Source organism: Streptomyces sp. NPDC036984 (genome assembly GCF_055607665.1).
This window is the reverse complement of record NZ_JBVJRL010000008.1, coordinates 1-115,343: the sequence shown is the minus strand read 5'-3', so window position 1 is coordinate 115,343 and position 115,343 is coordinate 1. Positions and strand designations below refer to the sequence as shown.

At 72.2% G+C, this 115,343-nt stretch carries 85 protein-coding genes and 1 other RNA gene; 30 read left to right on the top strand and 56 right to left on the bottom strand.

Annotation, left to right across the window (positions count from 1 at the left end):
• Positions 1 to 463 precede the first annotated feature (463 nt).
• From ACZ7DL_RS17270 to ACZ7DL_RS17230, 9 genes are all read right to left on the bottom strand, one after another.
• A complete protein-coding gene (locus tag ACZ7DL_RS17270) occupies positions 464 to 1,939 on the bottom strand; it encodes an ATP-binding protein (protein WP_470775002.1) in 1,476 nt (491 codons plus the stop codon).
• Between the two features lie 2 nt (positions 1,940 to 1,941).
• Positions 1,942 to 2,790: a bifunctional DNA primase/polymerase gene (locus tag ACZ7DL_RS17265; protein ID WP_470775001.1), complete on the bottom strand. Its 849-nt coding sequence runs from the start codon at positions 2,788 to 2,790 to the stop codon at positions 1,942 to 1,944.
• 164 nt (positions 2,791 to 2,954) lie between these two features.
• Positions 2,955 to 3,431, bottom strand: coding sequence for a hypothetical protein (locus ACZ7DL_RS17260; protein WP_470775000.1), 477 nt, complete (start codon positions 3,429 to 3,431; stop codon positions 2,955 to 2,957).
• Between the two features lie 235 nt (positions 3,432 to 3,666).
• Positions 3,667 to 5,847 (bottom strand): FtsK/SpoIIIE domain-containing protein, encoded by a 2,181-nt coding sequence (locus tag ACZ7DL_RS17255; RefSeq protein ID WP_470774999.1) that lies wholly within the window; start codon positions 5,845 to 5,847, stop codon positions 3,667 to 3,669.
• A 295-nt stretch (positions 5,848 to 6,142) separates the two neighbouring features.
• Positions 6,143 to 6,460 (bottom strand): hypothetical protein, encoded by a 318-nt coding sequence (locus ACZ7DL_RS17250; protein ID WP_470774998.1) that lies wholly within the window; start codon positions 6,458 to 6,460, stop codon positions 6,143 to 6,145.
• Positions 6,460 to 6,801 (bottom strand): RRQRL motif-containing zinc-binding protein, encoded by a 342-nt coding sequence (locus tag ACZ7DL_RS17245; protein ID WP_470774997.1) that lies wholly within the window; start codon positions 6,799 to 6,801, stop codon positions 6,460 to 6,462. Before ACZ7DL_RS17245 ends, ACZ7DL_RS17250 begins: the two co-directional genes overlap by 1 nt.
• Entirely contained in the window at positions 6,801 to 7,919 is a 1,119-nt protein-coding gene (locus ACZ7DL_RS17240; protein WP_470774996.1) for a conjugal transfer protein, read from the bottom strand. The genes ACZ7DL_RS17245 and ACZ7DL_RS17240 overlap by 1 nt, the downstream gene beginning before the upstream one ends.
• Positions 7,916 to 8,200 (bottom strand): hypothetical protein, encoded by a 285-nt coding sequence (locus ACZ7DL_RS17235; RefSeq protein WP_470774995.1) that lies wholly within the window; start codon positions 8,198 to 8,200, stop codon positions 7,916 to 7,918. Before ACZ7DL_RS17235 ends, ACZ7DL_RS17240 begins: the two co-directional genes overlap by 4 nt.
• Entirely contained in the window at positions 8,197 to 8,466 is a 270-nt protein-coding gene (locus ACZ7DL_RS17230; protein ID WP_470774994.1) for a DUF6284 family protein, read from the bottom strand. The genes ACZ7DL_RS17235 and ACZ7DL_RS17230 overlap by 4 nt, the downstream gene beginning before the upstream one ends.
• A gap of 473 nt (positions 8,467 to 8,939) precedes the next feature.
• Between ACZ7DL_RS17230 and ACZ7DL_RS17225 the strand changes: the two genes are divergently transcribed.
• From ACZ7DL_RS17225 to ACZ7DL_RS17215, 3 genes are all read left to right on the top strand, one after another.
• Positions 8,940 to 9,698, top strand: a complete 759-nt coding sequence (locus ACZ7DL_RS17225; RefSeq protein WP_470774993.1) for a GntR family transcriptional regulator — start codon at positions 8,940 to 8,942, stop codon at positions 9,696 to 9,698.
• Complete coding sequence (locus tag ACZ7DL_RS17220) at positions 9,668 to 10,252, top strand: P-loop nucleotide/nucleoside kinase family protein (protein WP_470774992.1); 585 nt, start codon at positions 9,668 to 9,670, stop codon at positions 10,250 to 10,252. The genes ACZ7DL_RS17225 and ACZ7DL_RS17220 overlap by 31 nt, the downstream gene beginning before the upstream one ends.
• 353 nt (positions 10,253 to 10,605) lie before the next feature.
• Positions 10,606 to 11,394 (top strand): VOC family protein, encoded by a 789-nt coding sequence (locus ACZ7DL_RS17215; RefSeq protein ID WP_470774991.1) that lies wholly within the window; start codon positions 10,606 to 10,608, stop codon positions 11,392 to 11,394.
• A 12-nt stretch (positions 11,395 to 11,406) separates the two neighbouring features.
• On the opposite strand, the gene ACZ7DL_RS17210 is transcribed toward ACZ7DL_RS17215, so the two are convergent.
• From ACZ7DL_RS17210 to ACZ7DL_RS17180, 7 genes are all read right to left on the bottom strand, one after another.
• A complete protein-coding gene (locus tag ACZ7DL_RS17210; protein ID WP_470774990.1) occupies positions 11,407 to 12,564 on the bottom strand; it encodes an SUKH-4 family immunity protein in 1,158 nt (385 codons plus the stop codon).
• 305 nt (positions 12,565 to 12,869) lie between these two features.
• Positions 12,870 to 15,179, bottom strand: coding sequence for a xanthine dehydrogenase family protein molybdopterin-binding subunit (locus ACZ7DL_RS17205; protein WP_470774989.1), 2,310 nt, complete (start codon positions 15,177 to 15,179; stop codon positions 12,870 to 12,872).
• Positions 15,176 to 17,509: a 2Fe-2S iron-sulfur cluster-binding protein gene (locus tag ACZ7DL_RS17200; protein ID WP_470774988.1), complete on the bottom strand. Its 2,334-nt coding sequence runs from the start codon at positions 17,507 to 17,509 to the stop codon at positions 15,176 to 15,178. The genes ACZ7DL_RS17205 and ACZ7DL_RS17200 overlap by 4 nt, the downstream gene beginning before the upstream one ends.
• Complete coding sequence (locus tag ACZ7DL_RS17195) at positions 17,506 to 18,399, bottom strand: FAD binding domain-containing protein (RefSeq protein WP_470774987.1); 894 nt, start codon at positions 18,397 to 18,399, stop codon at positions 17,506 to 17,508. Before ACZ7DL_RS17195 ends, ACZ7DL_RS17200 begins: the two co-directional genes overlap by 4 nt.
• A 329-nt stretch (positions 18,400 to 18,728) precedes the next feature.
• On the bottom strand, positions 18,729 to 20,366 hold the full coding sequence (locus ACZ7DL_RS17190; RefSeq protein WP_470774986.1) for a beta-N-acetylhexosaminidase: 1,638 nt from the start codon (positions 20,364 to 20,366) through the stop codon (positions 18,729 to 18,731).
• Positions 20,367 to 20,566: 200 nt separating this feature from the next.
• Complete coding sequence (locus ACZ7DL_RS17185; RefSeq protein ID WP_143638399.1) at positions 20,567 to 20,845, bottom strand: DUF3039 domain-containing protein; 279 nt, start codon at positions 20,843 to 20,845, stop codon at positions 20,567 to 20,569.
• Between the two features lie 29 nt (positions 20,846 to 20,874).
• Positions 20,875 to 21,447 (bottom strand): YqgE/AlgH family protein, encoded by a 573-nt coding sequence (locus ACZ7DL_RS17180; RefSeq protein ID WP_470774985.1) that lies wholly within the window; start codon positions 21,445 to 21,447, stop codon positions 20,875 to 20,877.
• Between the two features lie 278 nt (positions 21,448 to 21,725).
• Between ACZ7DL_RS17180 and murA the strand changes: the two genes are divergently transcribed.
• The gene (murA, locus tag ACZ7DL_RS17175; protein WP_470774984.1) at positions 21,726 to 23,066 is read left to right on the top strand and encodes a UDP-N-acetylglucosamine 1-carboxyvinyltransferase; all 1,341 of its coding nucleotides are present in this window, start codon (positions 21,726 to 21,728) and stop codon (positions 23,064 to 23,066) included.
• A 150-nt stretch (positions 23,067 to 23,216) separates the two neighbouring features.
• Here murA and ACZ7DL_RS17170 read toward each other — a convergent pair whose 3' ends face one another.
• From ACZ7DL_RS17170 to ACZ7DL_RS17095, 16 genes are all read right to left on the bottom strand, one after another.
• Entirely contained in the window at positions 23,217 to 23,498 is a 282-nt protein-coding gene (locus ACZ7DL_RS17170) for an HU family DNA-binding protein (protein ID WP_014673024.1), read from the bottom strand.
• Positions 23,499 to 23,791: 293 nt separating this feature from the next.
• Positions 23,792 to 25,207, bottom strand: coding sequence for an NAD-dependent malic enzyme (locus tag ACZ7DL_RS17165; protein WP_470774983.1), 1,416 nt, complete (start codon positions 25,205 to 25,207; stop codon positions 23,792 to 23,794).
• A gap of 388 nt (positions 25,208 to 25,595) precedes the next feature.
• A complete protein-coding gene (locus ACZ7DL_RS17160; protein WP_470774982.1) occupies positions 25,596 to 27,950 on the bottom strand; it encodes a HelD family protein in 2,355 nt (784 codons plus the stop codon).
• Positions 27,951 to 28,184: 234 nt separating this feature from the next.
• Positions 28,185 to 28,964, bottom strand: coding sequence for an anti-sigma factor family protein (locus tag ACZ7DL_RS17155; RefSeq protein ID WP_470774981.1), 780 nt, complete (start codon positions 28,962 to 28,964; stop codon positions 28,185 to 28,187).
• Between the two features lie 50 nt (positions 28,965 to 29,014).
• Positions 29,015 to 29,602, bottom strand: a complete 588-nt coding sequence (locus ACZ7DL_RS17150; protein ID WP_030348495.1) for a sigma-70 family RNA polymerase sigma factor — start codon at positions 29,600 to 29,602, stop codon at positions 29,015 to 29,017.
• Between the two features lie 228 nt (positions 29,603 to 29,830).
• The gene (locus tag ACZ7DL_RS17145; protein ID WP_470774980.1) at positions 29,831 to 30,424 is read right to left on the bottom strand and encodes a CGNR zinc finger domain-containing protein; all 594 of its coding nucleotides are present in this window, start codon (positions 30,422 to 30,424) and stop codon (positions 29,831 to 29,833) included.
• Positions 30,425 to 30,627: 203 nt separating this feature from the next.
• Positions 30,628 to 31,251 carry a LysE family translocator gene (locus ACZ7DL_RS17140; protein ID WP_470774979.1) on the bottom strand — a complete coding sequence of 208 codons (624 nt, stop codon included), beginning with the start codon at positions 31,249 to 31,251 and terminating at the stop codon, positions 30,628 to 30,630.
• The gene (locus ACZ7DL_RS17135) at positions 31,245 to 32,000 is read right to left on the bottom strand and encodes a thioesterase II family protein (protein ID WP_470774978.1); all 756 of its coding nucleotides are present in this window, start codon (positions 31,998 to 32,000) and stop codon (positions 31,245 to 31,247) included. Before ACZ7DL_RS17135 ends, ACZ7DL_RS17140 begins: the two co-directional genes overlap by 7 nt.
• Before the next feature lie 5 nt (positions 32,001 to 32,005).
• Entirely contained in the window at positions 32,006 to 32,275 is a 270-nt protein-coding gene (locus ACZ7DL_RS17130; RefSeq protein ID WP_470774977.1) for an acyl carrier protein, read from the bottom strand.
• A 5-nt stretch (positions 32,276 to 32,280) separates the two neighbouring features.
• The gene (locus ACZ7DL_RS17125) at positions 32,281 to 36,678 is read right to left on the bottom strand and encodes a non-ribosomal peptide synthetase (RefSeq protein ID WP_470774976.1); all 4,398 of its coding nucleotides are present in this window, start codon (positions 36,676 to 36,678) and stop codon (positions 32,281 to 32,283) included.
• A 97-nt stretch (positions 36,679 to 36,775) separates the two neighbouring features.
• The gene (locus ACZ7DL_RS17120; protein WP_470774975.1) at positions 36,776 to 37,063 is read right to left on the bottom strand and encodes a hypothetical protein; all 288 of its coding nucleotides are present in this window, start codon (positions 37,061 to 37,063) and stop codon (positions 36,776 to 36,778) included.
• A 546-nt stretch (positions 37,064 to 37,609) separates the two neighbouring features.
• Entirely contained in the window at positions 37,610 to 38,761 is a 1,152-nt protein-coding gene (locus ACZ7DL_RS17115; protein ID WP_470774974.1) for a uroporphyrinogen-III synthase, read from the bottom strand.
• An 88-nt stretch (positions 38,762 to 38,849) separates the two neighbouring features.
• The gene (locus ACZ7DL_RS17110) at positions 38,850 to 40,223 is read right to left on the bottom strand and encodes a nitrate/nitrite transporter (RefSeq protein WP_470774973.1); all 1,374 of its coding nucleotides are present in this window, start codon (positions 40,221 to 40,223) and stop codon (positions 38,850 to 38,852) included.
• 216 nt (positions 40,224 to 40,439) lie between these two features.
• Positions 40,440 to 42,596, bottom strand: a complete 2,157-nt coding sequence (locus ACZ7DL_RS17105; RefSeq protein ID WP_470774972.1) for a bifunctional polysaccharide deacetylase/glycosyltransferase family 2 protein — start codon at positions 42,594 to 42,596, stop codon at positions 40,440 to 40,442.
• Between the two features lie 19 nt (positions 42,597 to 42,615).
• A complete protein-coding gene (locus ACZ7DL_RS17100; protein ID WP_470774971.1) occupies positions 42,616 to 43,404 on the bottom strand; it encodes a hypothetical protein in 789 nt (262 codons plus the stop codon).
• A 490-nt stretch (positions 43,405 to 43,894) separates the two neighbouring features.
• Positions 43,895 to 44,872, bottom strand: coding sequence for a LysR family transcriptional regulator (locus ACZ7DL_RS17095; protein ID WP_470774970.1), 978 nt, complete (start codon positions 44,870 to 44,872; stop codon positions 43,895 to 43,897).
• Positions 44,873 to 44,956: 84 nt separating this feature from the next.
• On the opposite strand from ACZ7DL_RS17095, the gene ACZ7DL_RS17090 reads away from it, so the two are divergent.
• Positions 44,957 to 46,186: an MFS transporter gene (locus ACZ7DL_RS17090; protein ID WP_470774969.1), complete on the top strand. Its 1,230-nt coding sequence runs from the start codon at positions 44,957 to 44,959 to the stop codon at positions 46,184 to 46,186.
• A 212-nt stretch (positions 46,187 to 46,398) separates the two neighbouring features.
• On the opposite strand, the gene ssrA is transcribed toward ACZ7DL_RS17090, so the two are convergent.
• The 5 genes from ssrA to ftsE all read right to left on the bottom strand — a co-directional run bounded on the left by ssrA (position 46,399) and on the right by ftsE (position 50,372).
• Positions 46,399 to 46,768, bottom strand: a transfer-messenger RNA (tmRNA) gene (gene ssrA, locus ACZ7DL_RS17085).
• Positions 46,769 to 46,882: 114 nt separating this feature from the next.
• A complete protein-coding gene (smpB, locus tag ACZ7DL_RS17080) occupies positions 46,883 to 47,425 on the bottom strand; it encodes an SsrA-binding protein SmpB (RefSeq protein WP_153535457.1) in 543 nt (180 codons plus the stop codon).
• A 68-nt stretch (positions 47,426 to 47,493) separates the two neighbouring features.
• The gene (locus ACZ7DL_RS17075; protein ID WP_470774968.1) at positions 47,494 to 48,654 is read right to left on the bottom strand and encodes a S41 family peptidase; all 1,161 of its coding nucleotides are present in this window, start codon (positions 48,652 to 48,654) and stop codon (positions 47,494 to 47,496) included.
• A gap of 67 nt (positions 48,655 to 48,721) precedes the next feature.
• Positions 48,722 to 49,639, bottom strand: a complete 918-nt coding sequence (gene ftsX, locus ACZ7DL_RS17070) for a permease-like cell division protein FtsX (RefSeq protein ID WP_470774967.1) — start codon at positions 49,637 to 49,639, stop codon at positions 48,722 to 48,724.
• 43 nt (positions 49,640 to 49,682) lie between these two features.
• The gene (gene ftsE / locus ACZ7DL_RS17065; RefSeq protein WP_031159396.1) at positions 49,683 to 50,372 is read right to left on the bottom strand and encodes a cell division ATP-binding protein FtsE; all 690 of its coding nucleotides are present in this window, start codon (positions 50,370 to 50,372) and stop codon (positions 49,683 to 49,685) included.
• A gap of 236 nt (positions 50,373 to 50,608) precedes the next feature.
• On the opposite strand from ftsE, the gene ACZ7DL_RS17060 reads away from it, so the two are divergent.
• Positions 50,609 to 50,809 (top strand): hypothetical protein, encoded by a 201-nt coding sequence (locus tag ACZ7DL_RS17060; protein ID WP_470774966.1) that lies wholly within the window; start codon positions 50,609 to 50,611, stop codon positions 50,807 to 50,809.
• Between the two features lie 93 nt (positions 50,810 to 50,902).
• Here ACZ7DL_RS17060 and ACZ7DL_RS17055 read toward each other — a convergent pair whose 3' ends face one another.
• The 4 genes from ACZ7DL_RS17055 to ACZ7DL_RS17040 form a co-directional block, all read right to left on the bottom strand.
• Positions 50,903 to 51,832, bottom strand: a complete 930-nt coding sequence (locus tag ACZ7DL_RS17055; protein WP_470774965.1) for a hypothetical protein — start codon at positions 51,830 to 51,832, stop codon at positions 50,903 to 50,905.
• Positions 51,833 to 52,125: 293 nt separating this feature from the next.
• Positions 52,126 to 53,232, bottom strand: coding sequence for a peptide chain release factor 2 (gene prfB, locus ACZ7DL_RS17050; RefSeq protein WP_470774964.1), 1,107 nt, complete (start codon positions 53,230 to 53,232; stop codon positions 52,126 to 52,128).
• A 199-nt stretch (positions 53,233 to 53,431) separates the two neighbouring features.
• On the bottom strand, positions 53,432 to 54,658 hold the full coding sequence (locus tag ACZ7DL_RS17045; protein WP_470774963.1) for a serine/threonine-protein kinase: 1,227 nt from the start codon (positions 54,656 to 54,658) through the stop codon (positions 53,432 to 53,434).
• Between the two features lie 111 nt (positions 54,659 to 54,769).
• Positions 54,770 to 56,512 carry a serine/threonine-protein kinase gene (locus ACZ7DL_RS17040; protein ID WP_470774962.1) on the bottom strand — a complete coding sequence of 581 codons (1,743 nt, stop codon included), beginning with the start codon at positions 56,510 to 56,512 and terminating at the stop codon, positions 54,770 to 54,772.
• A gap of 396 nt (positions 56,513 to 56,908) precedes the next feature.
• On the opposite strand from ACZ7DL_RS17040, the gene ACZ7DL_RS17035 reads away from it, so the two are divergent.
• The 7 genes from ACZ7DL_RS17035 (at position 56,909) to ACZ7DL_RS17005 (ending at position 71,487) form a co-directional block, all read left to right on the top strand.
• Positions 56,909 to 60,544 carry an FHA domain-containing protein gene (locus tag ACZ7DL_RS17035; RefSeq protein ID WP_470774961.1) on the top strand — a complete coding sequence of 1,212 codons (3,636 nt, stop codon included), beginning with the start codon at positions 56,909 to 56,911 and terminating at the stop codon, positions 60,542 to 60,544.
• A gap of 328 nt (positions 60,545 to 60,872) precedes the next feature.
• Complete coding sequence (locus ACZ7DL_RS17030; protein WP_470774960.1) at positions 60,873 to 62,252, top strand: ABC transporter substrate-binding protein; 1,380 nt, start codon at positions 60,873 to 60,875, stop codon at positions 62,250 to 62,252.
• 7 nt (positions 62,253 to 62,259) lie between these two features.
• Positions 62,260 to 63,603 carry a carbohydrate ABC transporter permease gene (locus tag ACZ7DL_RS17025; RefSeq protein ID WP_470774959.1) on the top strand — a complete coding sequence of 448 codons (1,344 nt, stop codon included), beginning with the start codon at positions 62,260 to 62,262 and terminating at the stop codon, positions 63,601 to 63,603.
• On the top strand, positions 63,600 to 64,511 hold the full coding sequence (locus ACZ7DL_RS17020; protein WP_470774958.1) for a carbohydrate ABC transporter permease: 912 nt from the start codon (positions 63,600 to 63,602) through the stop codon (positions 64,509 to 64,511). The genes ACZ7DL_RS17025 and ACZ7DL_RS17020 overlap by 4 nt, the downstream gene beginning before the upstream one ends.
• Positions 64,512 to 64,666: 155 nt before the next feature.
• Positions 64,667 to 66,880 (top strand): bifunctional glycosyltransferase/CDP-glycerol:glycerophosphate glycerophosphotransferase, encoded by a 2,214-nt coding sequence (locus tag ACZ7DL_RS17015; RefSeq protein ID WP_470774957.1) that lies wholly within the window; start codon positions 64,667 to 64,669, stop codon positions 66,878 to 66,880.
• A 125-nt stretch (positions 66,881 to 67,005) separates the two neighbouring features.
• Positions 67,006 to 69,273 carry a bifunctional glycosyltransferase/CDP-glycerol:glycerophosphate glycerophosphotransferase gene (locus tag ACZ7DL_RS17010; protein WP_470774956.1) on the top strand — a complete coding sequence of 756 codons (2,268 nt, stop codon included), beginning with the start codon at positions 67,006 to 67,008 and terminating at the stop codon, positions 69,271 to 69,273.
• Positions 69,274 to 69,279: 6 nt separating this feature from the next.
• On the top strand, positions 69,280 to 71,487 hold the full coding sequence (locus tag ACZ7DL_RS17005) for a bifunctional glycosyltransferase/CDP-glycerol:glycerophosphate glycerophosphotransferase (RefSeq protein WP_470774955.1): 2,208 nt from the start codon (positions 69,280 to 69,282) through the stop codon (positions 71,485 to 71,487).
• A gap of 57 nt (positions 71,488 to 71,544) precedes the next feature.
• Here the strand turns inward: ACZ7DL_RS17005 and ACZ7DL_RS17000 are convergent, their stop codons facing one another.
• A complete protein-coding gene (locus ACZ7DL_RS17000) occupies positions 71,545 to 71,958 on the bottom strand; it encodes an organic hydroperoxide resistance protein (RefSeq protein ID WP_470774954.1) in 414 nt (137 codons plus the stop codon).
• 125 nt (positions 71,959 to 72,083) lie between these two features.
• Between ACZ7DL_RS17000 and ACZ7DL_RS16995 the strand changes: the two genes are divergently transcribed.
• Positions 72,084 to 72,566 carry a MarR family winged helix-turn-helix transcriptional regulator gene (locus ACZ7DL_RS16995; RefSeq protein WP_470774953.1) on the top strand — a complete coding sequence of 161 codons (483 nt, stop codon included), beginning with the start codon at positions 72,084 to 72,086 and terminating at the stop codon, positions 72,564 to 72,566.
• On the opposite strand, the gene ACZ7DL_RS16990 is transcribed toward ACZ7DL_RS16995, so the two are convergent.
• Positions 72,514 to 74,001 (bottom strand): glycosyltransferase family 39 protein, encoded by a 1,488-nt coding sequence (locus tag ACZ7DL_RS16990; protein WP_470774952.1) that lies wholly within the window; start codon positions 73,999 to 74,001, stop codon positions 72,514 to 72,516. The two genes, ACZ7DL_RS16995 and ACZ7DL_RS16990, sit on opposite strands and share 53 nt — an antisense overlap.
• A gap of 228 nt (positions 74,002 to 74,229) precedes the next feature.
• Between ACZ7DL_RS16990 and ACZ7DL_RS16985 the strand changes: the two genes are divergently transcribed.
• From ACZ7DL_RS16985 to galE, 3 genes are all read left to right on the top strand, one after another.
• A complete protein-coding gene (locus tag ACZ7DL_RS16985) occupies positions 74,230 to 75,501 on the top strand; it encodes a glycosyltransferase 87 family protein (protein ID WP_470774951.1) in 1,272 nt (423 codons plus the stop codon).
• A gap of 44 nt (positions 75,502 to 75,545) precedes the next feature.
• Positions 75,546 to 77,168, top strand: a complete 1,623-nt coding sequence (locus ACZ7DL_RS16980) for a glycosyltransferase family 2 protein (RefSeq protein ID WP_470774950.1) — start codon at positions 75,546 to 75,548, stop codon at positions 77,166 to 77,168.
• A gap of 65 nt (positions 77,169 to 77,233) precedes the next feature.
• Complete coding sequence (gene galE / locus ACZ7DL_RS16975; RefSeq protein ID WP_470774949.1) at positions 77,234 to 78,214, top strand: UDP-glucose 4-epimerase GalE; 981 nt, start codon at positions 77,234 to 77,236, stop codon at positions 78,212 to 78,214.
• A gap of 114 nt (positions 78,215 to 78,328) precedes the next feature.
• Here galE and ACZ7DL_RS16970 read toward each other — a convergent pair whose 3' ends face one another.
• Positions 78,329 to 78,967, bottom strand: a complete 639-nt coding sequence (locus ACZ7DL_RS16970) for a TetR/AcrR family transcriptional regulator (protein ID WP_470774948.1) — start codon at positions 78,965 to 78,967, stop codon at positions 78,329 to 78,331.
• Between the two features lie 203 nt (positions 78,968 to 79,170).
• Here ACZ7DL_RS16970 and ACZ7DL_RS16965 point away from each other — a divergent pair, with 203 nt between their 5' ends.
• The 4 genes from ACZ7DL_RS16965 (at position 79,171) to ACZ7DL_RS16950 (ending at position 85,032) form a co-directional block, all read left to right on the top strand.
• The gene (locus ACZ7DL_RS16965; protein ID WP_470774947.1) at positions 79,171 to 80,085 is read left to right on the top strand and encodes an ABC transporter permease; all 915 of its coding nucleotides are present in this window, start codon (positions 79,171 to 79,173) and stop codon (positions 80,083 to 80,085) included.
• Positions 80,078 to 81,073, top strand: a complete 996-nt coding sequence (locus ACZ7DL_RS16960) for an ABC transporter ATP-binding protein (protein WP_470774946.1) — start codon at positions 80,078 to 80,080, stop codon at positions 81,071 to 81,073. Before ACZ7DL_RS16965 ends, ACZ7DL_RS16960 begins: the two co-directional genes overlap by 8 nt.
• Positions 81,074 to 81,175: 102 nt before the next feature.
• Positions 81,176 to 83,389 carry a CDP-glycerol glycerophosphotransferase family protein gene (locus ACZ7DL_RS16955; RefSeq protein ID WP_470774945.1) on the top strand — a complete coding sequence of 738 codons (2,214 nt, stop codon included), beginning with the start codon at positions 81,176 to 81,178 and terminating at the stop codon, positions 83,387 to 83,389.
• Positions 83,386 to 85,032 carry a glycosyltransferase family 2 protein gene (locus ACZ7DL_RS16950; protein ID WP_470774944.1) on the top strand — a complete coding sequence of 549 codons (1,647 nt, stop codon included), beginning with the start codon at positions 83,386 to 83,388 and terminating at the stop codon, positions 85,030 to 85,032. Before ACZ7DL_RS16955 ends, ACZ7DL_RS16950 begins: the two co-directional genes overlap by 4 nt.
• A 10-nt stretch (positions 85,033 to 85,042) precedes the next feature.
• On the opposite strand, the gene ACZ7DL_RS16945 is transcribed toward ACZ7DL_RS16950, so the two are convergent.
• A complete protein-coding gene (locus tag ACZ7DL_RS16945) occupies positions 85,043 to 86,560 on the bottom strand; it encodes a hypothetical protein (protein ID WP_470774943.1) in 1,518 nt (505 codons plus the stop codon).
• 134 nt (positions 86,561 to 86,694) lie between these two features.
• On the bottom strand, positions 86,695 to 91,638 hold the full coding sequence (locus ACZ7DL_RS16940) for an NAD-glutamate dehydrogenase (protein WP_470774942.1): 4,944 nt from the start codon (positions 91,636 to 91,638) through the stop codon (positions 86,695 to 86,697).
• A gap of 617 nt (positions 91,639 to 92,255) precedes the next feature.
• On the opposite strand from ACZ7DL_RS16940, the gene ACZ7DL_RS16935 reads away from it, so the two are divergent.
• Positions 92,256 to 92,822 (top strand): DJ-1/PfpI family protein, encoded by a 567-nt coding sequence (locus tag ACZ7DL_RS16935; protein ID WP_470774941.1) that lies wholly within the window; start codon positions 92,256 to 92,258, stop codon positions 92,820 to 92,822.
• Positions 92,823 to 92,962: 140 nt separating this feature from the next.
• On the opposite strand, the gene ACZ7DL_RS16930 is transcribed toward ACZ7DL_RS16935, so the two are convergent.
• Positions 92,963 to 93,631 (bottom strand): HAD family hydrolase, encoded by a 669-nt coding sequence (locus ACZ7DL_RS16930; protein ID WP_470774940.1) that lies wholly within the window; start codon positions 93,629 to 93,631, stop codon positions 92,963 to 92,965.
• 53 nt (positions 93,632 to 93,684) lie between these two features.
• A complete protein-coding gene (locus ACZ7DL_RS16925; RefSeq protein WP_470774939.1) occupies positions 93,685 to 94,197 on the bottom strand; it encodes a DUF6912 family protein in 513 nt (170 codons plus the stop codon).
• 330 nt (positions 94,198 to 94,527) lie between these two features.
• Between ACZ7DL_RS16925 and ACZ7DL_RS16920 the strand changes: the two genes are divergently transcribed.
• The gene (locus ACZ7DL_RS16920) at positions 94,528 to 95,031 is read left to right on the top strand and encodes an Rv3235 family protein (RefSeq protein WP_470774938.1); all 504 of its coding nucleotides are present in this window, start codon (positions 94,528 to 94,530) and stop codon (positions 95,029 to 95,031) included.
• Positions 95,032 to 95,383: 352 nt separating this feature from the next.
• Here the strand turns inward: ACZ7DL_RS16920 and secA are convergent, their stop codons facing one another.
• Positions 95,384 to 98,194, bottom strand: a complete 2,811-nt coding sequence (gene secA, locus ACZ7DL_RS16915) for a preprotein translocase subunit SecA (protein ID WP_470774937.1) — start codon at positions 98,192 to 98,194, stop codon at positions 95,384 to 95,386.
• A gap of 252 nt (positions 98,195 to 98,446) precedes the next feature.
• Between secA and ACZ7DL_RS16910 the strand changes: the two genes are divergently transcribed.
• Together ACZ7DL_RS16910 and ACZ7DL_RS16905 are read left to right on the top strand one after the other, a co-directional pair.
• Positions 98,447 to 99,016: a GNAT family N-acetyltransferase gene (locus ACZ7DL_RS16910; protein WP_470774936.1), complete on the top strand. Its 570-nt coding sequence runs from the start codon at positions 98,447 to 98,449 to the stop codon at positions 99,014 to 99,016.
• An 86-nt stretch (positions 99,017 to 99,102) separates the two neighbouring features.
• Entirely contained in the window at positions 99,103 to 100,278 is a 1,176-nt protein-coding gene (locus ACZ7DL_RS16905; protein WP_470774935.1) for a winged helix-turn-helix domain-containing protein, read from the top strand.
• Between the two features lie 3 nt (positions 100,279 to 100,281).
• On the opposite strand, the gene ACZ7DL_RS16900 is transcribed toward ACZ7DL_RS16905, so the two are convergent.
• The 7 genes from ACZ7DL_RS16900 to mtnA form a co-directional block, all read right to left on the bottom strand.
• Positions 100,282 to 101,028: a response regulator gene (locus ACZ7DL_RS16900; RefSeq protein WP_470774934.1), complete on the bottom strand. Its 747-nt coding sequence runs from the start codon at positions 101,026 to 101,028 to the stop codon at positions 100,282 to 100,284.
• A gap of 203 nt (positions 101,029 to 101,231) precedes the next feature.
• Positions 101,232 to 101,924, bottom strand: coding sequence for a ribosome hibernation-promoting factor, HPF/YfiA family (gene hpf, locus ACZ7DL_RS16895; RefSeq protein WP_470774933.1), 693 nt, complete (start codon positions 101,922 to 101,924; stop codon positions 101,232 to 101,234).
• Between the two features lie 311 nt (positions 101,925 to 102,235).
• Complete coding sequence (locus ACZ7DL_RS16890; RefSeq protein ID WP_470774932.1) at positions 102,236 to 103,108, bottom strand: ComF family protein; 873 nt, start codon at positions 103,106 to 103,108, stop codon at positions 102,236 to 102,238.
• Positions 103,109 to 103,327: 219 nt separating this feature from the next.
• Positions 103,328 to 105,160 carry an LpqB family beta-propeller domain-containing protein gene (locus tag ACZ7DL_RS16885; protein ID WP_470774931.1) on the bottom strand — a complete coding sequence of 611 codons (1,833 nt, stop codon included), beginning with the start codon at positions 105,158 to 105,160 and terminating at the stop codon, positions 103,328 to 103,330.
• Positions 105,150 to 107,246 (bottom strand): MtrAB system histidine kinase MtrB, encoded by a 2,097-nt coding sequence (gene mtrB, locus ACZ7DL_RS16880; RefSeq protein ID WP_470774930.1) that lies wholly within the window; start codon positions 107,244 to 107,246, stop codon positions 105,150 to 105,152. The genes ACZ7DL_RS16885 and mtrB overlap by 11 nt, the downstream gene beginning before the upstream one ends.
• A 1-nt stretch (position 107,247) precedes the next feature.
• Positions 107,248 to 107,937 (bottom strand): two-component system response regulator MtrA, encoded by a 690-nt coding sequence (mtrA, locus tag ACZ7DL_RS16875; protein WP_187279108.1) that lies wholly within the window; start codon positions 107,935 to 107,937, stop codon positions 107,248 to 107,250.
• 319 nt (positions 107,938 to 108,256) lie between these two features.
• Positions 108,257 to 109,399: an S-methyl-5-thioribose-1-phosphate isomerase gene (mtnA, locus tag ACZ7DL_RS16870; RefSeq protein ID WP_470774929.1), complete on the bottom strand. Its 1,143-nt coding sequence runs from the start codon at positions 109,397 to 109,399 to the stop codon at positions 108,257 to 108,259.
• Between the two features lie 140 nt (positions 109,400 to 109,539).
• Between mtnA and ACZ7DL_RS16865 the strand changes: the two genes are divergently transcribed.
• From ACZ7DL_RS16865 to ACZ7DL_RS16845, 5 genes are read left to right on the top strand one after another with little or no spacing between them, the layout of a single operon-like run.
• Positions 109,540 to 110,925 carry a glycerophosphoryl diester phosphodiesterase membrane domain-containing protein gene (locus tag ACZ7DL_RS16865; RefSeq protein WP_470774928.1) on the top strand — a complete coding sequence of 462 codons (1,386 nt, stop codon included), beginning with the start codon at positions 109,540 to 109,542 and terminating at the stop codon, positions 110,923 to 110,925.
• A 4-nt stretch (positions 110,926 to 110,929) separates the two neighbouring features.
• Positions 110,930 to 111,709 carry a DUF4129 domain-containing protein gene (locus ACZ7DL_RS16860; protein WP_470774927.1) on the top strand — a complete coding sequence of 260 codons (780 nt, stop codon included), beginning with the start codon at positions 110,930 to 110,932 and terminating at the stop codon, positions 111,707 to 111,709.
• Positions 111,706 to 112,902 carry a DUF4350 domain-containing protein gene (locus tag ACZ7DL_RS16855; protein ID WP_470774926.1) on the top strand — a complete coding sequence of 399 codons (1,197 nt, stop codon included), beginning with the start codon at positions 111,706 to 111,708 and terminating at the stop codon, positions 112,900 to 112,902. The genes ACZ7DL_RS16860 and ACZ7DL_RS16855 overlap by 4 nt, the downstream gene beginning before the upstream one ends.
• Positions 112,902 to 113,891 (top strand): AAA family ATPase, encoded by a 990-nt coding sequence (locus tag ACZ7DL_RS16850; protein ID WP_470774925.1) that lies wholly within the window; start codon positions 112,902 to 112,904, stop codon positions 113,889 to 113,891. The genes ACZ7DL_RS16855 and ACZ7DL_RS16850 overlap by 1 nt, the downstream gene beginning before the upstream one ends.
• Positions 113,891 to 115,201, top strand: a complete 1,311-nt coding sequence (locus ACZ7DL_RS16845; protein ID WP_470774924.1) for a DUF58 domain-containing protein — start codon at positions 113,891 to 113,893, stop codon at positions 115,199 to 115,201. Before ACZ7DL_RS16850 ends, ACZ7DL_RS16845 begins: the two co-directional genes overlap by 1 nt.
• Positions 115,202 to 115,343 lie beyond the last annotated feature (142 nt).

Genomic DNA, 115,343 nt, shown 5'->3' with positions numbered 1-115,343 from the left:
CTCTCCTGTGGGGCAGTACTTCGGGCTCCAGCGGGCCCGTACCGGGGGCGTGTGTGTCCGAGGTGCGGATTTCTGCGTCATCCGCGTCATCTCCGTCATCCGTGGCTCCGACCTGCGGCTTCGGCGTGACGCAGACCGTTGAGGGTGTGTCATCGGTGACGCATGCACTCCGTCATCGGTGACGCAGGTGACGCGGGGTGACGCAGGAATCGGCCGTCTGCGTCACCTCTGTCTGCGCAGGTCACCCACCGTGTATTAGGCCCGGGTGACGCAAGTGACGCAGCGTCTTTCTACTTCGGACAAAGGAGGGTGTGGTGTCGGTTGTAGTGCGCGCCTCAGAGCATGAAGAACGGGCCGCTTCGCGGCGCGTCCATTGCAGGGCGGCGTTGCCGCCGAACAGCAAGAAGAGCACGCAGCTCGGCGCCCGGGTGCTCTTCTTGCTTGTGCAGCGGTTCGCCGCCGGTCAGAACGCCGGTTCCTGCTCGTGAGACGGCGTGGCCTGGGGGCGGGCCATCTCGATGTAGCGGGCCGTTCGGGTGCGACCCCAGTCGATGATGACGCCCCGGGCGGCGAGGGTGGGTTGGAGACGTTTGAGGCGGTCTGAGAGCACTTTGCCGGTGGTCGGCCAGCCTTTAGGCAGAGGGCGGCACTCTTCGCCGCTGTAGAGGCCGGTGAGGCAGTGCAGCCACTCGGCAGAGGTCATCCGCTGCTCTGCCCCCGCCTCCAGGCCGGCGGCGTGCTTCAGCACGGTCTGAGCCAGCAGGTCACCCTCGATCACGTCGTCGTTGAGGTCGTCCAGACTGGCCCGGTAGGCGCCCAGCGCTCCCAGACCGGTGGCCGCGTCGAGCTGCGCGCACAGGTGGGCGAAGTCGGCCATGCGCAGGTCGGTGGGGATGTCAGCCTCGGCCGCACGGACCTTCACCGTGAGGTCCAGGAGAGACCCGAGGATCACGGGCAAGGCCTCTGCGTACTCCGCCCACAGCTCCGCCTCGGTGCGCCGGACCTTGGGCCGCTCCAGACGGAGCGGCAGGAGCCGTTCGGCAAGGTCGGGTCGAATGACGCCCACGTCGATGCCGGTCAGGAGCAGGGGACGGCGGTAGCGGGAACGGTGCACATCCCCGTCGGTGAACAGGGCCCGCTTGACGTTCTCGGCACCGGTGACGATGCAGCACATGGCGTCGGACAGATCCGGGTTCATGTGGGAGAGGTTGTCCAGGGCGGTGACCCAGCCGGCCGCCACCGCCGCGATCAGGTTCTCCTCGTCCTTCGGGGCGCGGCGCAGGTCGCCGCTCATGCCCTCGATGACTCGCACGAGCATCCGCCCGCCGGTGGACTTTCCGGCGCCCTGCGGGCCAGTGAGGAAGGGGGCGGGGACAGGAACGGATGGGCCGAGGCAGCCGATCAGCCAGGCGATGGCCAGGCACTCGGTTTCGGCATTGGCGAAGTTGCACAGCCTCAGCAGCAGATCGATGCCCTTGCCGTCGGTGTCCTTGACGGGCAGGGGCAGTTCCCCGGTGAGCTGGGTGCGCCGCCAGCACACCTCACGCGGGTTGGGAACGGTGATGTCCCAGCCGGTGGGGTGGATGCGGACGGACTGCCCGTCGCTGCGGCCCAGGTCCAGCCACGTCGCCCCGTCGGATCCGGGAGCTACGCGGATGTGGACGGGCTGCACGTCCTCGGTCAGCGCCAGTGCTTCGATCAGGTCCAACGCCTCCTTGAGTGCGGTCCCGTTGAACACGCCGATCCCGTCCTTGAACAGGCCGACCATGAGTTCCTGGCGGTGGCTGCCGGTGGTGCCCTGGGAGCGGATGGGGCGGGCCACGGGGTGGCCGTTGCGCTGCGCGTACACGGTGCCGTCGGCGGTGCGGAAGTACCGGAAGTGCTGCTGGGCGTAGTCGGTGATGACCTCGCGAGCGGGGCTCTTCTCGTCGTCGGCCATGGTCACAGTCCCAACGCGGAACGGGCGTTGGTCCACGCGTCAGTGCAGTGCCGCGGCGTCTCCCCCTTGGTCTGCGCGGCGGTGAACAGCCGCGTCATGTGGGCGTCGGTGAGGCAGCCGCACCGGCCGTGCGTGGACAGCACGGCGAGGAACGTCCGGTACACGGTCGCGTGCACTGCGCTGCGCGCCTCACTGATGCGCTCCACGGCCATGGCGATGCCGCGTTCCAGGAAGGCGGGCGTGCGGTGCGGGCACTCCCCGCCGCCAGCGCGTGCGGGCACGGTGACGACCTGCGACGCCGGCCGGATCGGGGAGGGCGTCTTGACGGCCAGGGCGCGTACGGCGTCTGGCAGGTCGGCCATGCGGCCGGTGCCGGGGCCGAGATAGCGCGCGTAGGCCATGGACGACTTGATGTCGACGCCGGGTCGGACCGCGTTGCGGGAGGTCATGACACCTCGGTAGATCCAGTGCTCACCGCGCGTCGTCGCCACGGTCCGTGTGGCCGGCAAGGCGGTACGGGCCCACGCGATGGCGTCCGCGTCGTCCAGGTCGACAACGGTCAGCCCGACGCCGCCGGGGTGGTAGCCGACGCAGACGGCCTCACGCCATGCCTGTGCCCACGCGGGCGAGGTGATCACCTGCGGGTCGGTGGTCGCGGCGGCCCACGCGTGGCAGGGCGCCGGGCACTGGCAGGGACCGGCGTTCCTCATGTTCGGCCGTCCGCCGCAGACATTGTTGGCGCACACACGGCAGTTCCCGAACGGCACCTTCCCCCGGCGCAGGGGCAGCACCGGCACGCCGGCCGCCACCAGGTTCAGGGCAGTGCCCAGAAGACCACGACTGTTACTCATGCCGCCGCCTCCGACGCGTTGGTGGCGGCGAGGTAGGCGTGGCCGGTCGGGCACTCGCCGGATGTCGGTCGGTTGGGTCATGCTGGGAGACCTCCACTGTTCAGTTGGATGGGTGGAACGAGGGCGGCCCCGGTTCTTGGCGGAATGGGGGGCCGCCCTTGCTGTCACTGCTGGTTGGTGGTCTTGGCCCACACGCCACGGGTGGTGCTGTGGACGTTGCGCTGGTCCTGGTAGACGGGACCCGTGTAGTGGTGGTGGACGTCCGGGGCGGGCTTGGCCCGCTTGACCAGCCGGGCCAGGGCGAGCAGGAGCGCGGTGGGGGCGCCGAAGACGAGTCCGCACACGACCGGGTCGGCGAACTGGGAGACGTACAGCAGCACGGCTGCCGTGCCGCCGACCATCGCGGTGGTGGCGCCGCCGGCGAGCATCAAGACGCTGGCGTCCGTGGCGCCCTGGCTCATCGGGGGACGGCCGGGCTGGACGACGGGCGGGGTGTGGCCGTAGGCGGGCACGGGGGTGGTGTCGCGGTAGCCGGTGGGCTGGTAGGCGTTGGCGATGATCCGGCGGGCCTCGGCGGCGGCCTCGGCGTCGCTCATCACGGCGTGCGGCTGGGTGGTGCCGGGGGCGGTCTCGGGGTGCATGCGGGCCCTTTCCGGTGCTCGGCGGGGGGTGCGGCAAGGCCGCTGAGAGGGGCTGTGGAGGGGTTGAGCAGGGGGCGTCACAGCCCCCTTTACCGGCCTTACCTTGCAGGTCAGCGGCCCTTACCTCCCCCTCTACCGGGGTAAAGAGCCCCCTCTACTCGGTAGCACTCACGGAACACAGCGAGCGACGGAGCGGAGGGGGCGGCGGGAGGGGGTGAGGTAGGGCGGGGGGTCTTTACCTGCCGACGCTCAGCAGGATCTCGGCGGGTACGGCGGCTTCGATGTCGCGACGCTGGTAGCCGGCCCCGTTGGCGCCGCTGATCTTGACCTGCTTGCTGGTCCGCTTGACGCCGGCCGCTTCGAGTTCGGAAGCGAGGCGTTCGGCGTTGAAGTCGCCGTAGACGTCTTCGTCCAGGTTGACCAGACCGGCGAGCAGGTCGGTGGTGAACATGCGCGGGGAGTGCCGCATGACCTCCAGCACGTCGGAGACGATGGCGGGCACGGTCAGCCCGGCCGCGTCGGCGGCGGCGGTGACGTCGCCGGCCGCGTCGCCGGTGAGCTGTCCGGCGGCCTCGCGCAGGGCGCGGCCCTTGCGGCACAGCGCGGCGAACGCGGGCCCGTCGAGGTAGTCCGCGCGGACGGTGACGTAGGAGGCGGGGCCGGTGACCAGCACGCCGACGCCCTTGTGGTCCTCGGACAACACGGAGGCGTCCGCGCCTTGGGCGGCCTTGCCCTTGCCCAGCACCATGTCGGAGCTGGTGCGGTCCACGACCTGGGTGGAGTAGCGGATGGTGATGATCTCCCGCAGCTTCGGCGGCACCGACTCCGCGTCCGGGCGCTGGGAGGCGAAGTTCGAGATAAACCCGGCGGCCGGTCCCCGGCGGGCGATGCGGCACAGGTCGTTGATGACCTGCTCGCGGTCCTCGCGCTCCATCGCGGTGAAGTACTCCTGCAACTCATCGATGGTGACGAAGATGACCGGCAGGTTGTACTTGACCATGATGTCGGGGGTCAGCTTGCCTTCCGGGCACACCGACGTCGGCAGGTCTCGCAGCAGCGCGAACCGGCGCTCCATCTCCGCCAGCAGCTCTTGCAGCATGGCTTTGAGCGCTTCGATCGCGTCGTCCTCGGCGCCCATGACCAGGCGGTGGGCGACGGCCTTCATGGGCATCCAGTCGGCCCCGCCCTTGCCGTCGGCGACGTAGTGCCGCACGTAGGCGTCCAGCAGACCGGCCGCCGTCAGCAGCCGCTGGGTGAACGTCTTGCCCCGCCGGGGCAGTCCGCCGAAGAACATCGACTGCCACATCACGGGGACGTTGATCCGGTTGCCCCGCGCGTCCTGCCCGAACGGCACCGCGTCCCAGATCGAGAAGCGTTCGGCCTTCTCCAGCGGGGACGGGTTCGGGGTGCCCAGGTAGGGGTCGTCGTCGGCGACCCACATCGACACGCGGCCGGCGTTGCCGCCCTTGGCCGCGCGGACGCGGGACATGATGACCTGGATCTCATCGACCCCGAGTTCCTGTGCGATGACTTCACGCTTGGCCAGCACGTCGGAGGCGGTCTTGCCGCCACCACGGGGCATGTCGAAGATCACTGCCCAGCCACGGCCGTCCCGGACCGGACCCATCGTGCAGTGCACCTTCGGAAGATCCTTGTCCTCCTTGCCGCTGCCGCTTTTGAGGAGGCCGGCGGCCCGCAGCGCGTCGTTGAGCTGCTGCGCGGACATCTCCACCTTCAGCGGCGGCGCCGCCTGGTCCAGGATGCGGGTCTCCTTCCCTCGGCCCAGGTAGGCCAGAGGCGTGACCACGGCGGCGGTGATGCCTGCCTGAAGCAGCGGCGGCGCGAGCGCGAACCCGACGGCCGCGGCGACGACACCGACGGCGGCGGCCCCGAACCGCCAGCGGCGGGTCTGGGTACGGGCGTAGTGCGCGACCTGCAACCGGGCAGCCAGGTCCACGTCTTCCGGGCGGGCCTTGACCTGCGCGCGCAGCGCCCGGACGGTCGCGGTGTGGTCCTGCGCGGACAGCGTCGGCCACAGCCCGACCGTGGCCCGGTAGAAACCGCGGGCGGCCAGCAACACGGTCTTGAACAGGTACTTCGGGGTGCGAAAGCCGTGGTAGCGGGTGTGCCACCAGGTCAGCCGGCCGAACGCGCGGACATTCGCGACGACCGACGCACGCGAGCGTGCCCAGGCGGGCAGCACGGGCGCGTCGGGGACGGTGAGCCAGTCGGCCAGCGGGTTGTCCGGCCGGTCGACGGCCTCACCCTCCGCCGCCAGCGTCTGCGCACCGGCCGGGACGGAGGTGAGGGCGGGTTTGGTCAGGTCGACCGGTGCCGCGCAGGTGCGGGCGGCCCGGTGCTCGTCAAGGTCGTGGACGGTCCCCAGCTCAGGGGCCGCCGTGGCGGGTTCGGGCATGAGACGGCGTTCTCCTGACTGCCCCAGTGGGGCGGGAAGTCTGGGCATGTCCGCCCCCGCCCGGCAGCGGCGCGGGCGGGGGCGGTCAGCGGCATTCAGCGGCGGTGGCGGCGGTGGCCGGCCTTATGGGCGCGCAGTGCGGCCTTGCACGGCGGGCACTTGCGCTCCGGGCCGTCACCGACGACCGGGGCGGGGATCACCTGGCCGCAAATGGCCCGGGTGACACCGAAGACCAGCGGCCCGCAGTCCGGGCAGTGAAAGTGCGAGTCAAGGACGGGCACGGTCCGGGACATGGTCACCACCACCCGGACGACTTCTTCGCGGCCTTGGCGGCGGCGGCCTCGTTCACGATGCGCTGCCGCTCGGTCTTCAACGCGGCGATCTCCGCGATCAGCCGGGTCTCGGCGCTCTGCCAGGCGGTGTCCATCTTCCGGTCCGCGCGGGCGGTGCCGTCGCCCCGGCGCAGGCTGCGCGTGCCGGACACGACCGCGCCCAGCACGGCGCGGCGCTCGCGGCCGTCCAGCGGCCACAGCTCTCGGTTCTGCACTGCCTCAAGCTTGCGTTCGTTCTGCTGGATCTCGCGGTCCAGGCGGCGGGTGTCGGGCTTGCCCATCACGCACTCCTCGGCGAGGTAGAAGGGGAAGCGCAGGGCACGCAGGTGCCGAGCGACAAGGGGATGACGTAGCCCGCATCGGTGCGGCACTGCGGGCAGATGCGGCGGGCGCGATTCGCCTTCGCCAGCGCCGCCCGCCGTGCCGGCGTCATCGGCCGGACGGGCTTGGCGAGGTCGACGCGGTAGAGGTAGGCGACCAGCGGGCCCCTGCGCCGGCGCGGGCGTTCGAGCTGCGCGGCCACCGGCTGACCACCCGGCCGCAGGCCCCGCGCACGGAGCTGACGGCGGGTGGCGTAGCCGTCCGGGGCGAGCCGCCACCGGTAGACCGGCAGGGCACCCATCACGCGGCCCGCTCAGCCAGCAGCGCATCTCGCAGGGTGCGCGCCTTGGCCGGTGAGACGTGCAGGGCCCGCCGGATGCCCTCGGCGGTCACCTTGGGCCAGTCGGCCGCCACGGTGCGGGCCTCGGTGAGAAGCTGCTCCGGCGTGCGGTGCACGCGCGGCGTCTTCGCCGCCTCCGGTACCCGGTACGTCGCCCGGAGCGGCCGAATCGACTCCGCCGCCACCGACCGCTTCGGCTGGATCGGGGTGACCGGGGCCGATCCGATCGGGGCCGCGAGGGCGCGTACAGGCTTGAGTGGAAGGGTCGACTTCCCGGCATCGGCGGGAACGGGATCGGGCATCGGAAGCCGGGTCAGCGTCACCTTGACCGGAGCCGATTCCGGCAGGTCAGCCACCGACTGAAACATCCCACCCTGGGGCGATTCCTCCGCATTCGCGTCGGGAGTATCGATCGGGGTGGCGGTCGGGGGCGCAGGCAGTTCGATCGGGGCGGTGAACATCTCCGCCAGGGCCGCGTCCGCGCCCGACGTGATCCGGTCGCGCTGGACGTCCAGCAGCCGCGTTCCGAGCGTGTGGTCGCCAGTGCCGACCCTGCGGGCCAGACGCCACGACTTGCGCTCGGACCACTTCCTAACACGGTTGCTGGGGTGGTTGGCGGCCACGGCCCGGTGATAGGCCAACTGCCGCACGACAGCAGCCGTACGGGCCTCGGCTTCCGCGTCGCGGCCATCGGTGTGGACGACGATCCGGCGGGCCAGGAACGCCATCCCCTCCGCCGACACACACATGCCCATCGGGGTCACGGCGTAGATCACGGTCCGGCCGGCGTCCGGCCCGGCCATCGCCGCCATCACCGACGCAGCGGCCGGCAGCGCCCACAGCCCGATCCGGACCATCCGGGGCGAGGACTGCCCCAGCATGGTCAGCCCCAGCAGGACCAGCCCCAGAACGGCCGTGGCGCCCTCACCGGCAGCCACCGCACCCAGCGCGGTACCGGTGCCGTAGGCATGCCCGATGTTGGAGAACGTGCCGTACCCGCCGATCCCGCCGACGCCGGCCATGATGACGAACGCCGCGCTCAGGACCACCGTCTGCGAGCGGGTCAGCTTGCGGTTCATGCCGCACTCCCCTTATCGATCCAGGGGGTGTAGGTGACCGGCCGCTGGGCCGTCCAGACGTTCAGCCTGTCGGCGGCGGGGCCGATGTCGTGGCCTTCCTCCAGCACACACGCCAGGACGACACCCACCTCGCGGGTCCTGTCCTGCATGAGCCTGCTGTAGGCGCGTTCGTCGGCGTCGGTCAGACCCGGCAACGGGATGTCCAGCGCGTCCCGGAGCGCGCGCAGCAGCGCTACGACCGGCTCCGGGAGGCAGTCGATCCGTACGGCCGACCCGCTCATGCCGCACCCCCGGGCAGGCTCACCGTGGCCGCGCGGTTCGCCAGCGCGGCCCGCTCGGCGAGAACGCGCTGGCGGGCGCGGCGGATGCGGCGCTCGTCCAGCTCGCTCGGCGTGCGGTCCAGGGTGATGATCTGCGCGTCCAGCAAGTCGACCTCCGCCAGGATCAGCGGCAGCTCCTGCTCGATCGCGTCCAGCTCCACGTCCGTCGGCTCCATGAAGTCGGCGAACGCCGTAACAGCGTCCTGAACAGTGACGATGTGGCTCATTGGGTCTGGTTCCTCTCACACAGGAACGGCCCGAACAGCGGCCCCGGTGTTCCAGCACCGGGGCCGCGCGCCGTTGAAGTCGGGATGTCCGGCTCCCCTCAGCGCTGCTCGTACGAGACGAGCAGCGGAGGCAACCGGCCGCAGTGAACTGCGGCGATGGGGTCTTGCAGGTGTCCCCTTCGGGGGTTCCGCACCCGTATCAGGTAGTGCGAAATGACCCCGTTGTAGGCGTATGGAGACGTGACCTTTCGGCCTAAGCCCTCCCGAATGCAAAGGGTCGGGTGCGCCCTCGGCCCGCTCTGTCCCGGGCCCCTTGACCTCGACAGAGCCGGTTGAGCAGGCACGTCAGGTCCAGCACCCTCCGATCGGTCCCACTGACCGGCGGGCACATCCCTAAGGTTCCCTAGGGTTCCCTGCGGTGTCAAGCGGTAAGGTAGGGAACCTCAGGGAAGTGACGACAAGGAGCAAGCGTCATGGCAGGCCAGGCCGACAATCGCGCCCCGTACGCCAGGATTGCCGCCCACTACGCGGAGCAGATTTCGACTGGTCAGCTACCGCCAGGGACCCTCTTGCCGAGCATCAAGAAGCTCTCTGAAGAGTGGGCAGTGAGCACCGCGACAGCGGAGAAAGCGCTGCGCAAGCTACGCAACGACGGGCTTGTGCGAGGGATTCACGGCATCGGGACCGAGGTGTTGGATCAGCCCTCGCCTATGTCGTCGGGGTCCCAGCGCCAGGACCGGGGACGCCGTACCGGCTCTAGTTGGGGGCAAGGCGAGAGGTCTGACTCTCATCAGGCGGCCGTCGTACCCGCGCCCGATGAGGTGGCCCAAGCGCTGGACATTCAGCCCGGCTCAGACGTGGTCCGCCGTAGCCGGGTCTACCGGGACCGGCACGGCATCGTCGCCCACAGCACATCGTGGATCCCTGCTCGATACGGCAAGCTGATTCCCCAGCTAGCAGCGAGCAAGCGTCTGACAGGGGGAACGTCGCTTCAGCTCATCGCCCAAGCGACCGGCCACCCGATCAGTCACCGAATCGACACCGCTTCGGCCCGCCTACTTACCCCGGAGTACGCACGGCTTTTGGAGCTTGACCCTGACAACCCGCCGGCGGAACCAGTGGTCGTCATGACGGCAAAGTTCGTGGACAGTGAGGGCAACATCGTGGAGTACGGCGTGGACCTCGGCGGTCCCGGTCGTACATGGCGCACAGAATCGGAGGTCTCCCCGTGACGCGCACTCGTCCGCCGGTCTGTGTCCTTATGGCCGGACTTCCCGGCTCAGGGAAGACGACCCTGTCCCGCACCCTCACCGCTCGCGGATTCGTACGGTTGTGCCCGGATGAAGAGATGTACCGCCGGCACGGCGTCTACGGGGTCGATTTCCCCCGGGGCACCTTCCCGACCCTCGAACGGCCAGTACTCGAAGATGTGGCCCTTGAGCTGCGAGACCAGCTCAAGGCAGGGCATGACGTAGTCGTTGACCATGGCTTTTGGACCCCGGAAGACCGGGCTAGATGGCAGGGCGTCGCCGCCGATGCAGGAGCCACCCCCATACTCGTCTACCTCGCGGCCAGCCACGATGAGCTGTGGGCCAGGGTCAGCAAGCGCAACGAACAGCACGAGAACGACCCGAACTCCATCTACTTCTCCGAGAGCGACCTACAGCGGTACCGAAAGCGGTTCATCCCCCCGCAGGCTGACGAACCGCATCTCCTGTACGACGGCGATGCAGCGGCCGTCATCGCCGCTCTGGACGGCCTCGAACCTCGCCCCGCAGGCGACTGACGCGCAGGTCAACCGGGCGACGCCCGTCTCAGTTTCCGTCTCATTCACCCCCGTCCAGAGCCGTTCACAGCGGTTCGTGCGATGGGTGAGGCGACGGGATTGAACGGGTCTGAACGGCATCGAATTGCCGTCTGACCTGCGGAGACAAACCTGCAAAGCGAGTTACGTGGGTTCGAATCCCGCCACGGCCTCCAGTGCCTTCACCAGGCAGAACGACAGGGCGGCACCCATGGAAGGGGTGCCGCCCTTCGTGTGTGCGGGGCGAAACCTCGGGGGGTCGTGGTCGTTCCTCGTGCGGAACCGAGAACCACTGAGAGACGCGGTGTCCCCGAATCTGGGTGGAGGACCACACCATGCTGACGACCACGTATGTGCCCGGCGCTCCGAACTGGCTCGATCTGGGGAGCCCGGACCCGGACGCGAGCGTCGCCTTCTACTCCGCCGTCTTCGGCTGGAGGTTCGAGTCGGCGGGCCCGGAGGCGGGTGGCTACGGCTTCTTCCGGCAGGACGACAGGACGGTCGCCGGGCTCGGCCCGCTCACCGAGGAGGGCGCGAGCCCCTCCTGGACGGTCTATTTCCACACGGCGGACGCCGATGCCACCGCCAAGGCCGTGGAGCAGGGCGGTGGCAGGGTCCGGGTGGCCCCGGTGGACGTCTTCGCCTTCGGGCGGATGGCTGCGTTCACCGACCCGGCCGGTGCGGACTTCGCCGTGTGGCAGCCCCGCGGGACCAACGGCCTGGAGGTCGTCGGCGTCCCCAACAGCCTGTCCCGGGTGGAGCTCTACACCACCGACGCCGGCGCGGCGAAGGCGTTCTACGGGTCGGTCTTCTCCTGGCAGACGAACGATGTGCCGATGACCCCGGAGCTGACGTACACGGTTCTCACCCCGTCCGGCGGTGGTGCGGAGGCGGCCCACGGCGGGCTGATGCAGCTGCCCCGGGAGAACCTCGATGCGGGATCGACGCCGGAGTGGCATCCGTACTTCGAGGTGAGTGACTGCGACGCCACGGTCGCCAGGGCCACCGAGGCCGGAGCCACCGTCATCATCCCGGTCGCCGAAGCGGAGGGCATCGGCCGCTTCGCCATGTTCCTCGACCCCGCCGGTGCCCCTTTCGCCGTCATCACGAGTGCCGCGGCCTGACCGGGCCTGGCGTCAGAGCACCCCGCCCGCCTCGTCCTGGAAGAGTTCCGTCCAGTAGTGCCAGGCCGCGTCGGGCAGGGTGCCGGTGGGGTCCAGGCTGTTGAGGGTGTGGATCATGGCGGCGGCCAGCTGGTCGTAGGCGGTCGTCGCCAGTTCGCGGGCCAAGTGAATGTCGATGGTGCGCTCGTGGTGCAGGAGCCAGATCGTGAAGGCCAGGGTGGAGACATCGGTGTTGAGGGCGTGGAGCGTCGCGTCCGGCTCGTCGAAGGTCAGGACCGCGCCCGTTCTGCCGTCGACCACCAGGCTGTTGTCCTCCAGGAGGTGGCCGAGGCGGATCAAGTGGTCGCAGTGGGCCGGGAGTTTCTCCAGGGGGTAGTCGGCGCGCTCCTGCGTGAAGTACTCCCGCAGCGTCGGCAGCGGGACGTCCGCGTCGGTGCGGAAGAACACCGCCTCTTCCGGCAGCCCCGTCTCGCGCAGGAAGCGGCGCGTCGGCTCGTGCGTGAGCGTTCCGGGGAAGTCGACCTCCTCGAAGCGGGCCACCCGGCCGTGGCCGAACTCCTGGTCCAGGACGCGCGCGGGGACGTCCAGGGTGAGGCCGGAGGCCCCACCGAGCCGGGCGACCAGGGCGAGGGGGCGGATCACGGCCGCCGCCTTCCAGTACGGCGGGACATCGCCGTCCGTGTCCTCCTCGAAGAGCGCGAGGAGGCGGCGGGTGGCCTCGGCGACCGTCCTCGGGCCGTAGTGCCCCGCCAGGGAGGCGAACCGGCCGCGCAGGCCGGCCAGTTCCTCGGTGACCGCGGCGAAGCGCAGCAACGTGGTCAGGCAGGGTGCGAAGGGGCGCTGGCCGGACGGGTCGAAGAGATAGGCCGTCGTGATCTCGCCCGTGGCACCGTCGAGCAGGATCGACTCGCGCTCCATGCCGGCCGGGGTGAGCAGTTCGCCTATCACCAGGCGGCCCCGCAGCTCCTCCGCCAGGCGGAAGGGGGCGTCGGCGGCGTCGGCGAGCGTGCGCAGGCCGTGCCGGCGGAGCGGGGAGAAGGTCAGCAGGTCGGTCCGGGCGGGCAGGCCGGCACCGGTGAGCAGGCCGCGTGTCGGCGCGTGCGTGACATGCCGGCCCAGCTCCGCCTCGGTCAGCGTGATCGCCGGAACTTCGGCGTCGGTCGTGCTCATCGCTCCCCCGCGATCTTCCCCGTGCGTGCCAGGCGTGCGCACACCGTCGTACGCGGCCCCCGGGCAGGTGCCCCACTGCTCAGGACACTACGCCGCCCCACTGACAACGGCCCTCACCAGGAAGGACGTCCGGCGGGCCGGGCCCGTTGCGTGGCCGCGCGGATCTCTGCGGCCGGCGCCGGGGCCACGTGAAGCGGATGCCGCCCAGCGCCACGGCAGGCGCCGCCACGGCGAACACCAGGATCCGCAGGATCAGCTTGCCGACGCCGGGCGGCGGTTCCTGGCGCGGCTCCCCGCCGGCGTGCTCACCGGTCCGTGACCACGGCCGCCTGCGGGCGGATCGGGAGGCGGTTGACCGGGCGGCCGGTGGCGGCGCGGACGGCGGAGGCGATCGCCGCCGGGGCCGTCACCACCGGGACCGCGCTGACCGACTTGGCGCCGAAGGGGGCGACCACGTCCCGTTCCTCGACCAGTTTGACGATCCGGACGTCGGGGGCGTCCAGGGCGGTCGGGAGGGCGTAACCGGTCAGGTCGGGGTGGCGGATCAGGCCGCGCGGGGTGCGCAGGTTCTCGGTGAGGGCGATGCCCACGCCCTGGGTGACGCCGGCCTCGATACGGGCGGCCAGCTGGGCCGGGTTGAGGATCCGGCCGACGTCCTGGGCGACCGCCAGCTCCACCACCCGGACCGAGCCCAGCTCGACGTCGACGTCGACCACCGCGCGGATCGCGCAGAACGCGAGGCCCACGAAGGCGTCGCCCTGGCCGGAGGCGTTCAGCGGCTCGGTGGGGTGCGGGCGGCACTGGGCCGTGGCCCACAGCTCCTTGCCCTCCATCGCCTCGGTGACGGTCGTCGAGAGGACACCGTCGTACGAGGTGATCTTGCCGTCGGTGATCTGGAGCAGCTCGGTGGACATCCCGAACTTGTGCGCCAGGGGCTGGAGCAGTTGCGTGCGGACCATTTTGGCCGCCCGCTCCACCGCGCCACCGGACACCCAGGTGTGCCGGCCCCGGCAGCCCGCGCCGGCCGGCGGCTGGTCGGTGTCGACGGGGGCGACGTGGACCTCCTCCACGCCGAGGGTCTCCTGGACGATCTGCCGGGCCAGGGTGGTGAAGCCCTGCCCGGTCTCCACGGCCGCGCACAGCACGGTCGCGATGCCGTCGTGGACCTTGACCGTCGCCGTGGACACCTCGTCGGCGCCCTCCGCGCCCAGCATGTGGACCATGCCCAGGCCGTAGCCGACGCCCCGGCGCACCGCGCCCGGTTCGCCCGCGCCCTCGGGGCCGCCGGGCAGCAGCCACTCCTCCTCGGGCGCGTCCTTGGGCAGCGCGGGCAGCGGGAAGTCCCGTACCGCCTGGAGGAGTTCGGCGACCGGTGCCGGGCAGGTCACCGTCTGGCCGATCGGCAGGACGTCACCGGTGGCCAGGACGTTGCGCAGGCGCAGTTCGGCCGGGTCCAGGCCGAGCTTCTTCGCCAGCTTGTCCATCTGGGCCTCGTAGGCGGCGCACACCTGCATGGCGCCCTCGCCGCGCACATGGCCGGAGGGCGGGTTGTTGGTGCGCACGGCCCAGCCCTCGATGAAGGCGTTCGGGACGACGTACGGGCCGCACGCGAAGGAGACGGCGGCGGCCAGGGCCTCGGCGGAGGTGTCGGCGTACGCGCCCGCGTCCAGCAGGATCTGCGCCTCGACCTTGACCAGCTTGCCCTCGGCGTCGGCGTGGTGGCGGTAGCGCAGCAGGGTCGGGTGGCGGTGGGCGTGGCCGAGGAAGGACTCCTCGCGCGTGGCGGTGAGTTTCACCGGGCAGCCGGTCCTGAGCGCGAGCAGGCCGAGCGGCAGCTGGAAGCCCGGGTCCTCGCGGTCCGCCGTGGCGCCGGGCACCCCGGTGACGACGATCTTCACCCGATCGGGGGACAGCCCGTAGCAGGCGGCGGCGGTGTTGCGGTCGGTGTGCGGGTCGGTCGAGGCCAGGTACAGCTCCACCCCGCCGTCGGGGCGCGGCACGGCGAGGCCGGCCTCGGCCCCGATCGGGGCGGGGTCCTGGCGCCCTATGCGGTACAGCCCCTCGACCACCACGTCGCCGACCGCCTCCGGGTCGCCGTGGTGCAGCGGGATGTGCCGGATCAGGTTTCCGTCGGGGTGCAGCGACTCGGCCTCGAAGGACTGCTCCGGGTCGGTGACGGGGTCGAGCACCTCGTACTCGACGATGACGGCCGCGGCGGCCATCCGCGCGGTGTCCGGGTGGTCGGCGGCGACCGCGGCGATGGGCTCGCCGTGGTGCCGTACGACCTCGGAGGCGAACACCGGCCGGTCGGGCGTGCCCCGGCCGTGACGGGGCGTGCCGGGCACGTCCTCGTGGGTGATGACGGCACGGACGCCGGGCATCTCGCGCGCGTGGGTGGTGTCGATGGAGACGATGCGCGCGTGCGCGTGCGGGGAGCGCAGCACGGCCGCCCAGAGCAGGCCCTCGGCCCACAGGTCGGCCGCGTACGGGAAGGTGCCCTCGGTCTTGGCGCGGGCGTCGGCGTGCGGCAGGGAGGAGCCGAGGCCGTGCGGCAGCGGCTCGGCCTCGGGGGCGGGTTCCGCGGCGGTGGTCGCGGTGCCGGCTTCGTTGCTCACGCCTGGCCTCCGTCCTGGCCGTAGTGCTGGTCCTGCGGTCCCGGCGGCGCGCCGTACGGGTCCGGCGTGTCGCCGTACGCCCCGCCGTGTGCGTCGTAACCCTCCGGGGCGGTCTGCGGGGTGTCGAAGGCGCCCGGCGCCTCGAACGCCGACGGGTGGACACGGCCGGAGCCGGGGCCCGCCTGGTGCGGGATACGTGCCTCGTCCATGTCCGTCTCGGGGCCGGCCAAGGTCGCCTCGCGTTCGGCGACGACCTCCTTGACGGCCTCCACGACGCCCCGGTAACCGGAGCAGCGGCACAGGTTGCCGCACAGGGCCTGCCGGGTCTCCAGCTCGGTCGGCGCCGGGTTGCCCTCCAGCAGGTCGTGGACGGTCATCGCCATGCCCGGCACGCAGAAACCGCACTGAACGGCACCGCACCGGGCGAGCGCCCGCTGGACGTCGGAGGGCTGTCCGTCGGCGGCAAGCCCCTCGACCGTCCGCACCTCGCTGCCGGCCGCGGTGGCCGCCGGGACCAGGCAGGAGGCCACCAGGCGGCCGTCGACCTGCACGTTGCACGCCCCGCACTCGCCCTGTGAGCAGCCGTCCTTGGCGCCCGCGAGGCCGAGCCGTTCGCGCAGCACGTACAGCAGGGACTCGCCGATCCAGGCGTCGGTGACCGGGCGGTCGGTGCCGTTGACGCGCAGGACGTAGGAGGCGAGGGGGTGGTCGTCGTGCGGCGAGAGCGGCACGGACGGCTGCTCGGCACCCTCGGCGGCGCCCTCCGGCCCGGGCACCGGGCTCTCGGGGGCACCGTCACGGTCGGGCAGGGCCGCTTCGTCCGGCACGGGCGCGTGCGCCGGCGCGGCCGGGTCGGTGGACGGCGAAGCCGCGGGAGCAGCGGCGGCGTCGGCTCGGTCGCCGGCCGCTGCCGTGGTGCCGGGCGTTCCCGCCGAGTCGTCGGGCACCACCGGGCCGGCCGGGTCCGCAGCGTCGTCGGCTGCCGCGGCGTCGTCGGCTGCGGCCGGGCCGTGGGGTGCCGCCGTGCCGTCCGTGGCCGGCGTTGTCGCGGGCTGCGGGGCGGCGGCGGGGTCCATGGGCCGGTCGTGGTCCGCGGGGCCGTCAGCGGGGCGTCCAGGGGCCTCGGTGAGGCCATGGGCGTCCGCGTCCGGCGCCGTACCGGGCTCGGCGTGCTGGTGCACGTCCGGGAGCGGCTCGGCGGGCGCGGTGTGCGTGACGATGCCCTCGGGCGTGTCGGCCCCGTGCCCGGCGTGACCGGCGTGCTCGGCGTGACCGGGTCCGGCCGGACGGAAGTCGCCGTGGCCGTCGTCCGGATGCCCGGCACCGACGTGCGCGGCACCGGTGTAACCGCCGTCCGCAGGCCCGCCGTCGGCATACCCGCCGTCCGCATGCCCGGCACCGGTGTGCCCGTCCTGCGCGGCCCCGTGCCCGGCCTCGGCGTGCTCCCCGTCCGCGGGCCCCGCCTCCGGCTGCCCGGTCCCCCCGCGGCCGTGGTCCGCGTGACCGGCCGGGCCGCGCTCGTACCCGCCGTCAGGGCCGTGGCCGCCCGCCGGGACGTACCCGTCCTCGGACGCGTACCTGTCCTCCGACTCGTACCCGTTCTCCGGCCCGTACGCGTCCTCCGATCCGTACCCGTCCTCCGGCGCATACGCGTCGTCCGCGGCATACGCGTCGTCCGTGGCGTGCGCGTCCGGTGCCGACGGCTGCGCGCCGCCCGCCGGGTGGGCGCCGGTGTGGTCCGGGAGGGCCGGGTGGCCGGGGTGGCCGGCGGCGGGCCGCGGGGCGGCCGGGGTGTCCCAGGAGCGGCCCGCGCCGTCCGTCGCCCAGGGCGCCGGCGCACCGCCGGGCAGTGTGGCCGGCGGGGTGCCGCCCCACTGCTCGACCAGCGAGGACGTGGTGTACTCGCCGGACTCGTCCGGAAGGTCGCCCCCGGCGACGGGGATGGACCACTGCCCGGTGACGTCGTGCCCCGGGGCGGCCGGGGCCGCGGGCTCCTCGAAGGTCCAGTGCTGGGTGGCACCGGGCTGGTACGTGAACCGGTCGTCCGCGGTCTGCGGCGGGGCCGGCATGGCGTTCGGGTCGGGCCACTGACCGCCGCCGGGCGCGGGCCAGGCATCCGTGGCGCCGTCGGCGTGGGTGGCCGTTATCTGCGGCGGCACATAGCCGTGTCCGGGCGCGGCCAGCGGGCTGTCGCCGGACAGCAGGGCTTCGATGCCGCCTTCGGGGAGTTCGACGAAGGCGGTGGCGCCGTCGTCGTAGTCGCCCTGCGGCAGCGGGTTCCAGCGTCCGCCGCCCTGGGGCGTGCCCTCTCCGTGCTGGTCGTCGGTCACGACAGCGCCCTCCCCAGTGCTCGTCGGGCCAGCGCGGCGACGGTGCGCCGCAGGTGCAGTACGGCGGGCGGAAGCGGGGTCACCGAGCCGTCGGGCTCGGGGGCCGGGTCGGGGATGCAGGCCGCGGCGACGTACTCCCCGAAGGCGTGCAGGGCCTCCGGGACGAGGGCGCGGTCGTTGTCCCAGTCGATGAGCCGCGCGACCCACTGCTCGGCCTCCAAGGGCCTGAGCGGCATCGGTGCGATGGCCCCGACGGCGCAGCGCACACCGCGCCGGGCGGGGTCGAGGACGAGGGCCACGGAGGCCAGCGCGCGGCCCGGGCCGGTGCGTCCGGTCGCCTTCAGGAAGACCTGCGGGGCGTGCAGCAGCGGTACGCGCACGTAGCCGATGAGCTCGCCGCCGCGCAGCATCTCCATGCCGGCCAGCAGGTGCGACACCGGGATCTCCCGGCGGGCTCCGCCCGGGCCCGCGATGATCAGCGTCGCTTCCAGGGCGGCCAGCACCGGCAGCGCGTCCCCGGTGGGGGCGGCCGAGGCGATGTTGCCGCCCAGGGTGCCCGCGTTGCGGATGTGCGGCGGGCCGGCGGCGCGCGCGGCGGCGGCGAGCGCCGGGATCAGGGCCGCGAAGTCGGGGCGGCCCATCCGCGCGTGTGTGAGGCCAGCGCCGAGCAGCGCGTGGCCGTCCAGGTACTGCCAGCCGCGGATCTCGTTGATCCGGCCGAGGCCCACCAGCGCGGCGGGCCTGAGCTGGCCGGAGTTGACGGCGGCCATCAGGTCGGTGCCGCCCGCCACGGGGACGGCGGTGGGCATGGCGGTGAGGGCCGCCACGGCCTCGTCCAGTGTCGTGGGCAGCGTGACGGCCTGCGCCGCCTGCGGTACGTGCGTGGTCAAACCGGCTGCCCCTTCCCGCTGCCCCACCTGGTCCCGCCTGTGTTGCCGTACGGTACGTGCTGACAGGGCGGACGACGCAACTCTGGCACATCTTCGCAACGCCCGGACGCGGGGGTGCGCCAGGAGACGTTCGCCCACCTCACCGGGGGGATGGTCCGTTTTCGCACGGCATCACCGGTGCATACCGATTGCCACTCTTCGGTGATCCTGCCGGGGTTTTTCCGTTACCTGTTCGAGGGTTCGGAAGGGACCCGTTCGAGGGTTCGGAGGGACCCGTTCGAGGGTGCGGGAGGGCCGCTCGCCGATGACCGGCCGGAAACGGCCGTCGTTCAGCGGACCGGCGGCGGCCCGTCGACCGGGCGGCCGGCCACGCCGGGGCGGCGCTGCCAGGGGCGGGGCCCGGTGGGCGGCCGGTAGCCGACACCGAGGGCGTCAAGTCGCCGGTAATGGGCGGCCATCCGGCGTTCGAAACCGGCGAAGTCCCGTTCCGCCGGGGCGGGCAGCGGGCTCCAGGCGACCTCGGCGAAGGCCGCGAGCCGGGGGAAGGTCTGGTAGTCCACGCGTGCGGTGTCCTCCAGCACCTCGGTCCACACGTTGGCCTGGGTGCCCAGCACATGCCGGGCCTCCTTCTCGGTGAGCCCCTCCGGCACGGGCTCGAACCGGTAGACGTCCTCCAGGGTGCGCACGAAGCCGATCGGCACGGGCTCGTCCTCGCCCGGGGCCTGACGGTGGTCCAGGTACACGTACTGCTCCGGGCACATGACCACGTCGTGGCCGGCCCGCGCGGCGGCGATGCCGCCTGCGTAGCCGCGCCAGGAGGAGACGGCGGCGCCCGGCGCGAGCCCGCCCTCCAGGATCTCGTCCCAGCCGATGAGGCGGCGCCCGCGCGCGGCGAGCCAGGCGTCGAAGTGCCCGATGAACCAGGCCTGGAGCTGGTCCTCGCCGGTCAGGCCGAGGTCCGCGATGCGGGTCTTGGCGGTCACGGACCCGGTCCACTGCTCCTTGCGGCACTCGTCGCCGCCGACGTGGACGAACCGCGAGAACGCGGCGGCGTCCGCGGGAAACAGCTCCAGGACCTCCTCGAAGACGCCCTCGTAGAAGCGCAGGGTGGTGTCGGTGGGAGCCAGTACGTTGGCGGAGATGCCCCAGGTGTCCCAGACGGAGAGGGCGGTGGTGTCGATGACGTCGGTGTTGCCGAGTTCCGGGTATGCGGCGATGGCGGCCTGCGAGTGGCCCGGTACGTCGATCTCCGGGACGACGCTGATATGCCGCTCGGCCGCGTAGGCGACGATCTCCCGGATGTCGTCCTGGGTGTAGTAACCCCCGTGCGGTTTCTGCTCCCACAGCGGTGAGGCGCGGTGGCCGAATTTCGTCCGCGGGCGCCAGGAGGCGATCTCGGTCAGTCTCGGGTACCGCTTGATCTCGATCCGCCAGCCCTGGTCGTCCGTCAGGTGCAGGTGGAGGACGTTGAGTTTGTGCACGGCCATCAGGTCGAGATAGCGCAGCACACCTTCCTTGGGCATGAAGTGCCGGGCCACGTCGAGGAGAAGTCCGCGCCAGCGGAAGCGGGGGGCGTCCTCGACGGTCCGGCAGGGGACGCCGAGGGCGGCGTCCGGCCGTACGGGGGCGCGCCGGAAGGCGTCGGGGCCGAGCAGCTGGCGCAGGGTCTGCGCGCCCCAGAACACGCCGGCGGGCCCGCCGCCGCGCAGCTCCACGCCCCGGTCCGCGACGGCACTGAGCCGGTACGCCTCGGGTTCCAGCGTGTCGTCCAGGAGCAGCCGCACCGCGTCGCGGGCGTCCCGCGGCCCGGGGCGCAGCGGCAGCCCCAGAGCCGCGCCGAGCGTGGTGCGCAGCCAGCGTTCGGTGCGTTCCGTGCCGGGGCCGGCCCACAGTGTGGTGTCGTGGCCGAGCGGTACGGCGGACCCGGACGGGGCCTCGACGGCTCGCGGCGCCGGAATCAGGTCCACGACATCAGCCCCTCACCCGCGTTGCATGCAATGCAACGCCCTTTCCGCCCTGCACAACACGTACGCCACCCCGAAGGGTAGGGACTGCACCGAGGCCCCACAAGAGGTCTGGACCACCTGGCGGCCGGAAAACAGAAAGATCCCCGGGACGCGCCTGACACGCGCCCGGGGATCTCACGGCCACCGGGGAGGCCGGGAACCTACTTGTCGCCACCCTTGTCGTCGCCGCCGCTGCCCATGGACTCGTAGATCTCCTTGCACATGGGGCACACGGGGTACTTCTTCGGGTCGCGGCCCGGCACCCACACCTTGCCGCACAGCGCCACGACGGGCGTCCCGTCGAGGGCGCTCGCCATGATCTTGTCCTTCTGGACGTAGTGGGCGAAGCGCTCGTGGTCGCCGTCGCCGTGGGACACCTGTGGCGTCGGCTCTACGAGGGTCCCCGTACCAGTCCCGCGCTCGGGCTCGAGAGTGCTCATATCAGCAAGGGTACTGAAGCTCACACGCATCAGTTGAGCGACGGGTCGTCCGGATACGTGGCCACCATCGCCAGCTCGTTGCGCTGGCGGCGCAGCACCTCGCGCCAGAGCCTCTCCGGCGCCGGCGAGGAGACGTCCCCCGGCTCGGACTCGACGACGTACCAGGCGCCCTCCACCAGCTCGTCCTCCAGCTGGCCCGGGCCCCAGCCGGCGTATCCGGCGAAGATCCTCAAGGAGCCGACGGCGGAGGCCAGCAGTTCCGGCGGGGCCTCCAGGTCGACCAGCCCGATCGCGCCGTGCACCCGCCGCCAGCCGAGCGGCGCGCCGTCACCGCTCGCGCCGCCGGGGATGACGGCGACGCCGAGCGCCGAGTCCAGCGAGACCGGCCCGCCCTGGAAGACGACGCCGGGCTCGCCGGCGAGGTCGGCCCAGTCCTCCAGGATGTCGCCGACGACCACCGGGGTCGGACGGTTGAGGACGACACCGAGGGAGCCCTCCTCGTCGTGGTCGAGAAGGAGCACCACCGCACGGTCGAAGTTCGGGTCCGCCAGGGCGGGGGTGGCCACGAGCAGCCGCCCTGTGAGCGAGGACACCTCGGTCATGCCAGACATGATCCCGCATCTTCCCCCGCTGTGGGGAGCCAATCGGGGGTGCGGGGGTGAACGCAGCTCAGGGCGCACCGGAGCGGGGCGGGCGCACCCCCGTGCACCGGTGACCCCATGTGCCCGAAAGGGAACGGTTCGTGTTGTGACACAGCTATGACGTGGCTGAGTCGTCCTCGGGCTTACGGGCGGGGGGTAATCGGCGATTACCCTGTCTTCCCGGCCCCTGCGCACAGTGATCGGCCGGCCCCTGACCAACTCATCGGAACGCGAGATTCATGACCGTCAACGACGATGTCCTGCTTGTCCACGGCGGAACCCCGCTGGAGGGCGAGATCCGTGTCCGCGGTGCGAAGAACCTCGTGCCGAAGGCCATGGTCGCCGCCCTGCTGGGCAGCGAGCCGAGCCGACTGCGCAACGTTCCGGACATCCGTGACGTGCGAGTCGTCCGCGGCCTGCTCCAGCTGCACGGGGTGACGGTCCGTCCGGGCGAGGAGCCCGGCGAACTGGTGCTGGACCCGACGCACGTCGAGAGCGCCAACGTGGCTGACATCGATGCCCACGCGGGTTCCAGCCGTATCCCGATCCTCTTCTGCGGCCCGCTGCTGCACCGCCTGGGCCACGCGTTCATCCCGGGCCTCGGCGGCTGCGACATCGGCGGCCGGCCCATCGACTTCCACTTCGACGTGCTGCGGCAGTTCGGCGCGACCATCGAGAAGCGCGCGGACGGGCAGTACCTGGAGGCTCCGCAGCGGCTGCGCGGCACGAAGATCCGGCTGCCGTACCCGTCCGTCGGCGCGACCGAGCAGGTGCTGCTGACGGCCGTGCTCGCCGAGGGCGTCACGGAGTTGTCCAACGCGGCCGTCGAGCCGGAGATCGAGGACCTCATCTGCGTGCTGCAGAAGATGGGCGCGATCATCGCGATGGACACCGACCGCACCATCCGCATCACCGGTGTGGACAAGCTCGGCGGGTACGCCCACCGCGCCCTGCCGGACCGCCTGGAGGCCGCGTCCTGGGCGTCGGCGGCGCTCGCGACCGGGGGCAACATCTACGTCCACGGCGCCCAGCAGCGTTCGATGATGACGTTCCTCAACACCTACCGCAAGGTGGGCGGCGCCTTCGAGATCGACGACGAGGGCATCCGTTTCTGGCACCCCGGCGGGCAGTTGAAGTCCATCGCGCTGGAGACGGACGTGCACCCCGGTTTCCAGACGGACTGGCAGCAGCCGCTGGTCGTGGCCCTGACGCAGGCCACGGGCCTGTCCATCATCCACGAGACGGTGTACGAGTCCCGGCTCGGCTTCACCTCCGCGCTGAACCAGATGGGCGCGCACATCCAGCTCTACCGCGAGTGCCTGGGCGGCTCCGCCTGCCGCTTCGGCGCGCGCAACTTCCTGCACTCCGCGGTCGTCTCCGGCCCCACCCGGCTCCAGGGCGCCGACCTGGTCATCCCCGACCTGCGCGGCGGCTTCTCGTACCTCATCGCGGCGCTCGCCGCCGAGGGCACCTCCCGGGTCCACGGCATCGAGCTCATCAACCGCGGCTACGAGAACTTCATGGAAAAGCTCGTGGAACTGGGCGCGAAGGTCGAGCTGCCGGGCAAGGCGCTCGGTTAGCGGCTTCGTTACGCCAAAGGGGCGGCCCTCCCGTGAAGGAGGGCCGCCCCTTTGGCATCGTCAGCTGGGCCGCGCCCCGAAGGTGCGCGGGGAACTGCGCGACCAGCCACAACCGGCCCGCAGTTGCCCACGGCGCTCAGAGCGGAGCGCTTACTTGCCCTTGGCGGCTTCCTTGAGCTTGCTGCCCGCGGTGACCTTCACGCTGAAGCCGGCCGGGATGTTGATGGGCTCGCCGGTCTGCGGGTTGCGCGCGGTGCGAGCGGCACGGTGGGTGCGCTCGAAGGTCAGGAAGCCGGGGATGGTGACCTTCTCGTCGCCCTTGGCGACGATCTCGCCGACGGTCTCGGCGAACGCGGCCAGCACGGCGTCGGCGTCCTTGCGGGTCACCTCGGCGCGGTCGGCCAGCGCGGCCACCAGCTCACTGCGGTTCATGTTGTTACTCCCGTGTTTTTCTTGCCGTTGGGGTGTGCCACGCGGCGGGGCCGCATAGGAGGCACTGCGATGCCGATGCGCTCGCGCCCAGGGACGCATCCTGCCCCTACCTGCGGCGGGAAAGCCAATCCGGCACCCGTAGGAGTCGTGAGAACACCCTGGGGAGTCACACGAAAAGCGCCCGCTCGGCCGTCACCCTAGAGCGCGCCCGGCATCAGGTGGTTCCACGACGCGCCGGTGCGGGGGCTGCCGTGGTGATCCTCACAGCACCCGCACCGTACGACACGCCGTGGCTAGGCCGTCGCGCCGGCCGCCTTGGCGGCCTCGCGGACCGCCCCGGCCACGGCGCCCGCGACCTTGTCGTTGAAGACGCTCGGGATGATGTAGTTCGGGTTCAGCTCGTCCTGGCTGACCACGTCGGCGAGGGCCTTCGCGGCAGCGAGCATCATCTCGGTGTTCACCGTACGCGACTGGGCGTCCAGCAGGCCGCGGAAGACACCCGGGAAGACCAGCACGTTGTTGATCTGGTTCGGGAAGTCGGAGCGGCCGGTGGCCACGACGGCCGCCGTCTGCCGGGCGATCGCCGGGTCGACCTCGGGGTCCGGGTTCGCGAGCGCGAACACGATGGCGCCGTCGGCCATGGCGGCCACGTCGTCGCCGTCCAGGACGTTCGGGGCGGAGACGCCGATGAAGACGTCGGCGCCGCGCACGGCCTCCTTCAGGGTGCCGGTCAGGCCCTCGGGGTTGGTGTTGTCGGCGATCCAGCGCAGCGGCGAGTCGGCCGGGGCGTTCACCAGGTCCTCGCGGCCGGCGTGGACGACCCCGTGGATGTCGGCGACGACGGCGTTCTTCACGCCGGCCGCCAGCAGCAGCTTGAGGATGGCCGTACCGGCCGCGCCGGCGCCGGACATGACGACCCGGATGTTCTCGATCGCCTTTTCCGCGACGCGCAGGGCGTTGGTCAGGGCGGCGAGCACGACGATGGCGGTGCCGTGCTGGTCGTCGTGGAAGACGGGGATGTCGAGAGCCTCGCGCAGCCGGGCCTCGATCTCGAAGCAGCGCGGCGCGGAGATGTCCTCCAGGTTGATGCCGGCGAAGCCGGGGGCGATCGCCTTGACGATCTCCACGATCGCGTCGGAGTCCTGGGTGTCCAGGCAGATCGGCCAGGCGTCGATACCGGCGAAGCGCTTGAAGAGGGCCGCCTTGCCCTCCATGACGGGCAGCGCGGCCTTGGGGCCGATGTTGCCGAGACCGAGCACGGCGGAGCCGTCCGTCACGACCGCAACGGAGTTGCGCTTGATGGTGAGGCGGCGGGCGTCCTCGGGGTTCTCGGCGATGGCCATGCAGACGCGGGCCACACCGGGCGTGTAGACCATGGAGAGGTCGTCACGGTTGCGGATGGGGTGTTTCGACGCCATCTCGATCTTGCCGCCGAGGTGCATGAGGAACGTGCGGTCGGAGACCTTGCCGAGCGTGACGCCCTCGATGCCGCGCAGCTTCTCGACGATCTCCTCGGCGTGGGCCGTGGAGGTGGCCGCGATGGTGACGTCGATACGGAGCTTCTCGTGACCGGACGCGGTGACGTCGAGGCCGGTCACCGAGCCTCCGGAGGACTCCACGGCGGTGGTGAGCTGCGAGACGGCGGTTCCGCTCGCGGGCACCTCCAGCCGGATCGTCATCGAGTAGGAGACGCTGGGCGCCGTTGCCATGGCCGACTTCCTCTGCTTTCACCGTGTCGCGAGTTGTGCCGTCCGATCGTCGCACCTACCCGCCAGTACGTGATAGCCGCCCAGGGTTGCGGACGTTTTGTTCACAGCGGCTGTTCCGATAGATGCACGGTTTCGGAAAATCACTTCCACCATACGAGAAACGATCAGCCAAGGAAAGAGTCCGCCGGGGCAAAGCGAGAGGCCCACGTCACATGGTGACGTGGGCCTCCCACACGTTCATGACACCGGCCCGCCATGCTCGCCTCGCGGCAAGTGGTCCCTCGCAGGGACAAAGGTTGGGCCCGGGGGCTTGGATCGAGCCGGTGCCACGTCCAGGCTAACAAACGGATCCCGCGAGCCCATTCCCGTACCGGGACTTCCTGAGGTTCTAATCCCGCAGCAGGTCCGGAACCCCCGCCGCGTCCGGCTCGTCCCGCTCCCCCGACACCACCGTCAGCTGCTGGGTGGCCCGGGTCAGCGCCACGTACAGCACGCGCAGGCCGGCCGGGGACTCGTCGGCGATCTCCGCGGGCGAGACGACGACCGTCGCGTCGTACTCCAGGCCCTTGGCCTCCAGGCTGCCGAGGGCCACCACCCGGTCGCCGAGCCCGGCCAGCCAGCGCCGGGCCTCCTCGCGCCGGTTCATCGCGACGACCACGCCGACCGTGCCGTCCACCAGGTCCAGCAGCCGCTCGGCCGCAGCGCGCACGGTCTGCTCCAGAGAGTCCCGTACGACGGTGAAGCGCGGCTCGACCCCGGTGGACCGTACGGCGGAGGGCGCCTCGGAGCCGGGCATGGCGAGCGCGAGCACCTTCGCGGCCAGCTCGGCGATCTCGGCCGGGTTGCGGTAGTTCACCGTGAGCTGGAAGCGGCGCCTCGGGCGGGTGCCGAGGGCCTCGTCGCGGGCCTCGGCCGCCTCGTCCGGGTCGGACCAGGAGGACTGCGCCGGATCGCCGACGACCGTCCAGGTGGCGTGCCGGCCGCGGCGGCCGACCATGCGCCACTGCATCGGCGTGAGGTCCTGCGCCTCGTCGACGATGACGTGCGCGTACTCCGTGCGCTCCTGCGCGAGGCGCTCGGCCCGCTCACGCTGGGACTCCTCGCGCACCGGCATCAGCTCCTCCAGGCCGGTGAGCTGGTCCAGCGGGTCGAGCTCGCGCTTCCTGCGCGGCCGGGCCGGCGCGCCGAGGATCGCCTGGAGCTCGTCCAGCATGGCGATGTCGTGCACGGAGAAGCCGTCGCGCCTGAGTGAACGGGCGACCTTGCGCACCTCGCCGGGGTTCAGGATCCGCCGGGCCCAGCGGCCGAGCCGCTTCTCGTCGGCCATCGCGGCGAGTACCGCCTTCGGCGTCAGCTCGGGCCACCAGGCGTCGAGGAACGCGAGGAAGGAGTCCTCGCTCGTGACGTCCTCGTCGAAGGACGAGCGCAGCTCCGCGGCCAGCTCCGGGTCGGCGTGCCGGGTGGCGGCGCCGGACTTGGCCCACAGGGCGTCCAGCAGCAGCTTGCGGGCGCGCGGGCGGAGCAGGTTGACGGGCGCGGTTCCGCCGAGGGCGGTACGGCGGATACGTTCCAGCTCGTCGGCCTCCAGTTCGAGCCGGCGCCCGAAGGCGACGACGCGGAGGCGGGACGTGGTCCCGTCGGAGGGCCGCGGCCCGCTGTCCGCGTCCGCCGCCCCGGTGTCGGCGGGCCCCAGCTCCAGCGCGCCCCGGGCGGCCTTGCGCAGCACCTTCAGCATGCGGCGGGAGCCCTTGGCGCGGGCCACGGCCGGGGAGTCGTACAGGGTGGCCTCCGCGCCGTCGACCAGGGAGCCGATCGCGCGGATCGCGACCTGGCCCTCCTCACCGAGCGAGGGCAGCACGCCCTCGGTGTAGGCGACGAGCAGCGGGGTCGGCGAGACGATCAGGATGCCGCCCGCGTAGCGTCTGCGGTCCTGGTAGAGCAGGTAGGCGGCGCGGTGCAGGGCGACCGCGGTCTTGCCGGTGCCCGGGCCGCCCTCCACGTAGGTGATGGAGGCGGCGGGGGCCCGGATGACCATGTCCTGCTCGGCCTGGATGGACGAGACGATGTCCCGCATGGTGTGGCCGCGGGCCTGGCCGAGGGCGGCCATCAGGGCGCCGTCGCCGATGACGGGCAGCTCACGGCCGTCGAGGAAGGCGGTCAGCTCGGGCCGCATCAGGTCGTCCTCGACGCCGAGCACCCGGCGTCCCTTGGAGCGGATGACCCGGCGCCGTACCACCCGGCCCGGTTCCACGGGCGTGGCCCGGTAGAAGGGCGCCGCGGCGGGCGCGCGCCAGTCGATGACCAGCGGGGAGTAGTCCTCGTCCAGGACGCCGATCCGCCCGATGTGCAGGGTCTCGGCGATGTCGGCGGTGTTGCCCGGCCGGACGGCCCCCTCCGCGGGCTCGACCGCGGTGTAGGCGCCGTCGGGCCCCTTCTTGCCGTCCTTGCCGAGGAGCAGGTCGATGCGCCCGAAGAGGAAGTCCTCGAACTCGTTGTTCAGCCGGTTCAGATGGACGCCGGCCCGGAAGACCTGCGCATCCCGCTCGGCGAGCGCACCCGGCGTGCCGACCTGGCCGCGCTTGGCCGCGTCGTGCATCAGGAACTCGGCTTCGTGGATCTTCTCCTCCAGCCGCCGGTACACCCGGTCCAGGTGTTCCTGTTCGATGCCGATCTCCCGGTCACGGACGGAGTCGTGTGCGTCCTGTACCGAGCCGACCGCGGACTGCTGAACCTGAGCGGCCACCTGGCCCCCTTCTGACGTGCTGGGCAGCCGTCAACCGTACGCGAAGGGGGCCCCTCAAAGCTACGGGACGGCAGTTCCCCAGGGGCGCGGGGAACTGCGCGAACAGCCACGGCGCACCCCCGGCCGGCGGCGGCCAGGCACGCGCCCGGAACCCGGCACGGGCCCGGGGGCACAGCCCCCGAAACGGCACCCCCGGCCAACCGCACCCGACGACGGCCGAGCCCGCCGCAGGCGCTACGCGTCGACCTGCACCAGCTTCTTGCCCTCGAACGTCACCACCTCGAAGTGGTCGATCTCGTTGGGCTGGAAGGCGGCGGCCCCACCGATGTACAGCGGTTTCTTCGCCGTCTCGGAGGTGGCGTTCGGGACGCCGTACCCCCAGTCCGGGACGGACCACGACGACATGGTCACGCGCTGCCCGTTCTTGGCGACGAGCACCAGGGAGCACTTCAGGGGGCCCTTGACGTTCTTCAGCTCCAGGACGGCCTGGGTGCCCCAGTCCTTCGACGCCATGCCGACGGTCGCGCTGACACGGGTCGACGCGTCCGTGGCGGACTTCTTGTCGCTCATGGTCTGGAAGGTCGCCTGGGCGGGCGTCGCCGCCACCTGCTCCCCTCCGTCCGAGCCGCTGTTGACCGCCACCGCGGCCAGCGGCCCGGCGATGATCAGCGCGGCCGCCGCCGCGACCATGTAGAAGCCGCGCCGGCGCTTCTGGGCGCGCCGCTCGGCGACCTCGTCCACCAGCTTCTCCACCAGCCGCGGACTGGGCTTGGCGGACAGCGACTCGCCGATGGCGGGTGTGCTGCCGGAGCCCGGCAGGTCCGCGAGCGCGGCCAGCATCGGCTCCATGCCGGCCAGCTCGTCCAGCTGCTGGGCGCACCACTCGCAGCCGGCGAGATGCGCCTCGAAAGCGGTTGCCTCGGCGTCGTCGAGGATCCCGAGGGCATAGGCGCCGACGGTCTCGTGCTCGCTCGGCACCGAAGATCCCTGACTGGGGTTCATGGGGCCAGACATACCCGGACCACCCGGTCCGAACCCCTGCATTCCCCCGTAGCCGTTGCTCATCACGCCGTCACCCCCCGCTCCTCCAGTGCCAGCTTCATCGACCGCAGGGCGTAGAACACCCGGGAACGGACCGTGCCGCTCGGTATACCGAGCGTCTCGGCCGCCTCGTTGACGGTACGCCCCTTGAAGTACGTCTCGACGAGCACCTCCCGGTGGGCCGGGGTCAGGTCGTCGAGCGCGTCCGACAGCGTCATCAGCCACAGCGCCTTGTCGATCTCGTCCTCCGCGGGGATGACCTCCAGCGGCGACGGATCGACCTCCTGCGGCCGGGCCTGCCGGCTGCGGTGGCCGTCGATGACGATGCGGCGTGCGACCGTCACCAGCCAGGGGCGTACCGAACCGGTCGCCCGATTGAGCTGACCGGCGTTCTTCCAGGCACGGATGAGCGTTTCCTGTACGACGTCCTCGGCGCGCTGCCGGTCACCGGCGACCAGGCGCAGGACATACGCGAGCAGGGGCCCCGCGTGCTCCCGGTACAGGGCACGCATCAGCTCCTCGTCGGGTTCGGAGGGCTGTGATGAGGACATGCGATGTCGGGCCCTCGCTCCACGTTCATTGGCCACGGCCGCATCCTTGCGCACGCCCACCTCCGGTGTCCGGGGGTTCCCCCAGTCGGTCGCTCGCCCACCCGTACGGACGGCGGCGCCTCGGTGTTCAAACCGGAGTGACAGATTTCTGTGAGGTGACGTGACGAGCGGGACATGGGACCACATTCCCACCGTGTGATCTTTACATTTCCGGCACATCGCCGGGGGGTCGCCGGAGGCGGCGGGAGATTCCCGTGTATGACGCATCCAAACCTGGTGTTACGGAAATCACGCCCCCGCGAGCGCGGCCCGCCGCCGGTGCCGGGCCACCCGCTCCCGGTTCCCGCAGACCTCACTGGAGCACCAGCGCCGGCGCCGGCCCCGGGAGGTGTCCAGGTAGACGAGCGGGCAGGTGTCGCCCTCGCACTCGCGCACGGCCGCCCGCGCGACGGGGTCGGTGAGCAGTTCGACGGCGTCCCGCGCGACGAGCGCGAGCAAGGCCACACAGGCCGGTGGTTCCGTCAGCTCCCGCACCAGCAGGCCGCCTTCACCGCATACGGCGCACAGGGCCGGGGGCGCGGCACGCGCGACCTCGTTGACCCGCCACAGGGCCCGCCCGTACGACGGCGTGTCCATCGCCTTGCCGTTGCGCACCAACTGCCCGATATGAGCGCGCAGTTCCCGGAACCCGGTCAGCCAGGAGGGATCGGCGTGCGCCAGCGGGGTGCGGGGCGGGACCAGCCCGGCGCCGGTGATCCAGGCGCACAACGCCTCGACGGTGTCGAGCCGTTCGACGGGATGCGTGGTCGCGAGGAGATCCAGACAGATCCGCCCGGCGTCGAACCGCAACGCGTACGGGGGCGTGGCCGAACCCAGTGCCATGTGCCTGTCACCGCCTAGGGCAGGAACCGTGAGGGAGTCGTTCCGTCGCTCTCCTCTTCACAGTGCCCGCCCCGACGGGCGCCCGGAACCCCTCGTACCCACCGGGGTTCGACAGCCCGGCCCGACGACACGGGGCCGCCGCATCAGGGAAGCGGCGGCCCCGTCGCACGCGGCGTCGGTGCGCCGGTGCCCCGTCGGCCGGATCAGGGCGACTCGAAGGCCAGCCGGGCCGCGAACCCGATCAGCAGCAGCCCCGTGACCTGCTCGATGCGGGCCCGCACCCGAGGCCGGCGCAACACCCTGCCGAGCCGGTCCACGGTGGACACGTACAGGCTGAACCAGAGCAGGTACAGGACCGCGAACACCAGCGAGAGCAGCAGAGCCCGGGGCAGCACGCTGCCCTCGGACGGCAGGAACTGCGGCAGGAAGGTGACGAAGAACAGCGCCACCTTCGGGTTGAGCGCGTTGGACAGGAACCCCTGGCGCAGCATCCGGCCACCCTCGCCGTCACCGGCCGCCACGGCGTCGTCGTCCTGCGTGCCCTCCCGCAGGGTGCGACGGGAACCGCGCAGGGTCGCGATGCCCATCCACACCAGGTAGACCGCCCCCACCACCTTCAGCACGGTGAAGGCGGTGGCGGAGGCCAGCAGCAGCGCCGAGACGCCGAGCGCGGCCGCGGAGACGTGGACGCTCAGGCCGAGTAACCCGCCGACCATGGTCAGCAGCCCGGCCCTGCGCCCGCCGGCCAGCGCGTTCCGGGTCATCAGGGCCTGGTCGGGGCCAGGGATCATGATGAGCACCAGGCAGGCCGCGGCGAAGGTCAGCACGGCGTGCTCCGCTCGGCCGCACGGACCGTGGCGAGGACCGCGGCCAGCGCCCGCTGGACGGGCGCCGGCCGCTCGCGCAGGTAGAAGTGCCCGCCGGGGAAGCGGCGGACGGTCGTCCCGGCCGAGGTGAGCTCGTCCCAGGCTTCGAGTTCGTCCGCCGTGATCCGGTCGTCCTCACCGCCGAACACGGTGAGCGGCACCGGCAGCGGATCCCCCGCCTGCCACACGTACGTCTCCAGGACCCGGTAGTCCGCCCGCAGCGCGCCCGCGGCCAGCTCGCGCAGCTCGGCCGAGGCGAGCACCTCGTCCGGCAGCCCGCCGTGCAGGCGGGCGACCGTGTCGAGCAGCTCGTCGTCGGGCAGCAGGTGGATCCGCGTGGCCGGATGCGGCAGATGCGGGGCCCGGAAGCCCGACACGACCAGCCGGTCGGGAAGCGGGCGTCCGGCGGCCGCCAGGGCGCGCGTCACCTCGTAGGCGAACAGCGCGCCCAGGCTGTGTCCGAAGAAGACGAACCGGCCTGTGGCGAGGGGCGCTTCGGCGACGAACGCCTCGACCAGCTCCCGCATCGAGCCGGGCATGGCCTCGTGCAGCCGTGGCACGCGGCCCGGCAGCTGCACCGCGTGCACCCGCGCCGTACGCAGGTCACGGGCCCAGCGCCGGTACTCGGCCGCCGTACCGCCCCCGTGCGGGAAGCAGTACAGGTCACAGGCGGCGGAGCGGGGTTCCCCGCCGAGCAGCCAGTCGGACACGAAACTCACACTCCCGCCGGCTGCCGTGCGACCAGATGGCGGGCCAAGGCGTCGACCGTGAAGTTGTCGAAGACCTCCCTGGGCCGCAGCGGGACGCCCAGCTCGTCGCGGGCCTTGGCGCAGACGACCAGGGTGGTGGCCGAATCCACGCCGAGCAGGTCCAGGCCGGTGGCCGGGTCGATCTGGTCCGGGGTCACGTCGAGCAGTTCGGCGAGGAAGCCGGTGAGCCAGTCGACGACGGAGACAGGGGTGTGCGGAAAAGCCGTGTTGCTCACTGTTCTCACCTTTCCTCGGTGATGGGCGCCGACGGGCCGAGGAGCTGCTCGAGATGTCCGTCGAGCGCTTCGACCGTGGTGTACTCCAGGACCGTGCGGACCGGCACGGGGGTACCGAACGCCGACTGGAGCTGGGACGCCAGGCGCGCGGCGAGCAGCGAGTCGCCGCCCAGGTCCAGGAAGTCGTCGGCCAGGTCGACCTGGTTCAGGCCGAGCACCTCCTTCCAGATGTCGACGAGCTTGCGCTGCCGGTCCGTACGCGGCGGCCGGGCCGGCCTGCCCCGTACGCTGCCGCGCCGGCCGGCCTGGGCGAGCGCGGCGCGGTCCACCTTGCCGGTGGGGCTGAGCGGCAGCTCGTCCAGCGCGAACAGCTGGGCGGGCACCATGTGCCGGGCGAGTCGTTCGGCGGCGAAGGAGCGCAGCTCCTCCGGGGCGAACCGGCGCTGCACCGCGGGCCCTCGGGCGATGAGCACGTCGAAGCCGACCGACGCGGGCCCGCCCGAGGTGGTGAGCAGCTCCGACTCCGTGAACCCGGCAGCGGTCAGCTCCTGCTGCCACTGGGCGCGGTCCAGCAGACAGTGCGTGCTGCGCAGATCGGTGTCCTCGAAGTTGTCGAAGCCCTGCTGGAGGCCCATGACGAGATCGAACCACGGGTGGAAGGTGGTCTGTTCGACGAGCAGCAGGACGCCGCCGGGAGCCAGCACGGAGCGCAGGGCGCTCAGCGTCCGCCGCAGCTGCCGCATGTCGTGCAGCACGCTCGCGGCGATGACGAGGTCCGCCGACTGGCCGTCGAAGCCCTGGGCGGCCGGTGGCCGGTCGAGGTCGAACAGGTCGCAGCGGAGGAAGGGGTACGCGGCGAACTCGGTCTCCGCGCGGTCGAGGAAGTAGCGGGAGACGTCCGTGAAGACGTACTCCGTGCGGTCGGCGGGCAGCAGGGGCAGCAGGTGCCGGGTGAGCGAGCCGTAGCCGGCGCCGACCTCCAGGACGTTCAGCGGCCGGTCGGCGGGCCAGTTCTCGGCCATCTCGCGCACCGCGGCGGTCGCGGCGGCGTACGTCGGGCCGAAGAGGCGGGCGTAGACACCGGGGGTGCGGTCGGAGGCGTACAGCTCGGCGGAGTGGACGCTCTGCGTCAGCACACCCGCCAGGTTCCCGGCGAGGCCGAGCATCCAGTCGGTGACGTCCTCCGGGACGTCCAGCAGCTGTCCGAGGGCATGGCGGGCGCGCTCGCCCAGCGCCTGAGGGAGCCCGTCGGGCAGTTCGCGGGCCACCTCCAGGCCGGCGTCGGTGCGCCGCAGGTACCCCGACTCCTCCAGGGCGGTCACGGCGCGGGCCAGCCAGCGCCCGTAGCGGGGGGCCACCCCGGCGCCGCGCAGGGCCGCCGGGTCGAACGGCTCGCCCGGCAGGTGGGGCAGGCCGAAGGCGCGGAAGGCGCTCGCGGTGGCGGTGGTGTACACCTCGTTGAGCGCGTCCCAGACGATCCGCAGCTCCTCGGGCGAGGGACCCTCGGCGGGCCTGCCGGCGGTGCCGGCGAGCGCCTGCCACTGCCCCGCGCGCAGCGTCTCGTCGGCGCGCTCGGTGACGAACAGCGTGTCGTCGTCACGGGCCGGCACGACGTAGCCCAGCAGGCGGGCGGCGCCGTCCTGGTCGGCGGACTTGACCACGACCGCGCTGTCCACGCCCGGATGCGCGGTGAGCGTCGCCTCGATCTCGCCCAGCTCCACCCGGTGCCCGTTGATCTTCACCTGGCCGTCCCGGCGGCCCAGGAACTCGATCGTGCCGTCGGGCCGGTAACGCCCGAAGTCGCCGGTGCGGTAGAGGCGTTCGTCGGTGTGCGGGTGCGTCACGAAGGCCGCCGCGGTGCGCTCCTCGTCGGCCCAGTAGCCGCGGGCCAGGCCCACGCCGCCGATGTACAGCTCGCCCGGGGTCCACACCGGGCACGGGTCCATCCGCGCGTCGAGCACGTGGAAGGTCTGGTTGCGCAGCGGAACACCGTACGGAATGCTCTTCGCGCCCCGCTCCACCTCGTCGACGACGTGGTGGATGGACCAGATCGACGCCTCGGTCGCGCCGCCCAGCGAGATGATCTCCGCCTCGGGCCACAGGCCGCGGATCCGGTCGGGCAGGTCGACGGGGATCCAGTCGCCGCTGAGCATGACAAGGCGCAGCTTCTCGGGCAGGGCGCCGCCCGCCTCCAGATGCTCGACCAGCATCTGCATCTGCGCCGGGACGGAGTTCCACACCGTCACGCCGTGCTCGCTCATCAGCTTGGCCCAGTGCGCCGGCTCCGAGCGCAGCTCCGGATCGGGCAGGACCAGGGCGGCGCCGGCGCCGAGCGCGCCGAAGGCGTCGTACACCGACAGGTCGAAGTTGAGTTCGGCGAGGCCGAAGACCCGGTCCTCGGGGCCGACGCCGAACCGCTCGTTGATGTCGAGGACGGTGTTGAGGGCCGCGTGGTGCTCGATCATCACGCCCTTCGGCGTGCCGGTCGAGCCGGAGGTGTACAGCACGTACGCCAGGTCTTCGGGACCGGCGGGTCCGCCCGGCCGGCGCCCGTCCGCCGCATCCTGTGCGCGCACCTGGTCGACCAGGACGCGCGGCAGATCCTCGGGCCAGCCCAGCCCGTCGGTTCCGGCATCGGTGAGCACCGCGAGCGCCCGGCCGTCTTGCAGCAGCCCGGCCCGGCGCCGCTCGGGCAGCGTGGGGCTGACGGGCAGGTAGGCGCCGCCGGCCATCATCACGCCGTATGCGGCGGCGATCTGGTCGGCGCCCTTGTGCAGGCCGATGCCGACCAGGCGGTCGCGCAGGCCCTCCGTGCCGAGTGCGGCGACCTCGCCGGCCACCGCCTGGGCCTGGGCGGCGAGGTCGCCGTAGGTCAGGACGCGGTTTCCGGCCAGCACGGCGGTCCGTTCCGGGTGCCGGGCGGCCTGGTCGAGGAACGGCTCGTGCAGCAGGCCCGCGGGGCGCTCGCCGCTCGTGTCGTTGGCCCGGGTCCGGGCGTCGAGCTGGTGCGGGGGCAGCTCGACGACGATCTCCTCGTCCCACATCGAGTCGTCGTCGGCGAGCCGGGTGACGAGGGAGGTGTAGGCGGCGAACATGTCGTCGAGCAGGCCCTCGGGGAAGAGCTCCTCCACGCAGTCCCAGGTCAGGTCGAGAGAGCCGGTGATGTCGACGACCTGGTGGTCGAAGAACACCTGCGGGGTCTGGCTCACCCGGTAGGTGATGTCACCGAAGTAGCTGAGGGGTCCGGAGACGTCGGCGGCGGTGCCCAGGCCGCTGGTGAAGACCACGGGCATCGTCTCGAATCCGCTCTGGAGGCCCAGGCGGCGGCGTTCGCGCAGCGCCTCCAGTGCGCTGACCTGCCGGTGCCGCAGGTCCTTCTGGAGCTGCACCTGGGTGGCCTCGACCCGTTCGGTGAGCGTACGGCCCGTCGAGGCGTCCGTCTCCATGAGGCAGATGGAGGTGAAGTCGCCGACCATCCGGCGCAGATGGGGGTGGACGGTGCGTTTGCCGTTCCCGGTGTCGGCGAGCAGCAGCGGCAGCCGGTTGAAGAGGGTGAGGTTGAGGGTGAAGCGGCGCGAGCCGCCCCATACGGCGAGAACCTCGGAGAAGAGGGCCGCCAGCACCGCGGTGGGGGTCAGGCCCCGGTCCTCGCACCGCCCTTGCAGCTTCTTCCACTTGTCCTCGGGAAGGTGGAACTCACGGTGCGTGAAACGCGGCCGGTGCACGCTCACCGGTGACTTGGCCAGCGGCAGTTCGGGGGGCGGGGCGAGGGTGGCGGCCCGCGACGTCCAGTAGGCGAGCGCCTTCTGGTAGCGGGGGGCCTGCGAGCCGCGCTCCAGCTCCAGGGCGTAGTCGCGGAAGGTGACCTCCACCGGCGGCAGTTCGAGGTCCGGGTCCTGGCACAGCGCGCTCCACTCGCTGAACAGCAGGGTGAGGCTGGCCAGGTCGACCATCAGCAGGTCGACGCTGACGTGCAGGCGGTCGTGGTCGGGCAGCCGGCTCAGGCGGAGGTCGAACAGCGGCCAGTCGGCCGCCGAGTACACCCGGTGCGACATCTCCTCCCGCACGTCGAGCAGCGTGCGCTCCCTGTCCTCCTCGGAGGCGGAGCGCAGGTCGGTACATCGGACCTCGAAGGTGGGGACGGTCTCGAGTACCTGCTGTCGTCCGTCGGGACCGACGATCGCGCGCAGCATGTCGTGCCGCTCCACCAGCCGGCGCCACGCCGCGGACAGCACGCCGGGATCGAGGCGGCGGCCCTCCAGTTCGAAGTACGCATGCGGGGCCACGTTGCCCAGCACGAAGTTGGGACCCCGGCCGACCCAGTACGCGTACTGGATCTCGGTCAGCGGGAACGGCTCGAACCGCTCCGCTCCGGGGGCATTCGTTGCGTTTCGGACCTTCATAACGCTCCGTCTCTCCGTCGGGCACAGGTGAGGCGTGCCGGAACCGGCACGGTGGATGGTGGGATGAGGTGGGTGGGGGGCGAGGTGCGCTGCGGAACTACCGCGGCTGCGCGGCGGCCCCGGCGGGCTGCCGCCGGACCTGTCTGCCGGCCGGCGGGCCGGACAGGGCGCTCGGCACGGCGCGGCTTCTCGCGGCGGCCCGGGTGAGTTCGCGCTCGGGCGCCATGGAGACCGGCCAGGGGTGGAACGAGCACGTGCAGGCACACACAGCGAGGCCGAACAGCACGGCGGACAGCGCCAGTTGCACCTGAAGCGGGCCGTACAGGGCCAGGACGAACAGCCCGGCGACGAGGTACGCCACCCGCGGGCCGACCACGACGCGCATCCGCATCAGCCTGGTGGGTACCAGCGATGCGGTCGGGTGCGACCGGCTGAAGGCGAACGGGGCAGCGGTCGAGCGGCACCGGCCGGAACAGGAGGGCGACATACCTGAGGCGTCAGCGCCTCGCGAAGGAAGGAGTCAGGTGGACGAGTTCCCTGGGAATGACCGGCTCACTCAACATGTCCCCCGTGCGTACGAAATTCGGCCATGCAATCGAACAAAGTGAATCCACACCCGTCGGAGAACGTCAACCGACTTAGGCGAACACCAGCCGCGCCACTGGCTCGATCTCGCAACCACCCGAAACCAGACATGTCTGCCATGCTCTCGGCTCCGGTACCGTCACCGGGTGGCTGCCCTGCGTGATCGTGTGTCGGCGAGATTGCCTGATCGCTGAGGATCTTCTCCCTGCCGACTCGGCGGACCGCTCCCGCAGTCGGTTGATTCCGCTTGTGTGCGGCTCCGCAGGAGCGGCCGAGTTCCTTGGGGCGGCCTTTGCCTGCCAGCTGGCCAAAAACAGGCTGCTGGGACGCCGACCGGTCCCCCGCCTCACGCCTCCGCGTACTTCGCGTCCGACGCCGGATCCAACGCCAGCCGGTATCCCCGCTTCACCACGGTCTGGATCAGCTTCGGCGCCCCCAACGCCGTGCGCAGCCGGGCCATCGCCGTCTCCACCGCGTGCTCGTCGCGGCCCGCGCCCGGCAGAGCGCGCAGGAGCTCCGCCCGCGGCACCACCCAGCCGGGGCGGCGGGACAGGGCGCGCAGCAGCGACATGCCCGCCGGCGGCACCGGCTTGAGGGCGCCGTCCACCAGGACCGCATGCCCCCGGATCTCCACCCGGTGCCCGGCGATGGGCAGCGAGCGGGCGCGGGCGGGGAGTTCCTGGCACAGGAGCTGGACCAGCGGGCCCAGGCGGAAGCGTTCCGGCTGGACCGTCTCCACCCCGCGGGCCTGGAGCGGTATCGCGGTGACCGGGCCGACACAGGCCGGCAGGACGGCGTGGTCCAGGGCCGACAGCAGCTCGTCCAGCAGGCCGCGGTCCTCCGCGCGGGAGAGGAGGGAGGCCGCGGCGGGGGCGCTGGTGAAGGTGAGGGCGTCCAGGCCGCGGGTGACGGCCGCGTCCAGGAGGCGGTCCAGCGGACTGAGGTCCTCCGGCGGCATCCAGCGGTACACCGGGACCGGGACCACCTCCGCCCCCGCGGCCCGCAGCGACTCGACGAAGCCGGGCAGGGGCTCCCCGTGCAGTTGGACGACGACGCGCTGGCCGTCGACACCCTCCTCCAGGAGCCGGTCGAGCACCTCGGCCAGGGACTCGGAGGACGGGGACCACTCCTCGGTGAGGCCGGCCGCCCGTATGGCGCCCTTGACCTTCGGGCCGCGGGCCAGCAGGCGCACCCCGCGCAGCCGGCCGAGCAGCTGCTCGCCGAGGCCCCAGCCGTCGGCGGCCTCGACCCAGCCCCGGAAGCCGATCGCGGTGGTGGCCACCACGACGTCCGGCACCTGGTCGATGATCTCCTTGGTGGCGGCGAGGAGTTCGCCGTCGTCGGCGAGCGGCACGATCCGCAGGGCGGGCGCATGCAGGACGCTGGCGCCCCGCCGCTGGAGCAGGGCGCCCAACTCGTCGGCCCGGCGCGCGGCGGTGACGCCCACGGTGAACCCGGCGAGGGGTCCGTGCTCGGATTGCTGCTCTTCGTCGTACATGGGGGCTCTCCTAGCTGACCGGCACGCCGAACGAGCCTGTCAACGATCCGTGACAGGCTCGGTTCGACTTGATGTCACCGGTGTTACGTCACACCTCGGCGTAGCTGAGCTGGGACTTCGTCTCCGAAGCGGACGCCGTGGCCGGGAGCTGGCCGGCCGGACGGCGAAGGTATACGGCCCAGGTGACCGCGAAGCAGACACCGTAGTAGGCGAGGAAGGCGACGAACGCGCCGGTGCCGGAGCCGTAGGAGAGGAAGGACTGGCGGAAGGCGAGGTTGATGCCGACGCCGCCGAGCGCGCCGACCGCTCCGATGAGGCCCATGGAGGCACCGGACAGCCGCCGGCCGTAGGCGGCCGCCGCCTCGCCCTCCAGCCCCTTCGCCAGCGCCTTGGCCTGGAAGATGCCGGGGATCATCTTGAACGTCGACCCGTTGCCGAGGCCGCTGAGCACGAACAGGACGACGAAGACGGACACGAACAGCGGCAGCGACTTCTGCATGCTGGCCGCGACGAGGACGGCGGTGGCGGCGGCCATGCCGACGTAGTTCCACAGGGTGATCCGCGCGCCGCCGTACCGGTCGGCGAGCCAGCCGCCGAGGGGGCGGATGAGGGAGCCGAGCAGCGGGCCGATGAAGGTGAGGTACGCCGCCTGGAGCGGGGTCCGGCCGAACTGGTTGGTCAGCACCTGGCCGAAGGCGAAGCTGTAGCCGATGAAGGAGCCGAAGGTGCCGATGTAGAGGAAGGACATGATCCAGGTGTGGGCGTCCCTGGCGGCGTCCTTGGCCGCGCCGGTGTCGTTCTTCACCGAGGCGAGGTTGTCCATGAACACCGCGGCGAGCGAGGCGGCCACCACGATCAGCGGAATGTAGATCCCGAGCAGCACCCGCGGACCGCCGCTCGCGCCGATGATGGCGAGCGCGACCAGCTGGATGACGGGCACGCCGATGTTCCCGCCGCCCGCGTTGAGGCCGAGTGCCCATCCCTTCTTCCTCAAGGGGAAGAAGGCGTTGATGTTGGTCATGGAGGAGGCGAAGTTGCCGCCGCCGATGCCCGCCAGCAGGCCCGTCAGCAGGAAGGTGGAGAAGGACGTCCCCGGCTCCATCACCACGAACGCGGCGATGGTCGGGATCAGCAGCAGGCTCGCCGAGATGATCGTCCAGTTGCGGCCGCCGAAGACGGCGACGGCGAAGGTGTACGGCACCCGCACCACCGCGCCGACCAGCGTGACCATCGAGGTCAGCAGGAACTTGTCGGCGGGCGTGAGGCCGTACTCCGGGCCCATGAACAGGACCAGTACGGACCACAGGGCCCAGACGGAGAAGCCGATGTGCTCCGAGAGCACGGAGAACCAGAGGTTCCGGCGGGCGATGCGCTCCCCGGTCGCCGTCCAGAATCCCTCGTCCTCCGGGTCCCAGCGCTCGATCCAGCGGCCACTACGACGGGTTGGGGCTGGGCCTGTCATCACGCCTCCACGGTGCTCCGGCTGCTCGGTCTGCCAACCACTGACTGAGCCCGAAGGTAGGGAGGGCGCGTTTCCGTCCCTGTGGCTGTGAGTGACCGGTAGGGAACGTTGCTCTCACTCGGACGGGGAGTGGCCGGTGAGGAGGCCGGGCCGCCGCCTTGGGCGTCCTCGGGCGCGGAGCGGCGCGCTGTCCGTGCGCGGACCGTGCCCCGCCGGTCAGCCCACCGGGCTCCCCTCCGCCACCGGCCGCCGCTCGGCCGGTGCCGCCGGCGGTGCCGCCACCCCGCCCGTACGGCGGAGTTTCTGCCAGCGCAGGCGGCCGCCGGTGAGCGCGGTGATCCAGGACTGGAGCAGGACGACGTACATGAGCTGGCGGTACAGGAGCTGCTGGAGGGGGAGGGAGAGCAGCGGGGTCAGAGGCTCGCGGTCCAGGTGGAAGGCGTAGGCCGCGCAGATCGCCTGGACGGCGAGGACGGCGAACCAGGCCGCGATCGTCTTCCCGGTCGGGCCGAAGACCAGGCCGTAGACGAGGAACAGGTCGATCAGCGGGGCCAGCAACGGGGCGACGACCATGAAGAGGGAGACCAGGGGCAGCCCGACCCGGCCGAAGCGGCCCGACGGGCCCCGCTCGAACAGCGCGCGGCGGTGCTTCCAGATGGCCTGCATGGTGCCGTAGGACCAGCGGTAGCGCTGGGACCACAGCTGCTGCACCGACTCCGGCGCCTCCGTCCAGGCGCGGGCCTTCTCCGCGTACACCACGCGCCAGCCGTCGCGGTGCAGGGCCATGGTGACGTCGGTGTCCTCGGCGAGCGTGTCGTCGCTCATGCCGCCGACCCGTTCCAGGGCGGACTTCCGGAACGCCCCGACCGCGCCGGGGATGGTCGGCATGCAGCGCAGGACGTCGTACATCCGGCGGTCGAGGTTGAAGCCCATCACGTACTCGATGTGCTGCCACGCGCCGATGAGCCGGTTCTTGTTGCCGACCTTGGCGTTGCCGGCGACGGCGCCGACGCGCGGGTCGGCGAAGGGCTGGACGAGTTCCCGGACGGTGGCCGGCTCGAAGACGGTGTCGCCGTCCATCATCACGACCAGGTCGTACCGGGCGCCCGCCAGGCCCCGGTTGAGGGCGGCCGGTTTGCCCGCGTTCTCCTGGCGGATCACCCGGACGCCGGGCAGGCCCAGTGCCTCGACGATCTCCGCCGTGCCGTCCGCGGAACCGTCGTCGATGACGAGCACCTCGATCGGATGCTCACTGCGCATCAGCGAACGGACCGTGTTCTCGATGCACTTGGCCTCGTTGTACGCCGGCACCAGCACCGACACCGGCTCGGTGACCGGCTGTTCGCCCCAGCGGAAGTCCCGGCGCCGGGTTCGGCGGGCGTGCGCGCCGGACAGCAGCAGCATCAGGCCGAAGCGGGCGAGGACGAGGACGCCGACGACGGCGAGACCGACGACGAGGACGGTGGTGATGTGGTCGGACGCCGTCACCAGGAAGACCCAGGCCTTTCCCTTCCACAGGTCGAGGCCCGTGACCGGGGTGTCCGCGCTCGGTGCCCGCAGCGCGCCGGTGAGCGTCCGGAAGGTGTAGCCCTGCTGCTGGAGCCGGGGCAGGAGCGTGTCGAGCGCCTGGACGGTCTGGTGCCGGTCGCCGCCCGAGTCGTGCATGAGGACGACCGCGCCCCGGCCGCCGGAGGGCGTGGCGTTGCGGATGATCTGCCCGACGCCCGGCTTGCGCCAGTCCTCGCTGTCGGTGTCGTCGACGACGGTGAGGTAGCCGCGGCTGCCGATGTACCGGGTGACCGGCCACGACCTGTTGTCGATGGCGTTCGCGGAGGAGGAGTACGGCGGCCGGAACAGCGAGCTGCGGATACCGGCCGCTCCGGCGAGGGCCAGCTGGTTCTGGGACAGCTCCCAGTCGATGCGCTTGGTGGAGTGGTACGACAGGTCGGGGTGGCCGAAGGTGTGCAGGCCGACCTCGTGCCCCTCGGCGACCATGCGCCGGACCAGCTCCGGGTGGCGGGAGGCCATGGTGCCGGTGACGAAGAAGACCGCGTGCGCGTGGTGCTCCTTCAGCACGTCGAGCACCTTCGGAGTCCACGTCGGGTCGGGCCCGTCGTCGAAGGTGAGGACGATGTGGTGGTCGGGTACGCGCAGGCTGCCGGTGCGGCCGTGGCGGGTGTCGATGACCGGACCGCCGTCCAGGATCCGCTGCGGCACCTCGTCGTTCGCCGCGGCGGACCGGATGCGGTGGTCCGCGAGGATCTCGTTGTGCACGTAGCCGCGCAGCATGAGCATCGCCAGCGTCGCGCCCAGGACCACGAGGGGAAGCAGGTAGCGCAGCGGCAGCCGGGGGCGCCGGGGACGTGTAGCCATCAGAGGGTTCTTCTGCCGGTCAGAGGGAGAGCTCGGGGTGCGGGTGGCGGGTGCGGCCGGGCGGGGTGTGGGTGCGGCCCGGCGCGGACGGCGCGGGCGCCGGAGCGGTGGCGGTGCCGGAATCGGACGGGGCCGGGGTCACGTCGGTGGACGGCACCGCCGGGGACGGGGACTCCGTGGTGCCGTCGGCGGTGCCGGGCGCGGAGGAGGTGCCGGCCGCCGGTTCGCCGGACGCCGAGGCATCGGCAGCGGGGTCGGCGGACGATCCACTGCCGGGTACGGCGGTGCCGGTCGCCGCGGCGCCCACGGCCGGGCCGGGCACCGTGCCGGTTCCCGGTGCGGTCGGGTCCGTGGAGGCGCTGGGCCGCGGCGAGGTGTCCACCTTGCCGGCCGGCCTGCCCTCGTGCTGGCCCGGCACGGGCAGCCAGGGGGCGGCGGAGTTGCCCGACAGCAGGGTGGCGACGATGAGGACGGCGTAACCGGCACAGACGACACCCACACCGACGCCGAGCCGCCGGAAACGACGACTGCGACGCCCCGACTCGTCCACGAACACCGGCCCGTCGGACCCACGCGGGTCCCCTACGGCCACAGCCCCGATGCGGACACCGCCCAGCTCGACGGTGACGTCGTGCGGGGCGGGGGCGGCGGGCTCCGCGGACCCGGCGGGCTCGGCGGCGTCCGTGGGCTTGGCAGGCTCGGTGGAGTCGGTGGTCTCGGCAGGCTCCGCGGACCCGGCGGGCTCGACGGGCTCGGCGGCGTCCGTGGGCTTGGCAGGCTCGGTGGAGTCGGTGGTCTCGGAAGACACACTGGACTCACCTGGCGCGGCGGCCTCGGCAGGCCCGGGAGACCCACCTGTTTCCATGACCTCGGCAGGCTTCACGGAGTCGCCGGTGGTCTCAGCAAGCTCGACGGTCTCGGCGGAACCGGCCGGCTCGGCGGGGCCGACCGACTCCGCAGCCTCTGCCGACTCGGCGGGCTCGGCAGGCTCGACAGGCTCCGGCGCGCCGGGGTCGGCAGCCCCTGTCTCCGCCTCCGTGTCCGAAAGCCCCTGCTCGTCGCCCCGGGCACCCGGCAGGCTCCGCCCGGCGGACGTCGCTTCGGGGCCTTCTGGTTGGGCGTCTTCTGGCCACTTTTTCACGCGCGTAGATCCCCCCACGGGACTGTTCCGGGCGCGCTCACGATCCCGGGCACCCGTCGACCGAACCAGGCCCCCACCCGGTCCGAGCGCCCCCATTACCACCCTGTGCCCGGGCCATGAATGTAGCGCACGCGGAGAGGTGCCGTGCGCCACGTCCTCACTGGTCGGCGTTCATCAGCTCCGCATCCATGGCTGGAATCCATCCCCCGGCGGGTCGCAGCAACCACCCCTCCGCCCGGGCGATCTCGGCCACCGCCCTCCGCAGTGCGGCCAGTCCGGGATGAACCACCCCCTTCCGCCACACCAGGGAGACGGGCGACAGCGGGACGGGGTCCACGAGGGGCCGCCGTACCGTGCCCGGCAGGGCCGGAAAATCCACGACGGCCAGCACCGGATGCCGGGTCTTGGCCATGATCCGGCTGAACTCCTCGTCCCCGACGGCAAGCGGAAGGGGCGGCGCCAGCCGGATGCCCCGGCCCTCGAAGAGGCGCAGCGCCAGGTCGGTCCACTCCCGCGTACGCGGATTCCCGGCACCGGCGTACACCGCCTCCCCGGCCAGCGCGGACAGCGGCACCTCCGGCAGCGCGGCCAGCGGGTGGTCCTCGGGCAGGACGACGGCCATCGGCTCGTACCGCACCGGCTGCTGCTCCAGGCCGGAGCGGAGCCCCGCGTCCAGTCCGGCGAAGCGGCCGAAGGAGGCGTCCAGGCGGCCGGCCAGCAGCTCGGCGGCGGCCCCGGTGAGGCCGCTCTCGTAGCGGGCCATCAGCTCACAGTCGGGGGCGAGTTCCCGCGCCCGGTGCAGCACCCGGCGGCCGGTGACCAGGCCCGACGAGTTGAGGTCGACCAGCAGCGGGCGGGCCTGGCCGGAGGCGAACGCGGCGAGCAGCTCGTCCTGGGCGGCGAGGACGCGGCGCGCGTGCGGCAGCAGGCGCTCGCCGTCCGGGCTCAGCGTGACCTGCCGGGTGGTCCGCACGAACAGTTCGGCACCCAGCTCCCGTTCCAGCCGCCGCACGTCCCGGCTGAGTGCCTGCTGGGCGACGTACAGCCGGGCCGCGGCCCGGGTGAAGTGCAGTTCCTCGGCGACGGCGACGAAGGCGCGCAGCAGGCGTGGGTCTATGGCGGCAGGGGCGGGCATGACGGTGAACTTACAACGCAGGTGCGTGAATCCGCACGCGGAAAGTGTTGGACCCGCTGATCGACTTCGGGCGAGCGTAGACCCATGCCACAACAGACCACCCAGGACAGCCGCCCACGGCACGAAAGCTCACAACCCGCCGGATACCGCCGGCTCTTCACCCTCTCCGGCACCCGCGCCTTCACCGCGGGCAACCTCCTCGCCCGCCTCCCGATGGGCATGTTCAGCGTGAGCGCCGTCGTGATGATCGCCGGTGCCCGGGGCTCGTACGCCCTCGCCGGTGCCGTCACCGCGACCGGGCTCGCGGCGACCGCGCTGGCCGGGCCCTTCGTCGCCCGGCTCGTGGACCGGCACGGGCAGGGCCGGATCGCGCTGCCGGCCACGCTCGTCTCGGTGCTCGGCAGCCTCGCCCTGCTGCTGTGCGTGCGCTACGACGCGCCCGACTGGACGCTGTTCGCCGCCTACGCCGGCACCGCGGCCACCCCCAACATCGGCGGCCTCTCCCGCGCCCGCTGGGCCCATCTGCTGCGCGACGAGCCGGGCGCGCTGCACACCGCGAACTCTTTCGAGCAGGCCGCGGACGAGCTGTGCTTCATGCTCGGTCCGGTGCTGGCCTCCTTTCTGACCGGCACGTTCTTCCCGGAGGCGGGCACACTCGCCGGGGCGCTGCTGCTGCTCACCGGCATGCTGGTCTTCACCGCGCAGCGGGCGACCGAGCCGCCGTCCCAGGCCCGTTCCCAGGCGCCGTCGCCGCTGCGCAGCCCCGGCATCCCGCCGCTGCTGGCCTGTTTCACCGCGACCGGCGCGGTCTTCGGTTCGATGGAGGTCGTCACGATCGCCTACGCCGACGCGCAGGGTCACCGCGCGGCGGCCGGCGCCGTGCTCGCGCTTCAGGCGGCCGGCTCGTGCGCGGCGGGGCTGGCGTACGGGGCACGGAAGCCGACGGGGGTGCGGCTCGGCCACTGCCTGGCGGGGATGGCCGTGCTGATGACGCTGCCGTGGGCTGCCGCCGGTGTCGGCGGGTCGCTGTGGGTGCTGGCGGGCGCCCTGCTGGTGGCGGGTATGGCGACGGCGCCGACGATGGTCACGGCCATGACCCTGGTGCAGCAGCGCACCCCCGCCGACCGCCTGAACGAGGGCATGAGTCTGGTGGTGACCGGTCTGCTCATGGGCATCGCGTGCGGCTCGGCGGCGGGTGGCTGGGCGGCGGAGCACACGACCCCCACAGCCGCGTACGCCGTACCGGCGGCCGGCGCAGCCATTGCCCTGGGGTTGGCCACGCTCACCCGCGCCGGCGAAGTGCCACGGCGATGAGCGCCCCGAAGGGGCGCGGGGCCGTGTCGATCTGCGGCTCCGCCGCGTGGCGCGACCAGCCACAAGGACCCCGTACCCGGCAACGGCGACGCACCCCCCACGGCGCTGCCCGCGCGGCGCTCCCCCACACGGCGTCCCCCCGCATGACAACGGCCCCGCCGCTGGAAAGCGACGGGGCCGTTGCCCACATGGGGTCGACCCCCGGAGGGGCCTCGTGGAGATGGCGGGAATCGAACCCGCGTCCAACGGTGCGGAATCAGGGCTTCTCCGTGTGCAGTCCGCTGCGATTTTCTCGGCCCCGGAGATCACGCGGACAAGTCTCCGACGGGCTCAGTCACTGTTTGATTTCCCTCTACACCCCGTGACCGGGTCTAGAGGTTTAGTTCCCTAGCTGATGCCAGGATCCGGGTCGGGAACAGCCCCGGGCTGACACTTCGCAAGTCGCTACTTAGGCAGCGAGGGCGAAGGAATCGCGCTTGGTGTTGGCGATTATTTTTTGCGACATATGGTTTACGAGATCATTGCCGCTTCCTCGACACGCTTCCCCTGCTTCGACAGCCGCTGTCGAAACCGATCATCCCCATGTTGATTTTTCAATCCCCTCCGTGGAGGGGTTCGCGCACCCTCTGTGGAGTGCACTGCCATCGTACGTGACCAACGCCCGACGATGCCAGCTCATTCCCGGCGGTCGACCGGCTAGACGCCGCGCTGCCTGCGCTTCGCCGCCGCGATCGCCCGGTCCGACTCCCGCCGGTCCTGCTTCTCCCGCAGCGTCTGCCGCTTGTCGTACTCCTTCTTGCCCCGTGCGAGGGCGATCTCGGCCTTCGCGCGGCCGTCCTTGAAGTAGATGGCGAGGGGCACGATCGTGTGTCCCGTCTCCTGGGACTTCGACTCCAGCTTGTCGATCTCCTCGCGGTGCAGGAGCAGCTTGCGCTTGCGGCGCGCGGAGTGGTTGGTCCAGCTGCCCTGGTGATACTCGGGGATGTGGGCGTTGTGCAGCCACGCCTCGCCCCGGTCGATCTGGACGAAGCCGTCGGTCAGTGAGGTCCGTCCCTCGCGCAGCGACTTGACCTCTGTGCCCATGAGCACGAGCCCGGCCTCGTAGGTGTCGATGATCGCGTAGTCGTGCCGGGCCTTCTTGTTCTGGGCGACGATCTTGCGCTTGCCGCCCTTCTCGCCGTCCCTGGCCTTGGCGGCCCCGCCACCCTGCTTGGGCTGGGACTCCTTCGGTACGTACATTCCCTTGCTCATAGTGCCGACCATTTTCGCACCAAGGAGGGGGTGCGCGTACAGCCGATTACGAGTGGCTACGACGGGTCTCCCAGGCCGGCGAGCACCGTCCGGGCCCGCTCCAGGGCCTCGGATCCCGCCTCCAGGTCGGGAGTGATGCCCCGGCCGTCGACCGTGTGGCCGGAGGGGGTGCGGTAGTGGCCGACGGTCAGCTCGGCCACCGAGCCGTCGGGCAGTTTCGTCGGCATCTGGATCGAGCCCTTGCCGAAGGTCCGGGAGCCGATCACGACCGCGCGGCCCCGGTCCTGGAGGGCGCCGGTGAGCAGCTCGGCCGCGCTCATCGTGCCGCCGTCGACCAGGACGACCAGGGGCCGGGAGGTGTCGCCGCCGGGGTCGGCGTGCAGGGCGCGCTGGGCGCCGTCGACGTCGTAGGTGGCGACCAGGCCGCCGTCCAGGAAGCCGGCGGCGGTGTCCACGGCCTCGGTGACCAGGCCGCCGGAGTTTCCACGCAGGTCGAGGACGGTCCGGCCGTCGGCGGGGGCCGCGCGCAGGGCCTCGCGGACCGTGTCGGCGGAGCCCTTGGTGAACGCGGCGATCCTGATCACGGTGACTGAGCCGGGCAGCTGCCGCACGGTCACGGAGTCGGTGGACAGCCGGGCCCGGTGCAGGGTCTCGGTCCACGCGCGCGTGCCGCGCGCCAGGCCGAGGGTGACCGGCGTACCGGCCGGGGCGTCCTCGGCGTCGCCGCGCAGTAAGGCGACCACCTCGGTGACCGGCCGCCCGTCGACCTCGTGGCCGTCGACGCTGCGCAGCCGGTCGCCGGTGCGGATGCCGGCCTCGGCGGCGGGCGAGCCGGTCTGCACCCTCGTGACCTCGATCCGGCCGTCCGGCTCCTGCCGCGCCGACAGCCCGACACCGGTGTACCGGCCGTCGAGCGCCTCCTGGAACTCTTCGTACTCGCCTTCGGAGTAGACCGCGGCCCAGCGGTCGCCGCTGCGGCTGACGGCCCGTTCGGCGGCCTTCATCGGGGACTTGCCGTCGGCCATCGCCGCGGCGGCGGCCTCCTCGACGGCCTCGTGCCGGGTGGCCGGGCGGGCGGCGGCCTTCCGCACCGGCCCGTCGGGCGCCGGGAAGGAACCGGTGGCGGCGCCGGCGACCAGCACGCCGGCGAAGACCAATGTCAGGGCCGCCCCGCGGCGGATGCGGCGGGGCTGACAGAACAGGTCGCGGCCTGACATGGCCGTGAGTCTAGGGGAACGCGAAGGGCCGTACGGCCCGATGTCCGTACGGCCCTCTTGGCATGCGTCACACCTTCAGATACTTGCGCAGCGCGAAGAACGCCGCCAGCGACGGCATCAGCACGCTCGTGGCGAGGATCAGCGGCAGCTTGGTCAACACCGCGTCCCAGCCGACGAAGTTGATGAGCGTGAGCTTGTGGGAGAGGTCCATGCCGTGGTCGATGGTGAAGTACCGGCCGACCACGAGCGCCACACAGGCGAGGCCGCCGCCGATGAGTCCGGCGACCGCGGCCTCGGCGATGAACGGCGCCTGGATGTAGAAGCCCGAGGCACCGACCAGGCGCATGATGCCGGTTTCGCGCCGGCGGCTGAACGCCGAGACACGCACGGTGTTGACGATCAGCAGCAGGGCGACGATCAGCATCATCGCCATCACGCCGAGCGCGCCCCGGTTCATCAGGTTGAGCAGCTGGAAGAGGTTGTCCAGGATGCCCTTCTGGTCCTGCACCGACTGCACGCCGTCGCGCCCGTTGAAGGCCGTCGCGATGACCTGGTACTTCTGCGGGTCCTTGAGCTTGATCCGGTACGACTCCTGCATCTGGTCCGGCGTCAGCGAGCCGGCCAGCGGGGAGTTGCCGAACTGCTCCTTGTAGTGCTTGTACGCCTCGTCCTGCGACTCGTAGGTCACGTTCTCGACGACCGGCATCTTCTTCAGGTCCACGAGGATCTGCTTCTTCTGGTCCTCGGTGACCGCGCCCTTGGCGCAGTGGACGTCGTTCTCCGCGTCGTGCTTGTTGCACAGGAAGATCGAGACGTTGACCTTGTCGTACCAGTAGCCCTTCATGGTGCTCACCTGGTCGCTCATCAGCAGCGAGCCGCCGAACAGGGCCAGGGACAGGGCGACGGAGACGATGACGGCGAAGGTCATCGTCAGATTGCGGCGGAGACCGACACCGATCTCCGACAGGACGAACTGGGCGCGCATGGCGGGTTCTTCAGGCCTTTCCGGAACTGGGTGCTGGTACGGGTCAGTGCTGGTAGCCGTAGACGCCGCGGGCCTGGTCGCGGACGAGGCGGCCCTTCTCCAGCTCGATGACGCGCTTGCGCATCTGGTCCACGATGTTCTGGTCGTGCGTCGCCATGATGACGGTGGTGCCCGTCCGGTTGATGCGGTCGAGCAGCTTCATGATGCCGACGGAGGTCTGCGGGTCGAGGTTGCCGGTGGGCTCGTCGGCGATCAACAGCTTGGGCCGGTTGACGAAGGCCCGCGCGATGGCCACGCGCTGCTGCTCGCCACCGGACAGCTCGCCCGGCATCCGGTCCTCCTTGCCGCCGAGCCCGACCAGGTCGAGCACCTGCGGCACGGACTTTCGGATCTCGCCGCGGGACTTGCCGATGACCTCCTGCGCGAAGGCCACGTTCTCCGCGACCGTCTTGTTCGGCAGCAGCCGGAAGTCCTGGAACACGGTGCCCAGCTGGCGGCGCATCTGCGGCACCTTCCAGTTGGAGAGACGTGCGAGGTCCTTGCCCAGCACGTGCACCTGGCCGTGGCTGCACCGCTCTTCGCGGAGGACGAGCCGCAGGAAGGTGGACTTTCCGGAGCCGGAGGACCCCACGAGGAAGACGAACTCGCCCTTTTCCACTTCCAGGGAGACATCCCTGAGTGCGGGGCGGGTCTGCTTGGGGTAGACCTTGGAGACGTTGTCGAATCGGATCACGGATGCACCACGGGTCGCCGGGGGTAGATGAGCGTGACCATACGCGAACCGGGTGTGCAAGTGCAGTCGCAGGTTGAGGTTGGGCAAGACTTGTACGTTTTTGTACCGGCTGCCGTCTCCGTCTCCTGTCCAAGGGCCCCGCGCACACGGCCCGGGAACCTGGCACAGTGGGAGGGGAACGTTCTCGTTCCCGCAAGCGTTGTACATGTGATGGCCGGTGCAAGGAGGGCGAGCGCATGACGTACGACCGGTTGGTGTGCGCGAACTGCGCGGCGCCCGTGAGCGAGGGCCGGTGCCCGGTGTGCCGTGCCAACCGCGAGCGACTGGAGCAGGAGGGCCTCTTCGGGGGCCTGGGCGGACTGAACCCGATGGCCCTGATCACGCTGCTGGCGGTGCTGATCGCCGCGGTGGCGCTGCTGGCGCACCAGACCGCGTGAGAAAGCCCGCGGAGACGTCGTAAGGGCCCGGAGCGCCAAGCTCCGGGCCCTTACGTCATGCCCTGCGTGCGGGGCGTGCGCCCATGGCTACGCTCAGGCGGCGGCGCCGCCCCGGCCGCTCACCAGACGCGGAAGCACGCGGAAGCCGATGCCTCCGGCGATCATCGTCGCGGCACCCACGAGCAGGAACGCGGTCTGGCCGGCACCGGTCTCGGCGAGCTGCTTGTCACCGCCCTGGGCCGTGGTGTCGGACCCGGTGTCGGTCAGCGCCGAGGAGCCCTCGTCCTGCGGAACGTTGTTGTTGCCGCCGTCGGGGGTGGTGTGGTTGCCGCCGGTGCCACCGGAACCGCTGGTGCTGCCGGTGCTGCCGGTGCTGCCGGAGTCGCCGCCGGTGCTGCTGTTGCCACCGGAGCTGTTGCCGCCGGAGTTGCCGTTGCCACCCGAGTTGCCGTTGCCACCCGAGTTGCCATTGCCGCCCGAGTTGCCATTGCTACCCGAGTTGCCGTTGCCACCGTCGGTGCCGGTGGAGCCGCCGTCGGTGGTCCCACCGTCCGTGGTTCCGCCGTCGGTGGTCCCGCCGTCCGTGGAGGTGGAGCCGCCGATGGTGACGGTGCCGCCGTCCGTGGTGCCGCCGTCCGTGGTGCCGCCGTCCGTGGTTCCGCCGTCCGTGGTTCCGCCGTCCGTGCTGGTGGAGCCACCGGTGGTGACGGTGCCGCCGTCGGTGGTGCCACCATCCGTGGTGCCGCCGTCCGTGGTCCCGCCGTCCGTGGTCCCGCCGTCCGTGGTAGTGGAGCCGCCGTCGGTGCCGCCGTCGGTGCAGATACCGATCGGGCAGCCGCCGTCGGTACCGCCGTCGGTGTTGCCACCGTCGGCGCCGACACCGCTCACACCCAGGCTGATCGGACCCGCCTGGACGTCGAGGTCCAGAGCGGAAGCGGCGCCGGCGGCGGTCAGCGACGCACCGGCCGCGATCACGGCGCCGGCGGCTATCCGCGCGACCCGGATCCGCGTCTTCTTCGTCATATGGTTGCTACCCCCAGTAGCTATTCGTCCATGAGGCGTCGCGTGGGGCGTGCCGTGATCGACGGGGTAGCTGGTGACGAAGCGCGTCAACTCGATCCCCCGGTTCACATGCGCCCCTCAAGTACGCATGCCGCGCCTCACCCTTCCCATTTTTCAAAGCAACGTCAAGGGCGTTGCGGGCGCAATGTCCGGACGGGCGGCGTTTGCGGGGAGTTGAAGCCTGTGAGTGTGATGTAAAACCCAGACAAATGACAACTGCCGCCCATCGGACGGCAGTTGTCATGTCGACAAAGCTACTTCTCCTGCTGCTTGCGCCAGCGAATGCCGGCCTCCAGGAATCCGTCGATCTCGCCGTTGAACACGGCCTCCGGGTTGCCCACCTCGTGCTCGGTGCGCAGGTCCTTGACCATCTGGTACGGGTGCAGCACGTAGGAACGCATCTGGTTGCCCCAGGAGTTGCCGCCGTCGCCCTTCAGGGCGTCCATCTTGGCCTGCTCCTCCTGCCGGCGCCGCTCGAGCAGCTTGGCCTGGAGGACGTTCATCGCGGTGGCCTTGTTCTGGATCTGCGACCGCTCGTTCTGGCAGGAGACCACGATGCCGGTGGGGAGATGCGTGATGCGGACCGCGGAGTCGGTCGTGTTCACGCCCTGGCCGCCGGGGCCGGAGGACCGGTAGACGTCGATGCGCAGCTCGGACTCGTCGATCTCGACATGGTCGGACTGCTCGACGACGGGCAGCACCTCGACACCGGCGAAGGAGGTCTGCCGGCGCCCCTGGTTGTCGAAGGGCGAGATGCGCACGAGGCGGTGCGTGCCCTGCTCGACGGAGAGGGTGCCGTAGGCGTACGGCGAGTGCACGGCGAAGGTGGTCGACTTGATGCCGGCCTCTTCGGCGTACGACGTCTCGATCAGCTCCGTCTTGTAGCCGCGCTGCTCGGCCCAGCGCAGGTACATGCGCTGGAGCCGCTCGGCGAAGTCGGCGGCGTCGACGCCACCGGCCTCGGCGCGGATGTTGACGAGCGCCTCGCGGGAGTCGTACTCGCCGGACAGGAGCGTGCGGACCTCCATCTCGTCCAGCGCCTTCTTCACCGCGACCAGCTCGGACTCGGCCTCGGCGCGGGTGTCCGGGTCGTCCTCCTCCTCGGCCATCTCGAAGAGGACCGCGAGGTCGTCGATCCGGCCGCGCAGCGCCTCCGCCTTCCTGACCTCGGCCTGGAGGTGGGAGAGCTTGCTGGTGATCTTCTGCGCCTCGTCCGGGTTGTCCCACAGGGACGGGGCCGCCGCCTGCTCCTCAAGCACGGCGATATCTGCCCTCATCGCATCAAGGTCCAGAACGGCCTCGATCGACTCCATGGTCGAGGAGAGGGACTTCAGCTCTTCGGATACATCGACGACTGCCACGCCTTCCAGCGTAACGGCTGTGGCAAGCGTCCTCGGCCGTGCTGCACTCACCAGCCTCTTTGCCCGTCCGCCCATCCGACCCGGACGGCGGGGACGGCGCCCTGGCGGCTCGGACGGCGGGGGCGGCGCCCTGGCGGCCGACAGATACGGGTGGGCGGGTGGGCAAAGGGGGGCCGGGGGGCGGAGCCCCCTGGTCGGGTCAGGGAGCCGACGTGCTGTGGTCGGCCGGCGCCGGCTGCTCGTCCCCGTCGGCGGACGCCCACCACGCGCCGACGCCCACCACCGCCGCCACCACCACTCCGGCCACGCCCAGCGTGATCCGGCGCCGCCGCACCGTGGCCTTGTGCCGGGCCGAGCCCGGCCGGGGCGCACCGCTGGCCCGGGGCGCGCGAGCGGTCCCGTGGGCCCCGCCGGAGAGCTCGTCCGGCCCCGGCACCCGCATCGACGTATGCGTGTCCCGGTTGGAGTCCGGCCTGGCGCCGGGCACCAGCGAGACCGCGCCCCGCCGCCGTACCGGCTCGTCCCCCGCCGGCGCCGCCGGGGCCGGCTCCTCCGCGTCCTCCTCGGCGAGCCCGGGCTCGTCCACGTCCAGCGGCGGCATCCCGGTCAGCAGGGGCAGCTGCTCGCGCAGCCGCGCCGCCAGCTCGGACGCGCGCAGCCGGGAGGCGGGCGCCTTGGCCAGGCACTGCACCAGCAGCTGCCACAGCTCCTCGGGGATGCCGGGCAGCGGTACGACGGTCTCGGTGACGTGCCGGCGCAGCACCGCCCCGGGGTGCCCGCCGCCGAAGGGGGTGAAGCCCGCCAGCAGCTCGTACAGGACGGTCGCCAGGGCGTAGATGTCCACGGCGGCCCGCGGCGGCAGGCCCTCCACGATCTCCGGGGCCAGATAGTCCGGCGTACCGATGATCTTCGTGGCGCGGGTCCGCTTCGGCGAGTCGATCAGCTTGGCGACGCCGAAGTCGGTGAGCAGCGCCGGGTGGGCTCCGCCCGGCCCGAGCGGGCCCTGCATGTCGAGCAGGACGTTCTCGGGCTTGACGTCCCGGTGCACGACGCCGGCCGCGTGGGCGGCCGCCAGCGCGTCGGCGACGTCGGCGACGATCGCCACGGCCGCCTCGGGGGCCAGCCGCCGCTCGCGCTCCAGCCGGGTGCGCAGGTCGGTGCCGCGTACGAGGTCCATGACCAGGGCCAGGTCGTTGCCGTCGACCACCAGGTCGCGCACGGTGACGATGTGCGGGTGCTCCAGACCGAGCAGCGCGGTGCGCTCCTGCACGAAGCGTCCGACGAGCTCCTGGTCGCAGGCGAGGTCCTCACGCAGCAGCTTGATGGCGACGGGACCGTCCGGCCCCTCGCCCAGCCACACCGTGCCGGCGCTTCCCCGCCCCAGGATCTGGTTCGCGGTGTACCGGCTGCCGATCTTCCGTGCCAAGACTGCTCCTACAGACGCGTGTTGTCGCCAAAACTACGCGTCCGAGGAGCCAACCTTCACCGCGGAGACGGAAATCACCCGGCAGATGTCGACAAATCCCTAAACCAGCGATCAGTTTCCGCTGCCGGACGAGCCACCCAGGTCCTTGACCCAGTCGCCCACCTTGCCGACCCAGTCGCTCAGCTGGTCCCAGTACCCCTTGCCGGTGCCGATCCAGTCCTGCAGCGGGGTCAGTTCCCAGATCAGCCAGCTCGCCACGACCAGGATGACGATCGTGAAAAGGCAGCCCTTCAGGCAGCCGAGACCCGGGATCTTCATCGGGTTGGCGCTGCGCTGCCGCGGTGCCCGGGGCTCTCGCGCGGGCCGCTGCGGTTCCGGCGGGGCGGGCGGCGCGTACCGCTGCGGCTGGGGCTGCTGCGGCGGGGCGTACTGCTGGGGCTGCTGCTGCGGATAGCCGTAGCCGGGCGCCTGCTGCGGGCGCTGCCGGCCGCGCGGCTGCGGCTGCTGCGGACGGGCCTGCGGGGCCTGGCGCGGCTGCTGCTGGGGCCGGGCGACCTGCCGCTGCGGGCGGCGGCGCAGCGGATCCTCGTCCGGGTCCAGGTACTGGATCTGCGTCTGCTCGTTGCGGTCGCGGGCCGCCCGCAGCTGGGTCTGCCAGGGGTGCGGCTGCTCGGGCTGCTGCCCCTGCTGCCCCTGCTGCCCCTGCTGCCCCTGCTGGCCGTACTGGCCCTGCTGGCCCTGCGGGACGGGCGGCAGGACGGCCGTCGGGTCCGCCGCGCCCGTGTTCGGCAGGACGGCGGTGGGGTCGGCGGCACCGGCCGGACCGCCGGTGTGCGGCAGCACGCTGGTCGCGGCGTTCGAGTCGTACGCCCCCTGGGGCGCGTTCGTCGGCAGCACCTGGGTCGGATCGGCGGCGCCGGGTACGCCCGGGACGGCGGTCGGGGCCCGGTCGGGGGCGAGCAGCGCGCCCACCCCCTCGGCGGCGGCGATCTGCGCGGCGTTCGCGTGCACGCCGACGCCCTCGGCGACGACCCGCAGGCCGCGCGCGAGGTTCTCGGCGCTCGGCCGCTCGTCGGGGTTCTTGCGCAGGCAGCGCTCTATGACCGTCCACAGCGGGTCGGGGACGGTGGAGGGGCGGCGCGGCTCGGCGCTCAGGTGCTGGTGCAGCACCTCCAGGGCGGTCCCGCCGCCGAACGGCGGGCGGCCGGTGACCAGCTCGTACAGCAGGATGCCGGCGCCGTAGATGTCGACGGCGGAGGTCTGCGGGCGGCCCTCGGCGGACTCCGGAGCGACGTACGCGGGCGTGCCCACGAACTCGTGGGTGCGGGTCAGGCCCGGGGAGTCGGCGAGGCGGGCGATGCCGAAGTCGGTGAGCATCGGATGCATCTCGCCCGCCTGCTGCATGAGCAGCACGTTCGCCGGCTTCAGGTCGCGGTGGACGACACCGTCGGCGTGGCTCGCTGCGAGCGCGTCGGCGATCTGGGCCGTCATCAGCGCGGCGGCGACCGGGGTCAGGGGGCCGTTCTCACGCAGGTAGCGGTGCAGGTCGGGGCCGTCGACGAGGTCCATGACCAGCGCCAGCAGGTCGCCCTCGACGACCAGGTCGCGGACCCGGACGATGTTCGGGTGGGTGAGGCGGAGCAGGACGGAGCGCTCGCGCAGGAAGCGCATCACGATGTCCGGGTCGCTCGCCAGCTCCTCCTTCAGGACCTTGATCGCGACCGTCTCGCCGGGCTGCCCGGGCACGGCCGCCTCGGCACCCGCGGTCTCCCGCTGGCGGGCACGCCAGACGGTGCCTGTGGCGCCGCGTCCGAGCGGCTCCTCAAGCAGGTACTTGCTGCCGACTGGCCGCACGTCACGCGCTCCCTGCTGCTTGCTGTTGCTTGCTTGCCTGCATTCCGGTGTTCCGACCCACTGTAGTGGGGCCCTTGGAGGGACTACGTACGCGTTCCCGAGCATGTTCGCGGGGGTTCGACGGAAAGACGCGGGGCCCGGTCTCCTGGTTGCCGGGGCCGGACGTGACCGATCTCAACTGATCGCCGGTGGCGTACTGGTCAGGCATTTTTGGGGGCAGAGCCGACCAATCAAGATCACTTGTCACCGGGTCCCGGGCGGATTGTCAGCGGCAGGTGCGAGGATGCTGCCAGCAGCCCGCCGGGTGCCTCCGGCGGCTGCTGGCCGACGTGCTCGTGTGGGGTGGGGGGAAGTCCGCGCCCGCGCAGACCCGCGCAGAAGGGACCGCTGACGCCGATGCAGATCCGGCTGACCGTCGTAGACCCGCTCGGCCCGTCCCCGCAGCGGGGCCGCGCCGCGAGCCGCGACGTGCTGGTCACGGCGCCCGCGGGCACGGAGCTGGCCGCGGTCGCGTCGGCGCTGGCCGGGGTGGTCACCGCGGACGGCGGCGCGGGCCGGGACACCGGCGGCGCGACCGTCGTCCTCTACGCGGGCACCGAGCGGCTGGACCCGCGCCGCGCCACGCTCGGCGAGCCCCCGCTGGTCGACGGCGCCGTGCTGTCCCTGGGCGCCGCTGCGGCCCCCGAGCCGCATCCCGAGCTGGACGACGCCCCGACCCGGCTGCACGTGGTCGCGGGCCCGGACGCGGGCGGCGTCCATCTGCTGCACGGCGGCCGGATCACCGTGGGCCGCTCCGCCGACGCGGACGTCCCGCTGGACGACCCCGACGTCTCCCGGCTGCACTGCGCGGTGACCGTCGCCGCGGACGGCCGGGTCTCGGTCGCCGACCTCGGCTCCACGAACGGCACGACGCTCGACGGCGTGCGCGTGACGGAGCGGCCGGTGCGGTTCCCTGCCGGGGGCCTGCTGCGGATCGGCGAGTCCGCCCTGCGGGTCACGCCGTCCGGGGGCCCCGGGACGCGGGTGCGGACGGTGCCGGACGGTGAGGGGTGCGTGCGCGTCGGGGCGGGGGGCGGTGCGCCGTCGGGCGATGCGTCGTCGGGTGCGGGCGCCTCCGGAGACGGCCCGGTGTTCCCGCCGGCACCGTCCGTGCCCGACGCGTTGCCGGGTGCGGGCGCTCGTGGCGGGGCCGGTGTGTCCTCGGATTCGGCCGGGGTGCCGCAGGGGGGCCGGGGGGACTCCGGCGGGGTGCATCACGCCTATGGCACGGCCGGCTGGGGTGGTTCCGGTGACGGTGCGGGGCCGCAGGAGCGTCGGCGGGCGCAGGCGCCGGTGGTGCCGGGGCAGGCCGGGGCGCCGCGCATCGAGCACCGCAGCAGTGGTCCCGGCGCTTTCGGCGGCGACACCCACGCGGGGCGCTTCGGTGTCGCCGGGCCGGGCGGGCTGACCGGGGACCCGTACGCCGGTACGGCGGCTCCCGGCACTCCGGCCAAGGGCGCCGGCGCGCCGCAGGGGGCCCGGCGGCGCGGGCTCGGGGCCTGGGCGCGTCGGCTGGCCGGCGGGCGCGCGGAGCAGCCGGCCGGCCCGGAGGCGTACGAGAGCCCGGCGGCCCACGCCGGAAGCGCACCGGCGGCCGGTGTCCCGCGGCAGCCGGAGACCTGGCCGGACCCGGCCGCCCTGCTGCTGACCGCCCTGGGTCCCGGCCCCCGGCTGTGGGAGCGCGGGGCGGGGCACCCCGAGGCGCTGACCGTGCGGCTCGGCACGGCCGACCGGAGCGCACCGGACGGTTCCGGCCTGCTGCCCGCGGTACCGGTGACCGCCGCGCTGCGCGAGGCGGGCGCACTGGGCCTGGCCGGGCCGCGCCCGCGGCTGTCCGGGCTGGCCCGCGCGGTGCTGGCCCAGCTCGCCGCGCTGCACTCCCCCGACCTGCTGGAGATCGTGCTGATCAGCGCGGACCACGCGCGGCCGGTGGCGGACCGTACGGCCGAGTGGGCCTGGCTGGGCTGGCTGCCGCACGTCCGGCCGGGCCACGGCCAGGACTGCCGCCTGCTGCTGGCCTACGACCGTGAACAGGCCGCGGCCCGCACGGAGGAACTGCTGCGCCGGCTGGACGATCACGCGGCGACCGGCCGGACCACGGCCCACCCCACCCGGGGACGGACCACCCCGTCCGGCACGCCCGCGTCGGGGACGCCCGCCTTCGGCACGCCCGCGTCGGGAACGGACGTGTCCGGCACACCCGCGTCCGGCACACCCGCGTCGGGCACCTCCTCCGTGATCGCCGGCCTGCCCGGCGCCGGTACCGGAGACACCGGCCCGCACGGCCACGGCCGGCAGCCCGAGGGCACCCCCGGCCCTGCCCCGCGCCCCGGCACCCCGGGCAGGCCCGCCACGCCGGCCACGTCCACCGCGTCCGCCTCCGCCCGCCGCCCCTCCTGGGCCAAGGACGACACCGGCTCCGCCGGTCCGGGCGGCTTCGCGGGGCCGTACACGGTCGTCGTCGTGGACGGGGATCCGGGCGGCGGCGCGCTGCGGGACGCCCTCGCGCGGCTGGCCGTGGCCGGGCCGCGGGCCGGGATCCATGTGGTGTGCCTGGCCGAGACCGAGCCCGCCTCGCCCGTGTCCCCGGTGACGCGGACGTACGAGGCCGCGTGCGCGGTGACGCCGACGTTCCGGCACTGCGGTGCGGTGGCACTGCTCAGCGGGGACGTGGCCGCGGCCCTCCAGCTGCTGCGGGTCGCGCCGGGCGGTCCCGTCGGCCCCGGTACGCCCGCCGTCGTGGACGCCGTCTCCGCCGCCTGGGCGGAACGGTTCGCGCGGGCGCTGGCGCCGCTGCGGCCGGACGGCCCGGCCGGTGAGCGGCACGCGCGCGCAGCCGTGCCGTTGCCGCAGTCGGCTCGGCTGCTTGACGAGTTGGGGCTGGCCCGGGCCACCCCGGCGTCGCTGATGGCGCGCTGGGCGGACGCGGCCGACGACACCGAGTCGCTGGGCGGGCGGGCGCGGGCGGTGCTGGGCGCCGGGCCGCGCGGCCCGGTCACCGTCGACCTGGTGGCCGACGGGCAGCATCTGCTGATCGAGGGGCCGGCCGGCAGCGGCCGTACCGAGCTGCTGCGGGCGGTGGTCGCCTCGCTGGCCGCCGCCGAGCGGCCGGACCGGCTGGCCGTGGTGCTGCTCGACGGCCGGGACGGGTCCGGCGCGGGCGCCGGAGGCGGGGACGGCCTGCGCGTCTGCACCGAGATACCGCATGTGACCACGCATCTCATCGCCAACGACCCGGTGCGCATGCGGGAGTTCGCGCAGTCACTGTCCGCCGAGCTGAAGCGCCGGGCGGAGCTGCTGGGCCGGACGGACTTCGCCCAGTGGCACGCCGGCCACGAGGTGTCCGGCCGGATGGTCGCCCAGCGCACATCCGCCCCCGCCCCCGCTCCCTCGGCCACTGGTGACATCGAGGCGCCGCCCAGCTCCACCCTGCGCCTGCGGCCGGGCGGGGCGGCCCGGCAGCGTGCCGGGGCGGCGCCGCCGTTGCCCCGGCTGGTGGTCGTCGTCGACGACCTGGACGCGCTGGTCTCTCCCGCGCTCGGCGCCCCGGGCCGGCCCGCCGCCGGATCGGTGATACGCGCGCTGGAGGCGGTGGCCCGGGAGGGCGAGCGGCTCGGGGTGCACCTGGTGGCGGCGGCCGGGGCCGGTGGCCGTACGGCGGAGTCGGAGCCGGCGCGCCGGGCCGCGCTGCGGGTGACCCTGGACGCCGCGCAGCCGGGACCGGACCAGCCGGCGCCCGGGCGCGGGAGGCTCGGGTACCCGGACGGCCGGGCCGTCGGCTTCCAGGGGGGCCGGGTGACGGGCCGTATCCCGCGTACCGCGACCCAGCGGCCCACGGTGGTCCCGCTGGACTGGCAGCGCATGGGAGACCCGCCGGCCCGCCGGCCGGTGCGGGAGCTGGGCAACGGCCCGACCGACCTGGCCCTGCTGGCGAGCGCGGTGGAGCGGGCGGCCCGTCAGGTCGCGGCGGCGGAGGTGCCGTCCTTGCTCTGACCGGAGTCTGCCCTGCTCTGACCGCCTTCCCTGCTCTGACCGCCGTCCCTGCCCATCCGGAGCCTTCCCACTCTGGCCGTGGCCGTTCCCACGCCGGGCGAAGCCGTCCCTCCTCCAGGTGAACCTTCCGTCTCCCCGGTGAATCCGCCGTCCCCTCGGCCGCCGGAAACCGGCACGCATACACCCCTGGTCACGAGCCGGTCACGATGAGCCGGTGGACACCGCAGGCGCTCTTGCCCGCCCTCAGCGGCCCGGCGTACACCGGACCGCACGGGACAGAGTTCTGACGTTCAACAGCGTTCAACGACGAACGACGAACGGGGAAGTGATGCGCAGCAAGAGCAGCACGTTCCGGACACACAGGGCCGTCACCACACTCGCCGCACTGCTCGCGGGAGCCCTCGCGCTCTCCGCCTGCTCCGGCAGCGACGACGACACGAAGGACAACGGGGAGAAGAGCAGCGGACCGACCGGCGCCACCGTCACCCTGCCCAAGCTGAACGGCGCCCATCTGGAGGTGGCCGCCGTCTGGACCGGCGCGGAGCAGGCCAACTTCAAGAAGGTGCTGGCCGAGTTCGAGAAGCGCACCGGCGCGAGCGTCACCTTCGTACCCGCGCAGGACCCGATCATCAACTTCCTCGGTTCGAAGATCGCGGGAGGCCAGCCGCCGGACGTGGCGCTGCTGCCGCAGCCCGGTGCGATCAAGCAGGCCGTGCAGAAGGGCTGGGCCAAGCCCGTCGGACCGGAGGTGCGCAAGGAGCTGGCGAAGAACTACGCGCAGGGCTGGCAGGACATCGGCAAGGTCGACGGCAAGCAGTACGGCGTCTACTACAAGGCCGCCAACAAGTCGCTGATCTGGTACAACGCCACGGTCTTCGAGAACGCCGGGGCCAAGGAGCCCAAGACCTGGCAGGACCTGCTGACCGCCTCGCAGGCGGTGTACGACTCGGGGGTCACACCGTTCTCGGTGGCCGGCGCGGACGGCTGGCCGCTGACCGACTGGTTCGAGAACGTGTATCTGTCCCAGGCGGGCCCGGAGAAGTACGACCAGCTCGCCCAGCACAAGATCAAGTGGACCGATCCGTCGGTGAAGCAGGCGCTGACCACGCTCGCCCAGCTGTGGGGCAAGAAGGACTACCTGGCGGGCGGTCAGGACGGCGCGCTCCAGACGGAGTTCCCGCAGTCGGTCACCCAGACCTTCACCGGCGGCGACCAGCCGAAGTCCGCGATGGTCTACGAGGGCGACTTCGTGCAGGTCAACATCGGTGAGACCAAGGCGAAGGTGGGCACGGACGCGAAGGTGTTCCCGTTCCCGGCGGTCGGCTCGGCCGCGCCGGTGGTCTCCGGCGGCGACGCGGCGGTGATCCTGAAGGACTCCAAGGCGGCCCAGGCCCTGGCCACCTTCCTCGCCTCGCCGGACGCGGCGACGATCCAGGCGAAGCTCGGCGGCTACCTCTCGCCGAACAAGAGCGTGCCGGTGTCGGCGTACCCGAACGAGGTCCAGCAGAAGATCGCCAAGGCGCTGATCGCGTCCGGCGACGACTTCCGCTTCGACATGTCCGACCAGGCCCCGCAGGCGTTCGGCGGCACACCCGGCAAGGGCGAGTGGAAGGACCTCCAGGACTTCCTGAAGAACCCGAAGGACATCGCGGGCGCCCAGGCGAGGCTGGAGAAGGACGCGGCGGCGGCCTACGGGAACGGGGGCTGATCCGGCCATGGCGTCGGCAGCGGCGGCCGGGGCCCCACCGGGTCCCGCCGCGCCCCGCAGTCGCAGAAGCGTGACCGGCACCCGGAGGGCCGTGGCAGCCCTGTTCCTGCTGCCCGCCCTGGTGCTGCTCGGCGCGCTCGTGGTGTACCCGATCGGGTACTCGATCGTCCGCAGCTTCTCCAACGCCTCCGGCGACGGCTTCGCCGGTTTCGACAACTACGAGACCCTCTTCACCGACGACGGCATCCGCACCGCGCTCAAGAACAACGTCATCTGGGTGGTGTTCGCGCCCACGGTCTCCACCGCGCTCGGTCTGGTCTTCGCGGTGCTGACCGAACGGGTGCGCTGGGGAACGGCGTTCAAGCTGGTCGTCTTCATGCCGATGGCGATCTCGATGCTGGCCGCCGGGATCATCTTCCGGCTGGTGTACGACCAGGACCCGGACAAGGGGGTCGCGAACGCCGTGTGGGTGGGTGTGCACGACACGTTCACGCAGTCGTCGGCGTTCCCGAAGGCCCACCCGGGCCGCCGGTCGCCGCTCGTCGCCGACGGCGGTGGCTTCCTCACCAAGGCCGCCGTCCACGCCGGCCGGCCCGTGGCTCTGCCCCTGGTCGGGGTGGCCCCGGACCAGCTGCCGGACGACGCCGGAAAGGCCGCCGCCGCGAAGCCGGAGCCGGGCAGGATCACCGGCACCACCTGGCAGGACTTCACCCGTGGCAAGGGCGTCGGCAGGCTCGGCGCGCCGGACCCCTCCGAGGTGGGCTATGCCGGGATGCGGATCGAGGCGGTGAAGGACGGCACGGTGGTGGCGTCCACGAAGGCGTCCGGTGACGGCACCTTCACCCTGCCCGCGTCGGCCGACGGGGCCCGGCTCCGGCTGCCCGCGAGCAACTTCCGGGAGCCGTACAACGGGGTCGACTGGCTGGGCCCCGCACTGGTCACCCCGGCGATCATCGGGGCGTACGTGTGGATGTGGGCGGGCTTCGCGATGGTGCTGATCGCGGCCGGGCTCGCGGGCGTGCCCCGGGAGCTGCTGGAGGCGGCGCGGGTGGACGGCGCCACCGAGTGGCAGGTGTTCCGCAAGGTCACCGTGCCACTGCTGGCCCCGGTGCTGGCGGTGGTCGTCGTCACACTGATGATCAATGTGCTGAAGGTGTTCGACCTGGTCTTCATCATCGCGCCGGGCTCCTCGCAGGACGACGCGAACGTGCTGGCGCTGGAGCTGTACCGCAAGGGCTTCGCGGAGGGCCGGCCGGGCGTCGCGAGCGCGATCTCGGTGTTCCTGCTGCTCCTGGTGATCCCGGTGATGTTGTTCAACATCCGCAGGCTGAGGCGGGAGGTGCGGCGATGACGGCGACCGCCGGAAGCATCGGGAAGGTCTCCCCCACCGACACGACGGTGAAGGCCAGGCAGTCGCTCGGCTCGAAGATCGTCGAGAAGCTGAGCGGTGGGCTGGTCCGCGTGTTCCTGATCGTCGTGGGCCTGTTCTGGCTGGTGCCGACCATCGGCCTGCTCGTCTCCTCGCTGCGCTCGCCGCAGGACATGAGCGCGAGCGGCTGGTGGACGGTGTTCAGCGAGCCGTCCCAGCTCACCGTGGACAGCTACCAGAAGCTGCTGGAGAACGGCGACATCACCGACTCCCTGGTGAACACCGTGCTGATCACGGTCCCGGCGACACTTCTGGTCGTGGTGGTCGGCGCACTGGCCGGGTACGCGTTCGCGTGGATGGAGTTCCCCGGCCGGGACTGGTGGTTCCTGGGCGTGGTGAGCCTGCTGGTGGTGCCCGTGCAGGTGGCGCTGATCCCGATCGCCGAACTGTTCGGCAAGATCGGCCTGTTCGGGACGATCCTCGGGGTGATCCTGTTCCACACGGGCTTCGGTCTGCCGTTCGCGGTGTTCCTGCTGCGGAACTTCTTCGCGGAGATCCCGCGGGAGCTGCTGGAGGCGGCACGGCTGGACGGAGCGGGCGAACTCCGGCTGTTCGCACGGGTGGTGATGCCGCTCGGCGGGCCGGCGATCGCGAGCCTCGGGATCTTCCAGTTCCTGTGGGTGTGGAACGACATGCTGGTCGCGCTGGTGTTCACCAAGTCGGGCACGCAGCCGATCACGGTCGCCCTCCAGACGCAGGTACGGCAGTTCGGCAACAACATCGACGTCCTGGCGCCCGGCGCGTTCATCTCCATGGTGATCCCGCTGGCCGTGTTCTTCGCGTTCCAGCGGCAGTTCGTGTCCGGGGTGATGGCCGGCGCGGTCAAATAGCCCTGAATCCGGGCAGGTTGCCAGGGGCGGGCCTTCCGGGGCCCGCCCCTGAGTGTTCACCCGGTGTCCCCCGAATGCCGTACGGGCCGTAACCAAGTCACTCCATCGGCCGTTCCCGGGCAGAACGCCCGCGCCGACCGACCCATGGATGTCCCTTGCCCAGGTTCAGTATCATTGTCCCCGCGTACAAGGTCCAGGCGTATCTCTCCGAGTGCCTGGACTCGGTGCTCTCGCAGTCGTATCCCGATCTGGAACTGATCGCCGTGGACGACTGCTCGCCGGACGCCTGCGGCGCGCTCATCGACGAGTACGCGGCCCGGGACGCGCGCGTGAAGCCCGTGCATCTGGCCGAGAACCAGGGCCTCGGCCGCGCCCGGAACGCGGGCCTGGCCGAGGCGACCGGCGACTACCTGGTCTTCCTCGACAGCGACGACACGCTCACCCCGCACGCGCTGCGGGCCGTCGCCGACCGGCTCAAGGAGACCGGTGACCCGGACGTGCTGGTCTTCGACTACGCGCGCACCTACTGGGACGGTCGCGCGGTGCGCAACCAGCTGGCCGCCCAGCTCACCGAGCAGGGCCCGGCGCCGTTCCGGCTGGAGGACCGGCCGGGGCTGCTGCGGGTGCTGATGGTGGCCTGGAACAAGGCCTACCGGCGGGAGTTCGTGACGGAGCACGGGTTCACGTTCCCGCCGGGCTACTACGAGGACACCCCCTGGACCTTCCCGGTGCTGCTGACGGCGCAGTCGATCGCCACCCTGGACCGGGTGTGCGTGCACTACCGGCAGCGCCGGCAGGGCAGCATCCTCGGCACCACCAGCCACAAGCACTTCGACCTGTTCGAGCAGTACGAGCGGGTGTTCGCCTACATCGAGCAGCGACCCGAACTCGACAGCTGGCGGCCGGAGTTGTTCCGGCGGATGATCGACCACTACGCCGTGGTGTTCACCAGGCGGGGCCGGCTGCCGCGCGGCAGCCACGGCGCGTTCCTGCGCCGGGCCCGCGCCCACTACCGCCGTTACCGCGTGCCGGGGACGCGGACGGGGCTGCGACACGCCCTGGTCCGCTTCGGCATGCACCGCACGTTCCGGGCGCTCCGGCTGGCCGCGGCCGTCCGCCGGCGGACGCTGAAGTCCGCGGTGAAGCTGGCCCGCGCCGGGCGCACGGGCGCACTCCAGCTGCACTACCGGGTCCAGCTGCGGCTGCCGCTGCGGTCCGACCGGGCGGTGTTCGCCGCCGAGGAGGAGTACGGCGATCCGGCCGCGCTGGAGGAGGCGTTCCGGACGCACGCCCCGCAGCTGAGCACGGCGTGGATCGCCCGGCCGGGGCAGGAGCACGCGGTGCCGCCGGGCCCGCGCCGGCTGAGGCCCGGGACGGCCGGCTACTGGACGGCGCTGGCCCGCTCCCGGTACCTGGTCAGCGACGCCGGCTTCGAGGGACGGCTGCGCAAGCGGCCCGGGCAGGTCTTCGTGCAGACCCAGCAGGGCACCCCGCTCGGGCACGCGGGCCTCGATCTCCAGGAACACCCGGCGGCGGCCCGCGACCTGGACTTCGCGGAGCTGCTGCGGGGCGTCGACCAGTGGGACTACGTGCTGTCCGGCAACCGGCACGCCACGCTGATCTGGGAGCGGGTCCACCCGGGCCGCTACACCACACTGGAGTACGGCCTGCCCCGCAACGACGTCTTCCAGCGGGCGACCTCGGCGGACGTGGCCCGGCTGCGGGCGGGGCTGGGCGTCCCGCAGGGCGCGGTGGCGATCCTGTACGCGCCCGCGTACCGCGACCACCGGCGCACCCAGCGCCCGCTGCTCGACCTGGAGCGGATCCTGCGCCGCCTGGGCCCGCGCTTCGTGATCCTGGCCCGCACCCACACTCCCGTCGAGGGCACCCGGATCATCGACGTCTCCGGTCACCCGGACCTGTCCGCCCTGTGTCTCGCCTCGGACGCGCTGCTCACGGACTACGCGCCGGTCATGTTCGACTACGCGGGCCTGGACCGGCCGATCGTGGTGCACACCGAGGACTGGGCGGCGTACGAGGAGGCCCGCGGCGCCTACTTCGACCTGCGGGCCCTTCCGCCGGGCGCGGTGGCGCGCAGCGAGGACGAGCTGATCGACATCTTCGCCGGCGGACACTGGCGCGGCTCGCGCTCGGCGCAGCTGCGGGCGGCGTTCCGGGAGCGGTTCTGCCCGTGGGACGACGGGCGTGCCGCCGAGCGGGTGGTACGGCGGGTGGTGCGGGGCGAGACGGAGCTGGGTCCGGTGGTGCCGCTCGCGGACCGCACACCGGCGCCGTCGGCCTGTGCGCGCTCCCCGCTGGCCACCGTGCCGCAACCTTCCGGTCCCCTCCCCGTCACCGAGTGCCGCTGAACACCGTTGGTCATTCCGGGAGTTCCCATGCCCCTCGGCTCGACGCGGCCCACCCCGAGCCGGCCGTCCACCTGGCGTCCGGCGGGACGGCCCGGCCGCGTCCGCAAGACGACAGAAAGTACAGAATGCCCCGCTTCAGCATCATCGTCCCGTCCCACGGGGTCGCCGGCCGGCTGTCCCAGGCGCTGGACTCCGTCCTCGGCCAGTCCTTCGGCGACCTCCAGCTGATCCCGGTCTGCGACGCCCCCGACGCCCCGGACGCCCCGGACGCCCCGGACGCCCCGGCCGATGGCGGTCCCCCCTGTTCGAGCGCGGCCGAGGACTCGGGGGAGGTCGCCGCCGGGTACGCCGAGCGGGACTCCCGGGTGACCCCCGTCCACTCGCCGCCGTCCACCGGGCTGAGCGGGGCGCGCAACGCCGGGATGCGGGCGGCGACCGGCGCGTATGTGCTGTTCCTGGACGGCGACGACCTGCTGCTGCCGGGCGCGCTGGCGGCGCTGGACGCCCGGCTGGCCGAGCTCGGTGACGTGGACGTGCTGTACGCCGAGCACGAGCGCACGCCCTGGTGGGAGGGCGAGCCGACGAACCCGGCCGCGCCGCTGCTCGCGGGAGCCCCGAAGGGCGCCTTCGCCCCCGCCGGCCGGCCGGAGCTGACCGGCGTCCAGCTGCCGGCGTGGAGCGCCGTCTACCGCCGCGCCTTCCTCGCCGAGCGGCAGCTCGTCTTTCCCGAAGGCCACTTCACCGACCTCGGCTGGGGCGGGCTGGTCACCCTCGCCGCCGAGCGGATCGCGGTGCTGCGCCGGACCGTCGTACGGCACCGGCTGCGCCGCCAGGGCAGCCGGCTCAATCAGCCCGGGCCGCACCAGCACGCCCTGCTGGACCAGGCGGAGCGGGTGCTGGCGCGGGCGGCGGAGCTCACCCTGCCCGTCGAGCGGACCGGACCGCTCTTCGACCAGGTGTTCGCCGTGGTGCTCAAGACGGCGTCCCGGCCGGAGCGGCTGCTCTCCGGGCACCGGGCCTTCTTCCGTCGCGCGGCCCGCCTCTACCGGCGGTACCGGCCGGCCGGCCACGAGGTGCCCGGCGGCAGCCTGGGTGTGCAGCACCGGCTGCTGGCGGCGGGCGCGTACACCGCCTTCCGGTCCCTGCGCGGCGCCAACCAGGCAGCCGGCGGGGCAGCCGGCCGGCTGCCCCGCCCGCGCATGCTGCGCACCCGGCTGCGCTACGCCCGCGACCTGCGCCGCCCGCTCGACCCGAACCTCGCCGTGTACTGCGCCTACTGGGGGCGCGGCTACACCTGCAATCCGGCCGCGATCCACGCCAAGGCCCGCGAACTCGCCCCGCACATCCGCTCGGTGTTCCTGGTGGAGCCCGGCCGGGAACACACCCTGCCCAAGGACGTCGAGTACGCGGTGATCGGCTCCCGCCGCTACTGGGAGGTGCTGGCCCGCGCCACCTACCTGGTGAACAACGCCAACTTCGCCGAGGGCGTCGTCAAACGGCCCGGCAGCGTGCACCTCCAGACGCAGCACGGCACCCCGCTGAAGAAGATGGGCGTGGACCAGTCGACGTACCCGGTGGTGGCCGCCCAGTCCGGCAGCTTCACCAAGCTGCTCGGCCGGGTCGACCGCTGGGACTTCAACCTCTCCGCCAACCGCCACTCCACCCAGATGTGGGAGCGCGCCTTCCCCGGCTCCTACGAGCAGCTGGAGTACGGCTATCCGCGCAACGACGTCTACTACACGGCGACCGCCGACGACGTGGCCCGTGTCCGGCGCGAGCTGGGCGTCCCCGAGGGCAGCAGGGCCGTGCTGTACGCGCCGACCCACCGCGACCACCACACCGGGTTCGAGTCCGGCCTGGACCTGGAGGCGTTCTGCGAGGCGGCCGGGGAGGACGTCGTCGTCCTGCTGCGCGCCCACTACTTCTACGACCGGGGCGGCTCGCGGGGCTCGGACCGGATCATCGACGTGACCGCGCACCCCTCCTCCGAGGACGTGTGCCTGGCCGCCGACGCGCTGGTCACGGACTACTCGTCCATCATGTTCGACTACGCCAACCTGGACCGGCCGATCGTCGTGTACGCCGACGACTGGGACGTCTACCAGGAGACCCGGGGCGTCTACTTCGACCTGCCGGCCGAGCCGCCCGGGGTGGTCGCCCGGACCCCGAAGGAGCTGGCCGCCGTCTTCCGCGACGGCTCCTACGCGGGCCCGGAGGCCGCTGCGCTGCGAGCCGCGTTCCGCGAGCGGTTCTGCCAGTTCGACGACGGGCGGGCCGCCGAGCGGGTCGTGCGGCGGGTGCTGCTCGGCGAGCCGCCGGAGGCGGTCCCGCCCGTGATCCCGCTCGCGGAACGCATCCCCGCCCCCGCCGCCGCCACCCTCGTGAGGAGCTGACCCGCCGTGCCCCGCTTCAGTCTGATCGTGCCCTGCTTCAAGGTGCAGGGCTTTCTGCGCGAGTGCCTGGACTCGGTGCTCGGGCAGTCCTTCGGCGACTTCGAGCTGATCGCGGTGGACGACTGCTCCCCGGACGGCTGCGGCGCGATCCTGGACGAGTACGCCGAGCGCGACCCGCGCGTGAAGGTCCTGCATCTGCCGGAGAACGTGGGCCTCGGCCGGGCCCGCAACGCGGGTATGCCGGAGGCCACCGGCGACTACCTGTTCTTCCTGGACAGCGACGACACGCTCACCCCGGGCGCGCTGCAGGCCGTCGCCGACCGGCTCACCGAGTCCGCCGACCCGGACGTCCTCGTCTTCGACTACGCGCGCACCTACTGGTGGGGCGGCACCCGGCGCAACGTCCTCGCGCACGTCCTCGCCGAGGCCGGGGCGGACACCTTCACGGTCGCCGAGCGCCCGGAGATCCTGGACCTGCTGATGGTGGTCTGGAACAAGGTCTACCGGCGGGAGTTCGTCACGGAGAACGGCTTCGCGTTCCCGCCCGGCTACTACGAGGACACCCCCTGGACCTTCCCGGTGCTGCTCAGCGCCCGCAGGATCGCCACCCTGGACCGGATCTGCGTGAACTACCGGCAGCGCCGGCAGGGCAACATCCTGTCCACCACCAGCCGCAAGCACTTCGACATCCACGACCAGTACGAGCGGGTCTTCGCCTTCCTGGCCGAGCGGCCGGAGCTGGCGCACTGGCTGCCGTACCTGCACCGCAAGATGGGCGAGCACTGCCTGGACATCCTCGCCAAGCCGGACCGGCTGCCGCCCGCCGACAAGGCCGAGTTCTTCCGGCGTACGGCGGAGATGTTCGGCCGGCACAAGCCGCAGGGCGCGTCGGTGGACGGGGAGGTCGCCGTGCTGGAGGGCTCCTGGACCGGCTACCGGCTCAGGCGGCAGGCGGCACGGGCCGGGCGGGAGGCGGCTCGGCGGGCGGCCCAGGCGCGCCACGGCGCGGCCGACCGGGCCCGCACCGGCTGGGCGGCCCTGCACCGGAACCGCCCGCTGGACGAGAACCTGGTGGTGTACTCGGCGTCCTCGCACCGCGGCCTGCTCGGTGACCCGGCGGCCGTCTACGCCGCCGCCCGCGAGATCGCGCCGCGGCTGCGCGGGGTGTGGGTGGTGCGGGACGCGGAGACGGCCGCGCAGCTGCCGCCCGATGTGGAGCACGTGATCGTCGGCTCCCGGAGCTATCTGGAGGTCACCGCGCGCGCGAAGTTCTTCGTCAACGACGTCAACTGGCCCGGCGCCCTGGCCAAGCGCCCGGGCAGCGTGTACATCCACACCCACCAGGGCACCCCGCTGAAGTACCTGGGCGCGGACCTGCTCGACAAGCCGGGCGCCCGGCTCGGCTTCGATGTGCCGCAGATGCTGCGCCGGGCCGACCGCTGGGATTACAGCCTGGTCGCGAGCCGCCACTCGGAACTGGTCTGGGAGCGGGCCTACCCCTGCCACTTCACCTCCGTGCGCACCGGCAGCCCGCGCAACGACGTGCTGGTGAACGGAGGGGACAGCGACTTCCGGGAGCGGCACGGCATCCCGGCGAACCACACGGTCGTGCTGTACGCGCCGACCCGCCGGGACTACCGCCGGGGCGGGCACGTGGACCGGATCGACCTGGCCCGGTTCGCGGCCGACCTGGGTGAGGGGCACACCCTCGTGGTCCGGCTGCACCCGTCGCTGGCGTCCGGCCCCGCCCGGGGCATGGGCCTCGCGGAACTGGCCCGGCGCCGGATCGTGGTGGACGCGACCGACGAGCCGCGGGTGGCGGACGTACTGCTCGCGGCGGACGCGCTGGTCACCGACTACTCGTCCGTGATGTTCGACCACGCCGTCCTGGACCGGCCGGTCGTGGTGCACGCCGACGACTGGCCGGCGTTCTCGGCGAGCCGGGGCGCCTATCTCGACATCACCGCCGAGCCGCCGGGCCATGTGTCGCGCTCCTACCGGGAGCTGGTCCGGCTGTTCACCTCGGGCGCGTGGCGGGACGAGGAGTCGGCGCGGCTGCGGGCGGACTTCCGGGCCCGGTTCTGCACGTACGAGGACGGGCGGGCCGCCGAACGGGTCGTACGGACGCTGCTGCTGGGCGAGCCGGTGCCGGACGCGAATCCGGTACGGATCCCGGGCCAGGCCGTGGCCACGGACGCGCTGACGTCGGCGTAGTCACGCCGCAGGGGGCCGGCCCCGTCCGGGACCGGCCCCCTGGGGTGCGTACGCCGGTTACTCGATGACGAGGTCGACGTCGATGTTGCCGCGGGTGGCGTTGGAGTACGGGCAGACCTGGTGCGCGGTCTCGACCAGCTTGCGGCCGGTCGCCTCGTCCACGGCCTCGGGCAGCTCGATGCGCAGGGTCACCTTCAGCCCGAAGCCCTCGCCCTGCTTGCCTATGCCGACCTCGGCGGTCACGGCCGCGTCGCTGACGTCGACCTTCGCCTGGCGCCCGACGAGCCCGAGGGCGCTGCCGAAGCAGGCGGCGTACCCGGCGGCGAACAGCTGCTCCGGGTTGGTGCCCTGGCCGTTGCCGCCGAGCTCCACCGGCATGGCCAGGGGGAGGTCGACCTTGCCGTCGGAGGAGACGGCACGGCCCTCGCGGCCGTGGGTGGCGGTGGCGACAGCGGTGTAGAGCGCGTCCATGAAGACCATCCCTTTACGAAGTCGGGTGTGGTGGCGGCCCCTGTCCTGACCGCCGCACGACCACAAGTAGAGCACACAATTCAGTTGTGCACAACCAAATGGTCCGCAAGAGCTACTCTGGAGCCATGACCGTCTCGCCCGCCACCCCCGACGCCGACTGGCTCCGCCTGGACCGCCAGATCTGCTTCTCCCTGCACGCCGCGTCCCGCGCCTTCAACGGCGTCTACCGCGTGATCCTCAAGGACCTCGGGCTCACCTACCCCCAGTACCTGGTGATGCTGGTGCTCTGGGAGCAGGGCGACCTGCCGGTCAAAAAGCTCGGCGAGCAGCTGCGGCTCGACTCGGGCACGCTGTCCCCCCTGGTCAAGCGACTGGAGGGGGCCGGCCTGGTACGGCGTGAGCGCAGCGCCGAGGACGAGCGGTCGGTGCGGGTGCACCTCACCGAGGAGGGCGCGGCGCTGCGCGAGCGGGCCCTGGAGGTGCCCCGCCGGATCATGTCGGCGACCGGTTTCGACCTGGCGGAGATCGTCGACCTGCGCGCCCGGCTCGACCAGCTCACCAGCGCGCTGGACGCGGCGGCACAGGCGGAGGCCCGCTCGGCCCGCTGACCGGGCGGACGTACAGCCGTACCGTCACGCCGTCCCGCACGGCCTCCTCACGGCGGGTGAACTGCTGCCAGAGGACGGTGACCTTGGCCCGTTCGACGGGACTGCGCGGGGCCGCGCGGCCGCCGATCAGCTTCCGGTCCGCGACGACCCACACCCGGTCCAGCCGCGCCAGCCTGCGGCGCAGCTCGGCCGCTCCGGCCTCCCGGCCGTACAGCGTCCCGGACTCGGCCGCACCCGCCACCAGCGCCACGTCCCGCACGCCCCGGAACGCCCCGGGATACGTGAGCGCCACGTTCCGCAACTGCGCCGGCACGAACACCACGGCCTCTCCGGGCCCCAGCTCCCGCCCGGCGACCCGGGACACGGCGGCGAGATCGTCCGCCCGCCGCCCGGGATCCCGGTCCGCACGCAGGACGGGGAACTGGTGCAGCGCGGAGAGGCAGACGAGGAGGACGCCGGCGAGGGCGGGGTAGGGGGACCGGGACAGCGCAGCCCCCTCCGGCCGACCGGCCCGCAGGCGCCCCACCAGCCACTCGGCCCCGCACGCCACCAGCAACGGCGCCCCCGACAGGGCGTACAGCACATACCGGTCGACATACAGCGGCGACACCTGTGACGCCAGCATCAGCACCGCCGGCGGCACCACCGTCACCGGCAACGCGACCCCCGCGCAGGTGAGCTCGCCGCGCCGCCCCACCAGCCCCGACAAGCCGGCCACGGCCAGCCCGAGGCACACCCAGAACACCTCGTCCGTCGGCCCGAGGAACCCCCGCAGCAACCTTTCCGCGGTGTCCGCCGTGGGCGCCCGCAGCCACGCCAGCTGCGCCGCCTGCCCCCGCGAGACCAGCACCATCGGCAGCAGCGCGAGGACGACCGCCGCCGCCGTGCACCCCCAGCCCCGCCACGCCCGTACCCCGGCGCGGGCCAGCGCCAGCGACACCGCGTGGGCGAGGAGCAGCAGCACCGCGAACTCGTGCAGCCAGCAGGTGAGGGCGAGCACGGCGCCGTACGGCCACCAGGAGCCGCCCCGGACGGCCCGCACGAAGAGGAGGGTCGCGCCGGTGGCGCCGGCCGCGACGAGGGCGTAGGAGCGGCCTTCCTGGGCGTAGTGGCCGGCCATCGGGCTGAGGGCGTAGAGCAGCCCGGCCCACAGGCCGACGCGGGGCCGGACCAGCCGGGTGCCGAGGGCGGCCACCAGGCCCGCCGTGAGGGCCGCCGCGCACACCGACGGCAGCCGGAGGGCGACTTCGCCGGGGTGGACGGCGAGGACGGCGTGCAGCAGCAGGTAGTACACGCCGTGCACCGCGTCCACGTCGTGCAGCAGGCGCCAGATCTGCGGCACCGTACGGCGCGCGACCTGGTAACTGACGGCCTCGTCACGCCACATGCCGCCCCGGTCGAGGCCCCAGAGCCCGACCGCCGGCATCACCAGCATGGGCACGCCCACGGCGGCGGCCCGGCGGATCCCCGGTGCCCGGCGTGATGCGCTGCTCGGCACACCGGCCGGCACGACAGCGGTCGCTCCAGCCGCCCGACGCGACTGCGGTTTCGCGGAAAGCCCGACGTTCACCATGGCCCGATCTCTTGCGATTAGCCAATCTTTGCTCTTATTGACGGCGTATCAGCATGGATACACCATGCACACCGCTTAGGCTCCCATGTGATGAACCGTCTCCGTGTCACCCCCGGCCCGGTCCTCGCGCTCACCGCCACGTGGCTCATCACCCGCGCCCTGATGCTGTGGCTGCTCGTGCACAACAGCGCCCGGCTGCTGGGCGGCGGTTCGGTGTCCCGGGAGGTGTGGCGGCTGTACGTCCACTGGTACGGCGTCCTCGCGCACGGCTCGTTCCCGGTGCACGACACGCTGTGGCAGTACCCGCCGGGCGCGGGAGCGGTGCTGCTGGCGCCGGGCCTGCTGCCGGGCCTGACGTACTTTCAGGCGTTCGTGGCGCTCACCCTGGCCGCGGACGCGCTGACCGCGGCGGTGCTGCTGCGCGCGGGCACCCGGCCCGGGCGCAGCCTGCTCGGCGCGGCCGTGTGGACCGGCGGCCTGCCGCTGCTGCTGCACCTGCCGCTCGCCCGGTACGACCTCCAGGTCACCGCCCTGGCCGTGCTCTCCCTGCTGGCCGCGGCGCGCTCCCCGCGCGCGGGCGGTGTGTTCGGGGCGCTGGGCGCGCTGGTGAAGGTGTGGCCGGCGTTGGTGCTGCTGGGCCTGCCCCGGGGGCGGCCGACGCGCACGGCGTGGGCGTGGGCGGCGGCGGCCGGGCTCGCGTGTCTGGTCCCGCTCGCGCTCTTCCTCGCCCACCCGCTGTCCTTCCTGCGGGAGCAGGGCGGCCGGGGCGTACAGATCGAGTCGCTCGGCGGTACGGCGCTCAACCTGGCCCGGCACGCCGGATGGTCCGGCCGGTCCCGCTACCGGTACGGCGCGATCGAACTCGTCGGCCCGCACGTGCACACCGTCGCCACCGTCTCCCTCGCGCTCACCGCGGTCTCCTTCGGGCTGCTGGTGCTGTGGCGGATGCGGGCACGGCACTGGAGCGAGGCCACGCCGTACGACGCGGCGCTGAGCGCGGTGCTGCTGTTCACGGTCACCAGCCGGGTCATCAGCCCGCAGTACATGATCTGGCTGATCGGCCTCGCCGCCGTGTGCCTGACCTCGCGCCACACCAGCCAGCGGCCGGTGGCGGTGCTGATCCTCGTGGCGGCCGCCGTGAGCACCGTGGCGTACCCGATGTGCTACCGGGAGGTGGTGCACGGCACCTGGGCCGGCTGCCTGCTGATGCTGGGCCGCAACGGGCTGCTGGCGGCCGCCGCCGTGCTGTCCTTCGCCCGGTTGTGGCGGGCCGCGCGGCCGCCGGCCGGAAAGACCGTGCCGCCGATGGAACCCCGGCCCGGTTCCGACCGTCTTCCGGAGCGAGCACTAAGCGTCTCTTAACGGGGTATTACCTAATATTTCTCCGCTCCCGGCCCGTGGACCCCATGCACCCAGAACCGCGAGACCCAGACCAGGCACCGGCGCCGGCACCTCAGGTCGCCGTCGTCGTCATCGGCTACAACGACCGCTCCCATGTGGGCGCCGCCGTGCGCTCGGCGCTGGCCCAGGGGCCCGCCGTCGCCCAGGTGATCGCCGTGGACGACTGCTCCACCGACGGCAGTGACCGGCTGCTCGGGCGGCTGGCCGCCGGCGAGCCGCGGCTGCGGGTGGTGCGCCGGGGCGTGAACAGCGGCGGCTGCGGCAGTCCCCGCAACACCGGGATCGACGCGGCGACCGCGCCGTACGTGATGTTCCTGGACAGCGACGACGTACTGCCGCCGGGTGCGGTGGACGCGCTGCTGGCGGCGGCCACCGAGGCACGCGCCGAGGTCGCGAGCGGCCTGTGTGTGCGCCGGGAGCTGCCTTCGGGGCGCGAACAGCCGTGGCAGGCGCCCCTCTACGCGGCGCAGGCCGTCCTCGCCCACCCCTCCGAGCGCCCGCGCCTGGTCCACGACACGCTGTGCGTCAACAAGCTGTACCGCACCGACTTCCTGCGCGAGCACGGCATCCGCTTCCCCGAGGGCCGCTTCCTCTACGAGGACTTCGTCTTCACCGCGCGCGTGCTGGCCGCGAGCCCGCGCGTCGCGCTCGTCCCGGACCGGGTGTACGTGTGGCAGGTGCGCCGGTCGGCCGACCGGCTGTCGCTCTCACTGGACCGGGAGCACATCGAGAACTGGACGGCGCGTGTCGAGGCGTGCGCGCTGGCGTACGACATTCTGCTGGGCGCCGGGCAGAAGGAGCTGGCGCGGGCGGCGCGCGCCAAGTTCCTCGACCACGAGGTGCGCATGTACGCGCGCGAGCTGGGCTTGCGCGACGCGCACTACCGGCGCGCGTGGTGGGCGCACACCCGGGAGTACCTGGGGCACTACGACGCGGCCGACTGGGAGCTGAACCCCGCCGCCCCCGGCCGCCTGCTGGCCCGGGTCGTGCTGGCGTCCCCGGAGCCCCGCGACCTGCCCCGCCTGCGCGAACTCGCCGCCCGCCCGGCACGCCTGCTCCCGCCGTACGCCCGCACCCCCGACGGCGTCCCGGTCTGGTCCCCCGAGCTTCCCCAGGTCTCGCTGGCCCCTCTGCTGACCTCGCCCGTCCCCGTACTCCCCCTCGCGGTGGACGCGGAACTGCGCCCCCGCGCGCGCGTGTCCCTGCTGCGTCTGCGGCTGCACGAGCTGTACGGCAGGGTCGCCGAGGCGGGCCCGCGCGAGGTGCGGGTGGTGTGGCACGCGCGGGACGACGAGCGCACGCGCGGACACGCCACGGTGGCGCTCACACCCGGCGGCACGGACACCTGGTCGGCCGAGGTGCCGGTCGATCTGGCCCGGCTCGGCGCGGGCACCTGGGATCTGCGGCTGACCGTACGGTTCGCGGACGGCGGGCAGCGCGAGGTCACGGCGCACGCCCTGGCGGGCGCCGGCCGGCTGCGCCGGCGCGCCGTCCCGAGCGCCGTGCACGGCGTGCTCCTGGCACAGCCGTACGCCACGCACTCCGGCGCACTGGCCCTGCGTGTGGCGACCGGTGTACGAGGAGTGCTGAAGGTGGTCCGCGGCCGGCTCCGCCGCCTGCTTCACTGAGAGACGGAACGACCGACTTCACCGAGACACGGGCCAACCGACGAGCTACGAGGGGACGGCCGCACATGACCTGGCTGATCACCGGCGGCGCCGGATACATCGGGGCGCACGTGGTACGGGCGATGGCGGAGGCGGGCGAACGCACGGTCGTCTACGACGACCTGTCCACGGGAGCCGCCGAACGGGTACCGGCCGAGGTCCCGCTGGTGCGCGGCTCGATCCTGGACGCGGACCGGCTGACCCGGGCCCTCGCCGAGCACGAGATCACCGGCGTCGTCCATCTGGCGGCGAAGAAGCAGGTGGGCGAGTCGGTGGACCACCCGCTGCTGTACTACCGGGAGAACGTGGAGGGCCTGCGCGTCCTGCTGGAGGCGGTGGTCTCGGCGCGGATCCCGTCCTTCCTCTTCTCCTCCTCGGCGGCGGTCTACGGCATGCCCGACGTCGGCCTGGTGACGGAGGAGACCCCGTGCCACCCGCTGTCCCCCTACGGCGAGACGAAACTGGCCGGCGAGTGGCTGGTGCGCGCCACCGGCCGGGCGGCGGGCCTCGCCACCGCGTCGCTGCGCTACTTCAACGTGGCGGGCGCGGCCACCCCCGAACTCGCCGACACCGGCGTGTCCAACCTGATCCCGATGGTCTTCGAACGGCTCACCGAGGGGGCGCCGCCGCGCATCTTCGGCGACGACTACCCGACCCCGGACGGCACCTGCGTCCGTGACTACATCCACGTGGTGGACCTGGCCGAGGCCCATGTGGCCGTCGCCCGCGCGCTGCGCTCCTCGCCCGGCACCGACCTGACCCTCAACATCGGCCGCGGCGAGGGCGTCTCCGTCCGCGAGATGATCGACCGCGTCAACGCGGTCACCGGCTACGACCGCCCTCCGACGGTCACCCCGCGCCGCCCCGGCGACCCCGCCCGCGTCGTCGCCTCCGCCGCCCGGATCGCCGCGGAGCTGGGCTGGGAGGCCAAGTACGACGTGCAGGACATGATCACTTCGGCGTGGGAGGGCTGGGTACGGCTCCATCCGGAGGCGGCGCGCTCGTAGGAGACCCGCCGTCGGGGTGCGGCCCGTCACCCGGCCGCGGGCCCGTCGTGGCCGGTCGCGCCCACGCGGCGGTGGCCGCAGGTCAGATGCAGCCCCGCGCCCCTTCGGGGTCCTTCACAACGCCTTCAGCGCGCCCGCCGTGGCCCGCGCCAGTTTCTCCAGGTACCCCTTCGGCAGTTTCGGGTTGCGGATGACCACCGAGCGCCAGTACAGCGGACCGGAGATCAGGTCCAGGGCCAGCTCGGGGTCGAGCCCCGCGGAGAGTTCGCCCCGCTTCTCGGCCGCCGCCACGATCTTGCTGGCCACGCCCTCCTGACCGTTCCGCAGGGCCTTCTGGAAGGCCTCCGCGAGGTCGGGATTGCGGGCCGCCTCGGCCTGGAGGTCGGGGATGATCTGGGACGCGACCGGATGGCGCAGGGCGCGGGACGTGACCTCGTAGAGCAGGCGCAGGTCGCCCTCCAGGGAGCCCGTGTCGGGGACCGGGAAGCCGGTCACCGCCATCGCGGAGACGACGTCCAGGACCAGGTGGAGCTTCGAACGCCAGCGCCGGTAGACCGCCGTCTTGCCGACGCCTGCGCGGCGGGCGATCCCCTCGATGGACATACGGGCGTAGCCGACGGCCGCCAGCTCCTCGAAGACGGCCGCCCGGATGGCCTCGGTCACGTCCTCCCGGAGCACGGCGGCTCCGGCGGGTGCCCGGCGGCGCGGACGCGCCGGCGGCTCGTCGGCGGGCTCGGCGGCGTTCGTCGTCATACCGCACAGCATAGGGCGTGACGACGAAACGGTTGCGTTCCGACGCCCGTTGGGCCTACCCTCACGTTGCGACGATACGGTCCCGTCCCGACGTAAGAGAACGTGAAGAGAAGCGTAAGGAAACGCCGGACGAGGACCGCGGACGCGGCGACCCCGACGAGAGTCGTGCGCAGCACCCCCTCCCCCGAGCGAAAGCAGCGGATGTGAGCCAGGTCCTCCACACACCGCCCCCGACCCAGGCCCCGGCCGCCGACGACCTCGCGGCGCTCGCGGCCCGGCACGGCCTGTCGGTCAGCGGCGCCCGCCCCTCCCTGCCGGAGTACGTCCGCCACCTGTGGGCCCGGCGCCACTTCATCAGCGCCTTCGCCACCGCCAAGCTCACCGCGCAGTACAGCCAGGCAAAGCTCGGCCAGGTCTGGCAGGTCATGACCCCGCTGCTGAACGCGGCGGTCTACTACTTCATCTTCGGCGTGCTGCTCGGCACCAAGCACAACGTGCCGGACTACGTCCCCTTCCTGGTCACGGGCGTGTTCATCTGGACCTTCACGCAGAGCTCGATCATGGCCGGCACCCGGGCGATCTCCGGCAACCTCGGCCTGGTGCGCGCCCTGCACTTCCCGCGGGCCGCCCTGCCGATCTCCTTCGCGCTCCAGCAGCTCCAGCAGCTGCTGTTCTCGATGGCCGCGCTCGTCGTCATCCTGCTCTGCTTCGGCGTGCCGGTCGCCGTCTCCTGGGTGCTGGCGATCCCCGCGCTGGTGCTCCAGTTCACGTTCAACGCGGGCGTGTCGATGATCGTGGCGCGGCTGGGCGCCAAGACCCCGGACATCGCCCAGCTGATGCCGTTCGTGCTGCGGACGTGGATGTACGTCTCCGGCGTGATGTGGAGCATCGACAAGCTGGCCGACAAGGACGACCTGCCGCACATCGTCACCGTCCTGCTGGAGCTCAACCCGGCCGCCGTCTACATCGACCTCATGCGGTTCGCGCTGATCGACAGCTTCCACGCCGCGTCCCTGCCCCCGCACGTGTGGGTGGCGGCCACCGGCTGGGCCCTGCTCGCCGGCATCGGCGGCTTCATCTACTTCTGGAAGGCTGAGGAGACGTACGGCCGTGGCTGAGCAGACCCCCGACAACACCGAGAAGGTCCCCACCGTCGTCGCCGACAACGTCGACATCGTCTACCGGGTCAACGGCACCGGCGCCGGCCGGGGTTCCGCCACCGCCGCCCTCAACCGCATCCTGCGCCGCAAGCAGACCGAGAAGGCGGCCGGTGTCCGCCGGGTGCACGCGGTGAGGAAGGTGTCGTTCGTCGCGTACAGGGGCGAGGCGATCGGGCTCATCGGCACCAACGGTTCCGGCAAGTCGACCCTGCTCAAGGCGGTTGCCGGGCTGCTCCCGGTGGAGAGCGGCCACATCTACACCGACGGCCAGCCGTCCCTGCTGGGCGTCAACGCGGCCCTGATGAACGACCTCACCGGCGAGCGGAACATCTTCCTCGGCGGTCTCGCCATGGGCATGTCCCGGGAGCAGATCAAGGAGCGCTACCAGGACATCGTGGACTTCTCGGGGATCAACGAGAAGGGCGACTTCATCACCCTGCCGATGCGCACGTACTCCTCCGGCATGGCCGCCCGGCTGCGCTTCTCCATCGCCGCCGCAAAGGACCACGACGTCCTGCTGATCGACGAGGCGCTGGCCACCGGCGACCGCTCCTTCCAGAAGCGTTCCGAGGCGCGGATCCGCGAGCTGCGGCAGCACGCGGGCACGGTCTTCCTGGTCAGCCACAACAACAAGTCGATCCGCGACACCTGTGAGCGGGTGCTGTGGCTGGAGCGCGGCGAACTGCGCATGGACGGGCCGACGGAGGAGGTCATGAAGGAGTACGAGGCCTTCACCGGCGACAAGAAGCCCGCTCCGAAGAAGCCCGCCGCCAAGAAGCCGGCGCCGAAGCCGGAGCCGACACCGACACCGACACCGACACCGACACCGGAGACACCGGCGGGTGAACCGAAAACACGGTCGGGTGAACCGAAAGCACCGGCGGGTGGAACGGAAGTACCGGCCGTGGGGAACCCCGAGGCGCCGAAAGTCCCTCTTCCCTCCTGAGCGCAGCTCTTACGCCAGGCGCGGTTATCCCTTTCATCCACTTAATGACAGTATGTTATGAAGGGTGCGCCCGGAGACGACGAGCCGAAGGAGTCCACTGCGATGCCCCAGCTGAGCGTGATCGTCTACGGGCCGAACGCGCAGGGGCGCCTGACCGAGCTGCTGGACTCCCTGGAGTCGCACCCCCTCCCCGATGCCGAGGTGATCGTCGCCGCGGTCGGCGACTGGGCGCGCGAGGCGGCCGAGGGTCACGCCCCCGACACGATCGTCGTCCCGCTGCCGGACGGCACCGGTGACGCGCGGGCCCGTGCGGCCGGCGCCGCCCGGGCCCGCGGCCGCTGGCTGCACTTCGTCCACGCCAAGGACGGCCTGCCGGCCGGCGCGCCCCGCCTGATCACCGAGCGGACCGCCGAACTGGACGGCGCGGCTGCCTCCGGCACCCCGGTCGACGTGCTGCTCTTCGACCACGTCACCACCACCTGGCAGACCGCCGCCAGGCCCTCCCACGACGGCCGCCGCCTCGCCGCCGTCGGCCGGGCGGCCCGGCCCCTGGCCGAGGCCGCCGACCTGCTGCGGCTCACCCCGCTGCTCGGCAACCGCGTCCTGCGCGCCGCGTTCTGGCGGGCCCACGAGGAGCAGCTGACCACCGACGACGAGCCGCACGCCGCCCACGCGGCGCTGCTGCACGCCGGCCGGGTCGCCTGCCTGAACCAGACGGCGTACGAGCACCGGGTGCTGCGCCCCGAGAGCCTGCCGCCGCGCGCCCCGGAAGACCGGCTCGCGCTCATCGACCGCTACGAGTCCCTGCTCCCGCTCACCAGGGACCGCCGCGCCGCCCACGCGGTGCTGTACGACCTGATGGTGCGTGACCTGGTGCGCACCTTCGCCCGCGAGGACCTGCCCGACCCGGTGGCCCGCGAGTTCTTCCGCCGTGCCTCCCTGGCCGCGGTCCGCTGGCGCCCCGAGGGCCACCGGCACCCGGCGGGCCTGGAGGGCGTACGGCACACCCTGCTGGAGGAGGGCGCGTACACCAAGTACCGCGCCTTCCAGGCCGCCAACCGCACCCGCCGCGCGGCACGGAAGGCCGTCCGGACCCGCAAGCGGCGGCTGGCCGCCAAGGTCCGCGACCACCAGTACCGCCAGGCCCTCGGCCGCCCGCTGGACCCGGACCTCGCCGTGTTCGCCGCCTACTGGGAGCGCGGAGTGGCGTGCAACCCGGCGGCGATCGCCGCCAAGCTGGCCGAACTCGCCCCGCACATCCACCCGGTGTGGGTGGTGAGCAAGGACAACGCGGCCCTGCTGCCGCCCGGCACCGACCACGTGGTCCCCGGCACCCGCCGCTACTGGGAGACCCTGGCCACCGCCACCTACCTCACGAACAACGTCAACTTCCCCAACGCGGTGGTCAAACGGCCCGGCCAGATCCACCTCCAGACCCACCACGGCACGCCGCTCAAGCGCATGGGCCTGGACCAGATGGACCACCCGGCCGCCGCCCAGGGCCTGGACTTCGCCGCCCTGCTGGCCCGTATCGACAGGTGGGACTACAGCGTCAGCGCCAACAGCCACTCCACCCGCATGTGGGAGCGCGCCTACCCGTCCCGCTACACCTCCCTCGACCACGGCTATCCGCGCAACGACGTCTTCTACACCGCCGACGCCCGGGCCGTACGCGCCGCCCGCGCGCGCCTGGGCATTCCGCCCGGCCGGACGGCCGTCCTGTACGCGCCCACCCACCGCGACTACGAGGCCGGCTTCACCCCCCGCCTCGACCTCGCCGCCCTCGCCGACCGCCTCGGCGAGAACACCGTCCTCCTGGTCCGCGCCCACTACTTCTACGGGGGCGCGGCCTCCCCGCTGAGCGGCCTGCGCCGCTCCGGCCGGATCATCGACGTCTCCTCCTACGACCCCGTCGAGGAGCTCTGCCTGGCCGCCGACGCACTGGTCACGGACTACTCGTCGATCATGTTCGACTACGCCAACCTGGACCGTCCGATCGTGATCTACGCCGACGACTGGGAAACCTACCGGACCACCCGCGGCGTCTACTTCGACCTCATTGCCGAGCACCCCGGCCAGGTCGCCCGCACCCAGGAGGAACTCGCGGAGCTCTTCGTCTCCGGCGCATGGCGCGACGAGAGCGCGGCCAAGGCGCGGGCCGCGTTCCGGCGCCGGTTCTGCGAGTACGACGACGGGCGCGCCGCCGAGCGGGTGGTGCGACGGGTGTTCCTGGGTGAACCGGAGGAGTCGCTGCCGCCGGTGCTCCCCATCGAGGACCGCACCCCCGCCCCGACCCCCGAGGAGGCCACGGCATGACGCGCCCCGACGTCACGGTCACCGTCATCGTCTACAACGACGCCGCCCGCCTGCCCCGCGCGGTCGCCTCGCTGCGCGCCCAGACCCACGCGAACATCGAGATCGTCATCAGCGACGACCACTCGACGGACGAGACGCCGTCCGTGGCACGGGAGCTGGCGGCCCAGGACCACCGCATCCGCTACCTCCGGCTGCCGGAGAACAGCGGCGGGTGCAGCGCCCCGCGCAACCGGGCCATCGAGATCGCCCGGGCGCCGTACCTGATGTTCCTGGACAGTGACGACGAACTTCCGCCGCGAGCGGTGGAGTTGCTGCTCGCCGCCCACCGCGAGCGGGACGTGGACTTCACCATGGGCGCGGTCCGCCGGGTCCGGGTGGACAACGGCCGCCGCTCGACCTGGATGCCGCACCTGGTCGCCGAGCGCCGCACGGTGGAGGGCATCGAGGCCGACCCGCGGCTGTTCTTCGAGCACCTGTCGACCAGCAAGATGTACGCGCGCTCCTTCCTGGACCGCCACCGGCTCCGCTTCCCCGAGGGCATCCACTACGAGGACCAGCTGTTCTCGGCGCAGGCGTACTGCCTGGCGAAGGCGTTCACGGTCATCCCGGACCCGGTCTACGTCTGGTACATCGAGCCGTTCGCCGCCGCGTCCTCCGCCTCCATCTCCAACCAGCGGCACAAGATCTCCAACGTCAGCGACCGGGTCCACGTCCAACGTCTCATCGACGACTTCCTGGTGAGCAGCGGGCACGCCGCCCTGCGGGAGGAGAAGGACTACAAGTTCCTCAAGCACGACTTCCGGATGTACGCGGGTGACCTGCCCTACCGGGACGAGGAGTGGCTGGCGGCCTTCGCGGACATCATGAACCCCTACCTGGACACGCTGTCCCCCGAGGCCTACGCCCGCCTGCCCCGCCCCGAGCGGGTGGTACTGGAGCTGCTGCGGGACGGCCGCCGGGCCGAGGCCCGGCTGGCGGCACGCGGGCTGGGGCAGGGGGTGGCGCCGAGGCAGGTGACCACGGACGCGGCGGGTGTGCCGTACTGGGGTGACTCGCTCCCGGCCACGGACCGCGCCCGCCGCGAACTCGACGTGTCCGACCTGGAGTTGGACACCGGGCCGTTCCCGACGGCCCACTTCCGGCACGAGATCACGCAGCTGACGCCCGGCCCGGGAGCGTCCCTGACCCTCGCGATCCGCACGTACGACCCCGGTCTGCGCCTGCCCGTCGGCCCGCAGCGCGCGTCCCTCCTCCTGACGCCCGGCAGGCGCCGGATGACGGTCCCCTTCCGGCTGGACCCGGTCCGCCCCGGCGTCTTCGAGGGCACGGTCCGCCTGGACCTCGCCACGGCGCCGCTGCCGCTCCACGGCTTCGAGGGCGTCCGTCACCCCCTGCTCCGCCTGGACCAACAGGGCCTGTCCAACTCGGGCCTCCTGCTGGCTCCGCTCGACTTCCCCACCCGCCGGATCCGGCTCAACTCCCACGACCTCACCGTCGAACCGGAGGGCCGCAACCCCGGCCGCCTGCAGCTCCGCTGGCGGCCGGTGGGAGTAACGGCTCGCCTGATCCGCCCACTGACCCACCGAGTGGCCGGCCCCCGAGTACGGAACGCTGCGCGGATGGCGGCGAGTGTGTTGAGGTGAGGGCACCAGTTCAAGGCACTACCCGGTACAGGGTCTGGCCACCTGGGCCCACGGCCACCTTCCGCAGCCACGGTGCCGCCGACGACGTACCGCCGACAACCCACCGCACCCGGTACTCCCGCAGAATCCCCCGCCGCTCGTCAGCCCCCGTCCCCACCGCGAAGTACCGCTCCACCGCCGCCTCCCGCCGCGCAGCGTCCCGCAGGAACACATCCGGATACCCCGGCGCCACGGTGTACGGCCCATACGCCGGAATCTGCCGAGCCGGAAACGTACGAGCCATCACCACATCCCCGTACCGCACCCCCGCCCGCATGATCCACTGGTACCCCACCCACGGCACCCGGTACTTCTCCGCGACCACCCCGGGCAGCGCGTCCCGCCCCACCACGTACCCGAGCGTCCCGGCCTGCGTCCACGCCCCCACCGCCAGCGCGGCACACAGCACGCACGCCCACCCCCGCCGCACCGCCCGCCGCCCCGCCGACCCCACCTCCAGCGCGGCCGCGAGCTGCGCCGGGATCAGCGCGGCGGGCAGGGCGCGGCCCCAGGAGTAGTGACCGGTCAGGCCGCCCGCCGCGAACACCAGCGCACCGAACGCGAAGAACAGGACCAGCGGGTCCCTCGGGTCCCGCCGCCGGCGCAGACCCAGCGCCACCACCCCGAGCAGCACGAGCCCGAACCGCCCGGCCAGGTCCTGGTACAGCGGCCGATGGATGGCCTCCAGGTCCGCGCCCGCGGAGAACAGCGCGAAGAAGTCGTAGTACGGCCAGAGCCCCAGCACCAGCAGCCCCAGCAGCAGCCCGGCGCCGAGCCGGAGCAGCGCCGTACGGGCCGGCCGGGCCGCGAGCAGCACGGCGAGGGCGCCGAGGGACGCCACGACCCCGGTGAACTGGTGGCAGAGCAGGATCAGCGCCCACAGCGCGCCCAGCCCGAGCCACACCCCCCACGCGGCCTCCCGGCGCGCCGCCCGCGTCAGCCAGGCCCAGAAATGGAAGCTGAGGCCGAGGGCGAACACGCTGGGGTACGACACCGTCAGCGCGAGGGAGTTCAGGCCGAGGAAGCCGCTCCAGTTGAACAACAGCGGGCCCCAGAGGAGGAGCAGGCTCAGCAAGGCCAGGGCGGGAGCGGCGCGGTGGGCGGTGAGGGTGCGGACGTAGCGCCACACGCCCGTCACCAGCAGGCCCAGTCCGGCGAGCGCCGCCCCGCGCAGGACCACGAACACCGACAGGCCCGTCAGCTTGGCGACGATGCCGAGCAACAGCATCCACGGCGAGTAGTACGGGCTCGGCGTGTCGGCGTCGACCAGTGGGTTGCCGGGATCGAGCAGACTGTGCCGGAGGCGCTGGACCGTCGCCGCGTGCATACCGAGGTCCCCCGCCCACGGCAGGCGGACGACGACCAGGAACAGCAGCACCACGACGAGCGCGGCGGCGGCCTGCGGCAGCGCCCGGCCGGCACGCGAGGCCGGGCTGCTCGGCGGTGCCGTACGGCGCTCCGGTGCGGTGTCAGACGGCGCGGTGTGCATCGTTCACCGACCCTATCCGAACCGCCGCGTTCAGCAGGAAAAGGTAAATTCGCCGCGGGTCTTCGGCCGACGGCGGGTAAGAAAACAGGCGCCCCGGACCGCGGTGTGTCCGGAGCGCCTTCACCGTCGTACGGCTACGAGTGCGTACGCAGCAGCGTCCGCATCGTGCGCATCGCCACCGACAGGTTGGCGAGGTCGAACGAGTCCGAACCGCGGATCTCGTCCAGCGTGGTGCGGGCGCGGCTCAGGATCGCGCTGTTCTTCTGCTCCCACGCCTTGAACCGCTGCTCCGGCGTCGAGGTGCCGTTGCCCGCCGCGAGGATGTCCGCGGTGAGCGCCGCGTGGGCCGCGTACAGGTCCTCGCGGATGGAGGCGCGGGCCATGGACTGCCAGCGGTCGGCGCGGGGCAGCTCGATGATGCGGTCCATGAGCTGGGTGATGTGCAGGCGGTCGGCGAGGTCGTAGTAGACCTCGGCGACGTCCAGCGGCTCCTTGCCCATGCGGTCGGCCACCGAGACGATGTCCAGCGTCGGGAAGGCGGAGGAGAAGCCGGCCACGCGGGTGGCGACCTCGTCCGGGACACCGGCCGCGGACAGCTCGTCGTACACGTGCTGGTACCACTCCAGGTCCGCGCCGCGCAGCAGCTTCGGCAGCTCCTGCCAGACCCGCTCGACCCGGTCGGCGAAGAACTCGACCGTCTCGGCGAGCTGGAGCGGCTGCGGCCGGTTGTTGAGCAGCCAGCGCGTGCCGCGCTCGACCAGGCGGCGCGAGTGCAGCCGGATCCGGGTCTGGACGGCCGCGTCGACCTTGTTGTCCAGCGCCTCGACCGCGTCCCACACCGGCGCCGAGCAGAAGATCGCGCGGGCCGCGGTCTGGGCCCGGACGATCTCCTCCAGGGAGGCGCCGGTCTCCTCGCGCAGACGGTGCAGATACGTCGTACCGCCCGTGTTGACCGTGTCGTTGACCAGCACGGTCGTGGTGATCTCGCGGCGCAGCGGGTGGTTGTCGATCGCCTCGGCGAACCGCTCGCGCAGGGGCGTCGGGAAGTACGCGTGCAGCAGGCCGCGCAGGTACGGGTCGTCCGGCAGCGAGGTGTGCAGCAGTTCCTCGGCGACCGTGATCTTCGTGTACGCCAGCACGACGGCCGTCTCCGGGCCGGTCAGGCCCTGGCCCTGGGCTAGGCGCTCGCGGATCTGGCGGTCGGTCGGCAGGAACTCCAGCGCCCGGTCCAGATGTCCCTCGCGCACCAGGTGGCGGATGAACCGCTGCTGGGCGTGGAGCATGTCCTTGGCCTGGAGCAGGGCGTTGGCGAGGGCCGTGTTCTGCGCGTAGTTGTTGCGCAGGACCAGCGCGCCGACCTCGTCGGTCATCTCGGCGAGCAGCTTGTTGCGCTGCTTGACGGTCATGTCGCCGTCTGCGACCAGGCCGTTCAGCAGGATCTTGATGTTCACCTCGTGGTCGGAGGTGTCCACGCCGGCGCTGTTGTCGATCGCGTCGGTGTTGATCCGGCCGCCGTGCAGCGCGAACTCGATCCGGCCGAGCTGGGTCAGGCCCAGGTTGCCGCCCTCGCCGACGACCTTGACGCGCAGGTCGGCGCCGTCGACGCGGATGGCGTCGTTGGCCTTGTCGCCGACGTCCGCGTTCGACTCCGCCGACGACTTCACGTACGTGCCGATGCCGCCGTTCCACAGCAGGTCCACCGGCGCCTTGAGGATGGCCTTCATCAGGTCGGCCGGGGTCATCTTGGTGACCTTGTCCTCGATGCCGAGGGCCTCGCGGATGTGACCGTTGAGCGTGATCGACTTCGCGCTGCGCGGGAAGATCCCGCCGCCCGCCGACAGCAGCTCGGTGTTGTAGTCGGCCCAGCTGGAGCGGGGCAGCTCGAACAGGCGGCGGCGCTCGGCGTAGGAGACGGCCGCGTCCGGGGCGGGGTCGATGAAGATGTGCCGGTGGTCGAAGGCGGCGACCAGCCGGATGTGCTCGGAGAGCAGCATGCCGTTGCCGAACACGTCACCGGACATGTCACCGATGCCGACGACCGTGAAGTCCTCGGTCTGCGTGTCCACGCCCAGCTCACGGAAGTGCCGCTTCACGGACTCCCAGGCGCCACGCGCGGTGATGCCCATGCCCTTGTGGTCGTAGCCGGCCGAGCCGCCGGAGGCGAAGGCGTCGCCGAGCCAGAAGTTGTACTTGTTCGCGACCTCGTTGGCGATGTCGGAGAAGGTGGCGGTGCCCTTGTCGGCGGCGACCACCAGGTAGGTGTCGTCACCGTCGTGCCGGACGACGTCCTGCGGCGGCACGACCTCGCCGGCCACCATGTTGTCGGTGATGTCGAGCAGCGCCGAGATGAACGTCTTGTAGCTGGCGATGCCCTCGGCCAGCCACGCGTCGCGGTCCACGCTCGGGTCGGGCAGCTGCTTGGCGACGAAGCCGCCCTTGGCGCCGACCGGCACGATGACGGTGTTCTTCACCATCTGCGCCTTCACCAGGCCGAGGATCTCGGTCCGGAAGTCCTCACGCCGGTCCGACCAGCGCAGGCCGCCTCGGGCGACCTTGCCGAAGCGCAGGTGCACGCCCTCGACGCGCGGCGAGTACACCCAGATCTCGTACGCCGGGCGCGGCGCCGGCAGGTCCGGGATGGCCTGCGGGTCGAACTTCATGGAGACGTAGTCGTGCGGCGTGCCGCCGAGCGCCTCCTGGAAGAAGTTCGTGCGCAGGGTCGCCTTGATGACGGTCAGGAAGGAGCGCAGGATGCGGTCCTCGTCCAGGCTGGCCACCTGCTCCAGCGCCGCGTCCAGCTCCTCCAGCAGCGCGTCGGTGATCTCCAGGCCGGCCTTCTGCCGGTCCGGGGACATCCGCGCCTCGAACAGGGAGACGAGCAGCCGGGTGGTGTGGACGTTGTTGCGGAGGGTGTCCTCCATGTAGTCCTGCGAGAAGGTCGAGCCGGCCTGCCGCAGGTACTTGGCGTACGCGCGCAGCACCATCGCCTGCCGCCAGGTCAGCCCGGCGCTCAGCACGAGGGCGTTGAAGCCGTCGTTCTCGGCCTTGCCGGTCCAGGTCGCGGCGAACGCGTCCTGGAACCGCTCGCGCGCGTCGTCGGCCAGGTAGTCGCCGTTGCCGCCGCCGAGCGACTTCGGCATGCGCAGACCGAAGTCGTAGATCCAGGCGGTGGTGCGGTCGGCGCAGCGCAGCTCGTACGGCCGCTCGTCGGTGACCTCGACGCCGAGACGGCTCAGCACCGGCAGCACCTTGGAGAGGGAGATCGAGCCGCCCTTCTGGTAGATCTTGAAGCGGCGCTCGCCGGGGGCCGCGCCCACCGGCTCGTACAGGCTCAGCGAGAAGGTCTTGTCGTCGCCGAGCTGCTCCATGTGGACCAGGTCGGCGACCGCGGCGCGCGGGCTGTGGTCGGCCTTGTAGCCCTCGGGGAAGGCGTGGTTGTAGTGGCGCAGCACCTCGGCCGCGCGCTCCTCGCCGCACTCGGCGGTCAGCGCCTCGGCGAACGCGTCGGCCCAGGACCGGGCGGCCTCGACCAGGCGGGCCTCGATGCGCTCCTTGTCGGCGTCCGACAGCTCGGGCAGCTCGGTGCCCTGCGGGACGCGGACGACGAAGTGCAGCCGGGACAGGATCGACTCGGTGTTCCAGGCGGTGAAGTCGACGCTGGTGCCGCCGAGCTCCTCCTTCAGGATGTCGATGATCCGCAGGCGGACCCCGGTGGTGTAGCGGTCGCGCGGCAGGTAGACGAGGGCCGAGTAGTAGCGGCCGTACTCGTCCTGGCGCAGGTACAGCCGCAGCCGGCGGCGCTCCTGGAGGTAGAGCACGCTCGTGACGATGGACTGAAGCTCGGCGACCGGCGTCTGGAACAGCTCGTCGCGCGGGTAGGTCTCCAGGATCTGGAGCAGATCGCGGCCGTCGTGGCTGTGGGGGGAGAACCCGGCGCGCTCCAGGACCTCGTCCACCTTGCGGCGGATGACGGGGACGCGGCGCACGGACTCGGTGTAGGCGGCGGAGGAGAACAGACCGAGGAAGCGGCGCTCGCCGACGACGTTGCCGTCCGCGTCGAACTTCTTGACGCCGATGTAGTCCAGGTACGACGGCCGGTGCACGGTGGCCCGGCTGTTGGCCTTGGTCAGCACCAGCAGCTTGTGCTCGCGGGCCTTGGCGCGGGCGTCGGCCGGAAGGCGTTCGAAGGAGGGGCTGACCGGGTGCTGGTCGTCCTCGGCGTGGTGCGGGTCCGAGCGCAGTATGCCGAGACCGGTGCCGGGCACGGCGGCGAGCGTGTCGTCGTCGCGCAGCTGGTACTCGCGGTAGCCGAGGAAGGTGAAGTGGTCGTCGGCCAGCCAGTGCAGCAGCTCGCGGGCCTCCTCGACCTCGGGCCGGGGCAGGTCGCCGGGGACGGGCTCGCTCTCCAGGCCGTCGGCGATCCGGTTCGCCGACTCCCGCATCTTCTCCCAGTCCTCGACGGCCTCGCGGACGTCGGACAGCACGCGCAGCAGGTCGGCGGTGATCTGCTTCAGGTCGGCGCGGTCGGTCTCGCGGTCGATCTCGACGTGGATCCAGGACTCGATGTGCGCGTCGTGCGGGAGGTCGCCGACGGGCCGGGTCGGCAGGACCTCGATCAGCTTGCCGGTGAGATCACGCCGGACGACGAACTGCGGGTGGATGACGACGTGGATGCCACGCCCCTGCCGCGTCAGCTCGTTGGTCACGGAGTCGACGAGGAAGGGCATGTCGTCGGTGACGACCTCCACGACGGTGTGGCTGCACGTCCACCCGTTCTCCTCCACGGTCGGGGTGTGCACCCGGACGTTCGCGGTGCCCTGCGGGCGGTTCTCGGCGAGACGGTAGTGCGAGACCGCGGCGCCGAAGACGTCGACCGGGTCGCGGTCGGCGAGGTCTTCCGGGGCGGTGTGCAGGTAGTAGCGCTGGAGGAACGCGAGCACGGATTCGCTGTCCGGGGTGCCGGGAGTGCCCTCGCTCGTCGTCCCGGTCGGTAGGTGCCCCCCGACCGGGCTGTTCTCAGCTACCCGGGCGGCCCTCTCGAGCAGCTCGGCCTTGGCTTCGTCCAGCTTGGTCTGCATTGTCCTCTGGCTCCTGTCGCGCGCCGTTGCGTGACGTAGAAGGAAGTACGGTCTCTTCCCCTGCGGCATAACGCCACGGCCCGGGGTGTCCGGTCGGTTCCGACGCTATGCCTCGAGGTGAGAAGAGCGGGGGGTATTCGGCCATTCTCGACGCGTCCGTCGGGTGTGACGCTGCCCTCGGCACCGCCGCGTCCCGGACCGTCCTCGGCTCCTCGGGGGCTCCGGTGCCCCCGTCCCGCCCGCGAAGACCAGCGACCGCCGCCCGGTCACGGAGGTGTTCCGTGCAACCCGGGCGCAGGGCAGGGGCAAGATCGCCCCCGCGAGATATCGCGCTGATCACGCCACAAGGCTATCGCCACTTACCCCGGACCCGTCATGAGCCGCATGTGTACAAAACCGGGGGGTGAAGTTTGACGTTCTGCACAGCAGCGGGGCGGGGGCGGGTGGCGTATCCGGTCGCGCCCCCGTGCCTCGGGTCGCACCCTGAAAGCGACCGGGCCCTCTTGGCAAGCGCGCCCGGCCAGGGCACGGTGCCCAGGGCACTGTGCCTCGCCCCGAGGTCATGCCCCGGAGTCCCGCCCCGGAGTTCTGCCTGGAGTCTGCCCGGAGGAGCCGACATGCCCACGAAAATCCTCATCGTCACCGGCGACGCAGCGGAGTCCCTGGAAGTCCTCTACCCCTACCAGCGGCTGCGCGAGGAAGGCTACGAGGTCCACATCGCGGCCCCCACCCGCAAGACACTCCGCTTCGTCGTCCACGACTTCGAACCCGGCTACGACACCTACACCGAGAAGCCCGGGTACACCTGGCCCGCCGACCTCGCTTTCTCCGAGGTCGACCCGGGCGACTACGCGGCCCTCGTCATCCCCGGCGGCCGGGCCCCCGAGTATCTGCGCAACGATCCCGAACTGCGCAAGATCCTCAAGGCGTTCTTCGACTCGGACAAGCCGGTCGCGCAGATCTGCCACGGCCCGCTGCTCACCGCGGCGATCGACTCCCTCCGGGGCCGCCGGGTCACCGCCTACCCCGCGCTGGAGCCGGACATGCAGGCCGCCGGGGCGGGTTTCCAGGACTCCGAGGCGGTCGTCGACGGCACCCTGGTCTCCGCCCGCGCCTGGCCGGACCATCCGGCGTGGATGCGGGAGTTCTTGAACGTACTGCGGACCACGGCACCGGTGAGCTGAGGGAGAAGAGGGCGGCAGGAGCGGCGGGGCGGGCGCTCGCGTCTCGCCGTGGAACCCTGCGGTGCGGGTTCGGGCGGCGGGGCCGTCGTGGCTGGTCGCGCAGTTCCCCGCGCCCCTTCGGGGCGCTTCCTTCCCGATCCCTACGCCGCTACCCGCCGCGCCTCCGCCACCGCCTCGGCCAGCGTGTCCACCACCGGCACCCCCACGTTCTCCAGACTGGCGCGGCTGTGCGACCCCCCGGTGTACAGCACGGCCCGCGCACCCGCATGCCGCGCAGCGATCGCGTCGTCCGCCGCGTCCCCGATCACCACCGTGCGCGCGGGCTCCACCACCCCCGCCAGTGCCTCCAGATGCCGCACCATGTGCTCGGCCTTGCTGCCGCCGGACGGCCCCGTACGCCCGTCGACCCGTATGAAGTGCGCCTCGATCCCGAAGCCCTGCACGAGCGGCACCAGCTCCTCGTGCCCGTACATGCTCAGCAGCGACTGGCTGTGCCCCGCCGACCGCCAGCCCGCGAGCAGGTCCTCCGCGCCCTCGGTGAGCCGGCACCGCACCCGGTGGTCCGCGTAGTGCCGGTGGAAGACCCCGTCCATCAGCTCCCACTCGGCGTCGGTCGGCAGCCGGCCGAGCAGCCGCTCGTAGAACTTCGGCACCGGCACGCAGTACAGCGACCTGTACTGCTCCAGCGTGATCGGCGCGAGCCCCAGCTCGGCGAAGGCCGCGTTCGTCGCCCCGATGATCGCGTCATTGTCGTGGAACAGCGTGCCGTTCCAGTCCCAGACGATGTGCGCGCTTCCGTGCATCCCCATGTCCAAGACCGTACCCGCCACCACTGACAATCACGGCTGGCCCCCAGGACAGGTCAGCCCTGCGCGACGAGGTTGGGAATCTCCTGCGTGGCGTACCACAGCAGCTCGTGGTCGTCCGCCCCGTCCACGACGAACTGCGCGTCGTCGTCCCCGCCGTCCGCCGCCTCCAGCGCCTGCGCCGCCGCGGCCACGTCCTCCTCCGCGTCCTCGGCGTCGACATGCACGGAGGCCGCCTTGGCGAGCGGCACCGCGGCCGTCACGGTCACCTCGCCCAGCGCGGCCGGTTCGAGCGCGCGGTCCGGGTCGGCGCTCGCGGCGCCGTCGGGCACGTCCACGGCGACCACGACCCGGCGCCGCACCGCGCCCGGGTCCGCCGCCAGCAGCCGCAGCGAGGCCAGCGCGGCCCGGCTGAGCGCCGCGTACTCCAGCTCCTCGATGTCCTCGGACAGGTACCACTCGCGCAGCGCGGGCGTGACGCCGTACGCGACGAACGGGCCGCTCCCCAGCTCACCCGTCTTGTGCGCCTCGGCGAGAGCGGGGAGGGTCAGGGGGACGTAGACGCGCATACTGGCCGCTCTTTCCTGGTCAAAGGCTCCGCTGGGGCCCCGGGGAGAGCGGCTGGCGCGTCTCCCGGAGGGCCTTCAGGATACGTGCGCCCGTCCCCTTTCGGGGTCCTGCCCGCACCCTCGGAGGCGTCCACTCCGGGCCACGGGTTCACCCTCTCCCGCCGCGTCCTCACGGGGTCGAAGGCTCCCCGCAGCCCTCGGATAGGTGAACATTCCGGCTCCTCTCCCGCGCGCCGCTCCTTCCTTGCGGGCCCCTCCGGCACCCCGTACAAGATCCCCACCAGCGAGTTACCGCCCGGTATCAACCGGGCCCGCCGAACGGGGTCCCCGATGAACAAGGTCATGAGCCGCGCCGCCCAGCCCCGCCCGCGGCACCGCCCGCCGACCCGCCGCGACTCCCGCCGCCCCGGCGGCGCACCACCCCGCACCCCGGTCCGGGAGGCGTCCCGGCCCACACCCGCCCCCACAGGCCGTGAGAGGCCCCGTACGGGCCCGGACTCGGCCGTACGGCAGCCACGCCCGACCGACCTCTTCGCGGACCGCCTGCTGGCCGTCCTGAGCGGCGAGCGCCCCGCCCACTGGATGCTCCGGCACACCGCGGGCAGGGCCTACGACGACCTGGCCCGCCTCGCCGCCCGCAGCCCCCTGCGCACCCGCGGCACCCGCCCCGTCGTCAGCGACATCGGCTACTACGTCCCCAGCGAAGGCGCCCTCGAGGTCTTCGCCCGCATCGCCGCCGGAGACCAACTGAGAGCCCTGGCCTTCCGCCTGGAACTGGGCAAGGACCTCCGCTGGCGCTGCACAGCGGTGGAAACGGGCACCCGACAGCACTGAGAGCGGCCGCGCGCTCGCGGGGCCGTGCCGCAGACCGCCCACAGCCACGGGCAGCCGAGCCGCCAAGGCCAGCGAGCAGCGGCCAGCCGCACCGCAGCCAGCTGCGGGCAGTCGTGCCTCCCCCAAGCCCTGCGAGCAGGAGTACCCCCGGGCGGCACGGGTGGGCGAGGGTGGTGCCCCTGCTCGAGCGAAGCCGGGAGCTTGGGGGAGGCATCCCGCCGGCGCAGGCAGGCGACACCCGCCCCCGCCCAGGCACGGTCCACCCACGAAGCCCACCGCACGACGACACAAGAGGGCCGGGCCCCAAAAGGAACCCGGCCCTTCTCAACGGCTGAAGCGCCGCAGGCAACCGCTACTTCTTGCGGCGCCGCCCACCCTTGGCCTGCCGACGCCGCTCGGCCCGCGTCAGCCCGTCCGCCTCCGAGCGCACCGGCTCCTCGTCCTCCAGGTCACGCTCGACGATGCCACCCTCACCGTCCACCGTCGGCGCGGAGAAGTGCAGATCCCGCCGCTGCGGAACGTCCAGCCCCTTCGCGCGGATCTCCGGACGCCCGCCCGCCTGCGCCGGCACCGTGTCCTGGACGCCCTCGCCCACCGGCTGGGCCTCCTCGACCGGGACCTCCTCGACCTGCTGCTCGACCTGGACCTCCAGGTTGAACAGGTAGCCGACGGACTCCTCCTTGATGCCGTCCATCATCGCGGTGAACATGTCGAAGCCCTCGCGCTGGTACTCGACCAGCGGGTCCTTCTGCGCCATCGCGCGCAGGCCGATGCCCTCCTGGAGGTAGTCCATCTCGTAGAGGTGCTCGCGCCACTTGCGGTCCAGGACCGACAGCACGACCCGGCGCTCCAGCTCACGCATGATCTCGGAGCCGAGCTGCGCCTCACGGGACTCGTACTGCTGGTGGATGTCCTCCTTGATGGACTCCGAGATGAACTCGGCGGTCAGACCGGCCCGGTCGCCGGCCGCCTCCTCCAGCTCCTCGATGGTGACCTTCACCGGGTACAGCTGCCGGAAGGCGCCCCACAGCCGGTCCAGGTCCCAGTCCTCGGGGAAGCCCTCGGAGGTCTCGGCGTGGACGTACGCGTCGATCGTGTCGTCCATGAAGTGCTGGATCTGCTCGTGCAGGTCCTCGCCCTCCAGGACGCGCCGGCGCTCGCCGTAGATGACCTCGCGCTGCCGGTTGAGCACCTCGTCGTACTTCAGGACGTTCTTGCGGGTCTCGAAGTTCTGGGTCTCGACCTGCGACTGAGCGGACGCGATCGCGCGCGTGACCATCTTGTTCTCGATCGGCACGTCGTCCGGCACGTTGGCCATCGACATGACGCGCTCGACCATCTGCGCCTTGAACAGCCGCATCAGGTCGTCACCGAGGGAGAGGTAGAAGCGGGACTCGCCCGGGTCGCCCTGACGGCCGGAACGACCGCGCAGCTGGTTGTCGATGCGCCGCGACTCGTGCCGCTCGGTGCCGAGGACGTAGAGGCCACCGAGCTCCTCGACCTCGTCCTTCTCGGCCTTGACGGCCTGCTCGGCCTTCTCCAGGGCGGCGGGCAGCGCCGCGGCCCACTCCTCGATGTGCTCCTCGGGGTCGAGGCCGCGCTGGCGCAGCTCCGCCTCGGCGAGGTCCTCGGGGTTGCCGCCGAGCTTGATGTCCGTACCACGGCCGGCCATGTTGGTGGCCACGGTCACGGCGCCCTTGCGGCCGGCCTGGGCGACGATCGACGCCTCACGCTCGTGCTGCTTGGCGTTCAGCACCTCGTGCTGGATGCCGCGCTTGCTGAGCTGCTGCGAGAGGTACTCCGACTTCTCGACGGAGGTGGTGCCGACGAGGATCGGCTGGCCCTTCTCGTGCTTCTCGGCGATGTCGTCCACGACCGCCTCGAACTTGGCCACCTCGGTGCGGTAGATCAGGTCCGACTGGTCCTTGCGGACCATCGGCCTGTTGGTCGGGATCGGGACCACGCCGAGCTTGTAGATCTGGTGGAACTCGGCGGCCTCCGTCATCGCCGTACCGGTCATGCCGGACAGCTTCTTGTAGAGGCGGAAGAAGTTCTGCAGGGTGATCGTGGCGAGCGTCTGGTTCTCGTCCTTGATGTCCACCCCTTCCTTCGCCTCGATCGCCTGGTGCATGCCCTCGTTGTAGCGGCGGCCGGCGAGGATACGGCCGGTGTGCTCGTCGACGATCATGACCTCGCCGTCGATGACGACGTAGTCCTTGTCCTTCTTGAAGAGCTCCTTCGCCTTGATGGCGTTGTTCAGGTAGCCCACCAGCGGCGTGTTCACCGACTCGTACAGGTTGTCGATGCCCAGCCAGTCCTCGACCTTCGAGACACCCGACTCGTGGATCGCGACCGTGCGCTTCTTCTCGTCGACGTCGTAGTCGCCGGTCTCCTCGAGGCCCTTGAGCGGGTTGCCGGCCTCGCCGCGCTTGAGGCGGGTGACCAGCTTGGCGAAGTCGCCGTACCACTTGGTGGCCTGGTCGGCCGGGCCCGAGATGATCAGCGGCGTACGGGCCTCGTCGATGAGGATGGAGTCGACCTCGTCCACGATGGCGAAGTTGTGACCGCGCTGCACCAGCTCGTCCTTCGACCACGCCATGTTGTCGCGCAGGTAGTCGAAGCCGAACTCGTTGTTCGTGCCGTAGGTGATGTCGCACGCGTACTGCTCGCGGCGCTGAGCCGGCGTCATGTTGGCGAGGATGCAGCCGACGTCCAGGCCAAGGAACTTGTGGACGCGGCCCATCATCTCGGAGTCGCGCTCGGCCAGATAGTCGTTGACCGTGATGAGGTGGACGCCGTCTCCGGAGAGGGCGTTCAGATACGCGGGCAGGGTGCCGACGAGGGTCTTGCCCTCACCGGTCTTCATCTCGGCGACGTAGCCCAGATGGAGCGCGGCGCCACCCATCAGCTGCACGTCGTAGTGCCGCTGGCCGAGGACGCGCTTGGCGGCCTCGCGCACGGTGGCGAACGCCTCGGGGAGCAGGTCGTCCAGGCTCTCACCGTCGGCGTACCGCTGCTTGTACTCATCGGTGAGGGCCCGCAGCTCGGCGTCGGAGAGGTCGACGAAGTCCTCTTCGATGGAGTTGACCTGGTCCGCGATGCGGTGCAGCTTGCGCAGGATTTTGCCTTCGCCTGCACGCATGATCTTCGAGAGGACGGACACGGGGGCTGGTCTCCTTGCCGGTCGGGCCTGGGACGGTCGGTTTTCCTTTGACGTACTGAGCAACGGCCATCGTATGCGAGGACCCGGCTGCGCCGGGAGGCCCGGCGTCCCGGCGGCTGCTTCATCCAGGACAACGGACGGGCCAACCGGATAGTGCCGCATCGGTGCGAGGAATTGCGCGAAGTGTGATCACGCGATCACTCTTCGCGAAAATCGATGGCTCCGGATGAGTGCGCCCAGCAGAATCGGGCAATGGAACCCGTCACTCTCACCTCCGACCGTCTCCTGTTGCGCTCGGTCGGCCCCGCCGACACCGACGCGGTGTACGCGGCGGCGCAAGACCCCGACATCCAGCGCTGGACGACGGTGCCCTCGCCCTATCTGCCCGAACACGCGCTCTCCTTCACGGACCAGATCGTCCCCGACGGCTGGTCGGAGGGGTCGATGTTCACCTTCGGTGTCTTCCTCACCGGCGGCGAGCTGGCCGGCATGCTCGGCCTCACGATGCGCTCGCTGGGCACGGCCGAGATCGGTTTCTGGGCGGCCAAGGAGCACCGCGGCCGCGGTTATGTCGTGGAGGCCACGCTCACGGCCTGCCGGTGGATCTTCACCGAGGTCGGCGTCGACCGTGTCGAATGGCGGGCCGAGGTCGGCAACCTCGCCTCCCGCGCGGTGGCCGAACGGGCCGGCTTCACCATCGAGGGCACCCTGCGCTCCGGTATCAACAACAAGGGGGTGCGCCGGGACTGCTGGGTCGGCTCCCTGCTCCCCTCGGACCTGGGCCTGCCCTCCACGGCCCCGTATCTGCCCGGGCGTTCCTGACCGCCGCCGGGCGGCCGGGCCGGCCTACCCCCGGCGAAAGCGCAGTTCAGCGCGGGTTGTCAGTGGCGCCCTCTATCGTCCGACGCATGACGACCCTTCCGCGCCCGACCACCACCCTCACCGCGGACGACGCCCGCCGGATCGCCCTGCGGGCTCAGGGGCTCCTCGGCGCGCCCGACCGGCGCGCCGGGGTCCGCGGGGTGCTGCGCCACCTCGGCGCGGTCCAGCTCGACACCATCTCGGTCCTCGCCCGCTCCCACGAACTGGTGCCGTACGCCCGGCTGGGCGCAGTCGGCCGCAAGACGGTGGAGGCCGCGTACTGGACGGACGCGCACGCCTTCGAGTACTGGTCGCACGCGGCCTGCCTCCTGCCCATCGAGGAGTGGCCGCACTTCGCCTTCCGCCGCCGCACCTACCGCAACCGTCCGCACTGGCATCACGCACTCCCCGACGGCGCCTACGACCAGGTCATCAAGCAGCTGCGCGCGGAGGGCCCGCTGACCGCCACGGAGCTGGGCGGCGCGAAGAAGACGAACGACTGGTGGGACTGGTCGGGCACGAAGGTCGCCGTGGAGCGTGCGCTGATGTACGGCGAGGTGGTGTGCGTCGAGCGGCGCGGCTGGAAGCGGGTGTACGACCTCGCCGAGCGCGCGGTCCCGGACGCTCTGCTGCACGACGAGCTGGACGACACCGAGTGTCTGCGCCGTCTGGTCCGGCTGGCGGGCGAGTCGCTCGGTGTCGGCACGCGCGCGGACATCGCCGACTATCACCGTCTCAAGGGGGAGCAGGTCGACGCGGTGATCGCCGACTCGGGCCTGGTCCCGGTCGAGGTCGAGGGCTGGGGCAGGCCGGCCTGGGCGGACCCGGTGGCCCTGGCGACACCGCCGCGCGGCCGGCACCGCACGACGCTGCTGTCCCCGTTCGACTCGCTGATCTGGGAGCGGGCGCGCACGGAGCGGATCTTCGGCTTCACCCACCGGCTGGAGGCGTACGTCCCCAAGCCCAAGCGGGTCCACGGCTACTTCGCGATGCCGGTGCTCGCCGGCGGCCGGCTGGTCGGCCGTGTCGACCCGGCCCGCGAGGGCCGCACGCTGGTGGCCAAGCAGGTCACCCTGGACGGCTTGAAGGCGGTCCCGGCGGTCGCGCAGGCGCTGACCGAGGCGGCGACATGGGTGAACTGCACGGACGTCCGCGTGGAGCGGGTGGACGCCCCCGAGCTGCGCGAGCCCCTCACCAGGGAACTCGCCGGCCTGCTCGACTAGGGGCTAGCGGATCTCCAGGATCTTCTCGCGCATCGCGTAGACCACGGCCTCCATCCTGGAGTGCAGCTGAAGCTTCTCCAGGATGTTGCGCACGTGGTTCTTCACGGTGTTCTCGGAGATGAACAGCTCCTTGGCGATGTCCCGGTTGTTCATGCCCGTGGCGACGAGTTTGAGGACCTCCAGCTCCCGGTCGGTCAGCCGGGGTGCGGGCACCAGCCGGCGCTCGTCGGTGCGCTGGATCATCGACTTGAACTCGGTGAGGAGTTTCGACGCCATCGACGGGCTGATCTGCGACTGCCCGTCGGCCACCGCGCGAATGGCGGTGGCCACCTCGTCGGTCGAGATCTCCTTCAGGAGGTATCCGGTCGCGCCCGCCTTGATCGCGTCGTAGAGGTCGGCCTCCTCGTCGCTGATCGTCAGCATGATGATCTTCGCGCTGGGGGCGACCTCCTTGATGGAGGTGCAGGCCTCGATCCCGCCGCGCTTGGGCATGCGGACGTCCATCAGCACGATGTCGGGCAGCAGGTCGGCGGCCTTGTCGACGGCCTCGGCCCCATCGCCCGCCTCGCCGACGACCTGGATGTCCTCCTCCGCCGCGAGCACGATCTCCAGGCCGCGCCGGAAGAGGGCGTGGTCGTCCACGACCAGGACTCTGATCGGCTCCTTGCGTGGAGCGTCCGGGTCCGGGCCCATGCCGACGGCATGGTCGTCGGCGCCCCCGTCCCGCATCGGTCCGAAGGTGTCCGCCATCTTTCCTCCCCCTGAAGGCTGTGGCCTGTGGTCCTGTGCCATCGCCAACCCAAGGCAGCGGCCCACCGGTTGGGCCGGTGCGGCCATGATTTCATGCCCGGGCGACACCGAGGTGACGTGCGGGGCGCGAAGTGGTCGCACACCGGTGCCCCTGGGGGCGCACACGCGCTCCAGGGGCACCGGCTCAGCTTCAGCCGGGTGCGTCAGCCGCCCAGCGTGCCACCCGCCGCGGGGGGCTGACCCTCAGCGACCATCGGGTCCGTGCTGAGGTGGATCACGCCGTAGTCGTAGGCATGGCGTCGGTAGACGACGCTCGGCTCCTTCGTCTCGGAGTCGACGAACAAGTAGAAGTCGTGGCCGACCAGTTCCATCTCGTAGAGAGCCTGGTCGAGGCTCATCGGGGAGGCGACGTGGGTCTTCTCGCGGACGACCAGGGGCCCTTCGCCCTTGACCTCCAGCGAGCCGATCTTCTTGGTCGGCACTCCGTCGGTCTCCTCCTCCTGAACGGGGAGGCCGTTGCCGTTGAGCGTGGCGGCGCCCGGGACGTGGTCGGCGACCTCGGCCGCCGGGATCCGGCGCGCGCCTCGGCGCGAGAACCGCTTGTCGTGCTGCTTGCGCAGCCGGGCATCCAGCTTCTCCGCCGCCAGGTCGAGTGCCGCGTACGGGTCGCTGGCCGCTGCCTCCGCCCGGATCACCGGACCGCGGGAGCGGAGCGTGATCTCCACTCGGTCACAGCGGTCGGCCTGTCGGGGGTTCGGCTCCTTGGACACCTCGACGTCGAGGCTGATCACCTTGGCATCGAGCCTCTGGATCTTCTCCAGCTTCAGCTTCTCGGCCACGTGCTTGCGGAACCGCTCGGGCACCTCGGTCTTGCGGCCCTTGACGACGATGTCCACGCAGAACTCCGTTCCCGGATCGCTCCGCTGATTCGGCGGAGCATCTCCCTTTCGCACCAGGCCCGGTGATCACCGGACCTCGGACTCGGTGACTTCCACCTCCTCCTCCCCCATGGGCGAGATCTCCACCCCACCGGCACGGGTGATTGCGGAAAACCCGCGGCACGGCATTCGGATATGCGAGGTGGGCCTGCGCCTTTCCTCACAACCGAACATATCTCGCCCGGACGGATGTCGTCACCCTCTACTGCGGCGTACCTCCGTTCAGGTGAATTACCCCTCTCGCTACCTGCAACGATGCAGGTAGGCGGTCAGTTCCCGTTTATTTCGAATGAATCGCAGGGAGCCCCGATCACGGCGGCATGCAGCAGCCGCTCGAGGGCGTTCGACACCGCCTTTTCCGGTGCACCATGCATGCACTCCCTCCGTTCCGGGCGGGCACCGGTCCGTCGTTCTCCCCTACCTTCCCGAGTTACGGCCTCATACACGGCCGTCCCCTCATCTCGACGGGATAACACCACCTCCCGCAGGGCCCGCGCCGCCTCCGCGAGACTGGCGCCCGTCGTCATCAGGTCGTCGACGAGCACGATGCGGCCCGCACCGAGCAGCCGGCCGCCTCCCGCGGTCACCTCCAGCGCCCCGGCGAGGTTCTCCAGGCGCCGCCGCGCGTCCAGGCCCGCCTGGTCCGCCACGGGCCGCCGCTGGCGCAGCACGGCCGCCACCCGGGCCGGCGTCCCGGTGCGCCGCAGCTCCCCGGCCGCCGCGAGCGCCATCCGCCGCACCGGATCGTGCCCGCGCGCCCGCACGGCCCAGCGTGCGGAGGGCACCGGGACCAGCAGCACGGGCACGCGCCTCGGCCACCCGGCCGTCCCGCCACCGATGTCACCGCCCGCGCCGAGGCCCGCCCGCACGGCCCCCGCCAGTGCCGTACCCAGCGCTCCCGCGAGCGCCAGCGCGCCCCGCTCCTTGTGCGCGAGGAGCAGCGCCCGCACCTCCGCCGCGTACGGAGCCACCGCGTGCACCACCGGCAGCCCGGCCGGCTCCGGCACCGGCCGCACCCGCCGCGGCGCGTCCCCGCCCAGCGCGGCCCGGCAGCGCGGGCAGAGCGCCGTACGAGGTGCCCCGCAGCCCGCGCAGTCGGCCGGCAGCACCAGGTCGGTGAGGTCCTGCCACCACCCCCGCATGTCCACCACTGTGCCAACGCCACCGCCGCCCGGCCACCCCTGTGGACAACGCCCTGTGGACAACTCGCGGGAAAGCTTGGGGCACCACACCCAACTCGTCACCCGCACGGGGGAAGTCAGCCCGGACCACACGCCCGCAGCACAGGCCGTCCGGCCTCGGCCCAGGCCGCCGGCCCACCGCAGCACAGGCGGCCCGGCCTCAGCCCAGGCCGCCCGGCCTCAGCCCGGATAGACCGGCGCCGTCCCGTCCTTGTCGACCTTCTGCCACTGGGCACCGGACGGCAGCCGTACGATCCCGTCCTCCGAGTAGGCCACCAGCGGCACCCGCTCGTCCTCGGACGCGGCGATCGCCTCGACGCCGGGGAGCGCGCCCGGGGCCGGGCCGTCGAGCGTGGAGCCGTCGATCTGGACGTACCGCATCTGCTGCACACCGCCCTGCTCCTGGCCGACCACGAGCAGCCTGCTGTCGCCGGCCCAGGAGATGGCGCTGACCTGCTCCAGGTCCGGCGCGGCCGACCGCAGACCGTCCACCGAGATGCCCTGCCCCGTGCCGTCGTCCCGCTGGATCCGGCCGAGGAGCAGGGACTGCTTGCCGCTCTTCTCGACGACCAACGCGATCCGCGCCCCGTCGGCGGCCACCCGCACGTCCTTGATCTGGCCGGACAGATCCGGCACGGCGACCTGCTCCGGTTTGGTGACGCCCTGCTCCAGGACGAACAGCCGCGGCCGGTGCGGGTCACGGTCGGCCACCCACAGGTCGCCGCGGGCGTCCCAGCTCGGGGTGGTCAGCCGGTCGGCGGGGGCCGGGCCCGCGCTGGTCAGCAGCGGGTCGCCGAGCGAACCGCCCGACGCCAGCGACGTCACGTACAGCGACCTGCCCTCGTCGCCGACCCCGGCCGCGGTGTGCTCGTCGCGCGACACGGCCACCGACTGGAGCGCCTTCTCGCCCTCGCCCAGCGGACCCGGCACCCGGACGGCGCCGGTGCCGGTGCTCCCGGTCGGCATCCGTACCGCCCGGTGCCTGCCGTCGAGGAAGTACAGGTACTCGGGACGCTTGGAGGATCCGTGCCAGGCGGCGGACTCGGCGCGCTCCTCGGTCAGTTCGCACAGCCGGTCGCCGCCGGTGCCCTGGAGCGCGACGGACTCCAGCGTCGGCGCCAGGTTCCGCAGGGTGAGCAGCACCTGCGTCGCCATCTCGGTGCACTTGCTCGCCGCGACCTGGGACGCCTTGAGGTTCAGCGGCACGGTCAGCTTGTTCTGGTCGTCCGGTGCCAGCCCGGACACGCCCTTCTTCAGCGCCGTACCGGTCGGGAAGCTGGACCTGACCACCGGCCCGAGCCAGGCGGTCGGCCCGTTCAGCAGCGAGCGGACCATCTGGGTCATCGGGTCCACCTTGCTACGCACGAACACCGGGTCGGCGACCGCCACCGGCTCCCCGCTCGCGCCGACCGCCGTGTTCGAGGCGAAGTAGTACTTGTCGACGGACGTGTAGTTCCGCTGGAAGTCCGACTTGCCCATGACGACGCCGTCGGGCAGCCCGTCGATGCGCCACTGCCCGGTCTTGGGGTCCTTCGAGAGGTGCAGCTTCTTGCGGTAGGAGCCGTCGGCGGGCTGGTACGCCTGTTGCGCGTCGACCGTGGCGACCCGGGTACCGGCGAGCAGACAGGTGACGCTGTTGGTCTCCTCCCGGCCGCCCGGACCGCAGTCGGTCTCGATGCTCGGCCCGTTCGCGAGCACGGTGGTCGACCGCTCCGGCCGCCAGGCGCTCGCCGCCTCGGCCGTCAGGTACTTGCGAGCCGTGTCGTACTCCGGGTCGTCGCTGGTCAGCGCCTCCAGAAAGCCCTGCATGATCTCGCCCGGACCGGCGCCCTCGGCCGGCGGCATGGCGAATACCCGGACCCCGGTGTCCTGCCGCGGTGTGGACTCCACATCCCGCAGATCCCCGCTGTCGGGCATCGAGGCACATCCGGCCAGCAGTACGACGCCCACAGCGGCGTACGCCACCGTGCGCCCCAGCCGCCGCCGTGTACTCCCCTTGCGGTCAGCGGCCACGAAATGCCTCCCCTGGTTCGGTCGAGTCCTGCGGCCTGGCCGCTTCACCCGGCCGGTCCCCGCGCGCGTCGGGCGCCGGACCCGTGGCGGGCCCCTCGCCCGGGCGCCGCACGCCACCGGTGGGCCGGGGCACCACGCGCGCGCCGTTGCCGTTGCCGGGCAGGGCCGTCGGGTCGGCGGCGGGGGTGGCGGGCAGCCGCGGTGCCCTCGGCGGCAGCGCGGGCGCCTGGGCGCCGGTGTGCTGCACCGGTAGGGTCGCCTGCTTCTCCGCGCCCGTGCGGGGCAGACCGGCGTCGTCGAGGCCGCGGTTGCGGCGCGAGTCCTTGGGCTCCAGCGGTATCGGCGAGCCCCGCAGCGGCTCGTCCGCGGTCCTGGGCAGCGTCAGCCGGAACTGGGAGCCGCCGCCCGGCTCGCCCCATGCCTGGAGCCAGCCGCCGTGCAGCCGCGCGTCCTCCAGGGCGATCGACAGCCCGAGGCCCGTGCCGCCGGTGGTACGCGCGCGTGCCGGGTCGGCTCGCCAGAAGCGGCTGAAGACCCGGGTCGCCTCACCGGGCTTGAGGCCGACGCCGTAGTCGCGCACCGCGATGGCAACGGCGCCGCCCGCCGAGGCGAGCTTGACGATGACGTCCTTGCCCTCGCCGTGCTCGACGGCGTTGACGACGAGGTTGCGCAGTACGCGCTCCACGCGCCGGGCGTCCGCCTCGGCGACGATGGGCTGCTGGTCGCCGAGCACCCGTATGCGCGTGCCCTTCCGCTCGGCGAGCGGCTCGGCACCGCTCACCACCCGCCGGACGACCTCCCTGAGGTCTATCGGCTCGGCCTCCAGCGCCGCCGCGCCCGCGTCGAAACGGCTGATCTCCAGCAGGTCCGCGAGCAGCGACTCGAACCGGTCCAGCTGGTCGGCGAGCAGCTCGGCCGACCGCGCGGTCACCGGGTCGAAGTCCTCGCGTGCCTCGTGGATGACGTCGGCGGCCATCCGGACGGTGGTCAGCGGGGTGCGCAGCTCGTGCGAGACGTCGGAGACGAACCGCCGCTGCATCCGCGACAGGTCCTCCATCTGCTGGATCTTGACCTGGAGGTTCTGCGCCATCTTGTTGAAGGCCTCGCCGAGGCGCGCGATGTCGTCCTCGCCGGTGACCTTCATCCGCTCCTGCAACCGCCCGGCGGACAGTCGCTCCGCGATGCCGGCCGCCATCCGCACCGGCGTGACGACCTGCCGCACCACCAGCCAGGCGATGGCGCCCAGCAGGACGACGACGAACAGCCCGGCGGTCGCGAGGGTGCCCTTGACCAGGCTCAGGGACTTCTCCTCCTGCGTGAGCGGGAAGAGGTAGTACAGCTCGTAGGGGCGGCCGTTGGGGTCGTTGACCTGCTTGCCGATCACCAGCCCCGGCTGCGATTCCCTGCCGCCGTAGTAGATGATCCGCGTGTTGCTCTGCACCGCCGTCGTACCGCTGTTGACCCGCTCACGCAGGTCCGCGGGCACGCTGGAGGTGGGGTTGACGTTCCCGGAGCCGCGCGGACTGCGCCCGCCTCCGCTGTCGTCACCGACGGGCAGGGTCACCACATCGAAGGCGCCCGCGCCACCGCTGGACAGCGACTCCACGAGATCGCTCATCCACTGGATGACGTTCTGCGGCTGCCGCCCGTCCGCGGTCGCCGTGCCGTCGTCCGCCGCGGTACCCGCGCCGGTCCCGCCGGCCGCCTCGTCGGCCTTCTGCTTGGCCACCGCGAACCCGCCCGTGGCCTGGCTCTGCGACGCCTTCACCTTGGCGTCCAGCAGGCCGTTGCGCACCTGCCCGATCACCACGAAGCCCAGCAGCAGGACGACACCCAGCGACATCAGCAGGGTCGTGGCGACCACCCTGAGCTGGATGTTGCGCCGCCACAGGCGCATCACCGGCAACAGCGGACGGCGCACCCAGCGCAGGAACAGCCGCAGCACCGGGCTGCCCTGAACTCCGCCCTGCACCAGACCGCCCTCGAACAGACGCCTGAAGCGCGTACCCACCGCCGTCCGGCCGACAGGCCGCCCCGGACGGGTCCCGGACCCGCCGGGAGCCGAAGCGGCACTGTCCCCGGACATGTCAGCTCGGTCCGGCCTTGTAACCGACGCCACGGACGGTCACCACGATCTCCGGCCGCTCCGGGTCCTTCTCGACCTTGGAGCGCAGCCGCTGGACGTGCACGTTGACCAGCCGCGTGTCGGCCGCATGCCGGTAGCCCCACACCTGCTCGAGGAGCACCTCACGCGTGAACACCTGCCACGGCTTGCGTGCGAGCGCGACCAGCAGGTCGAACTCCAGCGGGGTCAGCGCGATCGACTGCCCGTCCCGCTTCACCGAGTGCCCGGCGACGTCGATGACCAGGTCACCGATGGTGAGCTGCTCCGGCGCCGGCTCCTCCGACCTGCGCAGCCGCGCCCGGATCCGCGCCACCAGCTCCTTCGGCTTGAACGGCTTCACGATGTAGTCGTCGGCGCCCGACTCCAGGCCCACCACGACATCGACGGTGTCGCTCTTCGCCGTGAGCATCACGATCGGCACCCCGGACTCCGCCCGGATCAGCCGGCACACCTCGATGCCGTCCCGCCCGGGCAGCATCAGGTCGAGCAGGACCAGATCGGGCTTGCTCTCACGGAAAGCGGCCAGCGCCTTGTCGCCGTCGGCTACGAAAGACGGCTCAAAACCTTCACCACGCAGCACAATGCCGAGCATCTCGGCCAGTGCGGTGTCGTCGTCGACGACAAGGACTCGTCCCTTCATAAACGACATCATCCCATTCTCATAACAGCGACAGGCGCCCTGGTGAGGGAGGTCACTGGCCGGTGACGATAGTCGTACGGAGCCGTCACTGTCTGCCCCTGTCCACCAGCGCTGATCTCAGTGCCGGCTGTCAGCCCGACGCCGGCGCACCTTTCGCCGACCCGCGGGAACGGCTGGACACCAGGCTCCCCCGGTCCTCGCCGACGCCGTGACGCCGCTTCGGTGAGCTGCCGACTCCGGCAGGCGACGGACGGAGCTGCCACGGCCCCTCAACCCGAGCGTCATCACAGGTGGAGGGGCCGTCGACGCCGCTGAAGCCGACCTCAGCCCATCAGTCGACCGTCGCCCGGCGGGACCCGGCAGCCAGCTGTGCAAGAGCCTCGGCGGTCACGGGTGACACGGCCCCCTCCTCGGTGACGATCGCCGTCACCAGCTCGGGCGGCGTCACGTCGAACGCCGGGTTGTACGCCTGGGTCCCCAAGGGCGCCACCGGAAGTCCCCCTCCTGCTCCGGTCACCGGCACCTGGGGCGCCGCGACCTCGGTCACCTCGAAGCCGGGCCGCTGCTCGACCTCGATGGATGCCCCGTCGGGCGTGTCCGCATCGACCGTCGTCAGCGGCGCCACCACGATGAACGGAACATGGTGGTACCGCGCCAGCACGGCGAGCGGATAGCTCCCCACCTTGTTCGCCACCGAACCGTCGGCCGCGATCCGGTCCGCCCCGATCAGCACCGCGTCCACCTCACCCGCCGCGAACAGGGAACCCGCCGCGTTGTCGGTGAGCAGGGTGTACGCCATGCCGCTGCGGGCCGCTTCGTACGCCGTCAGGCGCGCGCCCTGCAGCAGCGGACGCGTCTCGTCGACCCACAGCCGCCGCAACCGCCCCGCCCGGTGTGCGGCGAGAGCCACCGCGAAGGCCGTGCCCTCCCCGCCCGACACCAGCGAGCCGGTGTTGCAGTGGGTCAGGATCCGGTGTCCGCCGGCGGGCAGCAGCTCGTCCAGCAGCGCCAGCCCATGGGCCGCCATCCGGGCACTGGCCTCGGCGTCCTCCTGGTGCAGCGCCCGCGCCGCGGCCAGCGCCGCCACGGCGGCCACGGTGGGATCCCCGGTCCTGGCCAGCGCCGCCTGATGCGCGGCCTGAGCCCGGCGCACCCCGACGGAGAGGTTCACCGCGGTGGGCCTGGCTCCCGCGAGCGCGCTCGCCGCGTCGGCCACGTCGAAGCCGCGCGCGGCGGCGAGCGCGACGCCGTACGCCCCCGCGATCCCGAGCAGCGGCGCCCCCCGCACGGCGAGCGAACGGATCGCCTCCACCAGCGCCGGCGCGTCCGTGCACACCAGCTCGACCTCTTCGGCCGGAAGTCTTGTCTGATCGAGAAGGACCAGTACGGGACCTTCTGGTGGTTCCTCCCATCGGATCGCCGGTATCTCGGTCGGCCGCTTGTCCCCGCCGGTTCGCGCCTGCTGATCAGCCATGCCGTCAGTCTGCCCCGGATCCGGCGGACAATTGAAGGCGTCCAGCCCCCACCGCGGCCGGCCCCCTGGTGACCGGCCCATGGCACGATGGCTGCCAACCTGCCGCCGCGACCGCGGACGGGCATCGAGAAGGAGCTTCGATGACAGACACTCCGGGCTGGGCCTCGCCCGGATCCTCCCCGTCGTCCGAGGGGCGGGAACCCGGTGCGTCCGGACCCGCCGAGCCCGCCGGCCGCCCCGGCCCCACCGAGCCCGCACCGGAGCCGGGCGCGGAAGCGCAGGGCCCAGGCGCGAAGTGGTCGAAGGAGCAGCCGCCACCCGGCCAGTGGCCGGCGCCCACCGGTGCCCCCAGCCCGCACCAGGCCCCACCGCCCCCGCCCCCCGGCCCGGGCTGGGGCGGCCGGCATCCCGGCGGTCCCGGCCCCGGCGGCTACGGCGGCGGATACGCCGGCCCGCCCGCCGGGTACGGCGGCTACGGCACCCCGGGCGGCTACCCGGCCTGGGGCGGCGGCTGGGGCGGCCCGCCCCCCGCTGCCAAGCCCGGTGTCATCCCACTGCGCCCGCTCGGCGTCGGCGAGATCCTCGACGGCGCCGTGTCCACCATGCGCACCTACTGGCGCACGGTCCTCGGCATCGCGCTGACCGTCGCCGTGGTCACGGACACCTGCCTGGTCCTCCTCCAGGGCTTCGTCCTCAACGACGCTCTCGCCCGGACGTCCCTCGACAGCCGGACCGCCACCCCCGACGACGTGTACCGCGCCCTGCGCGAGACCATGATCGCCGGCGGGCTCATCACGGTGATCTCCGCGGCTGCCATCGTCGTCGCGACCGCGCTGCTCACGACCATCACCAGCCGCGCCGTCCTGGGCAAGCCGGTCAGCGCCCGCGAGGCCTGGCGTGAGGCCCGCCCGCAGATCCCGAAGCTGTGCGGCCTGCTCCTCCTGCTCGGCCTGATCACCGTCGGGGTGATCGTCGCCGGGGCACTGCCCGGCATCCTCGTCCTGGCCGCCGGCGGCAGCGACGCCGGCGGTTCGGCGCTGCTCGGTCTGGGCATCCTCGGAGCCGTCGTGGTCGCGGTGTGGCTGGCGATCCGCTTCTACCTGGCCGCGCCCGCGCTGATGCTGGAACGCCAGACCATCACGAAGGCCATGAGCCGCTCCGCCAAGCTGGTCCGCGGCTCCTGGTGGCGCATCTTCGGCATCCAGGTGCTCGCCTGGCTCATCGCCAACATCGTCTCCTCGATCGTCACCATCCCCTTCGCCGTCATCGGAGCCGCCGTGAGCGGCGACGGCATGGACAACTTCCTCGGCACCAGCGGCGGACACGTCGGCTGGGCGTTCCTGATCATCCGGGGGATCGGCTCCCTGATCGGCACCACGCTCACCCTTCCGATCAGCGCCGGCGTCACCGTGCTCCTCTACATCGACCAGCGCATCCGCCGCGAAGCCCTCGACCTCGAACTGGCCCGCGCCGCCGGGGTCCAGGGCTACGGCACCAGCGCCCCCGGCCACGTCCCCGGGAGCTGATGCGGTGAGCCTCACGGGGGGAGTTCTCACGGCGGCGTCCCCATCGGGCGCCGCCGCGACGGTCGTCCGAGCACTGTCGCGGGTGACGGACCGGGCCGTCCTGGCGGCCGGCGGCTCGGGCGACGAACCGCCGGTGACCGTCCCGCGCGATCCCGCGCGGGACGCGGCGCGGCGCGAGCTGTCCAAGCCGATGTACCACGAGAACGACCCCAGCCTGCTCCAGCGCGCCCTGAACGCGTTCTGGGACTGGCTCGACCGGCTGTTCAGCAGCGCCGCCTCGGCGACCCCGGGCGGCACCGTCGGCGTGCTCGTCGTGATCCTTTTCGTCGTCGCCGTCCTCGCCGCCCTGTGGTGGCGCCTCGGCACCCCCCACCGCCGGCCCACCTCGGCCGCCGTCCTCTTCGACGAGCGCCCGCGCAGCGCCGCCGAACACCGCGCGGCCGGCGAGGCACATGCTGCCCAGGGCCACTGGAACCAAGCCGTCCAGGAACGCATGCGCGCTCTGGTCCGCTCCCTGGAGGAGCGCGCCCTGCTCGACGTGCGCCCCGGCCGCACCGCCGACGAGGCAGCCGCCGAGGCCGGCCGTGTCCTTCCCGGGCACACGGACCGACTGCGCAGCGCCGCCCGCGACTTCGACGACGTCACATACGGCGGGCGCAGGGCGGACGAGCAGTCGTACCACCGCCTGGCCGAGCTCGACCGCGAGCTGGAACGCACCCGGCCGACCCTCGCCGCCGGCGCCACCAGCACGGCCCACAGCACCGGCCAGGGGGCTGCCGAGTGACCACCGAGGCCCCGCCGACGACCACCTCCACCGCGCCCACCGGCCGCCAGGTGTGGACCAGGACACGCGGCATCGCGCTCGCCGCCGTACTGATCCTGGTCGCGGCCGTCGCCATGGCCGCCGTACGCTCCACCACCCGGCACGGCGAACTGGACCCGCGCTCCGCCGACGCCTACGGCAGCCGTGCCGTCGCCCAACTCCTCGCCGAGCGGGGCGTCTCCACCCGCGTGGTCACCACCCTCGACGCGGCGCGCACCGCCGCCGGCCCGGACACCACCCTGCTGGTCGCCGTGCCCGACCTGCTGACTCACCGTCAACAGAACCGGCTGCACGCGGCAACGGCATCCTCCGGCGGGCGGACCGTCCTGGTCGCGGCCGGCAGCTGGTCCGTCGAACGCCTCGCCCCCGGAGTCACCGCGGACCCCGCCACCAGCGGCGGCTCCGCCCTCGCCCCGGACTGCACCCTGCCCGACGCCCGGCGCGCGGGCACCGCCGACACCGGCGGCATCCGCTACACCACCACCCACCTCGACGCCGACTCCTGCTACCCCAGCGAGCGCCTCGCCACCCTGCTGCGCATCCCCGCGGCCTCCGGGGGCGGCGACACCGTGGTCCTCGGCGCGCCCGACATCCTCTACAACGACCGCCTCGACGAGCAGGGCAACGCCTCGCTCGCCCTTCAACTCCTCGGCTCCCGCCAGCATCTGGTCTGGTACCTCCCCTCAGTGTCCGACGCCGCCGTCCCCGAGACCGGTGAACGGAAGAGCTTCTTCGACCTGCTCCCTTCGGGATGGCTCTGGGCCACCCTGCAACTGTTCATCGCGGCGGTCCTCGCCGCGTTCTGGCGGGCACGCCGCTTCGGCCCCCTCGTGCCCGAGAAACTCCCCGTCGCGATCCGCGCCTCGGAGACCGCCGAAGGCCGCGCCCGGCTCTACCGCAAGGCCAACGCCCGCGACCGCGCAGCGGCCGCTCTGCGGGCCACCACCCGCACCCGCCTCGCCCCCCTCGTCGGCGTCCCCGTCGCCCGGGCACACACGCCCGAGGCCCTGCTTCCCGCCCTGTCCGCTCACCTCGCCGGCGACGGACAGACCCTGCACTCCCTGCTCTTCGGACCGCCGCCCGGCGACGACGCGGCCCTCATCGCACTCACCGACCAACTCGACGCCCTCGAAAGAGAGGTACGCCGTTCATGATGGACCCGACCACTGACAACGCCGGGCAGAGCGGGGACGCGGGCACCGCCCGGGCCTCCCTGGAAGCCCTGCGCGCGGAGATCGCCAAAGCCGTGGTCGGCCAGGATCCCGCCGTGACCGGCCTCGTCGTCGCCCTCCTCTGCCGCGGACACGTACTCCTTGAAGGAGTCCCCGGGGTCGCCAAAACGTTGCTCGTCCGCGCCCTTGCATCCGCACTCGAACTCGACACCAAGCGCGTCCAGTTCACCCCGGACCTGATGCCGAGCGACGTCACGGGCTCCCTCGTCTACGACACCCGCAGCGCGGAGTTCTCCTTCCAGCCCGGCCCTGTCTTCACCAACCTGCTGCTCGCGGACGAGATCAACCGCACCCCGCCCAAGACGCAGTCGTCGTTGCTGGAAGCCATGGAGGAACGCCAGGTCACGGTCGACGGCACCCCGCGCCCGCTCCCCGAGCCGTTCCTGGTCGCCGCGACGCAGAACCCGGTCGAATACGAGGGCACTTACCCGCTCCCCGAGGCCCAACTGGACCGCTTCCTCCTCAAACTGACGATCCCTCTGCCTTCCCGGCAGGACGAGATCGACGTCCTCACCCGGCACGCCTCGGGCTTCAACCCACGCGACCTGCGCGCCGCGGGCGTGCGCCCGGTCGCGGGCGCCGCCGACCTGGAGGCGGCCCGCGCCGCGGTCGCCAAGACGACCGTCTCCCCCGAGATCACCGCTTACGTCGTGGACATCTGCCGCGCCACCCGTGAGTCGCCCTCCCTCACACTGGGCGTCTCTCCCCGCGGCGCCACCGCCCTGCTCGCCACCTCCCGCGCCTGGGCATGGCTGACGGGCCGCGACTACGTCATCCCCGACGACGTGAAGGCCCTGGCCCTGCCCACCCTGCGCCACCGCGTCCAACTGCGCCCCGAGGCCGAGATGGAAGGTGTGACCGCCGATGCGGTCATCAACGCCATCCTGGCCCACGTCCCGGTCCCCCGCTGATGGCACTCACCGGACGCGCCGCCCTCATCGCGGCCCTCGGCTCGATCCCCGTCGGGGTCCTGGAACCGGGCTGGACGGGCGTCCTCGCCATCAACGGCCCGCTTGCCGTGGCCTGCGCCTGCGACTACGCACTGGCCGCGCCCGTACGCCGCCTCCTGCTGACCCGCTCCGGCGACACCTCCACCCGTCTGGGCGAAACCGCCGACGTCACACTCACGCTCGCGAACCCGTCGCGCCGCCCGCTCCGGGCCCAGCTACGAGACGCCTGGCCACCCAGCAGCTGGCAGCGAGGCACCGAGGTCGCCGCCTCCCGGCACCGGCTGACCGTGCCGCCGGGCGAACGCCGACGCGTGACGACCCGACTGCGCCCCACCCGCCGCGGCGACCGCCAGGCCGACCGCGTGACGATCCGCTCCTACGGCCCTCTCGGCCTGTTCTCCCGCCAGGGCACTCACCGGGTGCCCTGGACGGTGCGCGTCCTGCCCCCGTTCACCAGCCGCAAGCACCTTCCGTCGAAACTAGCCCGCTTGCGTGAGCTCGACGGTCGCACCAGCGTGCTGACCCGCGGCGAGGGGACGGAGTTCGACAGCCTGCGCGAGTACGTCCCCGGTGACGACACGCGCTCGATCGACTGGCGAGCCACCGCCCGGCGGTCCGCTGTCGCCGTCCGCACCTGGCGCCCCGAACGCGACCGGCACATCCTGCTGGTCCTGGACACCGGCCGCACCTCGGCCGGCCGGGTGGGCGACGCTCCGCGCCTGGACGCCTCCATGGACGCGGCCTTGCTCCTCGCGGCCCTCGCCTCCCGCGCCGACGACCGGGTGGCCCTGCTGGCCTACGACCGCCGGGTACGCGCCCTGGTCCAGGGCCGTTCGGCCGGCGACGTGCTGCCATCCCTGGTCAGCGCCATGGCCACACTCGAACCGGAACTCGTCGAGACCGACGCTCGTGGCCTCACCGCCACCGCGCTGCGAACCGCGCCTCGGCGTTCCCTGATCGTGCTTCTCACGACGCTGGACGCGGCACCGGTGGAACAGGGCTTGCTTCCCGTACTTCCGCAGCTCACTCAACGCCACACTGTTCTGGTCGCCTCCGTGGCGGATCCGCACATTGCCCGCATGGCGCAGGCCCGGGGCAATGCGGAAGCCGTGTACGAGGCGGCGGCAGCGGCTCAGGCGCAGAACGAGCGTCGGCGTACTGCGGAACAGCTTCGCCGTCATGGGGTGACCGTGGTGGATGCGACGCCGGAGGAGTTGGCGCCGGCCCTGGCGGATGCCTACCTGGCACTGAAAGCGGCGGGGCGGCTCTGAATAGTCCTCGATCCGCCGCCTTCCCTTCGGGGAGGCACAGGCTCCGGAACGCAGAAAACCCCCGCACCGGAAGGTGCGGGGGTTTTCCCAAAAATTGTTCGGCGGCGTCCTACTCTCCCACAGGGTCCCCCCTGCAGTACCA

Excerpts from the sequence above, each read along its gene's own strand:
- ACZ7DL_RS17270 (WP_470775002.1), bottom strand. The coding sequence starts at position 1,939 with ATGGCCGACGACGAGAAGAGCCCCGCTCGCGAGGTCATCACCGACTAC.
- ACZ7DL_RS17265 (WP_470775001.1), bottom strand. The coding sequence starts at position 2,790 with ATGAGTAACAGTCGTGGTCTTCTGGGCACTGCCCTGAACCTGGTGGCG.
- ACZ7DL_RS17260 (WP_470775000.1), bottom strand. The coding sequence starts at position 3,431 with ATGCACCCCGAGACCGCCCCCGGCACCACCCAGCCGCACGCCGTGATG.
- ACZ7DL_RS17255 (WP_470774999.1), bottom strand. The coding sequence starts at position 5,847 with ATGCCCGAACCCGCCACGGCGGCCCCTGAGCTGGGGACCGTCCACGAC.
- ACZ7DL_RS17250 (WP_470774998.1), bottom strand. The coding sequence starts at position 6,460 with ATGGGCAAGCCCGACACCCGCCGCCTGGACCGCGAGATCCAGCAGAAC.
- ACZ7DL_RS17245 (WP_470774997.1), bottom strand. The coding sequence starts at position 6,801 with ATGGGTGCCCTGCCGGTCTACCGGTGGCGGCTCGCCCCGGACGGCTAC.
- ACZ7DL_RS17240 (WP_470774996.1), bottom strand. The coding sequence starts at position 7,919 with ATGAACCGCAAGCTGACCCGCTCGCAGACGGTGGTCCTGAGCGCGGCG.
- ACZ7DL_RS17235 (WP_470774995.1), bottom strand. The coding sequence starts at position 8,200 with ATGAGCGGGTCGGCCGTACGGATCGACTGCCTCCCGGAGCCGGTCGTA.
- ACZ7DL_RS17230 (WP_470774994.1), bottom strand. The coding sequence starts at position 8,466 with ATGAGCCACATCGTCACTGTTCAGGACGCTGTTACGGCGTTCGCCGAC.
- ACZ7DL_RS17225 (WP_470774993.1), top strand. The coding sequence starts at position 8,940 with ATGGCAGGCCAGGCCGACAATCGCGCCCCGTACGCCAGGATTGCCGCC.
- ACZ7DL_RS17220 (WP_470774992.1), top strand. The coding sequence starts at position 9,668 with ATGGCGCACAGAATCGGAGGTCTCCCCGTGACGCGCACTCGTCCGCCG.
- ACZ7DL_RS17215 (WP_470774991.1), top strand. The coding sequence starts at position 10,606 with ATGCTGACGACCACGTATGTGCCCGGCGCTCCGAACTGGCTCGATCTG.
- ACZ7DL_RS17210 (WP_470774990.1), bottom strand. The coding sequence starts at position 12,564 with ATGAGCACGACCGACGCCGAAGTTCCGGCGATCACGCTGACCGAGGCG.
- ACZ7DL_RS17185 (WP_143638399.1), bottom strand. The coding sequence starts at position 20,845 with ATGAGCACTCTCGAGCCCGAGCGCGGGACTGGTACGGGGACCCTCGTA.
- ACZ7DL_RS17180 (WP_470774985.1), bottom strand. The coding sequence starts at position 21,447 with ATGACCGAGGTGTCCTCGCTCACAGGGCGGCTGCTCGTGGCCACCCCC.
- murA (WP_470774984.1), top strand. The coding sequence starts at position 21,726 with ATGACCGTCAACGACGATGTCCTGCTTGTCCACGGCGGAACCCCGCTG.
- ACZ7DL_RS17170 (WP_014673024.1), bottom strand. The coding sequence starts at position 23,498 with ATGAACCGCAGTGAGCTGGTGGCCGCGCTGGCCGACCGCGCCGAGGTG.
- ACZ7DL_RS17165 (WP_470774983.1), bottom strand. The coding sequence starts at position 25,207 with ATGGCAACGGCGCCCAGCGTCTCCTACTCGATGACGATCCGGCTGGAG.
- ACZ7DL_RS17155 (WP_470774981.1), bottom strand. The coding sequence starts at position 28,964 with ATGTCTGGCCCCATGAACCCCAGTCAGGGATCTTCGGTGCCGAGCGAG.
- ACZ7DL_RS17145 (WP_470774980.1), bottom strand. The coding sequence starts at position 30,424 with ATGGCACTGGGTTCGGCCACGCCCCCGTACGCGTTGCGGTTCGACGCC.
- ACZ7DL_RS17125 (WP_470774976.1), bottom strand. The coding sequence starts at position 36,678 with ATGAAGGTCCGAAACGCAACGAATGCCCCCGGAGCGGAGCGGTTCGAG.
- ACZ7DL_RS17120 (WP_470774975.1), bottom strand. The coding sequence starts at position 37,063 with ATGCGCGTCGTGGTCGGCCCGCGGGTGGCGTACCTCGTCGCCGGGCTG.
- ACZ7DL_RS17115 (WP_470774974.1), bottom strand. The coding sequence starts at position 38,761 with ATGTACGACGAAGAGCAGCAATCCGAGCACGGACCCCTCGCCGGGTTC.
- ACZ7DL_RS17110 (WP_470774973.1), bottom strand. The coding sequence starts at position 40,223 with ATGACAGGCCCAGCCCCAACCCGTCGTAGTGGCCGCTGGATCGAGCGC.
- ACZ7DL_RS17105 (WP_470774972.1), bottom strand. The coding sequence starts at position 42,596 with ATGGCTACACGTCCCCGGCGCCCCCGGCTGCCGCTGCGCTACCTGCTT.
- ACZ7DL_RS17095 (WP_470774970.1), bottom strand. The coding sequence starts at position 44,872 with ATGCCCGCCCCTGCCGCCATAGACCCACGCCTGCTGCGCGCCTTCGTC.
- ACZ7DL_RS17090 (WP_470774969.1), top strand. The coding sequence starts at position 44,957 with ATGCCACAACAGACCACCCAGGACAGCCGCCCACGGCACGAAAGCTCA.
- smpB (WP_153535457.1), bottom strand. The coding sequence starts at position 47,425 with ATGTACGTACCGAAGGAGTCCCAGCCCAAGCAGGGTGGCGGGGCCGCC.
- ACZ7DL_RS17075 (WP_470774968.1), bottom strand. The coding sequence starts at position 48,654 with ATGTCAGGCCGCGACCTGTTCTGTCAGCCCCGCCGCATCCGCCGCGGG.
- ftsX (WP_470774967.1), bottom strand. The coding sequence starts at position 49,639 with ATGCGCGCCCAGTTCGTCCTGTCGGAGATCGGTGTCGGTCTCCGCCGC.
- ACZ7DL_RS17060 (WP_470774966.1), top strand. The coding sequence starts at position 50,609 with ATGACGTACGACCGGTTGGTGTGCGCGAACTGCGCGGCGCCCGTGAGC.
- ACZ7DL_RS17055 (WP_470774965.1), bottom strand. The coding sequence starts at position 51,832 with ATGACGAAGAAGACGCGGATCCGGGTCGCGCGGATAGCCGCCGGCGCC.
- ACZ7DL_RS17035 (WP_470774961.1), top strand. The coding sequence starts at position 56,909 with ATGCAGATCCGGCTGACCGTCGTAGACCCGCTCGGCCCGTCCCCGCAG.
- ACZ7DL_RS17030 (WP_470774960.1), top strand. The coding sequence starts at position 60,873 with ATGCGCAGCAAGAGCAGCACGTTCCGGACACACAGGGCCGTCACCACA.
- ACZ7DL_RS17025 (WP_470774959.1), top strand. The coding sequence starts at position 62,260 with ATGGCGTCGGCAGCGGCGGCCGGGGCCCCACCGGGTCCCGCCGCGCCC.
- ACZ7DL_RS17020 (WP_470774958.1), top strand. The coding sequence starts at position 63,600 with ATGACGGCGACCGCCGGAAGCATCGGGAAGGTCTCCCCCACCGACACG.
- ACZ7DL_RS17010 (WP_470774956.1), top strand. The coding sequence starts at position 67,006 with ATGCCCCGCTTCAGCATCATCGTCCCGTCCCACGGGGTCGCCGGCCGG.
- ACZ7DL_RS17000 (WP_470774954.1), bottom strand. The coding sequence starts at position 71,958 with ATGGACGCGCTCTACACCGCTGTCGCCACCGCCACCCACGGCCGCGAG.
- ACZ7DL_RS16995 (WP_470774953.1), top strand. The coding sequence starts at position 72,084 with ATGACCGTCTCGCCCGCCACCCCCGACGCCGACTGGCTCCGCCTGGAC.
- ACZ7DL_RS16990 (WP_470774952.1), bottom strand. The coding sequence starts at position 74,001 with ATGCTGGTGATGCCGGCGGTCGGGCTCTGGGGCCTCGACCGGGGCGGC.
- ACZ7DL_RS16985 (WP_470774951.1), top strand. The coding sequence starts at position 74,230 with ATGAACCGTCTCCGTGTCACCCCCGGCCCGGTCCTCGCGCTCACCGCC.
- ACZ7DL_RS16980 (WP_470774950.1), top strand. The coding sequence starts at position 75,546 with ATGCACCCAGAACCGCGAGACCCAGACCAGGCACCGGCGCCGGCACCT.
- galE (WP_470774949.1), top strand. The coding sequence starts at position 77,234 with ATGACCTGGCTGATCACCGGCGGCGCCGGATACATCGGGGCGCACGTG.
- ACZ7DL_RS16970 (WP_470774948.1), bottom strand. The coding sequence starts at position 78,967 with ATGACGACGAACGCCGCCGAGCCCGCCGACGAGCCGCCGGCGCGTCCG.
- ACZ7DL_RS16955 (WP_470774945.1), top strand. The coding sequence starts at position 81,176 with ATGCCCCAGCTGAGCGTGATCGTCTACGGGCCGAACGCGCAGGGGCGC.
- ACZ7DL_RS16950 (WP_470774944.1), top strand. The coding sequence starts at position 83,386 with ATGACGCGCCCCGACGTCACGGTCACCGTCATCGTCTACAACGACGCC.
- ACZ7DL_RS16945 (WP_470774943.1), bottom strand. The coding sequence starts at position 86,560 with ATGCACACCGCGCCGTCTGACACCGCACCGGAGCGCCGTACGGCACCG.
- ACZ7DL_RS16940 (WP_470774942.1), bottom strand. The coding sequence starts at position 91,638 with ATGCAGACCAAGCTGGACGAAGCCAAGGCCGAGCTGCTCGAGAGGGCC.
- ACZ7DL_RS16935 (WP_470774941.1), top strand. The coding sequence starts at position 92,256 with ATGCCCACGAAAATCCTCATCGTCACCGGCGACGCAGCGGAGTCCCTG.
- ACZ7DL_RS16930 (WP_470774940.1), bottom strand. The coding sequence starts at position 93,631 with ATGGGGATGCACGGAAGCGCGCACATCGTCTGGGACTGGAACGGCACG.
- ACZ7DL_RS16925 (WP_470774939.1), bottom strand. The coding sequence starts at position 94,197 with ATGCGCGTCTACGTCCCCCTGACCCTCCCCGCTCTCGCCGAGGCGCAC.
- ACZ7DL_RS16920 (WP_470774938.1), top strand. The coding sequence starts at position 94,528 with ATGAACAAGGTCATGAGCCGCGCCGCCCAGCCCCGCCCGCGGCACCGC.
- ACZ7DL_RS16910 (WP_470774936.1), top strand. The coding sequence starts at position 98,447 with ATGGAACCCGTCACTCTCACCTCCGACCGTCTCCTGTTGCGCTCGGTC.
- ACZ7DL_RS16905 (WP_470774935.1), top strand. The coding sequence starts at position 99,103 with ATGACGACCCTTCCGCGCCCGACCACCACCCTCACCGCGGACGACGCC.
- ACZ7DL_RS16900 (WP_470774934.1), bottom strand. The coding sequence starts at position 101,028 with ATGGCGGACACCTTCGGACCGATGCGGGACGGGGGCGCCGACGACCAT.
- ACZ7DL_RS16890 (WP_470774932.1), bottom strand. The coding sequence starts at position 103,108 with ATGCGGGGGTGGTGGCAGGACCTCACCGACCTGGTGCTGCCGGCCGAC.
- mtrB (WP_470774930.1), bottom strand. The coding sequence starts at position 107,246 with ATGTCCGGGGACAGTGCCGCTTCGGCTCCCGGCGGGTCCGGGACCCGT.
- mtrA (WP_187279108.1), bottom strand. The coding sequence starts at position 107,937 with ATGATGTCGTTTATGAAGGGACGAGTCCTTGTCGTCGACGACGACACC.
- mtnA (WP_470774929.1), bottom strand. The coding sequence starts at position 109,399 with ATGGCTGATCAGCAGGCGCGAACCGGCGGGGACAAGCGGCCGACCGAG.
- ACZ7DL_RS16865 (WP_470774928.1), top strand. The coding sequence starts at position 109,540 with ATGACAGACACTCCGGGCTGGGCCTCGCCCGGATCCTCCCCGTCGTCC.
- ACZ7DL_RS16850 (WP_470774925.1), top strand. The coding sequence starts at position 112,902 with ATGGACCCGACCACTGACAACGCCGGGCAGAGCGGGGACGCGGGCACC.
- ACZ7DL_RS16845 (WP_470774924.1), top strand. The coding sequence starts at position 113,891 with ATGGCACTCACCGGACGCGCCGCCCTCATCGCGGCCCTCGGCTCGATC.